This window comes from Shigella dysenteriae, assembly GCF_022354085.1.
Taxonomy (GTDB): domain Bacteria; phylum Pseudomonadota; class Gammaproteobacteria; order Enterobacterales; family Enterobacteriaceae; genus Escherichia; species Escherichia coli.
The window spans coordinates 4660672-4776014 of sequence record NZ_CP055055.1 but is presented as its reverse complement, the minus strand read 5'-3'; the positions used below and the strand labels follow the sequence as shown (position 1 = coordinate 4776014).

Sequence of the window (115343 nt, the reverse complement as noted above, 5' to 3'; positions counted from 1 at the left end):
TTTATTGGTACGTCGCTTTCGTCGTTCATTCTTAAACGTTCGGTAAAACTGGCCTTAGCAGGCGCGCCGTTAATACTGGCTGTGAGTGCGTTGGTGCTGACGTTGTGGGGAAGCGATAAAATCGTTGCTACCGGCGTGGCGATTATCTGGGGGCTAACTTTTGCATTGGTTCCTGTCGGCTGGTCAACGTGGATCACCCGCTCACTGGCCGATCAGGCAGAAAAAGCCGGGTCTATTCAGGTGGCGGTTATTCAGCTTGCTAATACCTGTGGCGCGGCAATCGGCGGTTATGCGCTGGATAATATTGGTCTGACTTCGCCGTTGATGTTGTCCGGCACATTGATGTTGCTGACGGCGTTATTGGTCACCGCAAAGGTGAAAATGAAGTAACGTATTTACAGGAGGGTTATTTCTCTGGCGGGAAAGCTCTCCTGTTCTGCCCCCTGATAACGCTTGATCAGGTATTGTTCTTATCTTGTTGTTATTTCCATTATTCCGCCTGTATTCATCATTTGCTAATCATGAATCATCATTTTCCCTCATGTTAAAGAAAGGTCATTTAATCTGAACGCATAGCGACAGGGATGACAAATGGCAGGGAAAGCGCATGGGAATGGCGAGCGTCGGGGCGATAACACCATATGTGGATTGGGGGATCGTTTACGTCGTCTGACCGCCGGTATTTGCCTGATTACACAAACTATATTCCCTGTTATGGCCGCTGCCCCTACGCATATTAATCATGCGCATTCGGATACTGCCACGTCCCTGATCCTGCCGAACGTTAAAACTATTCCATACACCCTGGGGGCATTGGAAACGCCACCAACGGTCGCGGCACGCTTTGGTATCACCGTTGATGAATTACGTCGCCTGAATCAGTTTCGTACCTTTGCGCGGGGCTTTGACAATGTGCGTCAGGGCGATGAAATAGATGTGCCCCTCATTAACAGTAATAGCCCTGAAGCGCGCAACCTGAAAGCAATGCAGATGGAGCGCGACGGCAAAGATCCGCAAATGCAGGTCGCGGAAGTGGCGCAGCAAAGCGGAACACTTTTAGCTCGCGATATGGACAGCGAACAGGCGGCGAGTATGGCGCGTGGCTGGGTGGCTTCTTCTGCATCTGCGCAGGCAACGGACTGGCTCAGTCGTTGGGGAACTGCCCGGGTATCTCTTGGTGTGGATGAAGATTTCAGCCTTAAAAGCTCTTCATTCGAATTTCTCCATCCCTGGTACGAAACGCCGGATAACCTGGTCTTCAGCCAGCACACACTTCACCGTACGGATGATCGCACTCAAACCAACCACGGTATCGGCTGGCGTTATTTCACCCCGAGCTGGATGTCTGGCGTCAATATGTTTATCGATCATGACCTGACCCGCTATCACACCCGAACCGGGATAGGCGTTGAATACTGGCGCGATTACCTGAAACTGAGCGGCAACGGTTATCTGCGCCTGAGTAACTGGCGTAGTGCACCGGAACTCGACCATGACTATGAAGCACGTCCAGCGAACGGTTGGGATCTTCGCGCCGAAGGCTGGTTACCGGCCTGGCCGCAGCTGGGCGGCAAGCTGGTCTATGAACAATATTATGGCGATGAAGTGGCGCTGTTTGGTAAAGACGAGCGACAAAATGATCCTCACGCGATTACCGCAGGTTTGAGTTACACCCCCGTTCCCTTAATCTCCTTTAGTGCCGAGCAACGGCAGGGCAAACAGGGAGAAAACGACACCCGAATTGGTATGGAGTTGACGTTGCAACCTGGTCATTCACTGCAAAAACAGCTCGATCCAGCTGAAGTTGCAGCTCGGCGCAGCCTTGTGGGTAGTCGCTATGACCTGGTCGATCGTAATAACAATATCGTCCTCGAATATCGCAAGAAAGAGCTGGTGCGGCTGACGCTGACCGATCCGTTGAAAGGCAAGCCGGGTGAGGTTAAATCGCTGGTTTCTTCCTTACAAACCAAATATGCGCTGAAAGGTTATGACATTGAAGCCGCCTCCCTGCAATCAGCGGGCGGAAAAGTAGCTGTTTCCGGCAAGGATATTCAGGTCACTATTCCTCCCTACCGATTCACGGCAATGCCTGAAACCGACAACACTTACCCGATAGCGGTTACAGCGGAAGATTCGAAAGGAAATTTCTCCCGGCGTGAAGAAAGTATGGTGGTCGTGGAAAAACCCACATTAAGCCTCGCCGATTCAACGCTTTCTGTCGATCTGCAAATCCTGCTTGCTGATGGAAAATCAACCTCAATGCTGACCTATACCGCGCGAGATTCCAGCGGCAAGCCAATCCCAGGTATGACGTTAAAAACACAGGTGAAAGGTTTGCAGGATTTCGCCTTAAGCGAATGGAAAGACAACGGTAACGGAACCTATACCCAAATAGTTACCGCCGGGAAGACGTCTGGCGCGTTATCGCTGATGCCGCAATTTAACGGCGACGATATCGCTAAGACGCCAGCGCTGATTGCTATCGTGGCGAATACGGCATCCCGCGCTGACTCCACGATTGAGACAGACCAGGATAATTACGTCGCGGGTAAGCCGATAGTCGTTAAAGTGACCCTGAGAGATGATAACGGCAACGGGGTTACCGGACGAAAAGAACTTCTCAAACAAACCGTTAAAGTAGACAACACGAAGGCTGATGCCGTTAGTGCCTGGACGGAAGAAAGTGAGGGAATTTACAAAGCAAGCTATACGGCCCATCTCATTGGCGACAAATTAACGGCCCAGCTGACGATGCCCGGCTGGCAAACCAAACATTCGGATGCGTTCAGTATTGCGGGTGATAAAGATACCGCCAAAATCGCTGCGATGCAGATCACCGCGAATAACGCAGTTGCCAGACGCGATCACAATACCGTCGCTGTGACGGTCAGGGATGTGCATCAAAATTTACTGCAGGGACAAAATGTTACCTTCACGGTCGTGAATGGTGCGGCGGTTTTTGCCGATCCGAATGGCGGTATTGTGACGACAGATAAAGACGGGATAGCCAGCGTTAACCTTGCCAGTGACCAGGCGGTAAACAGTCTTATCAAGGCCGAGATCAATGGCAGTAGTCAGTCTGTGGAAGTGAGCTTTATCACTGGCGATATCTCGCAGCTGACCTCCACCATCAAGACGGACGATGTGTCATACACTGCGGGTGGCAAGATAAAAGTGTCCGTCACCCTTATGGATGAGCAGAAAAACCTGGTGAAAGGGATGGCTTCGCTGCTCGCGGGTAGCGGTGTGGTCGAGGTGAGCGGTACAGATAAAAATGAAACGGGTAACTGGAGCGAAGAGTCTGACGGCGTTTATACCACCACCCGAACCGCGAAGATTGCTGGCGATCGCCATTACGCCACGCTGAAACTATCGACATGGAGTAGCGCGCAGCAATCCGATGCGTATGCCATCCGCGAAAGCGGAGCTGTGCTGGCTTATTCCTCCATCGTTACCGACAAAACGACCTACACCGCGGGCGGCGTGATAAAAGTTACGGTAACACTCAAGGATAGCTATGAAAACCTGGTCGGGGGGCAACGAGACGCTATCAACCTGGCTATCCAGCTGCCAAATACAAAAGCGGAAAGCATCGCCTGGAATGAAGATCAAAAAGGAATTTATACCGCAACGTATACCGCCTTACTCCCTGGCACCGGTTTAAAAGCACAGCTACAGATGTCCGACTGGGCGAGCGCTCTGACTTCAAATGATTACAGTATTAGTGGCGATGCCGCCAGCGCACAAATTGTCGCGATGCAAGTGACAACGGGTAACCCGGATGTGCTGGCGAATGGCAGCGATCGACATACGGTGAATGTCCGGGTGGAAGATCAGTTTGGCAATGTGCTGCCGGAGCAGACCGTCACCTTTACGGTGACGAAGGGGGCGGCTGTATTTGCCAATGCAGGGCAGAGCGCAGATATCAGGACGGATGCGCATGGTATGGCAGAGGTTGATCTGAGCAGTACCGTAGCGGATGCCAGCACTGTTGAGGCTAAGGTCAATCAAAGCAGCGATAGTAAAACGGTGAACTTTGTTGCTGATGTCAGCACGGCGCAGATCGCTGATCTGGTGGTCATTAAGGATGGCTCAGTGGCAGACGGTTCGACGGCGAACACGCTGCGGGTGAGGGTGACGGATGCGTTCGGTAATGCGCTGGACGGGCAGACGGTCAGCGTGTTGGCGGACAACAGCGCAACGGTCGCTCCGACGGTTATCACCGAGCCGGACGGGACGGTGGAGATCTCTGTTACCAGCCAGACGGCGGGAGTCAGTGCGGTCACCGCCAGTATCAACAACAGCAGCCTGAGCCGGAACGTGACGTTTGTTGCCGATGTCAGGACGGCGAAGATCGCTGATCTGGAGGTCATTAAGGATGGTTCAGAGGCGGACGGTGCGACGGCGAACACGCTGCGTGCGAGGGTAACCGATGCATTCGGAAATGCGCTTGCCGGGCAGACGGTCAGCGTGACTGCAGGCAACAGCGCAACGGTTGCCCCGACGGTGATTACAGAGCCGGACGGGACGGTGGAAATCAGTGTCACCAGCCAGACGGCGGGGATCAGTACAGTCACTGCCAGCATCAACAGCAGCAGCCTGAGCCGGGATGTGACGTTTATTGCGGATGTCAGGACGGCGCAGATCGCGGAGCTGGTGGTCATTAAGGACAACTCAGTGGCAGACGGCGCGACGGCGAACACGCTGCAGGTGAAGGTCACCGATGCATTCGGTAATACGCTTGCCGGGCAGACGGTCAGTGTGACAGCAGGCAACGGCGCAACGGTTGCCCCGACGGTGATTACAGAGCCGGACGGTATGGTGGAGATCAGTGTCACCAGCCAGACGGCGGGAGCCAGTACTGTCACTGCCAGCATCAACAGCAGCAGCCTGAGCCGGAACGTGACGTTTATTGCGGATGTCAGGACGGCGCAGATCGCGGATCTGGTGGTCATTAAGGATGGTTCAGAGGCGGACGGTTCGACGGAGAACACGCTGCGGGCGAGGGTGACCGATGCGTTCGGCAATGCGCTTGCCGGGCAGACGGTCAGCGTGTTGGCGGACAACGGCGCAACGACTGCCCCGACGGTCATCACAGAGCCGGACGGTACGGTGGAGATCTCAGTCACCAGTCAGACGGCGGGGATCAGTGCAGTCACTGCCAGCATCAACAACAGCACCCTGAGCCAGAACGTGATGTTTATCGCCGATATCAGGACGGCGCAGATCGCGGAGCTGGTGGTTATTAAGGATGGTTCAGAGGCAGACGGTGCGACGGCGAACACGCTGCGGGCGAGGGTGACCGATGCGTTCGGCAATGCGCTTGCCGGGCAGACGGTCAGTGTGACAGCAGGCAACGGCGCAACGGTTGCCCCGACGGTGATTACAGAGCCGGACGGTATGGTGGAAATTAGTGTCACCAGCCAGACGGCAGGCACCACTGCGGTCACTGCCAGCATTAACAGCAGCAGCCAGAGCCGGGATGTGACGTTTATCGCCGATGTCAGAACGGCGCAGATCGCGGACCTGGTGGTCATTAAGGACGGCTCAGTGGCTGACGGCGCAATGGCGAACATGCTGCAGGTAAAGGTTACCGATGCTAACGGCAATGTGCTTGCCGGGCAGACGGTCAGCATGATGGCAGGCAACGGTGCAACGGTTGCCCCGACGGTGATTACAGAGCCGGACGGTACGGTGGAGATCCCTGTCACCAGCCAGACGGCGGGAGCCAGTGCGGTCACCGCCAGTATCAACAGCAGCAACGCGAGCCGGAACGTGACGTTTGTTGCCGATGTCAGGACGGCGAAGATCGCGGATCTGGTGGTCATTAAGGACGGCTCAGTGGCAGACGGCGCAATGGCGAACACGCTGCAGGTGAAGGTCACCGATGCGTTCGGCAATGCGCTTGGCGGACAGACGGTCAGCGTGACGGCAGGCAACAGCGCAACGGTCACTCCGACGGTCACCACGCAGTCGGACGGTACGGTGGAGTTCAGTGTCACCAGTCAGACGGCGGGAGTTAGCGCAGTCACAGCAACCATCAACAATCATAGCCTGAGCCAGAACGTCACCTTTGTACCGGGTGACGCATCGCAGCTCACTTCAACCGTTGAAACAAATAAGTCTAACTACACGGTTGGAGAGACCATCACCATCACGGTAACGCTCCGGGATGCGTTCGATAATCTGGTAACCGGTGCAGCTTCACAGTTAGCCGCTAATAGTGTGCTGACGGTGGATGGCACCGACCCGTCAGAAACGGGAAGCTGGGTTGAATCAGGTGGCGTGTATACCACAACCCGAATGGCGACGATTGCCGGTACCGATCAGCACGCTAACCTGCAACTGCAGACGTGGAGTGATGGTGTAACGTCAGATCGCTATGACATACAGTCCGGTTCTCCGGCGCAAGCCACATCAACTATCGCCACAGATAAAAACGCATACATCGCTGGCGAGACTATAACCGTCGCCGTGACGCTGAAAGACGCGCACGGTAACCTGGTTGAAGGGGGCGAGTCCTTACTGTCTGGTGATAACGTAACAGTAGAAGGAGCCGTACGTTCAGGAGGATGGTCTGAAACTGCCGGTGTTTATACTGCTACATGGTCGGCGCAAATGGCGGGAGACTCTCACCACGCGACGCTGACGTTGCCTGAGTGGGGCGGCAGTAAACAATCAGAGAGTTATTCCATCCACAGTGGTGCTCCGGTGCAGGCAAATTCTGCTATCAGGACAGATAAATCGGCATATATCGCCGGGGATCCATTAACCGTCACGGTAACGTTGCGGGATGAGTTTGGTAATCCTGCTTTAGGGCTGACATCAGAAGTCATCGAGTCATATATCGATAATTTCGCGGTAGGCGGCGCAACTCCCGATTCTCTGTATTGGGTCGAGCAGAATAGTGGTGAATATACCATTGTCTGGACAGCATGGGTTGCCGAGGAAAATCTGGTTGCCAGTCTGAAATTAAAAACATGGGCAATGGAGATTAAGTCCTCATTATACGGAATACAACCAGGTGCGGCGGCACAAACTCAATCCACGATTGTCACGGACAAAACGAAATATATCGCTGGGGATAGCATAACGGTGACCGTTGTTCTTAAAGATGCCCAGGGTAACTTTATTACTGATGGTGTCGCGCAGCTTAATGAGGAAAACGTACAAGTCAGGAACGCTGATTCTATTCAAGGCAATAATTGGGTTTACAACGGCGATGGTAAATATCAAAGACAGTATATGGCGCATTTTGCGGAAGCGAACTTGAATGCGCAACTGAAGATGGCTGGTTGGAGCGATGCCAATTATTCAAAAAACTACACTATTAACAGAGGTGAAGTAAGTATGTTTCGTTCACAGCTTCGTATACACGAAGTTTTAGTGGTAGCTGGGGCGGATATACCTGTCAGTGTTTTATTAGCTGATGAATTTGGTAATCCTGTGAATGACGGTCTGGATTTGCTGACAGATGATGCAGTGTACTTACAAAATGTGGAAAAGAAAGAGGGGACTAAATGGGTGTCAGTGGGTGAAGGCAGATATGAGCGTACCTATAGGGCCTACAAAGAAGGAGAAAACTTAAACTCATATCTACATATTAATGGTTGGTATGTAAACGGGCAACCGTCTTATACCATCCTACCTTTTGTCGAAGTCGAGTCGCTGAGTGTTAATGGTGTAAGATTCAGGGCGACAGATGGTTTTCCAGAAACAGGGTTTGATGGTGCAAAATTCACGCTGTTACTAACCCATAATATGAGAAATACGGATTATAATTGGACGGCTGGGATTTATGGAATTAATGTTGACAGTAATGGAGAAGTAACATTATCTCTGCTAATAAGAAGTGAAGTTACTATTACCGGGAAACCCAAGAATGGTAAAGGGAATGATGTTGTATTTAAATTCAAGATTAAAAAATGGTTTACTAGTTTAGGTGCTGCCAGTAGTAATACCTGGGATATCATAAATGCTTCATGCAGCTATGGTCAAATGCCGTCATCTTTAGAATTAGCGCAGCGGCCAAGCGGTGGGGTAGTACCGCGAAAAGTAGGTACGTTGTGGGGCGAATATGGTAATTTGAAAACTTATGGGAACGCTTTTAGCGGTACGGATTATTGGACAACCACTCAGCTCTTAGGGGTACACGAGAAATTTAATCCTGAAACTGGTATATCAGAGCTTGGGACAGGAAAGTCTTCTGGCTTGTGTGTAGAGTATTATTAACGAAGTAATCACTAAATTGCCCTGCATCAGCAGGGCAATTTATATTAGTTCTTACGCAGAAGTACGCATCACACCAATAGTATTAAATTCATTTTTCACACTGAGCAAACGGGGGTCATGAAGCAAAACATTTGACCACAAATCATTCTCTTTAATTAATTGTTGCCAGCGCTTTTCATATTCTTTTTTACCATAAACAGTGTAAATTAACGGCAAAATAACACCATTGATTTTGTTAGTGTTAATATTTGCCAGTAACTTCATAATGTCATTTTTTATAGATGCGCCATAGATCAGAAACTTCGTATAAAGCGAGTTAACGCAGGTGTAATCAAGACCATGTTCGGGTTCAAGTTTAAGCAATAAACTTTTGGCTTTGTCATTATGTCCTTTCAGTGCCATGAACATAGCCAGAATAGATGTAATAATTGGATTGTTACAGGTGTTTTGACTGTTAAGATTTAATGCAAAAGATATCGCGTTATCGAGTGGTGATGTATAATAAAGTATAATTAATTTAAGAATGCTTATGCCCATTTTATTGGGTTCAAGAGCAATGCTTTTTTCTATTAGATTAAATGCTCTTGCAAGGTCACCATTCAAAAAACATAGCAGAGACTGATAATAATAAACGTCTGGCGAATTAGGTTTGAGTAAATGTGCTTGTTTAAATAGCACATTAGACACTGAATGTTCATCTTTTAGCCCACTGATTAAACCCAGTAAACCCAATGCCTGAGAATTTGAAGGGTTAATTTCCAGAGCCTTTTCAATGGAGGTTACTGCCGTAGTTATTGCTTGTTTTTGTTCACTGATTCCAAGGAGTGCTAATGATATATGGCATTCCGCCAGGCAACAGTAGGGCAAGGTATTTTGCGGTTGCGTACTCACACAATCTCTAAATATTACTAATGCTCGTTTCAAACTTTCTGGTGTATAACGGTACATTTCCATCCTGCCATTCATATACATAACAGCAGAATCCAGAGATGGCATTTGTTGTGTATTAATGGATTTAAAATTAATGTTGGGTATTTTTTCAATAAGAATATTAATTACTTGTGATAATAGCACGGAAAGAGGATTGTCGGGGTTGAAATCAATACTTTGATGATCAATCAATTTATGCGTTCTGGCATGGATTAACTCAATAAATAAACGCCAGTTTTTACCATAGTGAACGACCTGACCCATAATATAATATTCTGGACCTGTTTTATTGATAAACTGATGGATAGTGGAGAAATCACTGGCCTCATTGGTTACCGAAGCGGGTAAAATATCTAAACCACAAAAAGCATATTTTGAAAGGCCCTGGACCAGTTCGTAATGGAGTTTTAGAACATTGATCGAACCTTCAGTACGAAAGGGAAAAACGGCAAGAGTGGTGGTCGACTTTACCGGTTCATTATCGGTTACAATCACAATGGGGACAGTAAAACGGTATCCACGACCATAGACCGTTTCGATATACTTACACTGTTTATTCTCATGCAAAAGTTTACGTAATGCATAAATACACCGTGTTAAAGATTCATCACTAGCAACACTCGCGCTCCAGACCTTATCGATAATCTCTTCTTTGCTAACAATTTCACCGTCAGCATTAAGTAATAGAATTATAACGCCAAGTTCTTTCGGGGGAATATGATATTCTTTATTTTTGAATAATAATATTCCATTGTTTTTTAATACAAAGTCGCCAAATATATATTGTTGTGTATTATTTTTTCCATGTTGCAGTTGCATAGAACGCTCCTTCCATTTTCTCTATTCATAGTATTAATTTGATCTGTCTAAAATAAAGTATTGGCAGAATTGCTCTATCAAAAAACGCTCATTTTGTAAGATTGTGATGAAAAAATGAATGAAAGGTGATGCTTAATAATATGAAACGCTGGTCCCATTTTACGGGACCAGATAGTGGACGATAATTGTAGGTGTTACTTAATCAGAAACGTAAATAATCTTTCGCTGAATCAAACAACGCAGTAATGGTTGAAGATAATAATTTGATAATCGTATCGTAGGTAGAGTTGGCTGTACTGTATTTAGTCGTGATAACCTGTACGTCGGTTTTCATGTTTTCTGCCTGGCTGTTATAGCCCGCCAGCCATGCCTGGTATTCAGCCGTGCTTATTTCGTAGCCGGTGAATTCTTTAGATATATTTTTTTCCTTCCCTTTATCATCCCTGTGTACCATTGAGTCTGAAGACTGACTCATACTGTCAATAATCTGAGGGTTGGGAATAATAACATACAGACCGCTACCTTGTGGTTCAACTTCGACAATCGGAGAAGGTGTGCGGTGTTTGGGATCGGGTGGAATGACCGGAAGTCCTAAAGCGGCGCACCATTTTTCTGCTTCTTCCAGTGGAACACCAATTTTGTCAGCAGGTGCCGGAGGGTATAAAACATAGTCTGGATTGTAGTGATAATGAAAGTCACCATTAGGATATTTATCGATATAATAAAAATGCATCAAAGCCTTTTGAAATGCATTGACATCAAAAACTATCGCATCGCCTTTTTTATTAGAGTGAGTCCATTTTCCCATATTGCTTTGGATATGTTCACTGAAGTCCTGCCAGTATGCGCTCATTATCTCAACGCTATTTGCATAGATTTCGAGGTAGTCGCTACCGAGCACACTCATCAAATCAGCAATATCACTGCATATATATTTATCACTTTTAAATTCGCTTGAACTACTGGCCGTTAAAGTACTGCTGGTTGCTGAACTTCTCATTTCAGGCGCAAAACTATCTAAAGAAGCGATAGTGTGAGTTAAGGTTCCTTTGGTCGTTGCCATTGCACTTGTCCTGGTTGTGTTGTGAGCAACGTTAGCCAGCGTTTTTCTCACAGAGTTATGCAGGGCAAATATTTTAGCGGGATCCTTTAATTTTCTGTCAATAGTATTAACATTTTCTGTAAGCTGCAGAACGTTTTTTATCAGCAAATAACTTTCGTGTAAGAGCGCGGATCCTTTCTCTGACAGGTTCTCAGTTGGGAAATTTCTGAGCATGTTTTTAACGAAGTTAAGTTGTATGTCATGCTGGCATTTCCAGACTTCATTTCGCGGGCTACGTTCACTGACTAAAGTTGATAGTTTCTCAACATCTTTCTTGAGCATAGCGCCAATATTATTATCCTTACTGGCGCTGTTATGCAAATTTCCCTCGCTTTTGCTGTTTACCAGTTGATGAGGCTCCTCACTTTGCGAGGATGCCTCTTTAAGAGGAATGTTTGCGTTCTGCTGGCGTAGAATATCTATATTTAAATTATTATCTTTATTAATCATGTGTCATTCCTCCTTAAATATAATTAACTATTATTGCAATTATTTATGAGCGAATGCCTTGAACGATAGCACTATCAGTATCAATAATGGTTTGTATTATTTGCTGTAATAAATTGAGTGCCTGATCTCTTCCTTGAACATCACGATTAATTTGATCCAGATAGCTACTCATAACTGAATGCATAACATTTTTAGCCTGCTCAACAATGTCTTTTTCTGCATGAGTAGTGCTTTCTAGAATTCTAAGTGATGCTTGAGTTGATTGATTAGCAAGCTGTGAAAGTACATCTGCTTTACCTATAGTAAAATATTTATTATATTTTCTGTTATGTTTTATACTAATACGCTCGTTTTTATCTCTAATCTTTTCTTCCGTAGTTTCTTTTTCTTTATCGTAATATTTCAGAATTTCTTCTTTTTGTTCTTCATTAAGAGTTGTATCTTTCGTTGTTGTTTTTATTTCTTCATCTATTTGCTTGAGATAAGCTTGTTGATCTTGTACTTCCCTTTTTAATCCTCGCTGTGTTTTATCATCAGTTCCACTGATAGTGTGCTTCTGATCAGGTGTAAGGGTTTGCATCTTTTCGGGATGGCTTCTGAAATTTGCTACAACAGATGCTGCAGCTCCAGCTGCGCCAACTGTTGACCCGGCAAGAACACCAGCCGAACTTGCCATTGTGGCGTGTACGGTTTCTGTTTTCTGATACTGGACTAGTTGTTCAAAAACGTTGCTCATAATAGCCTCAGACATAGCAGAGGCTTTATACATTGATGTGAATACCCTTAAAAATTCCTCCATAACAGCCTGTTGTCGCATGGTCAAATTATCTAGCATATCAAGGATATTATATTTAGATATTTTAATAGAACTCTGTTCTGCAGAACTGCTTGATTGACTGGATGAAATTGTAGCTTGGTCAAGGTCACCCCTCAAATTATCTAGCGTATTCCTTGAGTAATTAAGATTATCCAATAGTTTTACTCTTAGTTCCGGACAGACTTCTCTGTCTGTATTTTTTAATATTATAAACTGAGAGCTTATGTCATGCTTAATATCTTTAAGGTTATAGTATTGCACAATTTTATTATCATTTGGTATGTTGTTTTCTTTACCATAATCTCTATCAAAGGTTGTTTTATCGAGATTGTTAATATTATGTATGCTGGTCGCATTTTTAATTTCATAGGTGGCCATGTTAAAACCCTCTTATACGATAGAATGGGAAGCAAATTTTAAGGCTTCAGTTCGGTGTTGTAATACTCTTACCATCTGACTTACCTCTTGTTCGACGGTTTTATCCACCCTTTGCAATACTGAAAGCATTTGTTCACGCGTTTTTGATAGATTACTCATGTCCTGTTGTAAAATTGCCATGTCGGCAGAGTTTCCAGCAACAAAACAATTCATCGTCGATGTTGCTATTGCACAGATGAGTAAGCCTATTTTCTCCAGGCCATTACTTATTTTGGCAATCAACTTCAACACTACGGCTGATGCTTGTAGCACGCTGCATACGCTGTCTAATACCTTTATAATATTTTTTGAAACTGAATTAATAATTGATTCAATGGTTGATTTGATAGTGTTTGTTATTTCTTTTGTGACTTCTTCGGCGGCTGTTTTTGATAATGCAGAAACAACGGCCCCTATTGCTACAGAACATATTACAGCTGCACCGATCATTACTGTCGCCATGATAATAGAAGCGGCTGCACTTGCGTAAATATTTTTAACCAGATCAATCGTATTTTGATCGACACCAATAACGTCCAGAAGCGCAGTGATTGCGAGCAGAGTGGGATCAACTGTTTTAATAGCAGCCGAAAGACCTTCAACAACTTTCCCTAAAATCCAGCCGGTAGCCGTGGTACCCAGAGCGATTTGACAAGTGATATCAACACCTAATACCACTGCGCCCGCTATTCCACCAATAAGCGCCAGTGCACCCGCAATACTTGAACCACCACTAGGAACTGCAGCAAGAAGACCAACAACAATTAGGATTGCGCTCATGGCAATGGTAACTACAGTTACACACTCATTAACGATTTTTAAAACTTTAGTCGTGGTAGTATATTTACGCGCTGTTTCATTGAGTTTATTTTCCCTGACATGGTTAATCTCTTTCATTACCTCAGATTGATTTTTAATAGAGTCGCAATTGGTATCACCAATAACTTCCATTACTGAGGTAATCAAAAGGATAAATGTGGCTGTCGCGTTTCTGTTTTTCTGGTTTTCCTGGGTCAGGCAAATATTGGTAGTAAAGTTATTAATCTGTTCTTGCTGTTGAATTTCGTCAAAAATTTCCATACTTTGGCCGATCGCAGCATCAGCATCCATAATGGCTGTATTTAACGATTTCTCAGCTAACGATTTTTTTTGTAATGACAGCGTGAGTGTTTTCTCAGCCGCATTTTTTTGCGTCAGTACTTTATTATATTGCGGATCGCCAGGTTGCAGTTGCGACAGCTCTTGATTCAATGTATTGACTTTTTTCTCCAGCGATTGCACCTTTTTATCGACCGCATTGTAATTATTGTTGGCCTGATGCATGATATCGTCAGCTTTTTGCGCAGAATCTAATGAGGATGCATAGGCGTCGCTTAATTCACGAAACTTATTATGTGCCATTTCGTGTCGAAGCAGGGTGCTGTCAAGGTTATTATGCAATCGTGTTGTAATATCCTGATCGGCAATGCCTGTTAAATTACCCAAAATCATTGTCAGGCGGGCATCATTCGTCTTTGCTGTAGTGGCGTTGTCTGAATCTGAAACCTGCATTGCAGGCGGAGCAAGCATAGGTTTATTTTCAAGACGAGCGCGAATATCGTTATCAAGGGATTTCGGGTTTTTATTAAGCCGCATGGGATCAACTTGCGTTTTGCTGCTGTCCTGCAGTCTTTTTTCCGCATCGCTATACTGTGTACGCAATGTTTCGCTGATTTGTTCAAACGTGATCGTTTGTCCCGTGATCGGTGCCGACATAATTCACCTCCTTTTTAAGCTATCATCGGGTGTAATTAATTCTTTTTTATTTAACTCATGGCAGATCTTTATTCCCATCTAAAATGGCATCAACGGGAAAGTAAGTAATGTGTTTATTGTTGTTTTTCTCATTTATTTTATCGCCATGGTTATTTTTTAAATCAACCGGGGCTTCCTCATGATATTTCCTGGTTAACTCTTCAGGCGTAAAAGAAGCGTTTTTTCCGTTTATGTTCATTTTGCCGACTCACTCTGTTTGAACTTCCTCTTCGGTATTGGCTGTCAAAAGTTCAAGATAAGCAGTAGCCATCTCTTTAACTTTTTCGTTTTGGCTGTAGGTTACGACTGTATTAAATAACTCCGTGGCCATTTTAGTGTTTTTTAAACCCATCTGGCATTGGCCCATATAATAAACCAAAGAGAAATCGTTATCGGGAGATAGCATTAAACAGATATGATACATGTCGAATGCCTTTTGATAATCTTTCTTCAACTGACAAACGGCGGCATATCCTTTTAAGTAGTTATAATTTTGGAAATCATAAATACAGAGAAATTTAAAAAAGAGTTCAGCTTCGTCAAGTCTTCCTTTTTCATAAAAGTTATAAGCGTAAGCATAAACGCCTTCAAGGGTATCCGGAGTAATGCCATGCAGTTCTGCAAGCGTTGCTCCCATACCTAGTGCACGTTCGAACTTACTGGCAATTTCTTTATTTTCTTCTAAATCCAGATTTGCGCTTTCCATCTCTACTCTCTCCTTTCGAACATTCTTTGTTCAGACTTCACCATTTTTTAGAGGGTGGTGATATCAAAATTCGCTCATTTTTATGCCCATCCGTTGGGCTTCCTTTTCTGCATTAAAAACAAGTATTGTTTCAATGAGATAAGATTTGCTATGTGATGAAATGAAAATAATGTAGAGGGAAATTTATCCACAATCCTGATGAACTGGTTCAATTTTGATTGGAATTTGAAAAAGCAGGTGATTTACTGATGTGCGAGCTTAAGTCAGCGGCTGCTGGCCTGAGCGCGGAGGTGTGCGAAATTTACATATCCGGGCATTCCACCTTACCCAGCGCTTCCCAGTAGTTATTCTGATTATTACGCTCCATCGCCACAATAGCTTCACGGATATGTTGTTTGTTACTCTCATCAGACAACATTAATTTTTCCCACGCTTCGTCTGATAATGACGCCTGTGGCGTGCAAATTTTACGTAAATCTTGCAATACCGTGGTTTTCTCTTTTGCCGACTGTAGCGAACTGAATGGCGACTCGGCCTGAGAAATGGCTGGAAAAGTCAGGAATACGGTAATCATGAGTAGCATCGTTAGCTTCATAGCGGCAACCTTCTGCAAATGTGCATCGAATGAAGCATAAGTGTAGTTTGCTTTTGCCGCTCTCATCATGCTGTACGAAAGGTGTTTGCGTGGTCAGTAAGAAGTGCCAGTTTTTTATACCTTTTTCTTCTATTCGATAGCTTTTCGTTTTTTAAATCGTAGTGATCTTGCCATTATAGTCAGTTAATGATTAAAAAAAGGATAAAAAATGAAACTGACAACACATCATCTACGGGCGGGGGCCGCATTATTGCTGGCAGGAATTCTGCTAGCAGGTTGCGACCAGAGCAGCAGCGATGCAAAACACATTAAAGTTGGCGTTATAAATGGCGCAGAACAAGATGTCGCGGAAGTCGCTAAAAAGGTGGCAAAAGAGAAATATGGCCTCGATGTTGAACTGGTAGGTTTTAGCGGTTCGTTGCTACCGAACGATGCGACAAATCATGGCGAGCTTGATGCGAACGTCTTCCAGCATCGACCCTTTCTTGAACAAGATAATCAGGCGCATGGTTATAAACTGGTAGCGGTGGGAAATACGTTTGTCTTCCCCATGGCGGGTTATTCCAAAAAAATCAAAACCGTGGCGCAAATAAAAGAAGGCGCGACAGTGGCGATCCCCAACGATCCGACCAACCTTGGTCGCGCGCTTTTACTGTTGCAAAAAGAGAAGCTAATTACTCTGAAAGAGGGAAAAGGGTTACTACCTACCGCGCTGGATATAACCGAGAATCCTCGTCATTTGCGGATTATGGAACTCGAGGGGGCGCAGCTCCCGCGCGTACTGGATGATCCCAAAGTTGATGTGGCGATTATCAGCACCACTTACATTCAGCAGACCGGGCTTTCTCCGGTGCACGACAGCGTATTTATTGAAGATAAAAATTCGCCGTATGTGAATATTTTGGTGGCACGGGAAGATAATAAGAATGCAGAAAACGTGAAGGAATTTCTGCAATCTTATCAATCACCCGAAGTCGCAAAAGCGGCAGAAACCATCTTTAACGGTGGCGCGGTGCCTGGCTGGTAATTCTCACTCATGCCGCGCTGGACGATTTATTTTTCTGGCGCGGCGACGGGAATCCATTGAAATCAAAATTACCGATGACAGAATCAGCAGCGTTCCCAGCCAGTCCGGCAATGTGAACGTGATCCCCAGCAACAGCAAAGAGAGCAGCGCGCTACTTAATGGTTCTGCACAGCTTAAAATGCTGGCTTTTGGACCGCCAATTAATTGTGCTCCTTTCAGGTACAGGCTAAATGTCAGAGATGTACCAATGACCACCAAATAAAAAAACGCCAGAATCAAACTGCCGTTAACGACAAAGTTTGTTCCTTGTCTGGCATAAAAAGGCAACAGAATCAGACCGCCAATCAGCATACTCCAGCCGACGACTGGTAACGTGCCATAGCGGGCAATCAGCGTTGAGGGATAGGTGGTATAGAATGCAGCAGCAAATGCCGAGGCAATGCCCCAGAATAACGCGGCAGGAGAGATCGATAATGATGTCGGATTACCGTGTGTCACCAATAAAAAAGTCCCGACCAGCGATGTCAAAATAGCGCAAAAAACCAGAATGCCCGGGCGGGATTTACGCACCAGTGAGAACCAGGCGACGATAATCGTCGGTGAGAGGAATTGCAGCACCGTTGCCGTGGCAGCATTCGATTTTTCAATGGTCAGTAAAAAGGTGAGCTGTACGGTTAGCGCGCCAACCACGGAAAAAATGAGCAGACTAATGGCATCTTTGTGATTGTTAATAATAGAAAAGATTTTATCGCCATGAACAAATGACAGCGTCAGCAGAATCAAACCGGCGAATATCAAACGCGTCATAGTCAAAAACTGCGACGACATCTGGCTTTGCTCCATGATGTATTGCGCGCAGACCCCTGAACTTCCCCACAACACGGCGGCAATCAGAACGTTCAGCATCCCCTTTCTGGTGGAACCCATTTTTCCCTCTGCATACTGTTTTGTCGTTTATGTATGCAGGCATGATAGCAAAAATGGCGAGGATGGCTCTGTTTGCGCCACGCCGATTTTTCTTAGCCCAGACTGGTGAGCTAAATATCTTTAATAAACAGCAGGCAAATCATCGCAATACCCAACATCCCTATCGCCAGCCAGAACAACGCGTGGTAGCTCCAGATTTCAACCATAATTCCGTCAACAGAGCCGGCGATAATCCAGCCGACGCGTGAAGTATTTGCATATAACGTTGTCGCAGAGCCTATTTTTTCAGGCATCAGGTCCTGAAAATAAAGCATGCCGATACCACAGAGAATACCAAGGAAGATGGCATTAAGAATTTGCAATTCCAGCTCAACCGCCGGAGTCGTCGCCATGAGTACGCTGGCGTAAAAACACATACCACTCACGATAGCAATGAGCATTAATAGTCGCTTGCCAATACGTTTCATGTAATAGCCTGCGATTAACATCATCGGAATTTCCAGACCGGCAGCGATACCAATCATTTCTCCAGCCAGTTTATCGGTTAGATGTAGTTCATCAATAATAAATAGCGGCATATTTATCATGTAGAGATTATTCGCCGCCCACATCATTGAACAGACCACAAAAAGTAGCCGCGTATCCCGCTTCCTGTGGGTGGAGGGTAAAATTTCTATGGGTTGGGTAACGACAGGAATATTTCTTTGTATTGATGGCAAAAACAACCAGACTATCAGCCCGCAAACAACAAATGCGATGGCAGCGGTGAGATACATCACTTTAAAACTAAATCCCATAGCCAGTTCATAAGCGAGCGGTGGCCCGATAACCCAGGCAAGCGAGATCTGAGCACGTAAAAATGTACTGAACATGACCGTCTCGCGGCCTGTTCTGTCAGCGTGTTCACGGGCGAGGGCGAACATTTGCGGGTTTGCGGTGGAAGCAAAACTACTCAGAAGTACGCCCGTTGAGAGGAGAATGAAGTAGTTGCGATTCCACGCAAAAAGCGTGCAGGCCAGCACTCCAAATAAGCAACATAGCAGAATCAGTAATTTACGGTCGCCTTGTTTATCGGAGTGCCTTGCCAGAAATTGACTGACCAGAATTCCCATAATAGCGCTACCGGTGAAGAAAAAACCTACCATTATAGGACGAGCTTTCAGTTCATCTGCGAGGAATATACTTAAGGTGGGAGTCTGGAGAGCGCCCGCAATACCAGTCAGAAAGGCGACAAGTAAAAATGCCGCGGCAGTGAGATCAAGTATTTTTGATGGAGTGGTAGCCGTTTTTTGCATTCTTCTGAATCACCGGGCGACAAAATATAACTGAGTTACAAATAAGTACCAGTCGAATGAGTATTGTATTAAGAATTTTTGAGTATCGCTGATACAACCAGAAAGCAATGCTAGCGCAATATTATAGGGCCAGCAATTGAGATTATTAGCAAAAGCATGTTAAGAATTAATTACCGAATTTATATATTAATTATAGTAAGGCAATGAGCTATTTTTGATAGTAAAAATAAAACAAGTTGATTTGATATATTAAATTAACAAATTAATCTTGATGGCAGTCTGATTATTGGTGAGGTTTATAGGTCAGTTTTTTTCGCCAGCTGTTAAAGGAATAGAATAGTCGTATAAAAAAGGGGGGTCTGGAGCGTGTAAAACAACATCTTCACCTTAATGGCGATACAGTTGGCTGAGAGTCAGCAGGGGGGCAAATCACCTGCAAATAAACACGGCGCATGCTGGCGCGAATATCGCGGATGCGTTCGAGGACAGAAGAACCGACAGGCGGATTCTTCAGTCGCTCATCGTCCATCACAAAACCTTTGATCAGGTATTCCTGAAGCCGATTGAATATTGAGCAGTAGAAAATCTCTGGATTGACAGTATTACAAGGGGTTGGAGAACGTATGAAGAGGCATTTTGGCGGAAGATCACAGGAGTCGAAATTGATATATAACCATTTGATTCCAATCGTTTATATTTATCAGCTCTAATTCATTTATACACATCCTTATACATATAATATCTATCGATTAATTTTTACACGCATCTTCACGCACGTTAACTCAGGAAAAAAATTTTTTTTCGGAAGAACTGTTCACACTGTTCACCTTTCTGTTTTCTCCTTTTATTTCAGTTGGATAGGTGGTGAATAATGGGTGAAGGGTGAACATTCGATTCTTCACCTACGGCATTCTGCCGGTGTGACTCATACAGGTGATTAATCCTCCGCACTGAAAATCACACAGGAAGAAAAAAAGTTTTTTTGATTTGATTGTTCACACTGTTCACCTTTCGTTTTTTTCTTTTAATTTCAGTGTGATAACGGGTGAATATACGGTGAAGGGTGAACACTGGATTGTTCACCTTCGGGGGATGTCGGGATAAAAAAAGACCGGCAGATGCCGGTCAGGTGGGTCAGGTTGTTGCAGGGTCGTCACATTTTGGCAGCCAGTCGCCGTAGCTTTCCTCTTTCAGCGTCAGGTTGGTCTGTATCCCCTGTTTGGTATGGCGTTTCTCGTAATTCAGTCCGTATTCCTTCAGCATCACCGGCAGCCCCAGCCCGAACATTTTCAGACTGAGTACGTTCCGGTAGCCGTTTGCCTCCATGTAGGCCAGATAGGCGTGATAGAGGTATTTACGGTAATTGCGCGGGATGATACTGGCGTTCCCCATATACATGCCGCTGGTCTGCGGCAGGGTTTCCAGATAGCCGATAAAATCAAACGTCGGGTCGGCATCCCGTTTGATGTTCAGCGCCTCGTCTGAGTTCTGCTGGGACTGAAGCAGTGACCGGGCGAGCATCGGGTCGCTGAACTTCTGCATCAGGTGACGCACGATGACCGCCAGCTCGCGGGTGATTTTGTCCTTAAGCTGCGGGTCGCGCTCCTGCGGGGCTATCTGTTCCGGGAAGTGAATAATCACCCGCCGGCGTGACACGCCGCCGCTGCGGTCGGTGAAGCGCATCGGGTTATTGTTCACGGCCAGAATCACCGCCGGGATATGCGTGGAGTATGCATCCCGGTATTTCGGGTCAACGGACACCGCATCGCCGCCGGTGATGGCCTTGAGTCCGGCACCGTCGCCGCTCCATTTTTCCTGGTCCGGCAGGCGTATCAGTGAGAAGCCAGTTAACGCGGCACGTTCACGCGGGGATTCCAGCGTCTCAATGGTGGCCGATGTGGCGTTATCCTCCCCGGCCAGCAGGGTGGCTATTTCGGCCATGATACTTTTGCCGCTGCCGCCGGGACCGGTCACCTCCAGAAAGAGCTGCCAGTCGTAGCGGTTTGCGAGCACCATAAACAGTGCGGCCAGAATCACGTCGCGTTTTTCCGCACGACCACCGGCAGCACGGTCAAGCCAGCGCCAGAACGCGGGAGCGTGGGTTTCCAGCGTTTCACCGTCCACCGGCGGGGTGAAATCCACATCGCACAGGGTGCGCATCCAGTGTGACGGACTGTGCGGGTGGAACGTGCCGTTCTGCGTGTCGAGCACGCCGTTACGAAAGCCAATCAGGCGGCGGGAGGGGGCTTCCTGCTGCGGAATAATCAGCTTCAGGGTGTCCACCACGGAGGCCACCTTCCCGGAGGAGAACGGCGCACGCAGCCGCTGAAACAGCCCGGCCACATCCCGGGCAAAGTCCTGTGGCGGCAGCACCTTCCAGACACCATTTTCATAGCGGGACAGAAGCTGGCCGTTGGCATCGACCGCGAGCGCCTCGCCGTAATGCTCATAGATACGCATGGCCTTTTCGCTGGTACTCATGGCGGAAAACTCTGCTTCGCTCATGGTGTCGAACGGGCTTTCAGCCGGTGGCCGGATGGCATCGTAAATGGCCTTACGGGTGGCCTCCCCGCCGTACTGCGTGAAGGCATCATTCCAGTCACCGAAGACCGGCGGCAGGGCAACAACGCCCTCACACGCATCTGCGGCTGCGGCGGCTTTTTTCTGGCCGTCACCGCTGAGGTCACGGTCTGCGGCAAGGACAATCTGACAGGCCGGATGCTTCTGCCGGGCAAGGCTGGCCAGAGAAAGGAGGTTCACGGAAGAAAGCGCCACCATCACCGTTTCACCGGTCAGGTGATGTACGGTAAGTGCGGTCGCGTATCCCTCCGCTATCCACAGACGTTTTCCGGCCTGATTCTGTCCTTCAAGGGTGTGACAGGTGCCCCTGACCTGTCCGCCTTTCAGGGTGCGCTTACGGCCGTCAGCACTGATTAACTGAAGGTTAACCAGTTCGCCGCTGTCGTCATACAGTGGCACCACAAGGTCACCGGCGCGCCAGCTCACGCCACCGGCTCTGTGTGTGCCGGTCAGCATCCGGCATTCCCGGCCGGGAAAGCCCTTGCGGGTCAGGTAGGCGTTACCGGTTCCGGGACGGGTTTTCGCCATCAGGGTTTGTGCCAGTGCGGCGGCGTTCTTCCGGGCAGCGTCTGTTTCAGCAACGGCGGCGGTCGTCACTGCCGGGTCAGCCGGTGGCAGGCTGCCGGTCACGGCAGCCACCTTTGCGGCCGCGTCGGACGGGGAAACACCAAACACCTTTTCAACCAGTTTCAGGCCGTCACCGGCACCACACTGATTGCAGTACCAGGTGCCGCGCCCCTCCCTGTCATCAAAACGGAAGCGGTCACTCCCGCCACAGACCGGACAGGGCTGATGACGGTTTTTCAGCACCTGAATCCCCAGCGCCGGGAGAATACGCGGCCAGTGGCCGAGCGCATGGCTGACGGTGGCGGTTACGTTCATTTTCATGGTGTTGTTCTCCTTCAGTGCAGTACCGGCGCTTTTATGTGACGGGCACAGAGTTCATCCATCACAACCAGCCCGAGAAAGGACAGCGACGGCGCGGCCTTCAGGGGGCCGGATTCCATTAAATCTTCCAGCAGGGCACAGGCTATCTGACGCCCTTTTTCCTCACCGTGCTGGCGCAGATAAAAGCCTTCCAGCTCAGCGGCGATGGCCGCCTCCAGTGATTCAAGGGTGAGATGCGGGTAGCGGTGCTGACGTTCGCACACGGTCAGCCAGGCACAGGCGACAGCGCGACGGTAAAGGGCAGCGCGTAAGACGGGCGGTAAGGGTGTTTTCATTTGCTTTCCTCCCTGTGACAGATGACTGCATTCTGTGCCGGTTGCATTAACTGATAAGGCATATCTGCGTCTCCTGAAGACGTGCGTATCCCTGCGCGAATACGCACATTTAATTTTTCGGGTGTCGTTTTTTAATTACAGATAATTGCGGTAACTGTTATCCGGTGTGATTTCCGGGTCAGGCTCCGTGCGGGGAATTTCCCGCCATTCCCGCGCCACCGGTGCCGCCCGGCTGGCCGGAACAGGGTCCTGCGGGTAAATATCCAGATATTTCACCCGCCATTTCTGTAATTCCGGGTCTCCGGCCATTTCTTTCAGTACCGCATGCCGGTTTACGGGGCTGCGTTTGAACAGGTCAGGACGGTCACAGGTAAATTCCCGCAGAAAACGCCCCAGCGGGATGTCTGTGGTGCGCCCGTCAGCGAGGATACGCACAAGGATACTGAATTTACGGCGGTACGGGTTCCAGACAATGTCCGGGCAGCGGTACGGCATTTCCCACGGAATACCGTCTTCCAGAATGCCGACCACGGCCACATCGGGAAAACCGGCAGAACGGTAAATCTCACCGGGCTGGGGAAAATCAAACATGCGTCCTGTCTCCCCGGTCTTTCTGCTGGGCGAGAAAATCGCGGCACAGGCCTTTGGCTTTCAGCTCATTCAGCACAAAATCAATATCTTCATTCAGGTAGCTGAAAATATGCGGAATGTAGAGCTGATGCAGGCCGGAGAGTTCACGGTGAATCAAATCACCCCCAACAAACTGGGATACGGCGCTGGCGCGGTTGAGCTTATGGTAAGCCTCAATGCTGAGGTGTTCACGGGCGTCATGACGCGCTGAGACGGTCTGAGGGGCTTTTTTATTACGCACGGGACACCTCCACCACCGGCAGACGGGCAGCAAGGGAGAGCACATAGTCACGGACAAGGGAACGGCGGGCGCTGCGTTCATCACCGGCGACGGTGCGAAGCATGCAGATACGGGGATGACGGTCTGCGCGACGGACAGCCGCAAACACAAAGACAAATTCAGGGTGTGAGGGGGTAAGGGTTGTAGCCATAAGGCAGCCTCCTTCGAGTAGCAAATAACTGCTATCGCCGGAGTTCCTACGCTCGATGGCGATAGCCCAGACGGGGGTAGGAATACCGGCCTCGAAGAATACCGGCCAGCCCGGAGGCTGCCCCGCCTGAGCTACCATTGACTCAGTGGCATAACATGCGATTGCGAACAGGATCATACCTGCACGGCAAACCACACGCCACACCATAATCTGGCGCTCTGTGGCGTTGATTGCGACACAAAAAAAGACGCATGGCGCGTCATATGTCGCCTTCGAGTTACACGGGTTCCTACGCCCGGCTGCCGATTTTGCGGCAGCGGAAAAACTATATCCGCAAATGCCGGAAAAAGGCAAGCCAGAAAAAGGGACTTTTTGCAGAGCGGGCATCATCATGCGTCGTACCCCCGTTTGCGTCCGGCAATGCGCCCGGCCATCCATGCGGTGACTTCAGAGTGCAGCCAGGCCACATTTTTACCGCCAAGACTCACCTGCGGCGGAAATTCCCCCTTACGGATGAGTTCGTAGATGGTCGAGCGTGACAGGCCGCACAGGTGCATCACTTCCGGCAGACGTAAAAAACGCTCCTGCGTGATGTCCGGCAGCGGCATCAGTGGCGTCACTGGGGCGGGAGACGGGGAAGAAAAAACAGCTTGCATCGGGCTACCTCGTTAATGTCCATACAGCACCGGATAAGTCCGTCCGGCTTCGGGTAGCGCTTTATTTTGTGAATATTTTCGGCAGACGCAACAGGGGGGATTTGTTCCGGCAGCCTTACAATGGCTGTGTATTTTTTGTACATCAGCGCCAGATAGCTTTAAAACGCTCTGGAAGGAGCTGGAAAAAATTATAGTGAAATACAAATTGTTTTTTCTTATTTATTTCAGTGAATTAATAAAAATAAAAAGTAATAAACAGCACAAAAAGCCCATCAACGGGTGAACAGTGGTGAACAGACGGTGAACAGTCATTACTGCGATTGTTCACCCTTTAACTTACTGTATTACTTATCTTTTTTCTTATGGTGAACAGAGGTGAACAGTAAAATATAAAAAAAACAAACAGTAAGCCGGTTTTTCCTGCGACCTTTTCCTGGCTTGCCGGTCTGAGGATGAGTCTCCTGTGTCAGGGCTGGCACATCTGCAATGCGTCGTGTTGTTGTCCGGTGTACGTCACAATTTTCTCAACCTGAAGTGACGAGGAGCCGGAAAATGTCTGACAACACCATCCCTGAATATCTGCAACCCGCGCTGGCACAACTGGAAAAGGCCAGAGCCGCCCATCTTGAGAACGCCCGCCTGATGGATGAGACCGTCACGGCCATTGAACGGGCAGAGCAGGAAAAAAATGCGCTGGCGCAGGCCGACGGAAACGACGCTGACGACTGGCGCACGGCCTTTCGTGCAGCCGGTGGTGTCCTGAGCGACGAGCTGAAACAGCGCCACATTGAGCGCGTGGCACGCCGGGAGCTGGTACAGGAATATGACAATCTGGCCGTGGTGCTGAATTTTGAACGTGAACGCCTGAAAGGGGCGTGTGACAGCACGGCCACCGCCTACCGGAAGGCACATCATCACCTGCTGAGTCTGTATGCAGAGCATGAGCTGGAACACGCCCTGAATGAAACCTGTGAGGCGCTTGTCCGGGCAATGCATCTGAGCATCCTGGTACAGGAAAATCCGCTCGCCAACACCACCGGCCATCAGGGCTACGTCGCGCCGGAAAAGGCTGTCATGCAGCAGGTGAAATCATCGCTGGAACAGAAAATAAAACAGATGCAAATCAGCCTCACCGGCGAGCCGGTTCTCCGGCTGACCGGACTGTCAGCGGCAACACTCCCGCACATGGATTATGAGGTGGCAGGCACACCGGCACAGCGCAAGGTGTGGCAGGACAAAATAGACCAGCAGGGAGCAGAGCTTAAGGCCAGAGGACTGCTGTCATGATGCGCTGCCCTTTCTGTCGTCATTCAGCGCATACCCGCACCAGCCGGTATGTGAGTGACAATGTCAAAGAAAGTTATCTGCAGTGCCAGAATATTTACTGTTCGGCGACATTTAAAACGCATGAGTCAATTTGTGCCGTGATTCGTTCTCCGGTCACGGAGGAAAAACCAGCACCGGTAAGCACAGCACCGGCTGTTGTCCGAAAAGTTAAAGGCTGTTACAGCTCACCATTCAACCATTAATCAGGGGACGGGGTGTGACCACAATGTCATTACAGCAGGCTTTTGAGGTCTGCCAGAATAACAAAGCGGCATGGCTTCAGCGCAAAAATGAACTGGCGGCAGCCGAACAGGAATATCTGCGGCTTCTGTCCGGGGAAGGCAGAAACGTCAGTCGCCTGGACGAATTACGCAATATTATCGAAGTCAGAAAATGGCAGGTGAATCAGGCCGCCGGTCGTTATGTTCGTTCGCATGAAGCCGTTCAGCACATCAGCATCCGCGAGCGGCTGAATGATTTTATGCAGCAGCACGGCACAGCACTGGCGGCCGCACTGGCACCGGAGCTGATGGGCTACAGTGAGCTGACGGCCATTGCCCGAAACTGTGCCATACAGCGTGCCACAGATGTCCTGCGTGAAGCCCTTCTGTCCTGGCTTGCGAAGGGGGAAAAAATTAATTATTCCGCACAGGATAGCGACATTTTAACGACCATCGGATTCAGGCCTGACGCGGCTTCGGTGGATGACAGCCGTGAAAAATTCACCCCTGCGCAGAACATGATTTTTTCGCGTAAAAGTGCAGAACTGGCATCACGTCAGTCTGTGTAAAACTCCCCGAAAAATCCGCCTGTTTTTACTGAAAAAAGCCATGCATCGATAAGGTGCATGGCTTTGCATGCGTTTTCCTGACTCATTTTCTGCAGCTCACGCCGCGCTCGACGCGGCCTGAGCGTGTCAGCGCAACTGCATTAAAACCGCCCGGCAAAGCGGGCGGGCGAGGCGGGGAAAGCACTGCGCGCCAGTGTATATTTATATTATTCATAATGTGGAGGTAAAACGGTTTTTATAGATTACATTGAGTTTGGATATATTTGCATTGAAAAAAAGGCACCAAATGGTGCCTTCAGTGAAATTATAACTTAGCTAACAAGCTTTAGCCTTGGAGGTAAGGAGTAACTTGCATCAATAGGTATATTTTCTAAAATTGTCTGATAGACCTCGTCTCTTTTCTGATATGGAAGTTCAGAAAGTTGATTTATTATATATTTCTTCAGTGCGTCATTTCTGTCCCACTGGGTATGATAACGTCCATTGTTTAGCTTTTGTTCTATTTTTATAAGTGATTTATTCTCGTCATAAATATAACGCATAGAAATAAATGTTTCATCATCATCAATTTTTTCGGAGTAATCCATGATGAAATAAATAAGACAATTGACCTTGTATGTTTCAATTTTTTTATATTCTTTTTCAAATATAGCGGTCACAAGTTCATCAGGTTGAACTCCCTTGACTGAACAAAAGGCAGCTAAATTTTTCAAAATTTGAGCTACATTAATCATTTTAACATCCTCGACACTTCAGCTAAGATCTCAGGTATTGAATTAATTGAGTTCTGTAAAGTTTGGTTGTCTCGATCTTTTACAGGACCAAACTGTCTATACAATTTACCCAAAATGAATTTTACAATAATAGCATCATTTGCATCGGTTGTCTGTAGATTCCTAAGATGTGGTGAAAAAATAGGTTGCAGTTCTTGTCCTTTCTCATCGAGGCCATTTATTATCAGAAGGTTAGAAGCCTCTTCTTTAATCTTAGCGGTTAAGATCTCTCTCATTTTTTTACGAGCAAGATGCGGCCTTTTTTCTACTAGATCTTGATCTATTTCTCCAGCAGCTTTCCTAGATTCTTGTTCAATTAAGTCTCTTTTAAACAATTTCAGAGTGTCATCAGGTAACGTTAATCCTGCATCAAGACTTGCCTTCCTGAATATTTCTAATTGTTCATCAACTTTTTTGTTTATTTCAGCTCTTTTTTCTTCGAATAAAGAGTTAAAATCAACATCTTCTAAATAAGAATCTTGATCACTGACGTAAGCCCCATCACTTGCGACACCAGCCAAAAAGTTTTCTCTTTCTCTATAATAATCATCAGTAAATGTATATTCTCGATTGATGGTTCTTTTGGCTCTATCTACTTCGCTCTGGAATTTTTCCCACATTGGATTTAATCCAATTTCTTCATGAAAAATCACAATTCCATTATTATCTATTTCAAATGCAGTAATCTCGTTTTCAGGAATCGCACGTAGAATTCTGCCAACAACTTGAGCAAATGCATTAAGGCTCCTGTAAGGTCTGAAGATTGCCAAAATGCTTAAATACTTATGGTCATAGCCCTCCATTAACATATTTACCGATATAACAACATCGGCGTTATGATTTTCAATGTTAAGGAAAGCGTCTGCTTTTACTTCATCATCCATTTCACTATGAATTATAACTACACGTAGACCTTTTGCTTCATACCATTTAGCTAGATCTTCGGCATGAGTAATGCTACATCCTACAGCGAGAATTTTATGTGGGACTTTAGGTGATGCTTCTTTAAGTATATTTAGTTTTAAAATACTATGCTCAATCACATCATTTGAACACTCCGGAGATAGGGCAATGCTTTTTTCAATCCATTCTTTATCTTTAAATTCTAAAATATCTTCTTTAGTTAGTTTTTTGTTAGGTATATCTGGAGTTGTGAAGTACAACTCATGAGCATTAACAGTTTCTTTTCTTAACCATTTTACATATTTTGCTCTCATCACTTCTGACAATGGTGTTTCATGAATTATTTCTCCCGGGATTTCTTGAGCATCACCACGATAAGGGGTTCCTGTGACATGTAAAACTTTTGCTTTAGAGAAATATTTAAGAGCATCACGCCAGCTTTGGGCTGGTGCATGATGTGCTTCATCAACGATAATAAAATCAAAGAAATCTTCTGGAACTCTATTAATTAGTGCGCTTTTTCTATTTCCAGATATACGTTGTATATTAGAAAATATAATGTGGCTTTGTTCTAAGTGTTCAGAAGATATATCTGGTGTATATTCACTAACTACAGGAATATCTTTACTGCTGAAGACAATGTCATAATTTATCCAAAAGTTATCTTCTAATACTTCTTGTGTCTTTCTAATACTATCTTTGGTAACAAGACCTGGTGTAATAATCAAAACTCTTTTTTGAGATACACCGTATGGTGCAATAGAAATTAACCCACTTTTACCTGTGCCTGTAGGTAGAATCACAAGAGCTTCACGGTGCTCAGGGTCGCTGAAAAACTCCCTTATTTTTATATAGGCCTCGATTTGAGGAGTTCTTAACTTTCTGTTTCCTTCGATATTTACTGCTGTGTTAGTAAAATAAGTCATATTTTCTCCTTACATTAAAAAATCAGCATACCACTGAAGCATTTCTTTCCGTTGTAAGAGGTACTGTGCATGGTTGTAAGTGCCTCTTATGCTGTTTTTATCAACATGTGCTAGTTGTAGCTCTATCCAATTGCTGTTATAGCCTTTCTCATGCAAGATTGTCGATAAACTATGTCTAAAACCGTGTCCTGTAACTCTTCCTTTATACCCGAGGAGTTCAATTACTTGATTTACACTTTCCTTACTGATAGGTTTTCTGCGGTTGTTCCTTCCTATGAAGATGTATGGGTAGTGTCCTGTAATTGGTTTTAGTTGGTTGAAAAGATCGATTACCTGCGTTGACAAAGGGACAAGGTGAGGACGACGCATTTTCATACGTTCTGCAGGTATTTCCCATATCCCTTTTTCTAAATCAACTTCTTCCCAAGTGGCAAAGCGCATTTCCTGTGTTCTTACACCTGTAAGCATCACAATCTTGGTCGCATTTTTAGTGATGATACTGCCCGTGTAAGCTTCAAGATCTCTGACGAAGTAAGGTAATTCTTCTGCAGTGAGAAAAGGATGATGTTTTTGCTTTGGAGCGGCTAACGCTATAGCTAAATCAGGTGCCGGGTTGTATTCAGCGCGGCCAGTGATGATCGCGTAACGAAACACTTCTCCGCATCTTTGTCGTACTTTTCTTGTTTTCTCCAATGCCCCACGTTTTTCTATACGCTTAAGTACTTCAAGCAACTCTAGCGGTTTAATTTCAGATATTGGTCGTTTACCAATAAAAGGAAAAACATCATGTTCAAACGTCCTAATGATTTCTTCGCGATAGGCAACTGTCCAGCGGTCTGCTTTTGCTGCATACCATTCTCTGCTAACGGCCTCAAAAGAGTTTTCAGTTGATAATTTCTGAGCAAGTTTCTGAGCCTTACGTTCTTCTACTGGGTCAATGCCGTTTGCAACCTGTTTACGTGCCGTATCGCGTTTCTCACGTGCTTCCGCGAGGCTTACAAGATCATAACTACCAAATGACATTAGCCGCGCTTTGCCTGCAAAACGAAAACGGAAGCGCCATCCCTTTGAGCCGTCTGGGTTGATGAGTAATGACAAGCCTTGCCCATCATTCAATGTATATGGTTTGTCTTGTGGTTTTGCGCGTTTGATTTGTATATCGGTTAGAGCCATATGTATAACTAAAAACTGCGTATAAAAATTCTATACACATTACTATACATATTTTTCGCGGATTCAGGGAGACGTTCTCGGACTATTACGGATAAGATGATTATTCATCATATTGAATATAAAGGGTTTTATGGAGTATCTCGGAACTGGCTGGATGAGGTTTGGCGGAAGATCACAGGAGTCGAACCTGCCCGGGACCGCTGGCGGCCCCAACTGGATTTGAAGTCCAGCCGCCTCACCGGAGACGACGATCTTCCGCGCCTCGATTGCTACATGGAGGCGGGGCGCATTATAGCTACTTCCTTGAGTTTCTACATCCCCCAGATCAGTTTTTTCCGCCTAATACACGCAGCGTATTATCACGAAAGCATTATAGTTCATATAAAACCCATATTTTACAATGATATATGAGCGGAATTAACGCTACCACGATCACATAAAACAAGAATCATAAATTAATAACCAGATATCGGAATATTCGCTCTCACAGGGATGGTTTACAAAATGCGTTATCGGTCTCAGCACCCCTATAGCATCAAGGAAAAGCAGATGAAGAGTGAAGTGTTGTCCGTTAAAGAGAAAATTGGTTATGGCATGGGAGACGCCGCCAGCCACATTATTTTCGATAACGTAATGTTATATATGATGTTCTTTTATACCGATATTTTTGGCATTCCTGCCGGATTTGTCGGAACCATGTTTTTGGTCGCTCGTGCACTGGATGCGATTTCCGATCCTTGCATGGGGTTGTTGGCCGATCGAACGCGCTCTCGCTGGGGTAAATTTCGTCCGTGGGTACTGTTTGGCGCACTGCCATTCGGGATCGTCTGTGTACTGGCCTATAGCACGCCAGATCTCAGTATGAACGGCAAAATGATCTATGCAGCAATTACTTACACCCTACTTACCTTACTTTATACCGTCGTCAATATCCCTTACTGCGCATTGGGTGGTGTAATCACCAATGAACCGACTCAGCGTATCTCGCTGCAATCCTGGCGTTTTGTGCTGGCGACCGCGGGAGGCATGCTCTCTACTGTTCTGATGATGCCACTGGTTAATTTAATTGGTGGTGATAATAAACCACTCGGTTTCCAGGGCGGTATCGCGGTCCTTTCCGTGGTGGCATTCATGATGCTGGCATTCTGTTTCTTCACCACTAAAGAACGCGTTGAAGCACCACCTACAACGACGTCTATGCGGGAAGATTTACGTGATATCTGGCAAAACGACCAGTGGCGGATTGTCGGTTTACTAACCATTTTCAATATCCTGGCGGTGTGCGTACGCGGTGGGGCGATGATGTATTACGTCACATGGATTTTGGGTACGCCGGAAGTGTTTGTCGCTTTTCTCACCACTTATTGCGTGGGTAACCTGATTGGTTCCGCACTGGCAAAACCGCTGACCGACTGGAAATGTAAAGTCACTATCTTCTGGTGGACGAACGCCCTGCTGGCAGTGATTAGCCTCGCGATGTTCTTTGTTCCCATGCAGGCCAGCATCACTATGTTTGTCTTCATCTTCGTGATTGGTGTGTTGCATCAACTGGTGACACCTATCCAGTGGGTAATGATGTCCGATACCGTCGACTACGGCGAGTGGTGCAATGGTAAACGCCTGACCGGGATCAGTTTTGCTGGCACGCTGTTTGTGCTCAAACTGGGGTTGGCCTTCGGCGGCGCCCTTATCGGCTGGATGCTGGCTTATGGCGGATATGATGCGGCAGAAAAAGCGCAGAACAGCGCCACGATTAGCATCATTATCGCGCTATTCACGATTGTTCCGGCGATCTGTTATTTGCTGAGCGCGATTATCGCTAAACGCTACTACTCACTCACGACGCACAATCTGAAAACCGTTATGGAACAGCTGGCTCAGGGTAAACGCCGTTGCCAGCAACAATTCACCTCTCAAGAAGTGCAGAACTAAGGAACGGCAATGAAAATTAGCGATGGAAACTGGTTGATTCAACCTGGCCTCAATTTGATTCACCCGCTTCAGGTGTTCGAGGTTGAACAGCAGGGTAATGAAATGGTGGTCTATGCTGCCCCCCGTGATGTACGTGAACGTACCTGGCAGCTTGACACGCCTTTATTTACGCTGCGCTTTTTCTCCCCACAGGAAGGTATTGTCGGGGTGCGGATTGAGCATTTTCAGGGGGCGCTGAATAACGGCCCTCATTATCCGCTCAATATTTTGCAGGACGTGAAGGTCACAATCGAAAACACAGAACGTTATGCTGAGTTTAAAAGTGGCAACTTAAGCGCGCGTGTCAGCAAAGGTGAGTTCTGGTCACTCGATTTTCTGCGCAACGGTGAACGTATTACCGGTAGTCAGGTGAAAAATAATGGCTACGTGCAGGACACGAATAATCAACGAAATTATATGTTTGAGCGGCTGGATCTTGGCGTTGGCGAAACAGTTTATGGTCTGGGAGAGCGCTTTACTGCCCTGGTGCGCAATGGTCAGACGGTAGAAACCTGGAACCGGGACGGCGGCACAAGTACTGAACAGGCGTATAAAAATATCCCGTTCTATATGACTAACCGTGGCTATGGGGTGCTGGTCAATCACCCCCAGTGTGTCTCTTTTGAAGTGGGATCGGAGAAAGTCTCCAAAGTGCAGTTCAGCGTTGAGAGCGAATATCTCGAATACTTTGTTATCGACGGCCCGACGCCGAAAGCGGTACTTGATCGTTATACCCGTTTTACTGGCCGTCCGGCGCTGCCGCCCGCGTGGTCCTTCGGTCTGTGGCTAACCACTTCATTTACCACCAACTACGACGAAGCGACGGTAAACAGCTTTATCGATGGTATGGCGGAACGCAATCTGCCGCTGCATGTTTTCCACTTTGACTGTTTCTGGATGAAAGCCTTCCAGTGGTGCGATTTTGAGTGGGACCCGCTGACTTTCCCAGACCCGGAAGGGATGATCCGCCGCCTGAAAGCGAAAGGGCTGAAAATCTGCGTCTGGATTAACCCCTATATTGGGCAAAAATCCCCCGTCTTTAAAGAGTTACAAGAGAAAGGTTATTTACTCAAACGCCCGGACGGTTCGCTGTGGCAGTGGGATAAATGGCAGCCAGGTCTGGCGATTTATGACTTTACCAATCCGGATGCCTGCAAATGGTACGCCGACAAACTGAAAGGTCTGGTCGCGATGGGCGTTGATTGCTTTAAGACCGACTTTGGCGAACGTATCCCAACCGATGTTCAGTGGTTTGACGGTTCCGATCCGCAGAAAATGCATAACCATTATGCGTACATCTACAACGAACTGGTGTGGAACGTGCTCAAGGACACCGTTGGTGAGGAAGAAGCTGTCTTGTTTGCCCGCTCGGCCTCCGTCGGTGCGCAGAAATTCCCGGTACACTGGGGTGGCGACTGTTACGCTAACTACGAATCAATGGCGGAAAGCCTGCGCGGTGGTTTGTCTATTGGCCTTTCAGGTTTTGGCTTCTGGAGCCACGATATCGGCGGCTTTGAAAATACCGCTCCGGCGCACGTTTACAAACGCTGGTGCGCGTTTGGTTTGCTCTCCAGCCATAGTCGTTTACATGGCAGCAAATCTTATCGTGTGCCGTGGGCCTACGATGATGAGTCCTGTGATGTGGTGCGCTTCTTCACGCAACTGAAATGCCGCATGATGCCGTATCTGTATCGTGAAGCTGCGCGTGCGAATGCGCGGGGTACGCCGATGATGCGGGCCATGATGATGGAGTTCCCGGACGAGCCGGCTTGTGATTATATTGACCGTCAATACATGTTAGGCGACAACGTGATGGTTGCTCCGGTGTTCACTGAAGCGGGCGATGTGCTGTTCTACTTGCCGGAAGGTCGCTGGACACACCTGTGGCACAACGATGAGCTCGACGGTAGTCGCTGGCATAAACAGCAGCACGGCTTCCTGAGTCTGCCCGTTTATGTGCGTGATAACACCCTACTGGCGCTGGGCAACAACGATCAACGTCCCGATTACGCGTGGCACGAAGGTACGGCATTCCAGCTCTTTAATCTGCAAGACGGGCATGAAGCCGTCTGTGAAGTGCCCGCTGCTGACGGTTCGGTGATCTTTACTTTAAAAGCAGCACGTATTGGCAACACGATTACTGTGACTGGTGCGGGCGAGGCGAAGAACTGGACGCTGTGCTTGCGCAATGTTGTGAAAGTAAATGGTCTGCAAGGCGGTTCGCAGGCTGAAAGTGAGCAGGGGCTGGTGGTGACGCCTCAAGGGAATGCGCTGACAATTACGTTGTAATCTATTGATGGAATGCCGGGTACGTCTGAGTCGTACCCGGCGAGATTGATGTTTACTGCGCCGGCTCCGTCGACGTAACTTCACCACTGGAAACTACGCCCGCATTCATGGTTTGAGTCACTTGCTGCTTTGCGGCATTCACGGCATGCAATTGCCCGCTAACCGTAGGTTTCAGCGGGACATTGGCCTGAATATCGCCACTGGCGGTAAGCTGAATATTGCCGTCGCCAGTCAACGGTAATTCAGGCCATCCCCAATGTTGCAAAATATTCACCGGCACACCGCGTCCATTCAGGCTGATATGGGTCTGACGTTGTGGCGTTTGTGAAACACTGGCGGTGGCTTCCAGAATGCCTTTTTCAGTAAATGCACTCAGTTCGCTGATATTCACCGTGCTGCTGTTGGCGGTTAGCGCCAGCGATGGACGACGGACATCAACACGATTAAACGTCGCGGCGGCGGCATTCAGATTCGCCGAGCCACTCCAGACGCCCCATTTATGATCGGTAACCAGCGTCAGATTGGCACCGTAACCATCGAGCGCGGTGAGCTGCCACGGGAAGTCAGGGTCGATATCAATGATCAGATTGCGGCTGGCGCTAAATCTCTTCAGTTGCAGGCTGTTTAACCAACCGGGTGTCGTTTCCATCCACAACTGTTGCCAGTTTTTCGGCAAGGTATATTCCAGCCCGGCAATTGCCGCATCATCAAGGATCAACGTTTTCCCGTCACGCAGCCAGTTCCCTGACGTTCTGACCATACCCCCTTCCCAGCGGCTGGTGAACTGGCGCAGCGCTACGCCCTGCGGGGAAAATTCCGCGTTTATAATCGGGTCAAATAAATGCAGCGAACCATAAATGAACTCGCTGGCGTTCATCGACAGTTTGCCTTCCTGTGTCTGCCAGTCATCTTTACTGAAGGTCATGTTGCGCAAGCTGAGATCGAGGTCGGTCACCGCCCAGTCCGGACCTTGCAAACGAGCATCGATCACTTCCAGGCGACCAATCTGCAACGACGGGACAGAGCGTAATGGCGCAAAGAAGTCGGTTAGCGATTTTTCGCTTTGTAGACGGATATCCGCCATGCGCAGATTTTCCACTTGCCAGCTGCCGTCGGCGTTACGCTGCGCGTTTCCGGTTAATGTCCCGCGGGCGATGTCGGCACCCAGGTTAGTCAGCGTAACGCGATCGTTATCAATACTGCCTTCAATCAGTACATTGGTGGCAGGAACATCATTGAGCGAAAGCGATCCGGCACTAAACTGAATCTGCGCCTTCGTACCCAGCACTTTACCGGCTTCTGGTGACCACGGAACCACGCCGCCATTTACCCGCTGCGCGCTCAGTTTCCATTCGCTATTCGGGCTATTAAACGCCATATCACGCAGTTGCAGACGATCGGCTTTGAACGGTAGCGGCGCGGTCTGGCCGGTGAGATTCAGCGTCCCGTTTTCCAGCAGGATGGTATCGACATGGCGTGGTTCGGTCAGTTGCCGACTGCTTAGCGCAATGTCGACACTTTTTGCCACCAGGGTCGCGGGCTGACCATCACGACCAAATGTGACGTTCTCCAGCACGATATGAGATGGCGCGGAAAAACGGTGATCCATCGCCCCGAAGGCCAGATGATAGTCGCTATTCTCGGAAACCCATGCGCTGATATGTTCTGCTCCCCAGCGGGTTTGCAGAAGAGAATAGAGGCCAGCGATCACCACTAACAGAGCGATGAGAATGTAGAGAAGCAGCTTCCCAATAAATTTCATGGTCTTCCATCCCGTGAAATGCACATAAGGGAGTTATGCACGATTTACGCGCAATCCTCAAGGCGGGAATGGTGAAAGAGGTGAGACTGCGGCGGTAATTATCTTACCGCCGCCAGTGAATTACTGTTTTTCTGGTGGGAAAATCAGATTCAGCACGATGGCAGTAATACCGCCCGCGGCGATCCCGGAGGAGAGCAGGTTTTTCAGCCATTCAGGGGCAAACTGCAAAATCAGCGGCTGCTGAGACACGCCCAGGCCGACCGCCAGCGACAGCGCGATAATCAGAATCGCCCGACGGTTCAGCGGCTCACGAGAAACGATACGCACACCGGAGGCGGCGATGGTGCCAAACATTACAAGCGTTGCGCCGCCCAGAACCGGTTCTGGAATGTGTTGTACAAAACCGCTCACTGCCGGGAACAGACCCAGCACGATCAACATCAGCGCGACGACAAAACCGACATAGCGGCTGGCAACACCGGTCAACTGGATCACTCCGTTGTTCTGCCCGAAGCAGGAGTTCGGGAAGGTGTTAAACACCGCCGAAACAAACGAGTTCAGGCCGTTTGCCAGCACGCCGCCTTTCAGGCGTTTCATGTACAGCGGACCGGACACTGGCTGTTCGGAAACGTCAGAGGTCGCCGTGATATCGCCAATGGTTTCCAGCGAAGTGATCATAAAGACCAGCATCAGCGGCAGCAGCAGACTCCATTCAATGCCAAGACCGTAATAGAGCGGCGTTGGCACCATAATCAGTTCTTGCGTCATCGGTTCGTTGCTTTCTGGCAACATGCCCATAAACCACGCCAGCGCATATCCGGCCGCCATCGCAATCACCAGTGAGGCCACGCGTAAGTAAGGGTTACGTTGACGGTTAAGCAGGATAATTAAGGCTAAGACCACGCCTGCCAGCAGCAGATTTTTCGGTGCGCCGAAGGTGTTATCGCTCATGGCTGCGTAACCGCCGCCAATTGAGGTCAGCCCCACCTGAATTAGCGACAGGCCGATAATCATCACCACAACGCCAGAAACCAGCGGCGTAATAATGCGGCGCGCCAGATGCAGAACACGGGAGATCACCATCTCGGTGCAACTTGCCAGCATCAACGTGCCGAACAAAGCCGCCATCATGGTAGGAACATCAGCACCACCGGTTTTCAGCGCGGTACCGCCCATAATCAGCGGGGCAACAAAGTTGAAGCTGGTGCCCTGAATAGACAACAGCCCGGAGCCAACCGGACCCCAGGCCTTAATTTGAATAATCGATGCCACACCGGAGGCAAACAGCGACATACTAATAATGTGTTGCGTGTCTTGTGCCGGTAAACCCAGCGCCTGGCAGATTAATAGCGCTGGCGTGATCACCGCAACGAACATCGCCAGCAAATGCTGACAGGCGGCAAACAGGGTTTGAGGAAGCGGCGGACGATCTTCAAGACGGTAAATCAGTTCGCTGTTTTGAGTCTGCGCAACCGGTTGCGCATTTTCTGACTCGAGGGTGGAAACAGACATCGAAAACAATCCCGTGGTAGCAAAGCGGGCATTTTAGCTGACCGAAAGAGAAAAGCAAACGTTTGCCACATCCTCATCTAAATATTTAAATGAGATAAATGCACTTTTTTATATAACTTTTGGTATTTTTCTGCTTAAAATCCATGCCATTTGTTCATTAACAGCTGAGAATTTGACCCAGGAAAGCATAACTCGATACCCGTCATAGTTCATGAAGTTGCCACTGCGCGATGAAGTATGACGAGTATGAAAGAGTGATGCGGATACAAAGGAGTAACTATGTTTCATCTCGATACTTTAGCAACGCTTGTTGCCGCAACGCTGACGTTGCTGCTCGGGCGTAAGTTGGTCCATTCCGTCTCCTTTTTGAAGAAATACACCATACCGGAACCTGTTGCGGGTGGTTTGTTGGTGGCGCTGGCGCTACTGGTACTGAAAAAAAGCATGGGCTGGGAAGTCAACTTTGATATGTCCCTGCGCGATCCGTTAATGCTGGCATTCTTCGCCACCATTGGCCTGAACGCCAACATTGCCAGTTTGCGTGCCGGTGGGCGTGTGGTTGGCATCTTCCTGATTGTGGTTGTTGGTCTGTTGGTGATGCAAAATGCCATTGGCATTGGTATGGCTAGCCTGTTAGGGCTTGATCCGCTGATGGGGCTGTTGGCCGGTTCTATTACGCTTTCCGGCGGTCACGGTACGGGAGCTGCATGGAGTAAATTGTTCATTGAACGTTATGGCTTCACCAATGCGACGGAAGTGGCGATGGCCTGTGCAACGTTCGGTTTGGTGCTGGGCGGCTTGATTGGCGGTCCGGTGGCGCGCTATCTGGTGAAACACTCCACCACGCCGAACGGTATTCCGGATGACCAGGAAGTCCCGACGGCGTTTGAAAAGCCGGATGTGGGCCGCATGATCACCTCGCTGGTGCTGATTGAAACTATCGCGCTGATTGCTATCTGCCTGACGGTGGGGAAAATTGTTGCGCAACTTTTGGCTGGCACTGCTTTTGAACTGCCGACCTTCGTCTGTGTCCTGTTTGTTGGCGTGATTCTGAGCAACGGTCTGTCAATGATGGGCTTTTACCGCGTCTTTGAGCGTGCGGTATCCGTGCTGGGTAACGTAAGCCTGTCGTTGTTCCTGGCGATGGCGTTGATGGGGCTGAAACTGTGGGAGCTGGCTTCGCTGGCGCTGCCGATGCTGGCGATTCTGGTGGTACAGACCATCTTCATGGCGTTGTATGCCATCTTCGTTACCTGGCGCATGATGGGCAAAAACTACGATGCGGCAGTGCTGGCTGCGGGTCACTGTGGTTTTGGCCTCGGTGCAACGCCAACGGCAATCGCCAACATGCAGGCGATCACTGAACGTTTTGGCCCGTCGCACATGGCGTTTCTGGTGGTGCCGATGGTCGGTGCGTTCTTTATTGATATCGTTAACGCGCTGGTGATTAAGCTGTATTTGATGTTGCCGATTTTTGCGGGTTAACCGATGAAGCGGCGGTAGAATTGCCGCCGCAACAAAGACAAATGCCTGATACGCTTCGCTTATCAAGGCTGCGCATTGATTCACAATTTATTGAATTTATAAGTTTTTGTAGGACGAAGCACATCCGGCAGGAAGGTAGGGTAACCTGAAATGGCGGTCTTCTCACCGCCGCCTTTTACGCATTCGAGTAACGTTCCGTCTCCGGCATCCAGCGTTCTATCAGGGCTTTTGCCTGTTGTGGGTAACGTTCGTGAATATGGCGTGCCAGGCGCTGAACTTCCGGGATCATCGCCTGATCGCGCAGTAAATCCGCCACTTTAAATTCAGCATTACCCGTCTGACGCGTACCTAACAGTTCACCCGGTCCGCGAATCTCTAAGTCTTTCTGTGCAATCACAAAACCGTCGTTGCTGTCGCGCAGCACTTGCAGGCGAATTTGCGCGGTTTTGGAGAGCGGCGTTTTGTAGAGCAGCACGCAGTGAGAAGCCACCGCACCACGACCTACACGCCCGCGCAGCTGGTGTAACTGCGCCAGACCCAGACGCTCAGGGTTTTCGATAATCATCAGACTGGCGTTAGGCACATCAACACCGACTTCAATAACGGTAGTGGCAACCAGCAGGTGTAGTTCACCTTGTTTAAACGACGCCATCACCGCCTGTTTCTCGGCAGGTTTCATCCGCCCGTGTACCAGGCCAACATTCAACTCTGGTAGCGCCAGTTTCAACTCTTCCCAGGTAGCTTCCGCCGCCTGCGCTTCCAGCAATTCCGACTCTTCAATCAACGTACAAACCCAGTACGCCTGACGACCTTCAGTCATGCAGGCGTGGCGCACGCGGTCAATGATGTCGGTACGGCGAGTATCAGGAATAGCGACCGTAGTCACTGGCGTGCGGCCTGGCGGCAGTTCATCAATGACCGAGGTGTCGAGATCGGCATACGCAGTCATCGCCAGCGTGCGGGGGATCGGCGTGGCGGTCATGATCAACTGATGCGGATGGAAGCCTTGCTGCTGGCCTTTCTCCCACAATGCCAGACGCTGATGCACGCCAAAGCGATGCTGTTCGTCGATAATCACCAGCGCCAGGCCGTTAAACTGCACCTGTTCCTGGAAGATGGCGTGTGTTCCGACAATCATCTGCACCTGACCGCTGGCGATGGCTTCCTGCTGTGCCAGCCGCGCTTTACCTTTCTGCTTACCGGCGAGCCAGCCCACTTCGATACCGAGCGGTGCAAACCAGTTACGGAAGTTATTGGCGTGCTGTTCGGCGAGTAATTCGGTTGGTGCCATCAATGCCACCTGTTTGCCGTGGGCAATCGCACGCAGCGCGGCGAGGGCAGCGACCAGCGTTTTACCGGAACCTACATCGCCCTGTACCAGGCGCATCATCGGCACATCCAGCGCCATATCGCGCTCGATCTCCGCCACCACGCGAGCCTGAGCGCCCGTTGGCTTGAACGGTAAGGCGGCAAGAAGTTTATTTTTCAGCGTGTCATTGGCGCTCAGCGGCTGGGCATGGAAACGTTGCGCTCCGGCGCGTAAGGCTAACATGCTGAGGTTATGCGCCAGCAGTTCTTCCAGAATCAGACGACGTTGCGCCGGATGCTGCCCGGTTTCCAGATCGCTAAGTTGCAGCGTCGGCGGCGGGCGGTGCAAAGTGCGCAACGCTTCCGGTAGCGTCATCATTCCTTGTGACAGTTCCGGCGGCAGGAGTTCTTCAATGGCGCAGGTGTCGAGCAGATCCAGCGCCTGGTCAGTTAATTTACGCAGCGTGGCCTGCTTTACGCCTTCGGTTGTTGGATAAACCGGCGTGAGCGTTTCCTGCAACTCTGGCGTACTGAGATCGCCCTGCACGCGGTATTCCGGGTGGATCATCTCCGCACCATATTTACCGCGCTTTGCTTCTCCATAGGCCAGCACACGGCGGCCCGTCGCCAGGCTATTTTTCATTGCCGCGTTGAAGTTGAAAAAGCGCATGGTGAGAATGCCGGAACCGTCGCTGATCTGGCAGGTCATCATCCGGCGGCCGCCGAAGGTGATATTGCAATTCAGCACTTCGCCTTCCACCGTGGCATAAACGCCCGGTAGTAGTTCTCCGATGGGGTAGAGATGGGTGCGATCTTCGTAGCGCAGGGGAAGGTGTAAGAGTAGATCCTGCACAGTCTGCAGGTTGATTTTCGCCAGCTTGTTACTAAGCGCTGCGCCAACGCCCGTTAGGGAACTGAGCGGGACAGCATCTAACAGGCGACCTTTCATGGCACTTACCCTGCAGCCTGCATAGTAGCCCACCAGTCGGCATCAGCTTCGATCTCGCCTTGCTGATTGACGTGGGGGTAAGGCAGGCCTTTGCGTTTTGCGACTTTCGCCAGCACCGGATAGCCGCCTTCAAACAACAGGCGTTGTTGCTCTGCTTCCGGCAACATGCTGTTTTCACGCAGGTACATGCCCGCATTTTGCCGCTGGCGCTGGGCTTCGTAAAGAATGAGGGCTGAGGCAACGGAAACATTCAGCGATTGCACCATGCCAATCATCGGAATGATGATGTCCCGATCCGCCAGGGCCAACGCTTCCTCAGTGATGCCCGTTTTCTCCTGACCCATCAAAATGCAGGTCGGGCGAGTGTAATCAATTTCGCGAAAATCGACAGCGTTATCAGAAAGATGGGTTGCCAGAATTTGCATGCCCTGGCCTTTGAGATGAGCGACGGCATCGCCAATGGTGCGGTGCGTTTTCACCTGCACCCAACTGTTGCTACCCGCCGCCGCAGAGGCCATGGTACGCATGCGGCTACCAGGCCAGACGGCGTGAACTTCATGTACGCCAACGGCATCTGCGGTACGAATAATCGCAGAAACGTTATGAGGTTTGTGGACCTGCTCCATGCAGACGGTCAGATCAGGCTGCCGCCTGGCGAGCATTTCGCAGATGCGTGCATAACGTGTTGGGTTCATAAAACATTAATTTCGGTTTCGGGTGACTTTAATCACGTCTGGCATCACGCGGATTTTGCGCATGATATTCGCCAGATGCACACGGTCACGAGCGGTCAGACGAATAAAGGCGCTGTAGACGCGACCATCTTTCTCTTCCGTATTCAAACTTTGAATATTCGAAGTCGTGGTGTTAATTGCCGCCGTCAGGTTTGCCAGCGCGCCCTGATGATTGAACATCTCCACCTTGATTTCGGTGATGAACTCCTGCGCCGTCTCTTTATCCCATTCCACAGCCATAAACTTCTCTGGCTCTTTCTGGTAGCCACGGATGTTACGGCAGGATTCATGGTGGATCACCAGACCTTTACCGGGGCTGACGTGGGCGATAATCGGGTCGCCAGGAATAGGGCGGCAGCATTTCGCAAAGGTGATCAGCACGCCATCGGCACCTTTAATGGGCAGATGTCCGTGACTTTGGGTTGCCGGTGGAATGGAGGCGTCCCCATGTTGCAGATTTTTCGCGACCACCACGCTCATTGCGTTACCAAGTCCGATTTCTGCCAGCAGATCGTCAAGCGTTGCCAGCTTCATACGATCCAGCTCGCGCTGAATATTTTCCTGCGGGATTTCATTCAGCTTACGGCTACCACCCAAAGCATGGTTGAGCAGACGACGGCCCAGGCTTACAGAATCATCACGCTTGAGGTTTTTCAGCAACTGACGAATTTTGGCGCGCGCTTTCGAGCTAACGACAAAGTTCAGCCACGCGGCATTCGGGCGAGCGCCCGGTGCGGTAATGATTTCAACGGTTTGACCGCTGGTAAGCGGCTGCGACAGCGGGTAAGGCTGACGGTCGACGCGTGCGCCCACGCAGGCATGACCGATATCGGTATGCACTGCATAAGCGAAGTCGACAGGCGTTGCACCGGCAGGCAGTTCGACAATGCGCCCTTCCGGTGTGAAAACGTAAATCTCATCCGGGAAGAGATCGGATTTAACGCTCTCGATAAATTCAAACGAGCTACCGGCGCTTTGTTGCAGCTCCAGCAGGCTTTGCATCCAGCGCTGGGCGCGGATTTGTGCAGTCGTGCTGGTTTCGCCGTGCTCTTTATAAGCCCAGTGCGCGGCAACACCCATCTCCGCCATCTGATCCATATCTTCGGTACGGATTTGGACCTCAACCGGCACGCCGTGCGGGCCAATCATCGAGGTGTGCAACGACTGATAGCCGTTCGCTTTTGGAATGGCGATGTAGTCTTTCACGCGACCCGGACGCGGCTTATACAGGCTATGCATCTGGCCGAGCACGCGATAACAGGTGTCGGAATCATTGACGATCACGCGGAAAGCGTAGATGTCCATGATCGAGTGAAAACGCTGCTCTTTGAGCACCATTTTGCAGTAAATCGAATAAAGATGCTTCTCGCGACCACTGACGCGGCACGGTATTCCCGCTTCCTGCAAACGCCCTTCGATTTCAGAGAGGATTTTTTGGATCATCTCTTTACGGTTGCCGCGCGCGGCTTTCACCACTTCTTTAATTACGCGGTAACGATTGGGATACAGCGCCTCAAAACCCAGCTCTTCGAGTTCGGTTTTAATGTGGTGGATACCTAAACGGTGCGCCAGCGGGCTATAAATTTCGAGAGTTTCACGGGCGATGCGGCGACGTTTGTCCGGGCGAAGTGAGCCCAGCGTGCGCATGTTGTGGGTACGGTCGGCAAGTTTGATGAGAATGACGCGGATATCCTGCACCATCGCCATAATCATCTTGCGAAAGTTTTCGGCCTGCGCCTCTTTCTTATCGCGGAACTTGAGCTTATCAAGTTTCGACACCCCCTCTACCAGCTCGGCGACGCTTTTACCAAAAAGCTGTTCCATGTCCTGGTAGGTGGCGGGTGTATCTTCAATCACGTCATGCAGCAGCGCCGCCATTAGCGTTTCATAGTCGAGTTTCATCTCGGCCAGAATGCAGGCAACCGCTACCGGGTGCGTGATATAGGGTTCACCGCTTGAACGTGTTTGCCCCTCGTGAGCATCACGTGCAACGAGATACGCCTGCCGCAGACGCTTGATTTGGTCTTCCGGCAGGTAGGTTTGAATCAGTTGATTCAGGCTTTCAAACAGATACAAGGGCGACCCGCTTTGTGATTAACGACGACCTTCAGCAATAGCGGTAACGGCTTGTAATTCAGCGGCTTCCTGCTCTTGCTGTTCCTGGCGTTCGCGAACGTCGAGGATCTGGTTGTTGATCAGACCTTCTTCGATTTCGCGCAGCGCGATTACAGTGGTTTTATCGTTTTCTTCCGGTACCAGCGGATCCTTTCCGCCTACCTGCATCTGACGAGCGCGACGCGCGGCGACCAGTACCAGGTCAAAACGGTTACCAATTTTCTCTACAGCGTCCTGAACAGTTACGCGTGCCATACTTAAAAAGCTCCACAGGTGAAGAAATGACTGGGCATGATACTGAAATCAGGTTCAGTCTGCCAACAATTTGCTGATTAAAGCGTCATGACGCTGCTTTTGGCGGCTCATGCGCAGACGTTCGGCGCGAATAATGGTCTTCAAATCGGTCAACGCGGTATCGAAGTCATCATTCACAATCAGGTAATCATATTCGGCGTAATGGCTCATTTCTGCAACAGCTTGCGCCATACGCTTTGCAATGACCTCTTCGCTGTCCTGACCGCGACCGCGTAGACGGCGGTCCAGTTCAATTTTGGACGGCGGTAAAATAAAGATACTCCGCGCGTGCGGCATCTTCTGGCGAATTTGCTGCGCGCCCTGCCAGTCGATATCGAGAAAAACATCAACACCGGTCGCCAGGACTTGCTCAATGGCCTCACGCGAAGTGCCATAGTAATTACCAAAAACTTCTGCGTGTTCGAGGAACGCATCTCTGCTAATCATTTCTTTAAATTCATCATGATTAACAAAGAAATAATGTTCACCGTGGACTTCACCAGGACGCGGTTGGCGTGTGGTGTGTGAAACAGAAACCTGGGTGTCATACAACGGTTGGGTTTTTAATAAAGCCTGAATCAGGCTGGATTTACCCGCGCCACTGGGGGCAGAAACAATATAAAGCGTGCCTTGAGCCATGAGTATCTTTCGTATGTGATTAGCGAAATAAAGCCTACATACGAGCTTATTATACACGGCGCGGCCATGTGACGTAGCCCTTGCTCACACTTTTTGCGCAAAGTTGTTGCGTTTTGCGTAGCTGCTTCCGCATTTGCCTGTCATTCACTGCAATAAAGACGATTTTCAGGAAGCGTCCTCGCAGACTCCGTTTTTGCCACTCGGCTTTGCTTTCATCACGTTGTATATCTGCCTGACTATCTACAGCGGAGGTGATGATGAAAGTATGGATGGCGATATTAATAAGTATCTTGTGCTGGCAATCATCTGTGTGGGCGGTCTGTCCGGCCTGGTCGCCAGCCAGAGCACAGGAAGAAATTTCCCGCCTGCAACAGCAAATAAAACAGTGGGACGATGACTACTGGAAGGAAGGAAAAAGTGAGGTGGAAGACGGTGTTTACGATCAGTTAAGCGCCCGTCTTACGCAGTGGCAACGCTGCTTTGGGAGCGAGCCCCGCGACGTGATGATGCCGCCTTTAAATGGTGCGGTTATGCATCCGGTTGCCCATACGGGTGTACGCAAAATGGTGGATAAAATCGCATTAAGTCTGTGGATGCGCGAACGTAGCGATCTTTGGGTGCAGCCAAAAGTTGATGGCGTTGCGGTAACCCTGGTTTATCGGGACGGGAAACTGAACAAAGCAATCAGTCGCGGCAATGGCCTGAAAGGCGAGGACTGGACGCAGAAAGTTCGCTTAATTTCCGCTGTGCCGCAAACCGTTAGCGGGCCTTTAGCCAACAGTACGCTTCAGGGGGAAATATTTCTCCAGCGCGAGGGGCATATCCAACAACAAATGGGGGGAATAAATGCCCGCGCAAAAGTTGCTGGTCTGATGATGCGCCAGGACGATAGCGACACGCTGAATTCTCTGGGCGTTTTTGTCTGGGCATGGCCGGATGGACCGCAGTTAATGACCGATCGTTTAAAGGAGCTGGCTACCGCAGGTTTTACTCTAACGCAGAGGTATACCCGTGCGGTTAAAAATGCTGATGAGGTTGCGCGCGTACGCAATGAGTGGAGGAAAGCGAAATTACCCTTCGTCACCGATGGCGTGGTTGTGCGAGGGGCTAAGGAACCCGAATCCCGTCATTGGCTACCGGGCCAGGCGGAGTGGCTGGTGGCCTGGAAATATCAACCTGTAGCTCAGGTTGCCGAAGTGAAGGCGATTCAGTTTGCGGTGGGTAAGAGCGGTAAAATATCGGTGGTTGCGTCACTCGCACCTGTCATGCTGGATGATAAAAAAGTCCAGCGGGTGAATATTGGTTCCGTCAGGCGCTGGCAGGAGTGGGATATTGCACCTGGTGATCAGATCCTCGTCAGCCTTGCCGGTCAGGGTATTCCTCGCATTGATGATGTGGTCTGGCGCGGTGCAGAACGTACAAAACCGACACCACCAGAAAACCGCTTTAACTCGTTGACCTGCTACTTTGCTTCTGATGTTTGTCAGGAACAGTTCATTTCACGCTTAGTCTGGCTGGGGTCAAAACAGGTTCTTGGGCTGGATGGCATTGGTGAGGCCGGCTGGCGCGCGCTGCATCAGACTCATCGCTTTGAGCATATCTTTTCCTGGCTTTTATTAACGCCAGAGCAATTACAGAACACGCCGGGGATCGCGAAAAGTAAAAGTGCGCAGCTATGGCATCAGTTTAATCTGGCTCGTAAGCAGCCTTTTACTCGCTGGGTGATGGCAATGGGAATACCGCTAACCCGGGCGGCGCTTAATGCCAGTGATGAACAGTCCTGGTCGCAACTTTTATTTAGCACAGAACAGTTCTGGCAGCAGCTGCCGGGGACTGGATCTGGGCGCGCCAGACAGGTTATTGAATGGAAGGAAAATGCGCAAATCAAGAAGCTGGGCAGTTGGCTGGCTGCCCAGCAGATCACAGGTTTTGAACCTTAGTGACCTTCGTGGCTGTAGTAAAAAACCGGTAATCCCAGCTTAAGACGTAGCGCCAGTAAACGGGCAAAAAAGCCGAATACCAGGGTGGAGATAATCACCACATCATGATTAGAAACATAGTGTTGCAGCGCGATGTACAGCACGGCGGAGGCAAATGAGACACCGGCATACAACTCTTTCTGGAATACCAGTGGGATGCGTTTACAGAACATATCGCGCAAAACGCCGCCAAACACGCCGGTGGTTACCGCCGCGACAACGGCAATAATTGGGCCGTGCCCCATATCCAGTGCAACCTGTGCGCCAATGATAGAAAAGACCACCAGTCCGAGCGCATCGAGCACCAGAAACACTTTGCGCAGGTAAGGCATTACAGGAGCAACGATAGTGGTGAGTACTGCGGCGGTAGCGACGATAATCACATATTCCGGGTGTTTGACCCAGCCAAGCGGATAGTGGCCCAGCAGAATATCGCGCACTGACCCTCCGCCAATTGCGGTGGCGGTCGCAATAATAATTACGCCAAATGTATCCATGCGCCGTCGCCCGGCCGCCAGCGCCCCCGTCATGGCTTCGGCAGTAATGCCAACCAAATACAAAATGTGTAACAGCATGGTTCTCTCCCTAAAAATCTGTCTGGCAGGGTAGCGATTTGTGCGCATTGTCACGATTGAGATTTTTTAAGGTGAGGGGAAATTGATAACTTGTAGTTATGTGAAATCGCTATTTTCTGTAGCAGAGATGCATTCTTCTGACTTCTTGTCTGAGAAAATGCATAAGAAAAAATAGGTTAAAACTGAGGGGGGAAAAGAAAGGTGCAATATTTAGCCATTGTGTTCACTGCACCTGGACCTTGGCTTACGCATCGGGTGTCTCAATCAACAAAAAGAGTTTTTAGTTTCTGCTATTTCTTCTCTGTAATTTTTACACTGTTTTCCAACTGCTTGATGCTGATCTGCGGGGTCGGCAACTCTTCAGGCATGGTTCCGCCAAGTTCCTGAATGGTTTGTCTCACCTTGCGACCCACGTCAAAGTGTGTGGTGTTAGCTTGCTGTTTTGAATTCACGCCATCCCGCTTGAGTTTTTCTTCTGTTTGGGTAGCTCGAAAGAGATTAGCCGCCAGTTCTGTTGAACCCATATGATCCAGGATCTTCTGACTCTTTTTCAGCCCCTTCCGCTGATGGATGGCTTTCTGATCTAATCCACCATACAGCCCCCGGTAACCATGATTCTGAAATATGGCGAAATCGATAGCTGTCGCTACCCCAGCTTGCTGCGCTGCCTCAACTAATTGTTTGTTATGTTCTTTCAATTCATTTCTCAGAAAAAGACGCTTTTCGTCTTCACGAAGTTGCCTGAAAGCTTCATCGTCAGCCAGCTCCTGCCGTCGGGTCTGGATAGCAAAATAAGTTTGCCCTGCCGCAATAACCGGTTTCGCAGGGTCGCCGTTTTGTACTACCAGGTAACAGGCATAGCGGGAGAGATGAACATCTTCAAGTTCTCGTTGAGCCCCTGAACCTAATACAACCATTTTGGTGGTTTCAACGAAATGGTCAGATGCAGCTTGATTGCTGGCTTCGCACGCTTGAGTCGCGCGGGCCAGTACCTTTTGAAAATTGCGCCAGTCCCGATAATCCAGTAACGGTGCCAATTCTCTCGCTGACCAAAATTCTTGCCCTTCAGTGCCATAATGCCGTATTTCTTCAAAAGGTTGATGATGTTCGTTCATTGCCCACTCCATGTGATATCGATTGCAAAGAAAGTAAATCTTTAACTGTATTTATATACAGTTGTGAGTATCTCACGTTCTCAGTGTGCTGGGCAAAAAGACATCGCAAAATCTGGAGCAGGCACGCAAAACAGAATTGAAAGTTGCGGGGAAGAAAAATGCCGCTCTGTTTGAGTGGGCGGCATTTGTGAAGGCTGAAAAGTAAGAATTGGCGTTACGAGTTATTCAATGTTCTGAATCTGCTCACGCATTTGCTCAATCAACACTTTCAGCTCGATGGCAGAGTTTGTCACTTCGGCATTGATAGATTTCGACGCAAGAGTGTTCGACTCGCGGTTGAACTCCTGCATCATAAAGTCCAGACGACGGCCAACCGCTTCTTTTTTCTTCAGAATGTTGTAGGTCTCTTTAACATGCGCTTCGAGGCGGTCCAGTTCTTCGGCAACGTCAATTCGTTGTGCCAGCAGAACCAACTCCTGCTCCAGACGGTTGTTTTCCAACTGCACCTGAGCATCTTCCAGCTTCGCGACCAAGCGTTCACGCTGCCATTGCAGGATTTCCGGCATATGGGAGCGGACTTTGACCACTTCGGCGGTGACGCCTTCCAGACGCTGCTCAATCAACGCTTTCAGCGCCTGACCTTCGGTTTCGCGAGCGATGATAAAGTCATCCAGGGTGCCATCCAACGCCGCGAGAATTTCAGCGGCAATCGCGTCGAGATCCTGCTCCTGGGCTGCCATCACGCCCGGCCAGCGTAGAATATCAACCGGGTTGATTTCCCCTTCGTCACTCTGCATTTTTACCCAGTTCGCGGCAGTTACCAGCTGTTTAGCCAGTTTTTCATTGAGGATCAGCTCACCTTGTGCGCTAACATCTGGCTCATAGCGCAGGGTACATTCCACTTTACCGCGCGTCAGGCGAGAACGAATACGCTCACGAACGACAGGTTCAAGGCTACGGAACTGCTCCGGCAGACGAAAGTAAGTTTCCAGATAACGCTGGTTTACCGAGCGCATTTCCCAGGTTGCGCTCCCCCATTCACCCTTGATTTCACGCCGGGCGTAGGCGGTCATACTGCGGATCATAGACGTTCCTGTTTATAAAAGGAGAGGTGGAAGGATTATAGCCATCGATGCCTTGTCAGGATAGGAATAACCGCCGGAAGTCCGTATAATGCGCAGCCACATTTGTTTCAAGCCGGAGATTTCAATATGCGTCCAGCAGGCCGTAGCAATAATCAGGTGCGTCCCGTTACCCTGACTCGTAACTATACAAAACATGCAGAAGGCTCGGTGCTGGTCGAATTTGGCGATACCAAAGTGTTGTGTACCGCCTCTATTGAAGAAGGCGTGCCGCGCTTCCTGAAAGGTCAGGGCCAGGGCTGGATCACCGCAGAGTACGGCATGCTGCCACGTTCTACCCACACCCGTAACGCTCGTGAAGCGGCGAAAGGTAAGCAGGGTGGACGCACAATGGAAATCCAGCGTCTGATCGCCCGTGCTCTTCGCGCAGCAGTAGATTTGAAAGCGCTGGGTGAGTTCACCATTACGCTGGACTGCGACGTGCTTCAGGCTGATGGTGGCACGCGTACCGCGTCGATTACGGGTGCCTGCGTGGCGCTGGCAGATGCGCTACAGAAGCTGGTGGAAAACGGCAAGCTGAAAACCAACCCGATGAAAGGGATGGTAGCCGCAGTTTCTGTCGGAATTGTGAACGGCGAAGCGGTTTGCGATCTGGAATACGTTGAAGACTCAGCCGCAGAGACCGACATGAACGTAGTGATGACCGAAGACGGGCGCATCATTGAAGTGCAGGGGACGGCAGAAGGCGAGCCGTTCACCCATGAAGAGTTACTCACCTTGTTGGCGCTGGCCCGAGGGGGAATCGAATCCATTGTAGCGACGCAGAAGGCGGCGCTGGCAAACTGATTTTTAAGGCGACTGATGAGTCGCCTTTTTTTTGTCTGTAGAAAAGTAAGATGAGGAGCGAAGGCATGAAACCATATCAGCGCCAGTTTATTGAATTTGCGCTTAGCAAGCAGGTGTTAAAGTTTGGCGAGTTTACGCTGAAATCCGGGCGTAAAAGCCCCTATTTCTTCAACGCCGGGCTGTTTAATACCGGGCGCGATCTGGCACTGTTAGGCCGTTTTTACGCTGAAGCATTGGTGGATTCCGGCATTGAGTTCGATCTGCTGTTTGGCCCTGCTTACAAAGGGATCCCGATTGCTACCACAACCGCCGTGGCGCTGGCGGAGCATCATGACCTGGACCTGCCGTACTGCTTTAACCGCAAAGAGGCAAAAGACCACGGTGAAGGCGGCAATCTGGTCGGTAGCGCGTTACAAGGACGCGTAATGCTGGTGGATGATGTGATCACCGCCGGAACGGCGATTCGCGAGTCGATGGAAATTATTCAGGCCAATGGCGCGACGCTTGCTGGCGTATTGATTTCGCTCGATCGTCAGGAACGCGGGCGCGGCGAGATTTCGGCGATTCAGGAAGTTGAGCGTGATTACAACTGCAAAGTGATCTCTATCATTACCCTGAAAGACTTGATTGCTTACCTGGAAGAGAAGCCAGAAATGGCGGAACATCTGGCGGCGGTTAAGGCCTATCGCGAAGAGTTTGGCGTTTAAAGAAACTCGCCGGATGAAAAGTCATCCGGCGTCATATTACTGCAACTGCGCGGCAATTAGCGGCCAGCGGGCGTCAAAATCATCCGTCGGGCGATATTTAAATTCGCTGCGGACAAAACGTGACAGCATACCTTCACAGAAGGCCAGCAACTGGCTTGCCAGCAGCGTTTCATCAGTGGTGTAACCTTCACCCTCACGCATTCTCTTTTCACGCAATACCTGACGCAGCTGCGCTTCAATACGTTCGAAAAGTTGGTTGATGCGCCCTTGCAGGCGGTCTTGTTCAAACATCAGCGCATGCCCGGTAAGGATGCGGGTCAGGCCAGGATTACGCTCACCAAAACCGAGGAGCAACAACACGATCAGACGCAGGCGCGCTGTGGTGTCTTTCTCATCTTTCAGAATCAAATTGATGCGAGTAATCAGGCTATCTTCGATAAACTCAATCAGGCTATCGAACATGCGGGTCTTACTGGGGAAGTGGCGATACAGTGCCGCTTCGGAAACGCCGACAGAGGCGGCCAGTTTTGCCGTCGTGATACGTTGGCTTCCATCGCTGGATTCCAGCATCAGCGCCAGAGACTGAAGTATTTCCTCGCGACGGTTCCTTTTCGCAGTTTGTTTTTCTGCCATGTTACAAAATACCCCTGAAAATAAGCACTTGCCAGGCGGCACCCACGCTATGACCGCAAACGAAATGTTTGCGGCTATGTTATGACGTTATTTGGATGCGTATGTGTTACTGACGACCAGAGTGACCAAAGCCGCCTTCACCGCGGTCGGTGGCGTCGAAATCTTCCACCAGATTAAATTCAGCCTGTACTACCGGAACAAAAATCATCTGTGCGATACGTTCACCCGGTTGAATGGTGAAGCTGTCCTGACCACGGTTCCACACGGAAATCATCAACTGGCCCTGATAGTCGGAATCGATCAATCCTACCAGGTTACCAAGCACGATACCGTGCTTATGTCCCAATCCGGAGCGCGGCAGCATCATTGCCGCCAGTGAAGGATCGGCAATATGAATCGCCAGCCCGGTCGGAACCAGCGCAGTGTCACCCGGAGCCAGTTCTACGGCGTCATCGAGACAGGCACGCAGGTCAAGTCCGGCAGAGCCAGAGGTGGCATAAGTCGGGAGCGGAAATTCCTTCCCAACGCGCGGGTCCAGAATCTTAACGTCGATTTTTTTCATCATAACGGGTCACGATCTCGTCGAGTAATAATTGGCCAAGGAGCTCTTTGCGCTCAAGCGGTAAGACTTTATCTCCGTCCTGCCAGAAAAGGTGTAATGCGTTGTTGTCGCTGTTAAATCCTTGAGTTGGCTGGGAAACATCGTTCGCGCAGATCAGATCAAGGTTTTTACGGATACGTTTTTGCCGGGCGTATTCTTCCACATTATTTGTTTCGGCGGCAAATCCAACGACGTAGGGTCGATGGTCTTTTAGTGCGGCAACGCCTGCGACGATATCGGGGTTTTTAACCATTTTTATTGTTAATTCATCACCCTGCGTGGCCTGCTTTTTGATTTTTTCTGGGGCCACGGTAGCTGCGCGATAATCCGCCACGGCGGCGCAACCGATAAAAATATTTTGCTGCTGTACAGAAGCATTCACGGCGGCTTCCATTTCCAGCGCGGTCATCACATCAACACGTTTAACAAACGGTGGCGTCGGTAGTGAAACTGGACCTGATACCAGCGTGACGTTCGCGCCACGACGGGCAGCGGCGGCGGCGATAGCAAAACCCATCTTGCCGGAGCTGTGATTAGAGATATAACGCACCGGATCGAGCGGTTCACGCGTCGGGCCGGCGGTAATCATAATGTTCAGATGTTTTAGGTCGTTGACGGGCGAAAAATGCGCTACTGCCATATCCACAATGGTTAACGGATCGAGCATTCGCCCAGGACCGATATCACCACAAGCCTGACTGCCACTGTCTGGCCCCCAGATGAGCAAACCACGGGAAGCAAGCACCTCTAAATTATGCTGCGTGGCAGCGGCACGGTACATCTGCTGGTTCATGGCGGGGAGCACGGCTACAGGCGCAGGTGTAGCCAGACAAATCGTCGATACCAGGTCATTCGCCATTCCGGCAGCAACACGGGCAATCAAATCTGCCGTGGCAGGGGTGAGAATCACTAAATCAGCCCATTTACCCAGCTCAATATGGCCCATAGCGGCTTCGGCTGCCGGGTCCAGCAAACTGTCGGAAACGGGATAACCAGAAACCGCCTGCAAGCTAAGTGGGGTGATAAAGGCTTTTGCCGCTTCGGTCATGGCTACGCGGACGTCGGCCCCGCGATCGCGCAAACGACGCACCAGTTCAGGGGTTTTATAGGCAGCAATACCGCCGCTAACGCCGAGAACGATTTTTTTACCGGCCAGGCTCATGATGATTTTTCCTGTAGGGTGACACCAGAAGTTGGCGATTTTATCACAATACTTTTGTTGTCGTGCCTTCACCTGAGAATCACTTTGCGAGGCGCTTTCCAGGATTGAAAACTGGCCGTCGATTTAACGGAACGGCTATGACAGGATGCGAGCACCACAAAGGAGGTGAAGGTGAAAAACAATGCACAGCTGTTGATGCCGCGCGAAAAAATGCTGAAGTTTGGTATTAGCACCTTAACGGATGTCGAGCTGCTGGCGCTATTTCTGCGTACCGGAACGCGCGGTAAAGATGTATTAACCCTGGCAAAAGAGATGCTGGAGAATTTCGGCTCTCTTTATGGCTTGTTAACCTCTGAATATGAACAATTTAGTGGTGTTCATGGAATTGGCGTAGCGAAATTTGCCCAGTTAAAGGGGATTGCTGAACTGGCGCGGCGTTACTACAACGTGCGGATGCGTGAAGAAAGCCCTTTACTCAGCCCGGAGATGACGCGGGAATTTTTACAAAGCCAGCTCACGGGTGAGGAGCGGGAGATCTTTATGGTGATCTTTCTCGACTCACAACACCGGGTTATAACGCATAGCCGTCTTTTTTCCGGCACGCTAAACCATGTTGAAGTCCATCCTCGGGAAATTATCCGCGAAGCGATAAAAATAAACGCCTCGGCGCTGATCCTTGCACATAATCACCCTTCGGGTTGTGCTGAACCCAGTAAAGCGGATAAACTCATTACTGAACGGATAATAAAGAGTTGTCAGTTCATGGATTTACGCGTGCTCGACCATATCGTGATTGGGCGTGGAGAGTATGTTTCTTTTGCCGAACGCGGCTGGATTTAACCCGCTATGCGCGATCCTTCGGGATCTTTGTCTGTTCGGGACTTGAGCACATCGCTGAGTCAGCGTATACTACGCCACCTTTGAGAATCTCGGGTTTGGCATTTGGGCCTGGCAATCGAGAGTTCACATAGAACTGCGATGACCGGGCTGTAAAGCCTGACGAGGCGCCAATACCCCATACGAAGCTCGAGCTAATTTGATTTTTGGAGAATAGACATGTCCCGAGTCTGCCAAGTTACTGGCAAGCGTCCGGTGACCGGTAACAACCGTTCCCACGCACTGAACGCGACTAAACGCCGTTTCCTGCCGAACCTGCACTCTCACCGTTTCTGGGTTGAGAGCGAGAAGCGTTTTGTCACCCTGCGCGTATCTGCTAAAGGTATGCGTGTAATCGATAAAAAAGGCATCGATACAGTTCTGGCTGAACTGCGTGCCCGTGGCGAAAAGTACTAAGTACTTAGAGGAAATAAATCATGGCTAAAGGTATTCGTGAGAAAATCAAGCTGGTTTCTTCTGCTGGTACTGGTCACTTCTATACCACTACGAAGAACAAACGTACTAAGCCGGAAAAACTGGAACTGAAAAAATTCGATCCAGTTGTTCGCCAGCACGTGATCTACAAAGAAGCGAAAATCAAATAATTCTCGCTTTGATGTAACAAAAAACCTCGCTCCGGCGGGGTTTTTTGTTATCTGCTTGCCCCCATATTGACTGCATCTGTTCATTCCTGGAGATGCTATGCCTGAATTACCCGAAGTTGAAACCAGCCGCCGCGGCATAGAACCGCATCTCGTTGGTGCAACCATTCTTCATGCGGTGGTGCGCAACGGACGCTTGCGCTGGCCGGTTTCAGAAGAGATCTACCGATTAAGCGATCAACCAGTGCTTAGCGTGCAGCGGCGGGCTAAATATCTGCTGCTGGAGCTGCCTGAGGGCTGGATTATCATTCATTTGGGGATGTCTGGCAGCCTGCGCATCCTTCCAGAAGAACTTCCCCCTGAAAAGCATGACCATGTGGATTTGGTGATGAGCAACGGTAAAGTGCTGCGCTACACCGATCCGCGCCGCTTTGGTGCCTGGCTGTGGACCAAAGAGCTGGAAGGGCATAATGTGCTGGCCCATCTTGGACCGGAGCCGCTTAGCGACGATTTCAACGGTGAGTACCTGCATCAGAAGTGCGCGAAGAAAAAAACGGCGATTAAACCGTGGCTGATGGATAACAAGCTGGTGGTAGGGGTAGGGAATATCTATGCCAGCGAATCTCTGTTTGCGGCGGGGATCCATCCGGATCGGCTGGCGTCATCACTGTCGCTGGCGGAGTGCGAATTGCTGGCTCGGGTGATTAAAGCGGTGTTGCTGCGTTCGATTGAGCAGGGCGGTACAACGCTAAAAGATTTTCTGCAAAGTGATGGTAAACCGGGCTATTTCGCGCAGGAATTGCAGGTTTACGGGCGAAAAGGCGAGCCCTGTCGGGTGTGCGGTACGCCGATTGTGGCGACTAAACATGCGCAGCGGGCAACGTTTTATTGTCGGCAGTGCCAGAAGTAATTCATGCGCGCCGGATGGCATACCATCCGGCATAAACGCTACGCTAACTTCGCCATCAGCGCCTGATGGACATTCTCCGGCAGGAAATGGGTGACATCGCCCTGATGGCGCGCCACCTCTTTCACCAACGATGAAGAGATAAACGACCACTCTTTCGACGGCATCAGAAACACACTTTCCAGTTCCGGCATTAAGTGGCGATTCATATGCGCCAGCTGCATTTCATATTCAAAATCCGCCACCGCACGCAGGCCACGAATCAGCACCGTAGCGTGTTGATTACGGGCGAAGTTCGCCATCAAATCACTAAACCCGACCACTTCCACGTTCCCCAGATGCGCGGTTGCCTGCTGTGCCAGCTCAACACGCTCTTCCAGGGTAAACATCGGTTTTTTACTGGGGCTGGCGGCAATCGCCAGAATAACGTGATCGAACATCTGCGTGGCGCGCGTCACGATATCGATATGACCATTGGTAATGGGATCGAAAGTACCCGGATAAATCGCCCGTTTTTGCATAACAACCTCAATGCGTTTTCGGTGGCAGGTAAGGTTCCAGCAGTTGAAGCAGACGCTGTAGCGCGCCCTGGTTTTGATACAGTACTTCAACGGCATGACGGCCATAGAAACTACGGTAATCGGCGTCGGTGAGTAAAGAGGAAACCTCTTTTGCAAGCGACGTGGCATCGGTAACGGTAATCAGCCCGCTTGCCTGCTCCAGCCGCGCGCAAATGTCTTTAAAGTTAAAAGTATGCGGCCCCATCAATACCGGAATAGCGTGTGCGGCAGCTTCCAGCGGATTATGCCCACCACGTTCAACCAGTGAACCGCCAACAAAGGCGAGATCGGCAATGCCATACAGTAACATCAACTCGCCCATCGTATCGCCAACCACAACCTGCGTGCTGGTGGAGGGGACTTCCCCTGAGGAGCGTGTGATATAGCTTAGTCCAGCCTGGCGGACAAGGTTAATCGCATCCGGGAAGCGTTCCGGATGACGGGGTACCAGGATGAGCAATAAATTCGGGAATTGCTGTAACAATGCCTGATGTGCGGCGATCACCACACTCTCTTCGCCTTCGTGAGTGCTGGTGGCAATCCATACCGGGCGGTGTGGTGCCCATTGGCGGCGCAGCGTCACGGCTTTAGCAGCCAACTGCGGCGTTACAGAAATATCGAATTTCAGGCTACCGGTAACGGTTACCTGGTTATTTTTTGCGCCCAGCGCCACAAAACGTGCACCATCTTCTTCATTTTGGGCGGCAATCAGCGTAATACGACGCAGCAAGCGACGGACGAATTTACCCAGTTTGGCATAACCTGCGGCCGAGCGGGCAGAGAGTCGCGCGTTAGCGATCACCAGCGGAATTTTACGTTTATGTAGCGCCGCAATCAGGTTAGGCCATAGTTCGGTTTCCATAATCAACACCAGTTTAGGGTCGACTTTATTCAGGAAACGGTTGAGTGCATCGGGCAGATCATACGGCAGATAAACGTGCTGAACATCCTTTCCGAAAGCCGATTGTACGCGCTCCGAACCGGTTGGCGTCATGGTTGTTACGGTAATCGGTAAATCAGGATAACGATGACGCAGCGCGCGCACCAACGGGATTGCCGCCAGAGTTTCACCGACGGAGACGGAGTGCAGCATAATGCCGCCTGGTTTTAGCGGATGGCGGTAAAAACCGTAACGTTCACCCCAGCGTTTTCGATAGGCCGGAGCCTTACGTCCGCGCACCCAGAGCCGTATCCAGATCAGCGGCTGAATAAGGTAGAGAAGGGCGGTGTAAAGCAATTCGAGCATAGTAAATAGCTGACTTATGGATGTGCTGGGGATTCTATGTATTTAGCTGTGGCTTTACCATTACTTTTCCCGTTTTTGACTTAAATAGCAATTTACCCGCCAATTCTTGCTGAACATCTATACTTTTTTTGTATTTTTATGCGATTCATTGATTTCTGCTGTACGTGCAGGAAGGAATCGCAGAGCAACAGTGAAAGAATATGGTTGCTAATGATTATATTTGATTGATTTCTTTATTGAAAATCAACAGTGTGCTTAAAAATCATTCGGGTCGGATTGCCGCGAAAGAAGTGATACACTAGCGCGTCAATATCAGTGCGGTATCAGTATTCAGGTAGCTGTTGAGCCTGGGGCGGTAGCGTGCTTTTTCTGCTTCACCTTAATCGGATAATCTCAACAAAAAGAGTTACTTGTGGATAAGCCATTTCGAAGAATTTTGCTCATTAAGATGCGTTTTCATGGGGATATGTTATTAACTACTCCCGTCATTAGTTCGCTGAAAAAAAATTACCCTGACGCAAAAATCGATGTGCTGCTTTATCAGGACACCATCCCGATCCTGTCTGAAAATCCAGAGATTAACGCGCTCTACGGCATAAAAAATAAAAAAGCAAAAGCCTCAGAAAAAATTGCCAACTTTTTTCATCTCATCAAGGTATTACGTGCCAATAAGTATGACCTTATCGTCAATCTTACCGATCAATGGATGGTTGCTATACTGGTTCGCTTATTAAATGCCCGTGTGAAAATTTCCCAGGATTATCATCATCGGCAGTCTGCTTTTTGGCGTAAAAGTTTCACCCATTTGGTGCCGTTGCAGGGTGGAAATGTGGTGGAAAGTAACTTATCCGTGCTGACACCATTGGGACTTGATTCGTTGGTGAAGCAGACAACCATGAGTTACCCGCCTGCAAGCTGGAAACGTATGCGTCGCGAACTTGATCACGCTGGTGTTGGACAAAATTATGTGGTTATCCAACCTACGGCGCGGCAAATCTTCAAATGCTGGGACAACGCCAAGTTTTCCGCTGTGATTGATGCCTTACATGCTCGTGGTTATGAAGTCGTTCTGACGTCCGGCCCAGATAAAGACGATCTGGCCTGCGTCAATGAAATTGCGCAGGGATGCCAGACGCCACCAGTAACGGCGCTGGCTGGAAAGGTGACCTTCCCGGAACTTGGTGCGTTAATCGATCATGCGCAGCTGTTTATTGGCGTTGATTCCGCACCGGCGCATATTGCCGCTGCAGTTAATACGCCGCTGATATCGCTGTTTGGTGCGACAGACCATATTTTCTGGCGTCCCTGGTCAAATAACATGATTCAATTCTGGGCGGGAGATTACCGGGAAATGCCAACGCGCGATCAGCGTGACCGAAATGAGATGTATCTTTCGGTTATTCCGGCGGCAGATGTCATTGCTGCTGTCGATAAATTACTGCCCTCCTCCACGACAGGTACGTCGTTATGATCGTTGCTTTTTGTTTATATAAATATTTTCCCTTTGGCGGTTTGCAGCGCGATTTTATGCGTATTGCTCAGACAGTCGCCGCCCGAGGTCATCATGTTCGGGTTTATACCCAGTCGTGGGAAGGCGAATGCCCTGATGTATTTGAACTGATCAAAGTGCCGGTTAAATCGCATACCAATCACGGGCGCAATGCGGAGTATTTTGCCTGGGTGCAAAAACATTTACGCGAACATCCCGTCGATAAAGTCGTTGGATTCAACAAAATGCCGGGGCTGGACGTTTATTATGCCGCTGATGTTTGTTATGCCGAGAAAGTAGCGCAGGAAAAAGGCTTTTTCTATCGCCTGACGTCACGTTATCGCCATTATGCCGCCTTTGAGCGAGCAACCTTCGAACAGGGCAAGCCGACACAGCTGCTAATGCTGACAGATAAGCAAATCGCCGATTTCCAGAAACATTATCAGACTGAAGCGAAGCGTTTTCATATTCTGCCACCGGGGATTTATCCTGATCGTAAATATAGCCAGCAGCCAGCCAATAGCCGTGAAATCTTCCGTAAGAAGAATGGAATAACCGAACAACAATATTTATTGTTGCAGGTCGGTTCAGACTTCACGCGTAAAGGTGTCGATCGTTCCATTGAAGCACTTGCTTCGTTACCGGATTCGCTGCGCCACAACACATTGCTATATGTTGTTGGGCAGGATAAACCGCGAAAATTTGAGGCGCTGGCAGAAAAACGCGGCGTGCGCAGTAATGTTCACTTCTTCTCGGGGCGCAACGATGTCTCGGAATTAATGGCGGCGGCGGATTTATTACTGCATCCTGCCTACCAGGAAGCGGCGGGAATTGTGCTGCTGGAAGCGATTACTGCAGGATTACCAGTACTAACAACAGCCGTTTGTGGCTATGCGCATTATATTGTCGAGGCCAATTGCGGCGAGGCTATTGTTGAGCCATTCCGCCAGGAAACATTGAATGAGATTTTACGCAAAGCGTTAACGCAATCTTCATTGCGCCAGGCCTGGGCGGAAAATGCGCGACATTATGCTGATACACAAGATTTATACAGTCTGCCAGAGAAAGCGGCGGATATCATAACGGGTGGTCTGGATGGTTGAACTTAAAGAGCCGTTTGCCACGTTATGGCGCGGTAAAGATCCTTTTGAGGAAGTTAAAACCTTGCAGGGTGAGGTATTTCGTGAACTGGAAACTCGCCGTACTCTGCGCTTTGAAATGGCGGGCAAAAGCTATTTTCTCAAATGGCATCGCGGCACGACCCTGAAAGAGATAATCAAAAATTTACTCTCATTGCGGATGCCAGTATTAGGCGCAGACCGCGAATGGAATGCGATTCATCGACTGCGGGATGTCGGCGTTGATACTATGTATGGGGTGGCATTTGGCGAAAAAGGCATGAATCCGCTGACCAGAACTTCATTTATTATTACCGAAGATCTGACACCAACCATAAGTCTGGAAGATTACTGTGCTGACTGGGCGACTAACCCTCCAGATGTTCGCGTAAAGCGTATGCTTATTAAGCGTGTCGCGACGATGGTGCGCGATATGCATGCTGCGGGCATTAACCACCGTGACTGTTATATCTGTCATTTCCTGCTGCACTTGCCTTTTTCCGGTAAGGAAGAGGAGTTAAAAATTTCGGTAATTGACCTGCACCGGGCGCAGCTTCGCACGCGCGTTCCACGTCGTTGGCGCGATAAAGATCTTATTGGGCTTTATTTTTCTTCGATGAATATCGGCCTGACTCAGCAGGATATCTGGCGGTTTATGAAAGTGTATTTTGCCGCCCCGCTTAAAGACATTCTCAAGCAGGAACAAGGACTGCTGTCGCAAGCAGAAGCAAAAGCCACAAAAATCAGGGAAAGAACGATTCGAAAATCGTTGTAATTTCCGGAGAGAAATATGAGTGCCCACTATTTTAATCCACAAGAGATGATCAATAAGACAATCATCTTCGATGAAAGGCCAGCGGCGTCAGTGGCATCATCATTCCATGTTGCTTATGGCATTGATAAAAACTTTCTTTTTGGTTGTGGTGTTTCAATCACGTCAGTTTTGTTACATAACAACGACGTGAGTTTTGTTTTCCACGTTTTTATTGATGATATCCCTGAAGCCGATATCCAGCGTTTAGCCCAATTGGCGAAAAGCTATCGTACCTGTATCCAGATCCATCTAGTAAATTGTGAACGGCTTAAGGCATTACCGACGACCAAAAATTGGTCTATTGCCATGTATTTCCGTTTTGTAATTGCAGATTACTTTATTGATCAACAAGATAAGATCCTTTACCTGGATGCTGATATCGCCTGTCAGGGAAACTTAAAGACGCTGATAACAATGGATCTTGCCAATAACGTTGCTGCTGTTGTTACTGAACGCGATGCTAACTGGTGGTCGTTACGGGCTCAAAGTCTGCAGTGTAATGAACTTGAAAAGGGTTACTTTAATTCAGGTGTCCTGTTAATTAATACACTAGCGTGGGCGCAGGAGTCCGTTTCTGCTAAAGCGATGTCGATGCTTGCTGATAAAGCCGTCGTTTCCCGTTTAACCTATATGGATCAAGATATCCTTAATCTTATCCTGTCAGGGAAAGTTAAATTCATTGATGCTAAATACAATACGCAATTTAGTTTAAATTATGAATTAAAAAAATCATTTGTTTGTCCAATTAATGATGAAACCGTATTAATTCATTATGTCGGCCCGACAAAACCATGGCATTACTGGGCCGGTTATCCAAGTGCGCAACCTTTTATCAATGCCAAAGAAGCATCGCCCTGGAAAAATGAACCGTTTATGCGGCCAATTAACTCAAACTATGCTCGTTATTGCGCCAAGCATAATTTTAAACAAAATAAACCAATTAACGGGATAATGAATTATATTTATTATTTTTATTTAAAGATAATAAAATGATATTGAGAAAAGTTAAATGAATGAGTTTATAAAAGAACGGTTTTCGTATTTAGCAGATAATAAAAAAGAAAACGCCCCAGAGCTAAATGTTTCCTACGGTATCGATAAGAATTTTTTGTATGGTGCTGGCGTTTCAATTTCTTCCGTTTTGATTAATAATTCAGATATTAATTTTGTCTTTCATGTTTTCACTGATTATGTGGATGATGATTATTTAAAGTCATTTAATGAAACAGCAAAACAATTTAATACCTCAATTATTGTATATTTAATTGACCCCAAATACTTTGCTGATCTGCCGACGTCACAGTTTTGGTCGTACGCGACATACTTCAGGGTATTGTCTTTTGAATATCTGAGTGAAAGTATTTCCACACTGCTGTATCTGGATGCCGATGTTGTTTGTAAAGGAAGCCTGAAACCTCTCACAGAAATTATATTTAAAGATGAGTTTGCTGCGGTCATTCCTGACAATGATAGTACTCAGGCGGCATGTGCAAAACGCCTCAACATTCCCGAAATGAATGGACGTTATTTCAATGCAGGCGTTATCTATGTCAATCTTAAAAAATGGCATGAAGCAAATTTGACACCGTATTTACTCAAACTTTTACGAGGGGAAACTAAATATGGCTCTCTTAAATATTTAGATCAGGATGCGTTGAATATCGCATTTAATATGAATAATATCTACCTTGCGAAGGATTTTGATACTATTTATACCCTGAAAAACGAACTTTATGATCGTAGTCATCGAAAGTATCAGCAAACCATTACCGATAAAACAGTGTTGATTCACTATACAGGGATAACTAAACCATGGCATAGCTGGGCTGGATATCCGTCTGCATCATACTTTAATATCGCGCGTGAACAATCTCCCTGGAAGAAATATCCTCTTAAAGAGGCGCGGACTGTTGCAGAAATGCAGAAACAATATAAGCATCTGTTTGCCCATGGTGAGTATCTAAAAGGCATAACTTCATTAATTAAGTACAAGCTTAAGAAATAAATTACTCTTATGATTACAAGTATACGTTATCGCGGCTTCTCATTTTATTACAAAGATAATGATAATAAATATAAAGAAATCTTTGATGAAATACTGGCCTATAATTTTAAAACAGTAAAAGTATTACGTAATATTGATGATACCAAAGTATCGTTGATTGATACGAAATATGGTCGCTATGTTTTTAAAGTCTTTGCTCCGAAAACGAAAAGGAATGAACGTTTTTTAAAATCTTTTGTAAAAGGTGACTACTATCAGAATTTGATCGTTGAAACCGATCGTGTCAGAAGTGCAGGTCTTACTTTTCCTAATGATTTTTATTTTCTGGCTGAGCGTAAAATTTTCAACTATGCCAGTGTTTTTATCATGCTTATCGAGTATGTCGAGGGCGTAGAGCTCAATGATATGCCGATTATTCCAGAAAATGTTAAAGCAGAAATTAAGGCTTCAATGGAAAAATTGCATGCCTTAAATATGCTATCGGGCGACCCACACCGGGGTAACTTTATCGTTAGTAAAGATGGTGTCAGGATAATTGACCTATCCGGTAAAAGCTGTACGGCAGAGCGTAAAGCTCGTGATCGTCTGGCCATGGAACGTCACCTGGGTATTGCCAACGAAATAAAAGATTATGGCTACTATTCAGTAATCTACAGAACCAAACTACGCAAATTTATTAAAAAATTAAAAGGCAAAGCGTAAACCACACAGTCAAAACGGAACCAACATGGATTTATTAGCTGAGAGTATTACTGAAGTCGCTGTCTCTGGGGAAATTGCTAACACCGATCGTGTGTTAAATATCGCTTACGGTATTGACCGTAACTTTTTATTTGGTGCGGCAGTATCTATGCAATCAGTTGTTATGCATAACCCGGACCTTGCGGTTAAGTTTCATCTCTTTACCGACTACATTGATGAAGATTATCTACAACGTGTTAATACTTTTACCAGCAAAAATGCTAACGTTGAAGTAATAATTTATAAAGTCTCCAATGCCTTTATTGATATCTTCCCCAGCCTGAAACAGTGGTCTTATGCAACATTCTTCCGTTTAGTTGCGTTCCAGTATTTGAGTGAAACTATTGAAAATCTGTTATATATCGATGCTGATGTCATCTGTAAAGGCTCATTAGCTGGATTGCTTGATATTAATTTTGATGGGGATAAGTTCGCAGCTGTTATTAAAGATGTGCCTTTTATGCAGGAAAAACCAGCGAAGCGTCTGGCTATAGAGGGACTTCCAGGGAATTATTTCAACGCCGGTGTAGTATATCTGCAGCTTGAAGCATGGGCGAAAAATGATTTTATGAATAAAGCCATTGCTATGCTGGCAAGTGACCCGCAGCACACGAAGTATAAATGCCTTGATCAGGATATTTTAAATATTCTGTTCTTTGGTCATTGTATTTTTATTAGCGGCGATTATGATTGCTTTTATGGCATTGATTATGAGTTAAAAAATAAAAGCGATGAAGATTATAAAAAGACCATTACCGATGATACTAAGCTGATTCATTATGTTGGCGTAACGAAGCCCTGGAACGACTGGACGAATTATCCCTGCCAGAAGTATTTTAATGAGGCTTATCAGGCTTCTTGCTGGAATGATGTGGCGTTTATTCCAGCTACGAATGAAAAGCAGTATCAAGTGAAATCCAGACATTTGAAAAGAAATGGTAATATTGCATCTTCATTTTACTATTTCATCCTCTATTATAGTAAGAAAATAGCGCGTAAGCATTTTTCCAAATAATTATTAAGATTAATCACCCAGAGATTTTTTAATGAACTTGCCAATTTATATTGTCTCACTTAAAAGAGATATTGAGCGAAGAAATAAAATAAATGATGTTTTTCAGCGATTAAATATTAATTTTGATTTTTTTGATGCCATAGATGCTAAAGACCCTCAAAATAAAGAAATTATTGATAAAATGAGATTAAGTGGTGTCGGCGCAGAAATGACTGATGGAGAAATTGCTTGTACATTAAGTCATCAGCTTATATATCAGGATATGATAGATAAAAATATAGAATGGGCAGTCATTCTCGAGGATGATGTTATCGTCAATGAGAAATTTAAAAAATTTCTGCAATATTTTAATCTTTCTGAAAAAGACAAGTTAAAACATAATAATTTGTATTTGCTTGGAGGACAGAAAGGATTACATGATTATCCGGTATTGGGGCAAAGCCTTTTTAGTAAAGTTAAGATAAGTACTTGTACTTTTCGGCGTGTTAATTTCAATAAAAATAAAATTCGTCGTACATGTTCATATTTGATGAATAAAGATATGGCACAAAAGTTGCTCAAATTGACAAAGGATTATGGCACCTATCGAGCTGATAGCTGGAAGTTAATGCATCAACATCATATTATAAAAGAGTTTTATTTAGACGAAATAATATTACATCCTATTTTAAATGAGTTTAATAGTCATCTTGAAAGTGAAAGGCTATTAACATCGGAAAAAAAACAACCCAGAACAAGGCTTCAGAAAAGAATGAAGTTTATACGCTCCTGGATAAAGGTGGCTTTTTTTTCTCTTTTGAAATGAGATTGTTAATTTCAATTTGTTGTGAGATATTAACGTGGAAGTAAAAATTGAGCAATTTCGAAATAATAGCTGTAATTTTATTTTTTTATTGTATTTAATCGGTTTGTTGTTTGTGCCAATTGATCTTAATATCACCACTAAAATAATTAATGCGACAGGTGCATTTTCTCTTTTCTTATTAATTGTAAATAAAAAGCATAATTATAATAAAAATGTCATTATATTAATTCTTGGTTTACTTCTTTTGGGTGCAATGAACCTGATATGGTATGAATTTTATAAAACAGAAGATGTAGTATATAGAAATGCTTATCGAGGCTACCTTGAGTCTGGAAAACTATTAGTATTTAGCTCGTTGACATTTTTATTACTAAGTAAAAATAAATTCAGGCAAAATGAAAAACTACATTTTATTTCAGCTATCTTAGTTCAAATAATCATGCTATGTAGAGCATATTATCAAGGGATATATTTGCATGCAGACCGCATTCCCCTCTCCGCAATGAATGGGAATATTGGTCAGATGGGGGCAGCGACTATTGCGGCTTATGTGATTACATTCACTACTTTATATTCTTCAATTGTATTCATCAAAATGCAATCGAAATATAAATGGTTTCTATTTTATGCTAACTTTGCTTTAAGCTTTGCAGCAGTGATGATGACAGGAACGCGTGCGGCAATTTTTACATTCCCACTTATGATTATGGTCATATTATTTCTTCAGCATCGTGATCAAAAAGTGTTTTTATTTAAAGGATTGAGTGGTGTTTTTATATTGCTACTTGCTTGTGGTTTGATATTTAATAAGGAAATTGAGAGGCGAATTAATTCATTAAAAGCTGATGTTATTTCATATGCTACAAAAAATAACAGTCAATCCTCGGTCGGAGCACGTTTTGCAATGGTTAACGCAGGAATTAAAGGAAGTCCTGATGGTTTTAATTGGCAATCTCTTGAGCAGCGTGCTGAAAAGATAAAAGCATTAAGTGCAGACAATAATATTTATAGTGGAGCTTTATTATTCCTTGATGTACATATGCATAATGAAATTGTTGAAGCTCTTTCCACGAAAGGGAAAATTGGTCTTCTTGTTCTTATTATGTTCTATGTTGCAATTATCTACTACTGTATCCGGGAGAAAAAATATATACTTTTGGTTTTCCCTGCTTCTATTATGTTATTTGGCATTAGTGATGTCATTACGCATGCTAAACCAATACCGGCATCATGGATTGTGTGCCTCTTCCTGTCTATATCGTTTTTGAGTAAAAAAGAACCGCAATAATAAAAACGTTGATTAAGTAAGTGGGTATAATGCCCACTTACTATTTATTAAATCAATGTAATTTCTTTATAAACAGCCGCTGCTTCTAAATTATTTAAACTCTTTAGCGGAGCCCTACAAACCATCTGATTCTTCCCATACCCGCCAATTAATCCAGGGTCGGTAGGTCCATAAACCGTGATATTGGGTCTATCCAGTGCCGCCGTTAAATGGCTTAACCCCGTATCCACTGAAACCACAAACTTAGCCCCGGCCAGCACGCGGGCAACGCCTTCCAGACTCATCTTCGGCAATACTTCAACATAAGCAAATCCTTCCGCCAGTCGTTTCGCCCGTTCTTCCTCATGCGGCGCGCCCCACGGAAGTTTAATCCGTATTCCTGAATCAGCCAGTAAACCAATCAATTCTCGCCAGTGTTCTTCCGGCCAGTGTTTATCATCACGGGTCGTTGCATGAAGAAATACGGCATATTCGCCAGCATCTGTAGGCAGGTTCGTCAGGAAATGCTGTGCAATAGCATAATCGCCCTGGGTTTGCGGTTTGCTATAGCCCAGACTTTTGGCAAACAGTTCGCGGGTGCGTTCTACGGCGTGCTGCTGTTTTGCAATATGATGCTTACGATTGTAAAACAGACTGGCTAAAGGTTCGCGAGCGGTTTGCCAGTCCATGCCATGCTTTACGCCATGCGCCAGACGCGTCACCAGCGCCGCGCTTTTTACCAGCCCCTGAGCGTCGATAACTGCGTCATAGTTCTCTGCTTGTAGCGCTTCACGAAACGCTTTGCGTTCCGCTTTTATGGGGGCCGAGAACCAGGCTTTACGCCAGCGACGTATTGCCACAGGAATAACTCGCTCAACGGCAGCGTGCCAGGAAGGAATCTGTGCGAACCCTTCTTCCACCACCCAGTCAAACTTAATCCCTGGGATTGCCTGCTGGGCATCAGTGAGTGCGGGCAACGTATGGAGAACATCGCCCATCGACGATGTTTTAACGATCAAAACCCGCATCCGTCAGGCTTCCTCTTGTAACAATAGCGCGTTGAGTTCTTCCAGTACGCGCTGGGGAGTAATGTCGATTAAGCTCTGGTGATAACCCTCCGCAGCGTCACCTTTACGCACTTTGTGATAGCCGGTAATCAAACGGATCACGCGCGCTTTATGGGATAGCGGCGGTGTGAAGTCCGGGCTACTCGGACCATACAGGGCAACCAGCGGACGATTGAGCGCCGCCGCAACATGCATCAGGCCAGAATCGTTAGTGACAATGGCTTTACAGGCTGCAATCAGGATAACCGCTTGATCAAGCTGTGTTTCCCCCGCCAGGTTCCGACACCATGCCTGCTGCTCGGTATTCAAAGCGGCAAGAATCTCATTGCCCGCTTCATGATCTTTCGCCGAGCCAAACAGAACCACCTGATAACCTTCATCAATCAGCTGCTTTGCCAGCTCCGCATAGTGGTAGTGTGGCCAGCGTTTTGCCGGACCAAACTCCGCACCCGGGCAAAAACCAATCATCGGACGTTCTGATGAAAGCGAAAATTGATTACAGGTATATGATTTTTCACCTTCGCTCACCTGCAACTGCGGCCATAACAATGGCTGCGGCAGATCTTGTGCTGTGCGCATAATGCCTTTGTCATAGGCCAGCGCTATATAGCGTTCCACCATTAGCGGCCAGGCTTCTTTATCGAGCACGCGTACATCGTTGAGTAAACCGTAGCGCATCTCGCCGCGCCAGCCGGTGCGATGAGGAATACCCGCGAAGAAAGGCACTAATGCAGATTTGAAGGAGTTGGGTAAGACGTAGGCGCGGTCGTAGCGCTTTTCACGCAGGCTATGACCCAGTTTGCGGCGTTCGCCGATTTCCAGCGCTCCGTGACCGAGAGGCATAGGAATAGCTTCGTTAACTTCCGGCATCCGCGATAATAATGGACGGCACCATGCCGGTGCCATCACATCGATTATCGCCTGGGGATAGCGCGCCTGGAGCGTGCGATAGAGACTTTGCGACATCATCATGTCGCCAACCCAAGACGGGCCGATCACCAGTATTTTCATGCAGAGCTCTTATGCGTCGCGATTCAGCCAGGCCATGTATTCCGTTACACCTTCAGCAACGGTTTTGAACGGTTTGTCGTAACCCGCCGCGCGCAGATTTGTCAGATCTGCCTGAGTGAACGCCTGATAGCGGCCTTTCAGTTTATCCGGGAACGGAATGTATTCGATCTGGCCTTTCTTGTGATAAGCCAGCGTAGCATCAGCTACAGCCTGGAAGGATTCCGCACGACCAGTACCGAGATTGAAGATGCCGGAAACGCCATTTTCCAGGAACCACAGGTTTACATCTGCCACGTCGCCCACATAGACGAAGTCGCGTTTGAAGTTCTCGCTACCTTCAAACAGCTTCGGTGATTCACCGTTGTTAAGCTGGGTGTTGAGATGGAAAGCGACGCTCGCCATGCTGCCTTTATGGCCTTCACGCGGTCCATAAACGTTGAAATAACGGAAGCCAACAATCTGCGAGTTCGCTTCAGGCAGGATTTGACGAACATATTCATCAAACAGGAATTTTGAGTAACCGTAGACGTTCAACGGTTTTTCGTACTCGCGGGATTCAATAAAGTCGGAGGTGCGTCCGCCGTAGGTGGCCGCGGAAGATGCATACAGGAACGGGATTTCGCGCTCCAGACAGTAGTGCAGCAGCTCTTTGGAGTATTGATAGTTGTTATCCATCATATACTTGCCATCCCACTCGGTGGTGGAAGAGCATGCGCCTTCGTGGAAAATCGCTTCGACATCGCCGAACTCTTCGCCAGCCATAATCTGGATCAGGAAGTCTTCCTTATCCATATAGTCTGCGATATTCAGATCCACCAGGTTCACAAACTTGGTGCCGTCTTTCAGGTTGTCCACCACCAGAATATCGGTGATGCCTTTATCATTCAGGGCCTTAACGATGTTGCTGCCGATAAAGCCCGCGCCGCCGGTAACGATGATCATAACTGTAACCTTCGAATTATGGAGTCAGAGACAATCTCAGACACGAATACTTCTATCATATCACTACACGGCGTTGGCTTCAGCCATTCGCCAAAAGTGAGATTGATGGACGTTATTTATCCTGAATTTTGCAGAAGTGTTAACGCGTCATCTCGTCGCGACCTATAAGTTTGGGTAATATGTGCTGGAATTTGCCCTGTCTGGAGAATCGCAATGCGTGGAGAATTTTATCAGCAGTTAACCAACGATCTGGAAACCGCACGGGCGGAAGGGTTGTTTAAAGAAGAGCGCATTATTACGTCTGCGCAGCAAGCAGATATCACTGTGGCTGATGGAAGCCACGTCATTAACTTTTGTGCCAATAACTATCTCGGGCTGGCGAATCATCCGGATCTGATTGCGGCGGCAAAGGCGGGAATGGATTCTCACGGTTTCGGCATGGCTTCGGTGCGTTTTATTTGCGGCACTCAGGACAGCCATAAAGAGCTTGAACAAAAACTGGCGGCATTCCTGGGGATGGAAGATGCGATTCTCTACTCTTCCTGCTTTGATGCTAACGGTGGCCTGTTTGAAACGCTGCTGGGCGCGGAAGACGCCATTATCTCCGACGCACTGAACCACGCGTCTATTATTGATGGTGTGCGTCTGTGTAAAGCTAAACGCTATCGCTATGCCAACAACGATATGCAGGAGCTTGAAGCACGTCTGAAAGAAGCGCGTGAAGCCGGTGCGCGTCATGTGCTGATTGCCACCGATGGTGTGTTCTCGATGGACGGCGTGATTGCCAATCTGAAGGGCGTTTGCGATCTGGCAGATAAATACGATGCCCTGGTGATGGTAGACGACTCCCACGCGGTCGGTTTTGTCGGTGAAAACGGTCGTGGTTCCCATGAATACTGCGATGTGATGGGCCGGGTCGATATTATCACCGGTACGCTTGGTAAAGCGCTGGGCGGGGCTTCTGGTGGTTATACTGCGGCGCGCAAAGAAGTGGTTGAGTGGCTGCGCCAGCGTTCTCGTCCGTATCTGTTCTCCAACTCGCTGGCACCGGCCATTGTTGCCGCATCCATCAAAGTACTGGAGATGGTCGAAGCGGGTAGCGAGCTGCGTGACCGTCTGTGGGCGAACGCGCGTCAGTTCCGTGAGCAAATGTCGGCGGCGGGCTTTACCCTGGCGGGAGCCGATCACGCCATTATTCCGGTCATGCTTGGTGATGCGGTAGTGGCGCAGAAATTTGCCCGTGAGCTGCAAAAAGAGGGCATTTACGTCACCGGTTTCTTCTATCCGGTCGTTCCGAAAGGTCAGGCGCGTATTCGTACCCAGATGTCTGCGGCGCATACCCCTGAGCAAATTACGCGTGCAGTAGAAGCATTCACGCGTATTGGTAAACAACTGGGCGTTATTGCCTGAGGATGTGAGATGAAAGCGTTATCCAAACTGAAAGCGGAAGAGGGCATCTGGATGACCGACGTTCCTGTACCGGAACTCGGGCATAACGATCTGCTGATTAAAATCCGTAAAACAGCCATCTGCGGGACTGACGTTCACATCTATAACTGGGATGAGTGGTCGCAAAAAACCATCCCGGTGCCGATGGTCGTGGGCCATGAATATGTCGGTGAAGTGGTAGGTATTGGTCAGGAAGTGAAAGGCTTCAAGATTGGCGATCGCGTTTCTGGCGAAGGCCATATCACTTGCGGTCACTGTCGCAACTGTCGTGGCGGTCGTACCCATCTGTGCCGCAACACGATCGGCGTCGGCGTTAACCGTCCGGGCTGCTTCGCCGAATATCTGGTGATCCCGGCGTTCAACGCCTTCAAAATCCCAGACAATATCTCCGACGACCTGGCTTCCATTTTTGATCCCTTCGGTAACGCCGTGCATACCGCGCTGTCGTTCGATCTGGTTGGCGAGGATGTGCTGGTCTCTGGTGCAGGGCCGATAGGTATCATGGCTGCGGCGGTGGCGAAACACGTTGGTGCACGCAACGTGGTGATCACGGATGTTAATGAATACCGCCTTGAGCTGGCGCGTAAAATGGGTATCACCCGTGCGGTTAACGTCGCCAAAGAAAATCTCAATGACGTGATGGCGGAGTTAGGCATGACCGAAGGCTTTGATGTCGGTCTGGAAATGTCTGGTGCGCCGCCAGCGTTTCGTACCATGCTCGACACCATGAACCACGGCGGTCGCATTGCGATGCTGGGTATTCCACCTTCTGACATGTCGATAGACTGGACAAAAGTGATCTTTAAGGGCTTGTTCATTAAAGGCATTTACGGTCGTGAGATGTTTGAAACCTGGTACAAGATGGCGGCGCTGATTCAGTCTGGCCTCGATCTCTCGCCGATCATTACTCATCGGTTCTCTATCGATGATTTCCAGAAGGGCTTTGACGCTATGCGTTCGGGCCAGTCCGGGAAAGTTATTCTGAGCTGGGATTAACACGAACAAGGGCTGGTATTCCAGCCCTTTTATCTGAGGATAATCTGTTAAATATGTAAAATCCTGTCAGTGTAATAAAGAGTTCGTAATTGTGCTGATCTCTTATATAGCTGCTCTCATTATCTCTCTACCCTGAAGTGACTCTCTCACCTGTAAAAATAATATCTCACAGGCTTAATAGTTTCTTAATACAAAGCCTGTAAAACGTCAGGATAACTTCAGAGGTCGTCGGTAATTTATGATGAACAGCACCAATAAACTTAGTGTTATTATTCCGTTATATAATGCGGGCGATGATTTCCGCACTTGTATGGAATCTTTAATTACGCAAACCTGGACTGCTCTGGAAATCATTATTATTAACGATGGTTCAACGGATAATTCTGTTGAAATAGCAAAGCATTACGCAGAAAACTATCCGCACGTTCGTTTGTTGCATCAGGCGAATGCTGGCGCATCGGTGGCGCGTAATCGTGGGATTGAAGTGGCAACGGGCAAATATGTCGCTTTTGTCGATGCTGACGATGAAGTCTATCCCACCATGTACGAAACGCTGATGACCATGGCGTTAGAGGACGACCTCGACGTGGCGCAGTGCAACGCTGACTGGTGTTTTCGTGAAACGGGAGAAACCTGGCAATCCATCCCCAGCGATCGCCTTCGCTCAACCGGTGTATTAACCGGCCCGGACTGGCTGCGGATGGGGCTTTCTTCGCGCCGTTGGACTCACGTTGTCTGGATGGGGGTTTATCGCCGCGATGTTATTGTTAAAAATAACATTAAATTTATTGCCGGATTACATCATCAGGATATTGTCTGGACAACAGAATTCATGTTTAATGCGCTGCGTGCGCGATATACCGAGCAATCATTATATAAATATTATCTGCATAATACGTCAGTGAGTCGGTTGCATAGACAAGGGAATAAAAACCTTAATTATCAACGTCACTATATTAAGATTACCCGCCTGCTGGAGAAATTAAATCGAAATTATGCCGACAAAATTACGATTTATCCGGAATTTCATCAGCAAATAACTTACGAAGCATTGCGTGTTTGCCATGCGGTGCGCAAAGAGCCGGATATTCTTACCCGCCAACGGATGATTGCCGAGATATTTACTTCCGGTATGTATAAGCGCCTGATTACCAATGTGCGCAGCGTGAAGGTGGGTTATCAGGCGTTACTGTGGTCTTTCCGCTTATGGCAATGGCGCGACAAAACGCGGTCGCACCATCGCATTACGCGTAGCGCCTTTAATTTGCGCTAGCGTTAAGTTTCGCCGCTTCGGGCTGTTTGCCCCAGCCTTGCCACTGATGCTGGAAGTAAACGATCAGCGTGCTCTGGCTGATGCTTTCGCTTAATACTTCAAAGAAGCGATTAGCATAAACAGGTTCTATCGGTTTCTTCGGTTTGCACAGCTTCACGCCACGGAACGGATTACGCGGTGTGTCGGGCACAGTGTTTTTCGGCGGTGTAGACGTATCAACCTGCGGTTCATTCAGCAAGCTGCTGGCTTTCACCAGCGTAATGTCTGGCGGCAGGTTATAAACCATCTGTTGTAGCACGCGTACCGTTGAAGGGTGAGGATGCCCAATGGCAATGGTTGAACCGTTGCGACGCGCCAGATCAATTGCGCGATTAAATTGCACACGGATGTCCGCTTCATTTTGCGAATCGTCGAGGAATACCTTCCGTTTGATCACCTTCACGCCAGTGCCTTGCGCGGCGCGCATCGCCTGGGTATTACCGATGGTTACGCTGTCGAGGAAGTAAAGATTGTAACGCTCCAGCGCCTGCATCACTTTCTGCATACCAAACAGGTTAGAGGTCATCTTGCTGCCCATGTGGTTGTTGATCCCCACGGCATAGGGCACGTTATTGACCGCACTACGAATAATGCGCTCAATTTCGTCGCTGCTCATCTCCGGGCGTAGCGTATTTTTCTCCAGCGGCTGTTTACTCAACGGTGCCATCGGGAGATGAATCAACACTTCGTGACCGCTGTTATGCGCTTTGGTCGCCATCTCTCTGGCGTGCGGTGAATCGGGTAATACAGCGACGGAGATAGCGGAAGGCATCGCCAGCACCTGGTTTTCGTTGTGCGGGCGATACCCAAAATCATCAATGACGATGGCAAGTTTGCCAGCAAGTACGGGGGAGGAGAGCGCCAACAGAGCGGCAAATGCAAGAACGTTACGACGAAATGGAAACAAAACTTATCTTCCCAACCACGGCTGTGGATTGACCGCCTGACCCTGGCGGCGAATTTCGAAATAGAGTGAAGGCCGACCCTGACCGCCACTGCTGCCCACCAGTGCAATTGGCTGGCCCGCGCGAACCTGCGAACCAACGCTCACCAGTGCGCTCTGATTATAGCCGTAAAGACTCATGTCGCCTTTACCATGCTCAACCACCACCACCAGACCGTAGCCTTGCAGCCAGTCAGCCAGAATCACCCGACCGTCGGCAATCGCTTTAACTTCAGTACCTTCAGAGGCACCAATCACCATCCCTTTCCAGCGTAATTCACCCTGTAGCTGTTCGCCATAGCGATGCAGCGTCGGCCCGCGAACCGGCCAGAATGCCTGACCACGCGGCGCGCCCAGACCACCGGTACGGGACATCAGCGATTTTTCGCTTTCAGTCGGTTTGTAGGTGGTGCCTTTACGCGTCGCTTCTTTCTGGCGGTCGCGAACCGCCTGGGCCTCACGTGCTTCTCGTTCTGCACGCGCTTTCGCCGCGGCTTCCGCACGGGCAATGCTGTTACGCAGACGGGATTCGTTGGCGCGCAGCTCGCTCAACTGTTGCTGACCTTGCTGGATGGAAGACTCCAGCCCTGCCAGCGTCTTTTTACGCTCGTTCAGCGCCTGAGTCAGTTTCGCCTGTTGGGCGCGCTGTTCATATAACAGCGTTTGTTGCTCGCTCTGTTTCTCTTCCAGTTCAGCACGCTGCATGGCGACTTCTTCACGCGTTTGCTTCAACTGGGCAATGGTTTCTTGTCGCGCCTGGTTGAGATAGCCGAAATAAGCCTGTAAACGCTGTCCACGCTGGCTTTCTTCACCGCTGAGAATCAGCTGAATACCGGTATGCTCGCCCTGACGGAATGCGGCATCCAGTTGTGCGGCGAGGCTGCGCTCCTGGGCGGCTTTTTGCTGCTCCAGTTTGGCAATCGACGCGTTCATCTCATCAATCTGTTTATTGAGTTGATTGAGCGTGTTTTGCGTTTCGCGCAGCTTACGGGTGGCTTCAGAGATCGCTTCTTCCTGCTTTTTCAATTGTGCGAGCAGGCTTGCGCGTTGTTGTTGCTTTTGGCGTACCGCGCGCTCTTTCGCGGCGATATCGGCCTGAATAGATTTGAGTTGGTCACGCTCATCCGCGTGGGCGGAAAAGGCGCACAACAATACGCCAGCGCTAAGAACGCTGGCGTAGATGATGGGCCTGATTGCAAACCTGCGCGGTTTCACGGCCCGTGTCATGGTATTAATCGCCTTTCCCCTCATGGGGAGGGATTATTCCACGATGAACAGCGGCTTACCAGTCATCTCTTGCGGGATTTCCATACCCATCAGCGACAACATGGTCGGCGCGATGTCAGAAAGTTTGCCGCCTTCAACCGCTTTCACGTTCTTATCGCCAACGTAAATCAGCGGAACTGGCAGGTTGGTGTGTGCCGTATGTGCCTGACCCGTTGCCGGATCGCGCATCTGCTCAGCGTTACCGTGGTCAGCGGTGATCAGCAGTTGTCCACCCACGGACTCAACCGCTTTCGCGACTTCTTCCACGCAGTGATCCAGTGCTTCAACCGCTTTAACCGCCGCTTCCATCACACCGGTGTGACCTACCATGTCGCCGTTCGGATAGTTACAGATGATGGTGTCGTATTTGCCGCTCTTGATGGCCGCAACCAGTTTTTCGGTCAGCTCTGCGGAGCTCATTTCCGGTTGCAGATCGTAGGTAGCTACTTTCGGTGAGTTGATCAGAATGCGATCTTCGCCTTTGAACGACTCTTCTACGCCACCGTTGAAGAAGAAAGTAACGTGGGCATATTTTTCGGTTTCGGAAATACGCAACTGAGTTTTGTCGTTTTTCGCCATCCACTCGCCGAAGGTGTTAACCAGGGAAGCTGGTGGGTAAGCAACCGCAGTTTTGATGTCAGCGGCGTATTCGGTCAGCATCACGAAATCGACGTTAACCACTTTCTTACGCGCGAAGCCATCGAAATCAGCGTTCACGAAAGCACGAGTGATTTCACGCGCGCGGTCAGCACGGAAGTTCATGAAAATCAGCGCATCGCCGTCTTCCATTGCCGCATCTGACTGACCTTCTGCACGAATAACGGTCGCTTTCACGAACTCGTCGTTTTCGTCGCGAGCATAAGCAGCCTGCAAACCAGCAACGGCGGTATCGGCCTGGAACTCACCCTGCGCCAGAGTCAGCAGGTCATAAGCTTTTTCAACGCGATCCCAACGGTTATCGCGGTCCATCGCGTAGTAACGACCAATGATGGACGCTACGCGGCCTTTACCCAGCGCGGCAAATTTCTCTTCAAATTTTTTCAGCGAGGATTCAGCACTGCGCGGCGGAGTGTCGCGACCGTCAAGGAATGCGTGCAGGTAGATTTTTTCTGCGCCGCGTTCAGCTGCCAGTTCTACCATCGCCATGATGTGATCTTCGTGGCTGTGTACGCCGCCTGCGGAGAGCAGACCCATAATGTGTACTGCTTTACCTGCGTTTTTCGCTTTATCTACCGCGCCAGTCAGCACCGGATTAGCAAAGAAAGCGCGATCTTTGATTTCAACGTCCAGACGAGTCAGGTCCTGATACACGATGCGGCCGGCACCCAGGTTAACGTGGCCTACTTCGGAGTTACCCATCTGACGGTCAGGCAGACCGACTTCCAGACCGGAAGCGTCGATCAGGGTATGCGGACGATTGGCCCACAGTGCATCCATTACCGGGGTTTTAGCACTAAAAATGGCGTTATCCTGCTGTTCTTCGCGATAGCCATAGCCATCCAGAATCACCAGTACCATAGGTTTTTTAGAAACCGACATTGCGACAACCTCATACTCAAGAGTCAAAATTTGCGTAATTTTACTACAGCTGAATCGATAAAATAGCCTCTGAAGATCAAAATATACGACCGCTCGCGGCAAGCCGATGCCAGATTTACGCTTTTTTTTCGTCGCGCCCCGCAAAATTGCATTCCAGTTAACGCGCTGGCTGTATTTGCCGCACCGCGCAGGTATACTCCTTTCCTGGTTTTTTTAATCACTACGTCGGGAGTTGTTACCCCCCATGCAAGAAATTATGCAATTTGTTGGCCGTCATCCCATACTGAGTATCGCCTGGATCGCGTTACTGGTGGCGGTTCTTGTGACTACGTTTAAGAGCCTGACCTCGAAAGTGAAGGTGATTACTCGTGGTGAAGCTACGCGTCTGATCAACAAAGAAGACGCTGTGGTTGTGGATTTACGTCAGCGTGATGACTTCCGTAAAGGCCATATCGCAGGTTCTATTAATCTGTTGCCGAGCGAAATCAAAGCCAACAATGTTGGTGAGCTTGAGAAGCACAAAGACAAACCGGTTATTGTGGTAGACGGTTCTGGCATGCAGTGCCAGGAGCCTGCAAACGCACTGACGAAAGCTGGTTTTGCGCAAGTATTCGTGCTGAAAGAAGGCGTCGCTGGCTGGGCTGGCGAAAACTTGCCTTTGGTGCGCGGCAAATAATTTACCTGTCGTCTTTCATGATGCAGGCCGTTAGCTGCAATTAGGCCCCCAGCGACTTATTGTTATAAGCTTCTGGGGACACTCCATTTTGCTGCCGCCCTGCAACATGAAATTTCAGGGTAAAAAAACAGGAGCTAATTTATGGCCAATGTTGAAATCTATACCAAAGAAACCTGCCCGTATTGCCATCGTGCAAAAGCACTGCTGAGCAGCAAGGGCGTGAGTTTCCAGGAGCTGCCGATCGATGGCAACGCCGCCAAGCGTGAAGAGATGATCAAACGCAGCGGTCGCACCACGGTTCCCCAGATTTTTATTGACGCACAGCACATTGGCGGCTGTGATGACTTGTATGCATTGGATGCACGTGGTGGACTGGATCCCCTGCTGAAATAACGTGTGAACGTTGGCATTACATTGCGCAGTATTTAAGGACAACACTTAAGGGTTTTCTACACATGTCAGAACAAAACAACACCGAAATGACTTTCCAGATCCAACGTATTTATACCAAGGATATTTCTTTCGAAGCGCCGAACGCGCCGCACGTTTTCCAGAAAGATTGGCAGCCAGAAGTTAAACTTGATCTGGATACGGCATCTACTCAACTGGCAGATGACGTTTACGAAGTGGTACTGCGTGTTACCGTAACGGCCTCCCTGGGCGAAGAAACCGCGTTCCTGTGTGAAGTTCAGCAGGGCGGTATTTTCTCCATCGCGGGTATCGAAGGCACCCAGATGGCACATTGCCTGGGCGCATACTGCCCGAACATTCTGTTCCCGTATGCTCGTGAGTGCATCACCAGCATGGTATCCCGCGGTACATTCCCGCAACTGAACCTTGCGCCGGTTAACTTCGATGCGCTGTTCATGAACTATTTGCAGCAGCAGGCTGGCGAAGGTACTGAAGAACATCAGGATGCCTGATGAACCAACGTAATGCTTCAATGACTGTGATCGGTGCCGGCTCGTACGGCACCGCTCTTGCCATTACCCTGGCAAGAAATGGCCACGAGGTTGTCCTCTGGGGCCATGACCCTGAACATATCGCAACGCTTGAACGCGACCGCTGTAACGCCGCGTTTCTCCCCGATGTGCCTTTTCCCGATACACTCCATCTTGAAAGCGATCTCGCCACTGCGCTGGCAGCCAGCCGTAATATTCTCGTCGTCGTACCCAGCCATGTCTTTGGTGAAGTGCTGCGCCAGATTAAACCGCTGATGCGTCCTGATGCGCGTCTGGTGTGGGCGACCAAAGGGCTGGAAGCGGAAACCGGGCGTCTGTTACAGGACGTGGCCCGCGAGGCGTTAGGCGATCAAATTCCGCTGGCGGTTATCTCTGGCCCAACGTTTGCGAAAGAACTGGCGGCAGGTTTACCGACAGCCATTTCGCTGGCCTCGACCGACCAAACTTTTGCTGATGATCTTCAGCAGCTGCTGCACTGCGGTAAAAGTTTCCGCGTTTACAGTAACCCGGATTTCATTGGCGTGCAGCTTGGCGGCGCGGTGAAAAACGTCATTGCCATTGGCGCGGGGATGTCCGACGGTATCGGTTTTGGCGCGAATGCGCGTACGGCGCTAATCACCCGTGGCCTGGCTGAAATGTCGCGTCTTGGCGCGGCGCTGGGTGCCGATCCTGCCACCTTTATGGGCATGGCGGGGCTGGGCGATCTGGTGCTTACCTGTACCGACAACCAGTCGCGTAACCGCCGTTTTGGCATGATGCTCGGTCAGGGCATGGATGTACAAAGCGCGCAGGAGAAGATTGGTCAGGTGGTGGAAGGCTACCGCAATACGAAAGAAGTCCGCGAACTGGCGCATCGCTTCGGCGTTGAAATGCCAATAACCGAGGAAATTTATCAAGTATTATATTGCGGAAAAAACGCGCGCGAGGCAGCATTGACGTTATTAGGTCGTGCACGCAAGGACGAGCGCAGCAGCCACTAACCCCAGGGAACCTTTGTTACCGCTATGACCCGGCCCGCGCAGAACGGGCCGGTCATTATCTCATCGTGTGGAGTAAGCAATGTCGTGTGAAGAACTGGAAATTGTCTGGAACAATATTAAAGCCGAAGCCAGAACGCTGGCGGACTGTGAGCCAATGCTGGCCAGTTTTTACCACGCGACGCTACTCAAGCACGAAAACCTTGGCAGTGCACTGAGCTACATGCTGGCGAACAAGCTGTCATCGCCAATTATGCCTGCTATTGCTATCCGTGAAGTGGTGGAAGAAGCCTACGCCGCTGACCCGGAAATGATCGCCTCTGCGGCCTGTGATATTCAGGCGGTGCGTACCCGCGACCCGGCAGTCGATAAATACTCAACCCCGTTGTTATACCTGAAGGGTTTTCATGCCTTGCAGGCCTATCGCATCGGTCACTGGTTGTGGAATCAGGGGCGTCGCGCATTGGCAATCTTTCTGCAAAACCAGGTTTCTGTGACGTTCCAGGTCGATATTCACCCGGCAGCAAAAATTGGTCGCGGTATCATGCTTGACCACGCGACAGGCATCGTCGTTGGTGAAACGGCGGTGATTGAAAACGACGTATCGATTCTGCAATCTGTGACGCTTGGCGGTACGGGTAAATCTGGTGGCGACCGTCACCCGAAAATTCGTGAAGGCGTGATGATTGGCGCGGGCGCGAAGATTCTCGGCAATATTGAAGTTGGGCGCGGCGCGAAGATTGGCGCAGGTTCCGTGGTGCTGCAACCGGTGCCGCCGCATACCACCGCCGCTGGCGTTCCGGCACGCATTGTCGGTAAACCAGACAGCGATAAGCCATCAATGGATATGGACCAGCATTTCAACGGTATTAACCATACATTTGAGTATGGGGATGGGATCTGATGTCCTGTGATCGTGCCGGATGCGATGTAATCATCTATCCGGCATGGCGTAACTAATCTCTCAACACCGCTCCCGGATATCCCAGCTGCCGCCAGGCTTCATACACCACTACCGACACCGCATTGGACAGGTTCATGCTGCGGCTGTCTGGCACCATCGGAATCCGAATTTTTTGTTCAGCGGGCAGGGCATCAAGAATGCTCGCTGGCAGGCCGCGTGTTTCCGGGCCGAACATCAGATAATCGCCATCCTGATAGCTTACGGCGCTGTGAGCAGGCGTACCTTTCGTGGTGAGGGCAAACAGGCGCTGGGGATTTTCTGCTTCGAGGAACGCGCTGTAGTCATGATGACGCGTAACGGCGGTAAACTCGTGATAGTCCAGCCCCGCGCGGCGCAGGCGCTTATCGTCCCAGGCAAATCCCATCGGTTCGATGATATGCAGACGAAAGCCGGTATTAGCGCAAAGACGGATGATGTTGCCAGTATTTGGCGGAATTTCTGGTTCGTAAAGTACGATGTTTAGCATACTGCCCCCTTAGTGCGGGGGCAGGATAGCAGAAAATTGGTGAGCAGTGCGGCCTTTTCCCCTCACCCCGGCCCTCCCCCTGTCTCTTGATCAGGAGATCTGATCAAGAGACAGCTCCCTGAGGGAGAGGGTTAGGGTGAGGGGGCGCAAACGACTATGCCGCATTCCCTTTCGCCATGGGAGCCAGTGCCGCAGGCAACTCTTTACCCAGCCCCTGCACCAGCGAATCTTGCGTAATTTCGCTGATCGATTTCGCGCCAGTCAGCGTCATCGCCACTTTCATCTCTTTTTCGATCAGATTTAGCAGGTTAGCTACACCCGCCTGGCCCGCTGTTGCCAGCGCATACAGGAAAGCACGACCCAGCAGTACGGTGTCGGCACCGAGCGCAATCATACGCACGACATCAAGCCCGTTACGAATTCCGCTATCCGCCAGAATGGCGATATCACCTTTCACCGCATCTGCAATAGCAGGCAGTGCACGGGCGGAAGAGAGTACACCGTCCAGCTGGCGGCCACCGTGGTTAGAAACCACAATTCCATCAGCACCAAAACGTACTGCATCGCGCGCATCTTCCGGATCGAGGATCCCTTTGATCACCATCGGGCCATCCCAGAAATCGCGGATCCACTCAAGGTCTTTCCATGAGATGGACGGATCGAAGTTATTCCCCAGCCAGCCGATGTAATCTTCCAGTCCGGTCGGTTTGCCGAGATAAGCTGAGATATTACCTAAATCATGTGGACGACCGTTCAGGCCCACATCCCACGCCCATTGCGGATGTGTCACCGCTTGCAAGTAGCGGCGCATTGCCGCATTTGGGCCGCTCATACCTGAATGCGCATCACGGTAGCGTGCGCCCGGTGTCGGCATATCCACGGTAAAAACCAGCGTCGAACAACCCGCTGCTTTTGCTCGCTCCAGCGCGTTACGCATAAAGCCGCGATCGCGCAGTACATAAAGCTGGAACCACATTGGGCGCTTGATGGCTGGCGCGACTTCTTCAATCGGGCAAACGGAAACCGTCGAGAGAGTAAACGGAATGCCATGCGCGTCCGCCGCTTTGGCTGCCTGAACTTCGCCACGACGCGCATACATGCCACACAAACCTACCGGACCTAGCGCCACCGGCATCGACAATTTCTCATTAAACAGCGTCGTTTCCAGGCTTAAGTCGGACATGTTTTTCAGAATACGCTGGCGCAGCGCCACTTCTGACAAATCTTCCACGTTGCGGCGCAGCGTGTATTCAGAATATGCACCACCATCCATATAGTGGAACAGGAACGGCGGCAGAATGCGTTGCGCTGCGGCGCGATAATCGCTGGCTGCGGAAATAATCATGCGTTTTTCTCCCTCGAATGCTCATTATGCTCACCGGGCAGGCGGGTAATCCGTGCGTGGCGAGCCTGATCTTCATCGAATCGTTTCATTGTGGTGTGAACAAAACTAAGGTGCGCCATCATTGCTTTACGCGCCCCGTCGGCATCACCAGCAAAAATGGCGTCAATGACAGCCTGATGTTGTTCGGTCAGTTGTGAAAAAACCGGTGGCACCAGATACATCCGCTGACGGCTATGCTTCACTGAGGATTGCAGGACATCGAAGAAACCGCGCATGGTTTGCAGCAGCACGATGTTATGTGAGGCTTCGGCAATCGCCAGATGAAAACGAACGTCCGCTTGTGAGGCGATATCCGGGTCTTCACTTAGCGTTGCTTCAAAGCAAAGCTGAATCTTTTCTTTGTCGCCAGGTGTGGCGCGCATTGCCGCATGCCATGCGGTGCTGGCTTCAATGGCGTAGCGGGCTTCCAGAATATCGAAACTGTAATCCGGATCATCGGCCATCAGCGTTTTTAGCGGCTGGACGATGTTTTGCTCCGACCATGTGTCATGACGCCAGCGAATAAACGTCCCGCCGCCGCGTCGACTGAGCAGCACGCCTTCGCTCACCAGTTTTGCCAGCGCCTCGCGCAGTGAATTACGTGATACGCCGAGTTGCATCGCCAGTTGACGTTCAGCGGGCAACTTCATGCCCGCTTCCAGGTTTTTTTCATCAATCAGCGCCCGCACACGATCGGCAACCTCGTCTGACAGGCGTCTGGGTAAAACAATCATTAAGGAATCATCCACGTTAAGACATAAGCCTGAAGCGTGGTGATCACGCCCACCATACAGGTGAAGATCAGGCTGTGTTTGACAGTAAAGCGGAACAAATCAGACTCTTTGCCCACCAGGCCTACCGCCGCACAGGCGATAGCGATAGATTGCGGGGAGATCATCTTACCGGTGACGCCACCGGTGGTATTGGCGGCAACCAGCAACAGATCAGAGACGCCAATTTGTTGTGCTGCGGTGGCTTGCAGCGCGGCGAACAGGGCGTTAGATGACGTATCCGACCCGGTCAGGAATACCCCCAGCCAACCAAGGAACGGTGAGAAGAAGGTAAAAGCATGACCGGTGTGCGCCAGTGCCAGCGCCAGTGTTGATGACAGCCCGGAATAGTTAGAGATAAAGGCGAACGCCAGCACCATACCGATAGAGTAGATGGGCAGGGCCAGTTCTTTCAGTGTGCTGCCGAAGGTGCTGATAGCGTCAGACGGTTTCATCTTCAGCCAAACAATTGAGAGCAGTGCAGCAAACAGAATGGCGGTGCCAGTGGCAGAGAACCAGTCAAACTTAAATACGGCGGCGTAAGCGGTAGCTTCGCTGACGACCGGCGGCATACGAGCAACCAGTTTGTCGAGATACGGCACCGGAATGTTGATCACCCATTCATAAAGCGCGCCGCCCGAAGCGAACAGGGCTTTAAATGGCGGGATACTCCACAGTGTTACGGTGGCGGTCAGGAACAGGAACGGTGTCCAGGCACGCAGCACCTGACCCGCCGTGTAACCGGTGTGAGCCAGCGTCATATCAACCTGCGATGCACCCAAATCACCAAAACGGAATACGCGCACTGGCTGCCAGCGTTTGAGGAACAGCGTCAGGCAGAGCAGTGATACCAGCGAAGAGATAATGTCCGGCAGCTCCGGCCCAATGAAGTTAGAGCTAAGGTACTGAGCGATGGCAAACGAGCCGCCCGCAACCACGACCGCAGGCCACGTCTCTTTGATACCGCGCCAGCCGTCCATAATCGCCATGATCCAGAACAGCACGATAATGGTCATAAACGGTAGCTGCCGCCCCACCATCTGACCAATCTCAAAGCTGTCGATACCTGTTACCTGTCCGGCAACCAGGATTGGAATGCCCATCGCGCCAAATGCCACTGGCGCGGTGTTAACAATCAGGCACAGCCCGGCGGCGTACAGTGGTTTAAAGCCCAGACCGACCAGCAATGCGGCGGTAATTGCTACCGGTGCGCCAAAGCCTGCAGCTCCTTCGAGGAACGCGCCGAAACAGAAACCGACGATCAGCATTTGCAGGCGCTGGTCTGGGGTTATCGAAAGAATAGACGAGCGAATGATGTCAAACTGCCCGGTTTTCACCGAGATCTTATAGACGAACACTGCTGCAATAATAATCCACGCGATGGGCCACAAACCATAGAAGAAGCCATAAACCACCGAGGCCAGCGCGTTAGCGACCGGCATTTTATAGAACAGCAAAGCCACGGCAAGGGCGATTGCCACCGTCCATGAGGCGGCGACGTATCCTTTCAGTTTGAGCTTAATCAGCGCAAAGAAGAAAAACAGGATGGGAAGCGATGCTATCAGGCTGGAAAGCCAGATATTCCCAGCGGGATCGTAGTTTTGTTGCCAGAGATTCATTGCAGGTCTCCTGGAGTCCACGCACATCGTGTAATGAGTCTGTTGCTCATCTCCTTGTCACACGTTGTGTAAAAGTGGCACTGCCAATTGTGTTGTGTAGGGATAATGACAATGAATAGTTAACTAAATGTTATGTATTGGCAACATTGATGTGAGTTTTAATTGGGGAATTGTGAACCAGAGGTCAGATAAGCGAAGAATTGGTAGGGCCAATTCTTGTGGGGGGAGATGTCTGGTAAAGAAAAGGGCAATCCTCATCAGAGAATTGCCCTTAGATTGTTGACCCGGAGCGCCTTATCTTGCCAGATGCGGCGTGAACACCTTACCCGGCCTATAGGAATGTGCAGAATCACCCTGTAGGCCTGATAAGCGTAGCGCATCAGGCAATTTGGCGTTTGCCCTTAGTCACACTAACTTAATGGATCATTACCACTGAATACCGGCACCGAGTGCGGCGGAGTATTCACCCTGGCTATTGGTACTACCTTGTAATTTGTAGACCCAACGACCATTGGCGCTCACCATCGATACACCTAAAGCAACAGCCGATTCACCGTTGTAAGTACCGCCACCAATAGAGGCCATGCTGGCACCTGGAGTGTAAGCCTGCGGCAGACCGGTCATTGCCATTGCAGAAGCGATACCACCGCTCAACTTGCTTTCAGTTTTAGACAGTTTGTTATCCATCTCAACCATCCGCTGATCGGTGTATTGCTTCGTTTCCTGCACGCTTTGCTTCAACTGCGCGTAGTTCACCGCGTCGTTGTTGTTGACGCCAGCGGAGACGTTGCTGATACGAGTCGTACTGCCGTTGCCACCACCGAGGGTGATATTGCTATAGTCGATAGAACCATCAGCTTTGGTGTCGTAGCGCACGCCGCCTGCTTCAGAAGATTTCAGCTGCGACACGTTAACCGCATCGGTGGCATTAACACCGGCAGCTACGTTGGTGATACGGCGTTGGTTGGTAGAAGAACCCACAGAGATCGTGTTTTCTTCGTTGGCCACGGAGCCTGTACCCAGAGCGACGCTGTTGTCAGCGGCAGCAATGGAACCAGAACCAATAGCAACGCTATCTTTACCCTGGGCATTGGCATCTACGCCATCGGTGTTAGTCTTGAAGTACTTGGTGCTACCGGTGGTTACGATGTCGCCAATACCGTTTTCGATATTAGTAACGCGAGTATCCAGATTAGTGACCTGATTGTTCAGGTTAGTAATGCTCTGGGTATTCTGGGAAACCTGCGCATCCGTTACTTTCAACTGACCTACGTTGACCGCATCGGTATCCGCTGAACCAGCTGCGACGTTGGTGATCTGACGTTGACCGTCTTCACTACCAACAGAAAACTCACCTACAGAGTTCTGCGGTGCGTCCATGTTGTAGGCGGTGTAGCCAGTCTGTGCACCACGGGTGGTCTGAGAACCGTTACCCATTGCAATACTGTTTGCATGGTTTGCGCGTGCGTTACTGCCGATAGCAATGCCGTTGATCGCATCAGCCAGAACCAGAGTGTTCAAACCGATACCAATACCTGCATTACCATTAACGACAGTTTTCGCACCCATTGCCAGCGAGTCTTCACCAACGGCCAGTGAGTCTTCTGCCGTTGAGTTGGCGTGAAAGTACTTGGTTGGCGTGGTTGCGACCGCACCAATCGCATTCTGCAATTGACGAACCGTAACGGCGTCATGGGCTTCGGAACCATCAGCTACGTTGATGATTTGGCGGTATTTACCGTCATCACCAATTGACAATGCACCTAGCAGTTCGCCGTCAGTGGTGTCATAACCAATCACCACGCCATTTTCCGTTACGCTAGTGTCACGAGAACCTTTGGCAATCACACGGCTGGAAACGGAGCTGCTACCCAGCGCAATACCGGTATCAACGGTGCTATTGCTGTTCTGACCAATGGCTACGCTGCTGGCACCAGACGCGACAGCGTTATAACCTACAGCTGTAGCGCCGACACCAGAGGCGCTTGCATCGTTAAAGGCTAAACCGTTGTCGTTAGTACGAACGTAGTTGATACCAGCGCCATTTTCTTCGATATAGGTTGCGTCGGTGTTACCAGCAAGCTGATTGATGATTTGGCTGTTCTGCTCAATCATCATATTCGTCGCATTCAACTGAGAACCGTTAACCGCATCCGTACTGGTAGCAGAAATAGTGCCGGCTTTAACGTTGGTGATGGTGCTGGTGGCATCTGTACCATGTGCCGCACTATATCCCTTTTTAACGGAGTCCCATTGTATCGTGTTATTGTTTAGATCCGCTAAAGCATCGCCAACATTGCCATAAATACCATTTTTCAGTCTGTAATTCGGGGCAGTAACGACACCTTGCGCATTGACGGTAGCCCCCCCACCAAGACGGTCCGCTACTGACTTACTGATAGCATAAAGCTGTGATCCATTTATGGCATCAGTACTGCTAGTGCTGATATCACCTGCTGCCATATTGACAATTTTTCGCTGATCTGTTGTGTTACCCACAGAGACGGAATTATCTTCAGTCGCTACAGAACCCGCACCCAGAGCAACGGAATTTGTCCCTTGAGCACTGGCTTGACCACCAATTGCAATGCCATTTTCTAAACCGGCATAACTACCTTGTCCAAGAGCAATAGCATTTGCGCCACCTGTAACACTACCATTACCCAGCGCGATAGCATTTGCGCCGTCAGCTTTATTCCCCTGACCGATGGCAATTGCACCAGCAGCTACTGCCAGGCTTTGATTGCCCAGAGCAATCGTGTTATCGGCATCTGCAATACCCCCAGAGCCCAACGCGATACTATTAAGTCCATTGGCCTCCGCTTTGGTACCAACGGCCGTCGCATTTTCAGCGGCTTTGCTCTCAGCACCTATCGCAATAGCGTTCGCTGTACTGGCAAGTGTTTGTCTGCCTAATGCGAGGCTGTCAGTACCGCTAGCTAACTGCTACGCCCCAGGGCAATTGCGTTTTCTTCAGATGCGACGCTACTTGCTACCAGCGCCATTGAATACGCTTTTGACGCATTGGCGCTGTCGCCAAGAGCAATACTCATAATCTCAGTAGCTTTAGCTGCGTTGCCCAGCGCAGTGGCTTTCTCGCCTGCCGCACTACTGCTTCTTCCCACTGCAATGGCATTCAGACCAGCAGCATTGGATTTATCCCCTTGCGCGATCGAATAATCACCACCCGAATTCGCATATCGCCCAAGTGCCATCGAATATTGACCCACTGAACTTGACGATGCGCCCATAGCGATACTTCGTTGACCGGTTGAGACGGCATTAACCCCGAATGCCATTGAAGCCGGACCAATTGCATGGGTCATGGCGCCAATAGCGGAACTCCATGTTCCTTCAGCGAAAGCTTTATAACCCACTGCAGTACTGGCACCATTACCATCGGTAAAAGCATTTGCCTGTGATTCCTGGCCTATAGCAACCCAGCCAGATCCTGTGCCAACAGGTGTACCAGGTTCATTACCTGTTGCCAGTGCCTCAAACGACGACAACAACCCACCCGCAACCACGGCAGAAATTAACAGCTTACTGCGCCCGGATTTCTTGCCACGGCTTTTTGCCGTTTCGCTGGTAACAGTATAATTCCCTGTCGCAGGGTTCCAGATAACTTTAAATATTTTGTTCATTAATGATGTTCTCTATTCCTTGATATAAGCGCAGAAGCTGCATTTATTTTTTGCTTCTTTTCTGCCGATTTTCAGCAGAGGGAAGGTTGTCAAACTGAATATTCTCCATATTGATGGCTAACTTCAGATATCCCAGGTTATTCGGCGATACACCCTTCAGTGTCAAATTAATGTCTTGCCATTGACCTGGTAATAATTTCAATGTGGATTTCATTGATGTGTTGAAAAGTAATTGTTGCCACCGGGCAAACTCTTTGGCATCGACAGGTTTTTCACCACCCCATGTCGCATTAAAACCAATGTTTGAGATTGGTATACTTAATAAGTTGACCAGTGAAATATGAATAACACTGCCATTCTCTGTTGCGTCAATGGATAACACTCGGCCCGCTAAAGCCACCGAACCATTGTTCAGGATGAAATACTTCGTTTTTGCCGGATTAAACTCGGTAAAAATAAAAGTGTTTTGTTGATCTTTAACGGATTTAATTACGTGAGTTAAAGTCTTTGTACTGGTTATTATGCCAGTTTGTTGTTTTTGAATAGTTTCCAGTTGACTCTTTAGCTGTGCTTGTTGTTTTTCAATTAGCTCAATTTTATTGTTATGTTCTTCTTGTTGTTTCAGTAAACTACTTTCTGGCTTGCCTTCTTCAATGTAGTCACATCCCGTTAATGTGCAGAGAACTGAAACAGTGGCAGCACTGAAAAAAATTTTCTTCAAGTTCATGTAAAAATCCTTATTGCCTCCGACCAGCGATCAATGCCGGTAGAGTTGTCCATTGTATTATTGGTGATCTATGTTGCTTTACATTAATGACAGTGATGGGTGTCGATTAAATATTGTTTTAAGCATTCATCATAAAAATGTATCATTCGTTTCAAAAGATGTCTGTGTTTGTATGAATATATTATTTTTGTGGATTCTAAGGATGATTATTAATAAATGTAAAACATGGAAGAAACCATATCTGGAAAAATTTTTACGGATAGTTGATTTTATGAATATGATGATTAAAATTTCACAATTAAATCCGAAAAAAGAGACGTAAATGCTTGTTAATTAACAAATGATAACTTCTATATATTTTTATTGTTTATAGGTTGCTATTTCGGGTGATGCTGCCAACTTACTGATTTAGTGTATGATGGTGTTTTTGAGGTGCTCCAGTGGCTTCTGTTTCTATCAGCTGTCCCTCCTGTTCAGCTACTGACGGGGTGGTGCGTAACGGCAAAAGCACCGCCGGACATCAGCGCTATCTCTGCTCTCACTGCCGTAAAACATGGCAACTGCAGTTCACTTACACCGCTTCTCAACCCGGTACGCACCAGAAAATCATTGATATGGCCATGAATGGCGTTGGATGCCGGGCAACCGCCCGCATTATGGGCGTTGGCCTCAACACGATTTTCCGCCATTTAAAAAACTCAGGCCGCAGTCGGTAACCTCGCGCATACAGCCGGGCAGTGACGTCATCGTCTGCGCGGAAATGGACGAACAGTGGGGATACGTCGGGGCTAAATCGCGCCAGCGCTGGCTGTTTTACGCGTATGACAGGCTCCGGAAGACGGTTGTTGCGCACGTATTCGGTGAACGCACTATGGCGACGCTGGGGCGTCTTATGAGCCTGCTGTCACCCTTTGACGTGGTGATATGGATGACGGATGGCTGGCCGCTGTATGAATCCCGCCTGAAGGGAAAGCTGCACGTAATCAGCAAGCGATATACGCAGCGAATTGAGCGGCATAACCTGAATCTGAGGCAGCACCTGGCACGGCTGGGACGGAAGTCGCTGTCGTTCTCAAAATCGGTGGAGCTGCATGACAAAGTCATCGGGCATTATCTGAACATAAAACACTATCAATAAGTTGGAGTCATTACCCTATTTCGGTAAAAATATATTTTCAGAATATCAACCAGCGGTAAATTGATGTAGAGGGAGTGGATTGTTCAGTAATTAGGCGAGCAGACAGGGGAGTCCCCGCATTGACCAGCTAACGCAAGCCAGATGCGGGTTGATACGATCGTACCAATCGTCTGAGGGGCTTAAAACGCAGTCTTAGAGAATCCAGTCATCTCTTCCAGGCCCATTTCGCGGCCCAGCGCGGTCATTGGGTGAACAACCACCAGTCCGCGAACACTTTTCTTCAGCTTGCCCATATCAGCCTGCTCTTTTTTGGTAATTGCGCGCTGAAACGGCATCTTCATCAGCTTCTGTGCTTCTTTACTCAGTTTCTGGCTGTGAACTTCACGCAGGCGGGCAATTTCTGCTTCCAGCGTGGCTTTCTCTTTTTCCAGCTCGGCATATTTGTCTGCGGCATCAACCAGCGACAGATCGGCCTGCTGGTGGCGGATGGCGTCCAGACGATCGCTGAGACGTTTGATTTCGTTTTTTTCGACTTCTTTCATGTGATGGCTTCTGATAAAGATAAATTTATAGCCCCTAGTATGCGCGACCAGGTGCTTTGTTCACAACTGATGACATTGCAATAGTTCCGCAACGTAATCATTAATATGCTTAAAAACTACGCAATTTATTGATTAATTAAGAAATCTATAGAAAAAAGATAATAAACAGAAGCGGATGATTATTGAGGATTCAGCACGTTTTCCTTAATGTCATCTTTACCGGGAACCTAAACTAAAATTGGCGGCCGCGCATTCCCGGCGCGGGGTAATACGGAGATATCATCATGGGCAAATTAGGTGAAAACGTTCCGCTTCTTATCGATAAAGCCGTAGATTTCATGGCATCAAGCCAGGCGTTCCGGGAGTATCTGAAAAAACTTCCTCCCCGTAACGCGATTCCGTCCGGAATACCCGATGAAAGCGTGCCGTTATATCTACAACGTCTGGAGTATTATCGTCGGCTTTATCGGCCGAAGCAGGTAGAGGGGCAGTAAGCAGACGTTGCTTACTTTTGAAAGGCTTTTTTTAAGCTGATTTTGGAAATCAGCTCTGTCAGTGAAAGGACCATTGTTGATCGCACAGCCTGTTGATAGCGCTGAATTTGCATTGCATACAAACTGGAGTCTGCTGGTTCAAACTGTGGCGGCGGTGGTAACGCCGCCACGCAGTGCAGTTCACCAAAGGGGCCAAGGATTTCGTCGTCGGTAAAGGCGTACTCGTTGCCGTCGTGATTTAGTTCTTCACGCAATGCCATCAGCAGCTCCGCATCTTCGTATTCCTGGCGGTTAATGACGCCCAACCCGTAAATGAGTTTTAAACGCACAGAAAGATCGCCCAGCGGACCATCGCCGTCGAGTAACGGTTCTACAGCATATTTCACCGCGTAATCGTCTTTGCGGAATACCTGAAGCACCAGAAGATTTACCGCCTCGGTCAGGAGCTCGACGGCGGTGATCAGAAAGCTTCGCACGGTTTTGCCAGCATTCAGACGCTCAAGCACACGGTTTTCAAAGGCCTGGGTTTGTTCCATTGTTGCCTGCATATCTGACAATCTGTTATTCGGGCGCAGGGTGTCCTGCGCCTGGTCCACCATTATTGCATTGCTTTATAAGCGGTTACCGCCTCAGATACAACCTCGCTGTTGGCATCAAGACCGGAAATCTGTGCCAGCGCCGCCTGCGGACCTTTGTCAGCGATCAGTGCTGCCAGTTCCTGAGCCTGCGGATCATCTTCACTGCGGAAGTGCATTGCAGCGGCAATACCTTCAATCAGGTTTTTATGTGGCAGACCATATTCCAGCGTACCGAGCAGTGGCTTGATCAGACGGTCGCCTGCGCTCAGTTTACGCAGCGGCTGACGGCCTACGCGCTCTACATCATCTTTCAGATACGGGTTCTCAAAACGGCCGAGAATTTTCTGGATGTACGCCGCATGCTTGTCAGCGTCAAAGCCGTAACGCTTGATCAGTACCGCGCCACTTTCTTCCATCGCACCTTTTACCACCGCGCGGATTTTCTCGTCGAGAATAGCGTCACGAATGGTCTGATGACCGGCCAGTTTTCCGAGGTACGCGGTTATAGCATGACCCGTGTTCAGGGTGAAGAGTTTACGTTCGACAAATGCCATCAGGTTGTCGGTTAACTCCATGCCTGGGATGTTCGGCAGTGCACCTTTGAACTGCGTTTTATCGACAATCCATTCGCTGAAGGTTTCTACCGTCACTTCCAGCGGATCGTTAGTTGCCGAAGCCGAAGGCGGTACGATGCGGTCAACGGCGGAATCGACAAAGCCAACGTGTTCTTCTACCCACGCGTTGGCGTCTTCCGGCAGGGCGTTCATCACATGGCCTTTCAGCTGCGTGGTACCGCGTACCATGTTTTCACAGGCGATGATGTTCAGCGGGGATTCATTACCTTGTTCTTTACGTTTCACCAGCCCTTTGGCGATAGCCGGAGCAATACGTTCCAGCACTACCGGGCCAACGGCGGTAGTGACTAAATCAACCTGAGCAATGAGATCAACGACATCATCACCAATGCTGCTGACAGCATTGACGCCGGAAACGGTATCTACCTGCTCGGTTTCACCTACCACATGAACCTGATAGCTATGACGGGCATTCAGGGCATCAAGTACCACCTGATTGACATCGGCAAACGTCAGTTGTATACCCGCGTCTGCCAGCAGTTTACCGATAAAGCCACGACCGATATTACCTGCGCCAAAATGTAATGCTTTCATAGTATTAACCTTCATCAATGTTTTTACCCGAGAGGGCTGGGGTGAGGCTTTTCCCTCACCCAAACCCTCTCCGTGAGGAGAGGGGCAGCGCCGGATGCGGCGTAAGCGCCTTATCCGGCCTACAAGAACGTGCAAATTCAACAAATCGTGATGCATCCTGTAGGCCTGATAAGCGTAGCGCATCAGGCAATTAACCCCACCTTCTCCATGTGGAGAGGGTGGGATTGGATTACTTACGACCTGCCAGCAGTTCTAGCACTTCATCCACGCTGGTGGTGTGTGCCAGACGCTCGATGACGGACTCATCATCCAGTGCATTGGTCAGGCTGGTGATAACCTGAATGTGCTCGTTGTTGCGGGCAGCAATACCAATCACCAGACGGGCAATGTCATCATCTTCTTCACCGAAGCGCACGCCTTCCGGGTACTGGCAGAACACGACACCCGTTTTCAGTACGCGATCCTTCGCTTCAACCGTACCGTGTGGCACCGCGATAGACTCACCCAGATAAGTCGGGGTCAGTTTTTCACGATCCAGCATCGCTTGAACGTATTCCGGCTCAACGTAACCGCCTTTCACCAGCTGCTCGCCAGCAAAACGAATCGCTTCTTCTTTGGTTGCTGCTTTGCGACCGAGGAAGATGTTCTCCGCGCCCAGTTTGAACAGGTTAGCACTGGAATCGTCAAAGCTGTCTTTCAGACTGTCTTTCACTTTCACTTCGTTTTCAGTATGGCGCTGGGCAGCAACCAGACGTTCAGTCAGGCTGGTGTACAGGCCACTGTCGAGGAAGTTGGTCAGCGAAATATGCTGTGCCTGCGGAACCTGGCGCATAGCGCGTTCGGTCAGATCACGGTGAGTGATGACCAGGTCCACATCCGGTGGCAGGTTGTTGATCGCGCTGTTAGTAACAGAAATCTGCGACAGACCTGCATCCTGAATTTTCTTACGCAGCACGCCTGCGCCCATCGCACTTGAACCCATACCGGCGTCACAGGCAACGATGATTTTACGTACGTGGCTCAGGTCGTTAGTCACATCGCCCGCAGACAGCGGAGATGCACCTTTAGACTCAGCTTTCATGTCCTGCATACGACGAGTTGCTGCTTCAATATCATCTTCTTCTTTCACTTTGCTGGTTTTCAGCAAAATAGCAGAGACAACAAAGGAGACAGCCATCGCCGCACACACACCCGCGATGTTAGCGAAATAAGCACCTTTTGGTGTCATCGCCAGTACAGCAAGGATAGAACCCGGAGATGCCGGAGAAACCAGACCACCGCCCAGGATAGTCAGCGTGAACACGCCAGTCATACCGCCGAGGATAACGGCCAGGATCAGACGCGGATTCATCAACACATACGGGAAGTAAATTTCGTGGATACCACCCAGGAAGTGGATAATTGCCGCACCGCCCGCAGACTGTTTAGCGCTACCACGACCAAAGAACATGTACGCCAGCAGCACGCCCATACCCGGACCTGGGTTAGCTTCAATCAGGAAGAATATGGATTTACCCAGTTCATGGGACTGCTGAATACCCAGCGGCGAGAAGATACCGTGGTTAATGGCGTTGTTGAGGAACAGGATTTTCGCCGGTTCAACAAAGATAGACGCCAGCGGCAGCATGTCATGGACAACCATGAAGTTAACGCCCGCAGCCAGCATTTTGGACAGGGCTTCAACAATCGGGCCAATGCCGAGAAATGCCAGAATGGCGAGGATCATCCCGATGATGCCTGCGGAGAAGTTATTCACCAGCATCTCAAAACCGGATTTGATCTTACCGTCTACCCAGCGGTCGAAGTGCTTAATGCACCAGCCGCCCAGTGGACCTGCAATCATAGAACCGAGGAACATCGGCATGTCTGCGCCGACGATAACGCCCATGGTGGTGATGGCACCGACTACGCCGCCACGTTCGCCGCCTACCAGCTTACCACCGGTATAACCGATCAGCAGCGGCAGGAGATAAGTGATCATCGGCCCGACCAGCTTCGCCAGCGTCTCGTTCGGTAACCACCCTGTTGGAATAAATAACGCGGTGATGATACCCCACGCGATAAACGCGCCGATATTTGGCATCACCATGTTGCTGAGGAAACGACCAAAGCTTTGCACTTTGATCTTAATATCGGATGACATAAAAACACCCCTTCTTATGTTTGCTGTCGCGCAGGCTGGAAGCCCGAGGTTTTTTGTTAATGTGGCGGCAGAGGTAGCCGGACCTTGTAGATACTGCGAAATCTGGCACTGAATCGGTTAACTGTCCAGTCGACGGCCTTTTGTGTGATATCAATCACATAAATATAGGGGGTAGAGAGGTAATTGACGTGACGTTCATCACAAAACGCTTGTGTAAAAAAGCAACAAGGCGGCGATTTTCGCTAAAAATGGCATTTAAATGTGAGTAGTGTCACATTTTTGTTTTGATGGTTTGTTGAATCTTTGTGATCTGAATCACAAGATATTTTCTTACGGCGTTCACCTGATGTGATCTACAGCATGTTATGCCTTCGTCATACAATCGTTATGTAACTAAGCAACTCATCACCTCTAAAAATTATTCTTTGGTGTTATGGCGAGAATCGCGAACCCGGATTATTGTCAAAATATCAGCCTGACTCCCTTCTGGCTGCCAGCCAAAAAACAACACTGATAAACGTGAATCCGAGGCAAATATGTTTCTAAACTATTTCGCGTTGGGAGTGCTGATCTTCGTCTTTCTGGTGATTTTTTATGGAATCATCGCGATACATGACATCCCTTATTTGATTGCCAAAAAGCGCAACCATCCCCATGCCGACGCTATTCATACGGCGGGCTGGGTGAGCCTGTTTACTCTGCATGTTATCTGGCCGTTTCTGTGGATCTGGGCGACGCTCTATCAACCGGAGCGCGGCTGGGGCATGCAGTCACATGTTGCGTCGCAGGAGAAAGTGACTGACCCGGAAATCGCCGCACTTTCTGACCGAATTTCCAGGCTGGAGCACCAACTCGCCGCCGAGAAAAAGACTGATTATTCCACGTTCCCGGAGATCTAATTATGGATCTATTGATTGTTTTAACTTACGTGGCGCTGGCGTGGGCGGTCTTTAAAATCTTCCGCATTCCGGTGAATCAGTGGACGCTGGCGACGGCGGCGCTGGGAGGCGTGTTTCTGGTGAGTGGTTTGATTTTGTTGATGAACTACAACCACCCTTACACTTTTACCGCGCAAAAGGCAGTGATAGCGATCCCCATCACGCCACAGGTGACGGGAATTGTTACTGAAGTCACTGACAAGAATAATCAGCTTATTCAAAAGGGCGAGGTGCTTTTTAAGCTCGACCCGGTTCGTTACCAGGCGCGAGTTGACAGACTTCAGGCTGACCTGATGACGGCGACGCATAATATAAAGACGCTGCGCGCGCAGCTCACTGAAGCGCAGGCCAACACCACCCAGGTTTCAGCGGAACGCGACCGTCTGTTTAAAAATTATCAACGTTACCTGAAAGGCAGCCAGGCGGCGGTGAATCCGTTCTCGGAACGTGACATCGACGATGCGCGGCAAAATTTCCTCGCGCAGGATGCGTTAGTGAAAGGCTCGGTGGCGGAGCAGGCGCAGATCCAGAGTCAGCTCGACAGTATGGTCAACGGCGAGCAATCGCAGATTGTGAGCTTAAGAGCGCAACTTACTGAAGCAAAATATAATCTTGAGCAGACTGTCATTCGCGCACCAAGCAATGGCTACGTCACTCAGGTACTGATCCGCCCAGGCACATACGCCGCTGCCTTGCCGTTGCGTCCGGTGATGGTTTTCATCCCCGAGCAAAAACGGCAAATTGTCGCCCAATTTCGGCAAAACTCGCTGTTACGTCTGAAACCTGGTGATGATGCGGAAGTGGTGTTTAACGCGCTACCTGGGCAGGTGTTCCACGGCAAACTGACCAGTATTTTACCTGTCGTGCCAGGCGGTTCTTATCAGGCGCAGGGGGTATTGCAATCATTAACGGTTGTGCCCGGCACGGACGGTGTGCTGGGAACCATTGAACTGGACCCTAACGATGATATCGATGCCTTACCCGACGGCATTTACGCCCAGGTGGCAGTTTACTCCGACCATTTCAGCCATGTTTCGGTGATGCGAAAAGTGCTGCTAAGAATGACCAGCTGGATGCATTATCTTTATTTGGATCATTGAGACTTATATCACCTGTGTTTTGCGTGAGCCTGAGCCATACTGATATTTTTCCTCGCACAAAGGACTCGGCATGAAACTCGTCGGTAGCTACACCAGCCCGTTTGTACGCAAACTTTCTATTCTGTTGTTAGAAAAGGGCATAACTTTCGAATTTATTAATGAGCTGCCCTATAACGCGGACAACGGCGTGGCGCAATTTAACCCGTTAGGAAAAGTGCCGGTGCTGGTGACCGAAGAGGGCGAATGCTGGTTTGATTCGCCGATCATCGCTGAATATATTGAATTAATGAATGTCGCTCCGGCGATGTTGCCGCGCGATCCGCTGGAGTCGTTGCGGGTGCGCAAAATTGAGGCACTGGCGGATGGCATTATGGATGCCGGGCTGGTATCGGTGCGTGAACAGGCGCGTCCAGCGGCGCAGCAGTCTGAAGATGAATTGTTACGCCAGCGGGAGAAAATCAACCGCAGTCTGGATGTGCTGGAAGGATATCTGGTCGATGGCACACTCAAAACCGATACGGTCAATCTGGCGACTATCGCCATTGCCTGTGCCGTCGGATATCTCAATTTCCGCCGCGTTGCGCCAGGCTGGTGTGTCGACCGCCCACACTTAGTCAAACTGGTCGAAAACCTGTTTAGCCGCGAAAGTTTTGCTCGCACCGAACCGCCAAAGGCTTGATGCGCGATATGTCCTCCTGACCCATCTCACGTTACAATCCGTGGTTATGTTAAACGCCCTTCTCCGTGTGAGAGGGCCTTGATCAGCCAGGTTTCCTATGACAACCGAAACGCGTTCTCTCTATAGTCAACTTCCGGCTATTGATCGCTTATTGCGCGATAGCTCCTTCCTTTCTTTGCGTGATACTTATGGTCACACCCGCGTGGTGGAATTGTTGCGTCAGATGCTCGACGAAGCGCGAGAAGTGATTCGTGACAGCCAGACGCTTCCCACGTGGTGTGAAAACTGGGCGCAAGAAGTCGATGCCCGGTTGACGAAAGAGGCGCAGAGCGCGCTGCGTCCGGTGATCAACCTGACGGGAACCGTGCTGCATACCAACCTTGGGCGAGCTTTACAGGCGGAAGCCGCGGTGGAAGCCGTTGCGCAGGCTATGCGTTCGCCAGTGACCCTCGAGTACGATCTGGACGACGCCGGGCGCGGACATCGCGATCGGGCGCTGGCGCAGCTGCTGTGCCGCATTACCGGCGCGGAAGATGCCTGTATCGTTAATAACAATGCGGCGGCGGTGTTATTGATGTTGGCGGCCACTGCCAGCGGGAAAGAGGTGGTGGTTTCTCGCGGCGAACTGGTGGAGATTGGCGGCGCGTTTCGTATTCCCGATGTTATGCGTCAGGCAGTCTGCACCCTACACGAAGTAGGGACCACCAACCGCACGCACGCGAATGATTATCGTCAGGCGGTGAATGAAAATACCGCACTGTTGATGAAAGTACATACCAGTAACTACAGCATTCAGGGGTTCACCAAAGCGATAGACGAAGCTGAACTGGTGGCGCTCGGCAAAGAGCTGGATGTTCCCGTAGTGACTGATTTAGGCAGTGGCTCGCTGGTCGATCTTAGCCAGTACGGTTTGCCGAAAGAGCCAATGCCGCAGGAGTTGATTGCGGCGGGCGTCAGTCTGGTGAGCTTCTCCGGCGACAAGTTGTTAGGCGGGCCGCAGGCAGGGATTATCGTTGGTAAAAAAGAGATGATCGCCCGCCTGCAAAGCCACCCGCTGAAGCGTGCATTACGCGCGGATAAAATGACCCTTGCGGCGCTGGAAGCCACGTTGCGTCTTTATTTACACCCTGAAGCTCTGAGTGAAAAATTACCGACCCTGCGCCTGCTTACCCGCAGCGCAGAGGTCATTCAAATCCAGGCACAACGTTTACAGGCTCCCCTTGCCGCACATTACGGCGCGGAGTTTGCGGTACAGGTTATGCCATGTCTTTCGCAGATTGGCAGTGGTTCGCTGCCGGTTGATCGCCTGCCGAGCGCGGCATTAACGTTTACACCCCATGATGGACGCGGTAGCCACCTTGAGTCATTAGCCGCCCGCTGGCGTGAATTGCCAGTGCCGGTGATTGGTCGTATTTATGACGGACGATTGTGGCTGGATTTACGCTGCCTTGAAGATGAGCAACGGTTTTTGGAGATGTTGTTGAAATGATTATTGCGACTGCCGGACACGTTGACCACGGCAAAACAACCTTATTGCAGGCGATTACTGGCGTAAATGCCGATCGTCTGCCGGAAGAAAAAAAGCGCGGCATGACTATCGATCTCGGCTATGCCTACTGGCCGCAGCCGGATGGTCGCGTGCCTGGTTTTATCGACGTACCCGGTCATGAGAAGTTTCTTTCCAACATGCTGGCGGGCGTTGGTGGTATCGATCACGCGCTGTTGGTGGTGGCGTGCGATGACGGCGTGATGGCACAGACCCGTGAGCATCTGGCGATTTTGCAGCTGACTGGTAACCCGATGCTGACAGTGGCGCTGACCAAAGCCGATCGCGTGGACGAAGCGCGTGTTGATGAGGTTGAACGCCAGGTAAAGGAGGTGCTGCGGGAATACGGTTTTGCTGAGGCAAAACTGTTTATCACCGCAGCAACCGAAGGTCGGGGAATTGATGCCCTGCGCGAGCATCTGCTTCAGTTACCAGAACGTGAACACGCCAGCCAACATAGTTTCCGCCTCGCGATCGACCGCGCATTTACCGTAAAAGGTGCCGGGCTGGTCGTCACCGGTACGGCGTTAAGCGGGGAAGTGAAGGTAGGCGATTCACTATGGCTAACTGGTGTAAATAAACCGATGCGTGTACGTGCGCTGCATGCACAAAACCAGCCAACAGAAACCGCCCATGCCGGGCAGCGTATCGCGCTTAACATCGCGGGTGATGCGGAAAAAGAGCAGATTAACCGTGGCGACTGGCTGCTTGCCGATGTGCCGCCAGAGCCGTTCACGCGGGTGATTGTCGAGCTTCAAACCCATACGCCGCTGACCCAGTGGCAGCCGCTGCATATTCACCACGCCGCCAGCCACGTTACGGGACGCGTTTCGCTGCTGGAAGATAACCTTGCCGAGCTGGTGTTCGACACGCCGCTGTGGCTGGCGGATAACGATCGCTTAGTGTTGCGCGATATCTCGGCCCGCAATACGCTGGCGGGGGCGCGTGTGGTGATGCTTAACCCGCCGCGTCGCGGTAAACGTAAGCCGGAATATCTGCAATGGCTGGCGTCTCTTGCACGGGCGCAGAGCGATGCCGATGCGTTATCTGTTCATCTGGAACGCGGAGCGGTTAACCTTGCGGATTTCGCCTGGGCGCGCCAGCTCAACGGCGAAGGGATGCGCGAACTGCTGCAACAGCCTGGCTATATTCAGGCTGGTTATAGCTTGTTGAATGCGCCGGTTGCCGCCCGCTGGCAGCGGAAAATTCTCGACACATTAGCGACTTATCATGAGCAACATCGTGATGAACCTGGTCCTGGGCGCGAACGTCTGCGACGTATGGCGTTGCCAATGGAAGATGAAGCGCTGGTACTGTTGCTGATTGAAAAGATGCGCGAAAGCGGCGACATCCTCAGTCATCACGGTTGGCTGCATCTGCCGGATCACAAAGCGGGCTTCAGCGAAGAGCAGCAGGCCATCTGGCAAAAAGCAGAGCCGCTGTTTGGTGACGAGCCGTGGTGGGTGCGTGACCTGGCAAAAGAGACGGGAACCGACGAGCAGGCAATGCGTCTGACGCTACGCCAGGCGGCCCAACAGGGGATAATTACCGCGATCGTCAAAGATCGTTATTACCGTAACGATCGGATTGTCGAGTTTGCCAATATGATCCGCGATCTCGATCAGGAATGTGGTTCAACCTGCGCGGCGGATTTCCGCGATCGCTTAGGGGTTGGGCGAAAACTGGCGATTCAAATCCTGGAATATTTTGACCGCATTGGCTTTACGCGTCGTCGTGGAAATGATCATTTATTGCGCGACGCATTATTATTTCCGGAAAAATAAGGAAATGATTAATTAAGTTTTAAAATAAATTAATACAAAATTCTTATGATTTTAAAAAAAGCACATTGTTTAATGAATACAATGTGCTTTTTATTAGATTAATTTTGCTAAACAATAATACTGATCATATTTTCGAATGAAAATCCTCAGTAAGCTGCCCGCCCTTTTTTACACTTTCAGGAGTGTGTTATGGCAGCTTCAACCTTTTTTATTCCTTCTGTGAATGTCATCGGCGCTGATTCATTGGCTGATGCAATGAATATGATGGCAGAATATGGGTTTCGCCGTACATTGATTGTCACTGACAGTATGTTAACGAAATTAGGTATGGCGGGCGATGTGCAAAAAGCACTGGAAGAACGCAATATTTTTAGCATTATTTATGATGGCACCCAACCTAACCCAACCACGGAAAACGTCGCCGCAGGTTTGAAATTACTTAAAGAAAATAATTGCGATAGCGTGATCTCCTTAGGCGGTGGTTCTCCGCATGACTGTGCAAAAGGTATTGCGCTGGTGGCAGCCAATGGTGGTGATATCCGTGATTATGAAGGCGTTGACCGCTCTGCAAAACCGCAGCTGCCGATGATCGCCATCAATACCACGGCGGGTACGGCCTCTGAAATGACCCGTTTCTGCATCATCACTGACGAAGCGCGTCATATCAAAATGGCGATTGTTGATAAACATGTCACTCCGCTGCTTTCTGTCAATGACTCCTCTCTGATGATTGGTATGCCGAAGTCACTGACCGCCGCAACGGGTATGGATGCCTTAACGCACGCTATCGAAGCGTATGTTTCTATTGCCGCCACGCCGATCACTGACGCTTGTGCACTGAAAGCCGTGACCATGATTGCCGAAAACCTGCCGTTAGCCGTTGAAGATGGCAGTAATGCGAAAGCGCGTGAAGCAATGGCTTATGCCCAGTTCCTTGCCGGTATGGCGTTCAATAATGCTTCTCTTGGTTATGTTCATGCGATGGCGCACCAGCTGGGCGGTTTCTACAACCTGCCACACGGTGTATGTAACGCCGTTCTGCTGCCGCATGTTCAGGTATTCAACAGCAAAGTCGCCGCTGCACGTCTGCGTGACTGTGCCGCTGCAATGGGCGTGAACGTGACAGGTAAAAACGACGCGGAAGGTGCTGAAGCCTGCATTAACGCCATCCGTGAACTGGCGAAGAAAGTGGATATCCCGGCAGGCCTACGCGACCTGAACGTGAAAGAAGAAGATTTCGCGGTACTGGCGACTAATGCCCTGAAAGATGCCTGTGGCTTTACTAACCCGATCCAGGCAACTCACGAAGAAATTGTGGCGATTTATCGCGCCGCAATGTAATCATCATTCCCACAACGGCTGGCAAATTGTCAGCCGCTTTTTCAACTATCTCAAAACTTGCTTTTTTTGAGATAGTTTCTCTTTCCTGCTATACACTATCTCAATATTGCGCTTTTTTGAGATAAGCACATGGCTATCAAATCACCTCCCGGACTTATTCCTTTATCACACTTATCGGGTGAGGAACTCCTGGCCCACCTGCGCTTTAACCGGGTTACCGATGAAAAAGGACGTTATCTGCCTTTTGATGAGTTGCAGTACCGCATCAAAAAAGGAGAAAACGTCGATGTGGCGTGGACGCTTACCCGTCTGGCGCGCAACGCGGCGATCCAACGAATTAATTATTGCAATGAAGCGGGTGAACAGGCCGGATTCAACATTACCCCGGTGATTGCAGAAGCGTGCGAGCTTGTCGACAAACGTGCTACCGCGCTGGCGCTGAAAGATCAGACTGAACGGTTACGCGGGGCCGGAGCCGAGTTAAGCCAGTTACGCCTGGAAGAGCCGATCACCAGCTCCCAGCTGGAAGGTGCGAATACTACAACGCTGGTGGCGAGAAAAATGCTGGAAACAGGACGGTCGCCACGCACTGAAGACGAGCATATGATTGCGGGAAATGCCCGGCTGATGGCGGAAATTCCGCACTTACTCGCAGAACCGCTGACACCTGCGCTTATTCGCCAGTTACATGCCATTGGTATGGGTGGAATCAATGACGCGAAATATCGTCCGGGAGAATTTCGTGAAACAGATGATGTTGTGATCGCCGACTATGATGGCAATATAGTGCATCAACCGCCCGCTGCGGCATTGTTACCGGAACGGCTGGAAAAAGTTTGCCAGTGGTTAAACAGCCATGAAGGGTATATTCATCCGTTGGTCCGTGCCTGCATTCTGCATTTTATGCTGGCCCATGAACATCCGTTTCGGGATGGCAACGGGCGCACTAGCCGGGCGCTGTTTTACTGGTATATGCTGAAATCGGGCTACGATGTCTTTAAATATATTTCCATCAGCCGTTTGCTTCATGCTGCACCGGTCAAATATGCCGCCAGCTACCAGTACACTGAATCAGATGGTATGGATCTGACTTATTTCCTTGAATATCAGGCGGGTGTCATTAAACGTGCTCTGCAAAACTGGCAGCAGCATATCGATGAAATTACACAACGAAGCGCAAAACTCGATAGTGTGCTGTTTAGCTCTGGTGTGCTTAAACGCCTGAATCCGCGCCAGGTAACGCTCCTGAATGTGATGCTCGCCAATCCGGGGAAAGAGTACACAGTTGCTGAAATTAGCGCGAGCCTGGGCGTCTCTGATAATACGGCTCGAGCTGATTTACGGACAATTGTTAAAGAAGGGTTTGCGCAAGAGAAGAAAATTAATGACCAGCAAGCCGTGTACTTCGCGCATTATCCGCTGTAACCCTTGCCCGTAAATTCGTGATAGCCGTCGTAAAGCTGTTACCGACTGGCGAAGATTTCGCCAGCCACGTCTACCCTTGTTATACCTCACACCGCAAGGAGACGATCATGACCAATAATCCCCCTTCAGCACAGATTAAGCCCGGCGAGTATGGTTTCCCCATCAAGTTAAAAGCCCGCTACGACAACTTTATTGGCGGCGAATGGGTAGCCCCTGCCGATGGTGAGTATTACCAGAACCTGACGCCGGTGACCGGGCAGCTGCTGTGCGAAGTGGCGTCTTCGGGCAAACGAGACATCGATCTGGCGCTGGATGCTGCGCACAAAGTGAAAGATAAATGGGCGCACACCTCGGTGCAGGATCGCGCGGCGATTCTGTTTAAGATTGCCGATCGAATGGAACAAAACCTCGAGCTGTTAGCGACAGCTGAAACCTGGGATAACGGCAAACCCATTCGCGAAACCAGTGCTGCGGATGTACCGCTGGCGATTGACCATTTCCGCTATTTCGCCTCGTGTATTCGGGCGCAGGAAGGTGGGATCAGTGAAGTTGATAGCGAAACCGTGGCCTATCATTTCCATGAACCGTTAGGCGTGGTGGGGCAGATTATCCCGTGGAACTTCCCGCTGCTGATGGCGAGCTGGAAAATGGCTCCCGCGCTGGCGGCGGGCAACTGTGTGGTGCTGAAACCCGCACGTCTTACCCCGCTTTCTGTACTGCTGCTAATGGAAATCGTCGGTGATTTACTGCCGCCGGGCGTGGTGAACGTGGTCAATGGCGCTGGTGGGGAAATTGGCGAATATCTGGCGACCTCGAAACGCATCGCCAAAGTGGCGTTTACCGGCTCAACGGAAGTGGGCCAACAAATTATGCAATACGCCACGCAAAACATTATTCCGGTGACGCTGGAGCTGGGCGGTAAGTCGCCAAATATCTTCTTTGCTGATGTGATGGATGAAGAAGATGCCTTTTTCGATAAAGCGCTGGAAGGCTTTGCACTGTTTGCCTTTAACCAGGGCGAAGTTTGCACCTGTCCGAGTCGTGCCTTAGTGCAGGAGTCAATCTACGAACGCTTTATGGAACGCGCCATCCGCCGTGTCGAAAGCATTCGCAGCGGTAACCCGCTCGACAGCGTGACGCAAATGGGTGCGCAGGTTTCTCACGGGCAACTGGAAACCATCCTCAACTACATTGATATCGGTAAAAAAGAGGGCGCAGACGTGCTCACCGGCGGGCGGCGCAAGCTGCTGGAAGGCGAACTGAAAGACGGCTACTACCTTGAACCGACGATTCTGTTTGGTCAGAACAATATGCGGGTGTTCCAGGAAGAGATTTTTGGCCCGGTGCTGGCGGTGACCACCTTCAAAACGATGGAAGAAGCGCTGGAGCTGGCGAACGATACGCAATATGGCCTGGGCGCGGGCGTCTGGAGCCGCAACGGTAATCTTGCCTATAAGATGGGGCGCGGCATACAGGCAGGGCGCGTGTGGACCAACTGTTATCACGCTTACCCGGCACATGCGGCGTTTGGCGGCTACAAACAATCAGGCATTGGACGCGAAACCCACAAGATGATGCTTGAGCATTACCAGCAAACCAAGTGCCTGCTGGTGAGCTACTCGGATAAACCGTTGGGGCTGTTCTGATGTAAGAAGCTGGTCGCATCGGGGATTAATTGCCTGATGCGACGCTTACGCGTCTTATCATGCCTACGGGGACCTGACCGTAGGCCGGATAAGGCGTACACGCCGCATCCGGCATAAACAAAGCGCACGTTGTTACAATTTACGTTTTAAACCTACGTGTGCAATAACCCAGACTACGCCAACAGAAGTGCGTTTCTGGGGCGTGTTTTGCCAGGAGTTTAATCTCGCGTTTCGATGGTGAGCGGGCGAACCCGGCCATAAATCACCATTGGCGTTCCGAGGCCAATCAGCAATAAACGGTAGATAATTGAAGGTTTAATACGCTTAATCTGCATTGTGGATGTTTTACTGAAGTTATTCATTAGTTTGGCTGATAGTTCCATTATTTCAATATGATAAGACTCGACCTGTTAAAAAGCCACGCAGCACACTTCAGAAAGTATATAAAAAACAATATGTCGTTATATAAATAAGGAAATTGCATTGCATCATGGCATTTCATAATATGCGTTAATTGTTCTTTTTTATATTCTCTGAGGGAAATATGTTCCTGGACTATTTTGCACTGGGAGTGCTTATTTTTGTATTTCTGGTGATATTCTATGGGATTATTATTTTACATGATATTCCCTACCTGATTGCTAAAAAACGTAATCATCCTCATGCCGACGCCATTCATGTTGCTGGTTGGGTGAGTCTTTTTACGCTGCATGTTATCTGGCCATTTTTGTGGATTTGGGCCACGCTTTACCGCCCGGAGCGGGGATGGGGAATGCAAAGCCATGATTCATCCGTTATGCAACTGCAACAGCGCATTGCCGGGCTGGAGAAACAGCTCGCCGACATCAAATCCTCTTCTGCCGAGTAATACTTATGGATTTACTGATTATTTTGACCTATGTGGCTTTTGCATGGGCAATGTTTAAGATCTTCAAAATTCCCGTAAATAAATGGACCATTCCCACAGCGGCCCTGGGTGGAATATTTATTGTCAGCGGTCTAATTCTGTTAATGAACTATAACCATCCGTATACCTTTAAAGCGCAAAAAGCGGTTATTTCTATTCCTGTTGTCCCACAGGTGACTGGTGTGGTGATTGAAGTGACGGATAAGAAAAATACGCTGATTAAAAAAGGTGAAGTGCTATTTCGACTGGACCCGACGCGTTATCAGGCGCGGGTGGATCGGCTGATGGCGGATATCGTTACCGCAGAACATAAACAGCGGGCGTTGGGCGCAGAGTTAGATGAGATGGTGGCGAATACTCAGCAGGCAAAGGCCACGCGGGATAAATTCGCTAAAGAGTATCAGCGTTACGCACGCGGCAGCCAGGCGAAAGTAAACCCGTTTTCAGAACGCGATATCGATGTGGCGCGGCAAAATTATCTGGCGCAGGAAGCCTCCGTAAAGTCATCGGCAGCGGAACAAAAACAGATCCAGAGCCAGCTGGATAGCCTGGTGTTGGGTGAACATTCTCAAATCGCCAGCCTGAAAGCGCAGCTCGCGGAAGCAAAATATAACCTTGAGCAGACGATAGTGCGTGCGCCGAGCGATGGTTATGTGACTCAGGTCCTGATTCGTCCGGGTACCTATGCCGCGTCGCTGCCGCTACGTCCGGTGATGGTGTTTATACCCGATCAGAAACGACAAATCGTGGCGCAGTTCCGTCAGAACTCCTTGCTGCGACTGGCTCCTGGCGACGATGCGGAAGTGGTGTTTAATGCTCTGCCAGGTAAGGTATTCAGCGGTAAGCTGGCAGCCATAAGTCCAGCCGTTCCCGGCGGAGCTTATCAGTCGACCGGCACCTTACAGACGTTAAACACAGCGCCGGGTTCAGATGGCGTTATCGCGACCATTGAACTGGATGAGCACACTGATTTGAGCGCTTTACCAGACGGTATTTACGCCCAGGTGGCGGTTTACTCTGATCATTTCAGCCATGTCTCGGTGATGCGCAAAGTGTTATTACGCATGACCAGCTGGGTGCATTACCTTTATCTCGATCATTAATCTTCGCTTTCCGCCGCTTGTTCAGGCCGCAGTTGCTGCGACTGAGCAAGCTGGTGGCGAATTTCACGCAGCATTTCATCCAGCACATACTGGACCCGCCAGGGCTGGTATTCCCGTTTACGGAAGATAGCCACCAGATCCAGCCACCATTCATACGGGTGCTGAAAGCAGGGCACCAGCGTGCCGTCTTGCAGATCGCTCTGCACACTTTTGTCTGGCGCAAACACAATCCCCAGGTGATTTCGTGCCAGCTCCAGCGCCGATTGCGTGTTATCGCAAACGTAATTTCCCTTCACGCGATAATCCCGCACCTCTTTACTCCCAGCGACGTTGAAGCGCCAGATATTCGCGTCGTCGATCATCATCGAGTCGATCAAAATACAGGAGTGATGTTCGAGTTCGTCAGGACGGCTAATAGGATGTTTCTCAAGATAGCGCTGGCTGGCATAAGCGGTTACGGCATATTGTGTAATAAAACTGGCAACCAGCGATTCATCTTTTGGTGGAGCGTAGCTGATTAAAACATCACAATCATGGTGATGCTGCCAACTTACTGATTTAGTGTATGATGGTGTTTTTGAGGTGCTCCAGTGGCTTCTGTTTCTATCAGCTGTCCCTCCTGTTCAGCTACTGACGGGGTGGTGCGTAACGGCAAAAGCACCGCCGGACATCAGCGCTATCTCTGCTCTCACTGCCGTAAAACATGGCAACTGCAGTTCACTTACACCGCTTCTCAACCCGGTACGCACCAGAAAATCATTGATATGGCCATGAATGGCGTTGGATGCCGGGCAACCGCCCGCATTATGGGCGTTGGCCTCAACACGATTTTCCGCCATTTAAAAAACTCAGGCCGCAGTCGGTAACCTCGCGCATACAGCCGGGCAGTGACGTCATCGTCTGCGCGGAAATGGACGAACAGTGGGGATACGTCGGGGCTAAATCGCGCCAGCGCTGGCTGTTTTACGCGTATGACAGGCTCCGGAAGACGGTTGTTGCGCACGTATTCGGTGAACGCACTATGGCGACGCTGGGGCGTCTTATGAGCCTGCTGTCACCCTTTGACGTGGTGATATGGATGACGGATGGCTGGCCGCTGTATGAATCCCGCCTGAAGGGAAAGCTGCACGTAATCAGCAAGCGATATACGCAGCGAATTGAGCGGCATAACCTGAATCTGAGGCAGCACCTGGCACGGCTGGGACGGAAGTCGCTGTCGTTCTCAAAATCGGTGGAGCTGCATGACAAAGTCATCGGGCATTATCTGAACATAAAACACTATCAATAAGTTGGAGTCATTACCAGCGCAACTGCTTCTGAATTATCCATTGGTGCTGGTGCGGCTTATAATGAATCGCCTTATCGCGGTTATAATGAAAATACAAAGGCAATTCCGCTGATTAGCTATGAAGGTGATACTTTTTATGTTCGTCAGACCACGTTAGGTTTTATTCTGTCGCAAAGTGAAAAAAATGAACTTAGCCTGACCGCATCCTGGATGCCGCTGGAATTTGACCCTACCGATAATGACGATTATGCCATGCAACAGCTTGATAAGCGTGATAGTACGGCTATGGCGGGGGTTGCCTGGTATCACCACGAGCGTTGGGGAACCGTGAAAGCCTCTGCAGCTGCGGACGTTCTGGATAACAGCAACGGCTGGGTGGGGGAGCTATCGGTATTCCACAAAATGCAGATAGGTCGTCTGTCGCTGACACCTGCGCTGGGCGTTCTCTATTATGACGAGAATTTCAGTGACTATTACTATGGCATTTCAGAGAGTGAGTCCCGTCGTAGCGGTCTGGCAAGTTATTCCGCGCAGGATGCCTGGGTGCCCTATGTCAGCCTGACGGCAAAATACCCGATAGGAGAGCACGTCGTATTGATGGCGAGCGCAGGATACAGCGAGCTGCCGGAAGAGATTACCGACAGCCCGATGATTGATCGTAATGAGAGTTTTACCTTTGTCACCGGCGTGAGCTGGCGTTTTTAATTCACCGGTGGATATCGGTGCGGCTGGCCTACGCTGTCGCACCGACTTGTATGCCTGATAAGACGTGTTAAGCGTCGCATCAGGCAATGTGCTTCTTACGTTGGATGCGGCGCGAGTGCCTTATCCAACCTACGGATGGCAATGCTTTTCCTCATTCACCCAGATCCGCATTTCGCCTTCACCCCGGTTGGCCCAGCTAAACCACGGGATAAAGGTCAGAGTTTGCGTCTGGCGTTTGGCTGGCGCGCTGTCGTAATGCCACAGCGGTTGCTGCTCTGGATTGCTCTGTTCATACCGGTAACCCGGTGCCTGGATTAAGATCTTATGGCTAAACAATCCCTTGCCTTCAAATGTCGTAAATGGCGCATCGGTGGGCAGCCACAGATTATGCAGTGACTCGCCGTTGTCGGCCTGTTCCAGGCAATACACCAGCGGGCCGCGCTGAATCGCCACTTTTCCGGCGACGTGACGCACCAGCGGGTTACCGTAAACGCGGCGTACCGGCATCGGCAAAGTCAGATTCAGCGTATCGCCCTCCTGCCATTCGCGGGTAATGTGCAAATACCCTTTACGAATATCCTGCTCGACCTCTTCCCCATTCAATATGATCTGCGGCTGTGTGCACCAGTCCGGCAGACGTAAAGCCAGCGTATGACGTACCGGCTGGGGCGATTCGACCACAATCGTCACCTGCTCCTGCCACGGATAGTTCCCGCTAACCCGCAGGCGCAGCGTGCCATTTTCTACCGGCACTTCCATGCTGTTTCCTGCGTAGATGTTGATATACAACGCATCTTCACGCGGCGTGTAGAGATAATGACCAATCGAGGTCAGCACGCGGGCGATATTTGGCGGACAACAAGCGCAGCCAAACCAACGCTGGCGGATCGGTTTAACGTGATCGTAGATATGGTTGAATTTCAGCGATTTTGGATGTACTTCCAGCGGATTCACATAGAAGAAATGTTTGCCATCCAGCGCCATGCCGCCGAGCACGGTGTTGTACAGTGCGCGCTCCATCACATCGGCATATTGACTGTCGCCTTCCATTTCCAGCATTCGTCGGGCAAACATCATCAGGCCGATGGAGGCGCAACTTTCAGCGTATACCGTGTCATTCGGCAGATCGTAATCGCTAGTGAACGCTTCGCCGCTGCTTTGCGAGCCAATGCCGCCGGTAATATATAACTGACGCTGGGCCATATTGTTCCACAGCCGCAGGCAGTCCTGACGCTTGCTGTCATCGTGACTTAAACGCGCGAGATGCGCGACACCGGTCATCAGATAGACAAAACGTACCGCGTGACCGATGGCGGTTTGCTGTTGCGCAAGGGGCAAATGTGCCTGGCTGTAGGCTTTATCTTTCACCATCCACGCCGGGCCGTAGGTGTGCCAGTGCGATGTCTGCCCGCGCTTTTCATATTCCTGGTCGTAATAGTGCGGTTGCGCACCACGCTGTTCGACAAAATAGTTCGTCAGCGCCAGGTAGCGCGGCTCTTCAGTCACTTCATACAGGCGCATTAGTGCCAGTTCAATTTCCGGGTGACCAGGATAACCGTGTAACTTACTTTCATCTGGACCAAATACGCTGTCGATATGATCGGCCAGGCGGCAAACGACCCCCAGCAAGCGCCGTTTTCCCGTGGCCTGGAAGAAGGCGACTCCGGCTTCAATCAGATGACCTGCGCAGTAAAGTTCATGACACTCCGCCAGATTGCTCCAGCGTTCTTCGGGTGCTTTTACCGTAAAGTAAGTATTGAGATAGCCGTCTTCGCATTGGGCGGAGGCGATCAGTTCGATTACCTCGTCGGCGGTTTTTTCCAGTTCGGCGTCCGGCTTCTGGCACAGCGACCAGGCTACCGCTTCCAGCCATTTGGCGACGTCGCTGTCCTGAAACACCATCCCGTAAAATTCACCCTCCTGAAGTCCGGCGGCAATGCGAAAGTTTTCAATCGCATGGCTGGGTTCCGCTTCTGGGATACGATCGTTCAAGGCATCCCACTGATAAGGAATCACCACGTCGCGGACCAGTTGTTGGTACTGACCGAGGAACGGATCGCTGACCGTCAGTTTATGCAGATCGACTTCCGAAATGTTCATCTTGTGCTCCTTAAGGCTGTACATGACGCTGACGCAGGTCGGTAGCTATGCGTGACATCATAGGATGATTGAGTTTGCAAAAGCGGATCGCCCCTGCCAGCAGCAGGTGGAATAGCGCAGGCAGTAATGTTTCCATCGCCGCGATCCCGCCAAGCGAACTGGCGGTCTGGTTTTCCACGCCAGGCTGGTAGGCGACAAAAATAAACAGCAGGCTGATGATCCCGGCGCTGGAGGCCCAGGCCAGCTTGATGAAAAACAGATTGAAGGCGAAGTTCATGCCGGAAGAACGTACGCGGGTTTTCCACTCGCCGTAGTCATCGGCAAAGGCCATCAATGAGAAGTGCAGTGGCAATGTGAAGCCAAGAATTACGCCATTACCGAGGATCACCGCCAGCCACAGCGTTTGATAAGCCGGGCCGGAGGGCAGGAACCACATCAACACCGCCAGCGCAGCGAGGAGCAGGTTGGTGTAGTAGTAAATTTTGACGGTATCGAAACGCCGCGTTAACGGGCTGACAATCACCGAGCCGATAATGGAAGCGAAGGTGACCATGGTGAAGAACAGCGACGTGTAGCCCGTGCTGCCTTGTAAGACGTAGGTAATGAAGTACATATACCCACCGCCGCGAATATTAAAGACGTTAATCAGCAGGAAAGACATGACCAGCATCAGCAGCAGTTGGTCGTTGTTCCGCAGCCCGGCAAGATGTTCGCGCAGGGTAAATTTCCCCATTGTGGAGAGTGGCACCCGTTCACGAACCCAGAAAAAACAGCACAGGAACATCACCACGGCAATGGCGCACAGCACGCCGACGCCCAATTGATAGCCGCGCGCGGCATTACCCTGACCGAAGAGATCTACCATCCACGGTAAGCCTACTGAAACCAGAAATCCCGCTACACCACAGAGAACGAATCGCCAGGACTGGCAGGAGATCACTTCATTGTGGCGGGTGGTCATGGTGTTGATCAGCGCGCAGTACGGTACGTTGATGGCGGTATAACCGACTGAAAGGAGCAGGTAAGTACCGAACGCCCAGGCGATTTTTACTCCCATGCTGGCATCTGGCACGGTGAACGTCAGGATGCCGATAATGCCGATGGGAATGGCAATCCATAGCTGCCACGGACGAAAGCGCCCCCATCGGCTTTGCGTCCGGTCGGCAATGACGCCCATCACCGGGTCGGAGATAGCATCAAACACGCGCAGTGCAATAAACAGCGTGCCAACCAGCGCCGGAGTTAATCCAAAAACGTCGGTGTAGAAAAAGGTGAGAAAGTTCATGATCAGGCAAGTTATTACGGTGCCGCCTGCGTCACCCAGGCCGTAGCCTATTTTTTCCCGTACAGATAACGCATCGTCAATTTTACCTTTAGCGATATCAGCGGTAGTAATCGGTGTAGAGGTCATAGATATTCCTCGTGAATAGGGAGCAATTTTTAGTTTTATTGAAATGACCTGATTAATTCTGCCGTGAACGGGAATATCAACAAGGCGAGAAAAGAGTAAAAAAAGGTGATGATTCCGACCTGAATTTAAAAGTGTGAAATGGATCAGGTGAAATTAATGTTTTTGATTAATAATCAAAAGGTAATGTGTTTAATCATTAATGAATAAGCGGGAAATTACATATCAATGCTCGAATTATCCATGACGTTACCGATTAAAGTGCAAAATGGTGGATTATTTATTTCCCGTGGCGTAGGGAGGCATCCTGCAAGGCGGCTGGAGTCATGGGAAATTATCTTTGTCGAAAAAGGTCGATTAACGATTCAGGAAGAAGAACGGATATTTCTGGTCGATGCGGGAGAGAGTTTATTACTCTGGCCGAACCGACAACATGTTGGGGTGGAGGATTTTCCCGCCGCTCTCAAATTTTACTGGCTGCATTTTGAGGTTAAAGCGCCGGACAACGACCCTCGCTGGCTTACTCATCTTAGCGTGCCGCAACAAACGAAGGTTGTCGATCCGCAGGCGCTGGTGGCCCTGTTTCGCCAGTTCTTAAGCGAACAGGAAAAGCATCAACGCACTCCGGCGCTGGAGTTTATTGTGCTGCTCATTTTGCAGCAGCTCACCCGTGACGCGCGTCTTGATGAACAGGCCGATGGCGCAGGCACCACCCTTGCCTGGAAAGCGCAGAAACTGATCCGCACGCAATATCATCGCCCGCTTTCTACGGCGCTTCTGGCCCGCGAGCTGTACTGCAATGCCGATTATCTTGGGCGCGTCTACCGGCGGGTGTTTCATCTGACGTTAACAGAAGCAATCCATCGCCAG

General features: G+C 49.5%; 100 protein-coding genes, 1 tRNA gene and 3 pseudogenes (2 of these 104 only partly in view). 48 read left to right on the top strand and 56 right to left on the bottom strand.

The window, feature by feature from the left end:
• Positions 1–390 carry the 3' end of a purine ribonucleoside efflux pump NepI gene (gene nepI, locus HUZ68_RS22785; RefSeq protein ID WP_001288548.1) on the top strand. Its footprint begins 795 nt before the window's first position, so the window shows 390 of its 1185 coding nt (coding positions 796–1185); its start codon lies off the left edge, out of view; the stop codon is at positions 388–390.
• A gap of 201 nt (positions 391–591) precedes the next feature.
• Positions 592–8232 carry an inverse autotransporter adhesin IatC gene (iatC, locus tag HUZ68_RS22780; protein WP_239593978.1) on the top strand — a complete coding sequence of 2547 codons (7641 nt, stop codon included), beginning with the start codon at positions 592–594 and terminating at the stop codon, positions 8230–8232.
• Between the two features lie 51 nt (positions 8233–8283).
• Here iatC and eilA read toward each other — a convergent pair whose 3' ends face one another.
• From eilA to yicS, 7 genes are all read right to left on the bottom strand, one after another.
• On the bottom strand, positions 8284–9981 hold the full coding sequence (eilA, locus tag HUZ68_RS22775) for a HilA family transcriptional regulator EilA (protein WP_022646290.1): 1698 nt from the start codon (positions 9979–9981) through the stop codon (positions 8284–8286).
• Between the two features lie 202 nt (positions 9982–10183).
• Positions 10184–11533, bottom strand: a complete 1350-nt coding sequence (locus tag HUZ68_RS22770; RefSeq protein ID WP_033815320.1) for an IpaD/SipD/SspD family type III secretion system needle tip protein — start codon at positions 11531–11533, stop codon at positions 10184–10186.
• Positions 11534–11576: 43 nt separating this feature from the next.
• On the bottom strand, positions 11577–12728 hold the full coding sequence (locus HUZ68_RS22765) for a hypothetical protein (RefSeq protein WP_021578104.1): 1152 nt from the start codon (positions 12726–12728) through the stop codon (positions 11577–11579).
• Positions 12729–12740: 12 nt separating this feature from the next.
• Positions 12741–14522: a YopB/SseC family type III secretion system translocon subunit gene (locus tag HUZ68_RS22760; protein WP_021578103.1), complete on the bottom strand. Its 1782-nt coding sequence runs from the start codon at positions 14520–14522 to the stop codon at positions 12741–12743.
• Between the two features lie 55 nt (positions 14523–14577).
• Positions 14578–14760 (bottom strand): hypothetical protein, encoded by a 183-nt coding sequence (locus tag HUZ68_RS22755; RefSeq protein WP_033815319.1) that lies wholly within the window; start codon positions 14758–14760, stop codon positions 14578–14580.
• Between the two features lie 9 nt (positions 14761–14769).
• Positions 14770–15267, bottom strand: a complete 498-nt coding sequence (locus HUZ68_RS22750; protein WP_000443173.1) for a SycD/LcrH family type III secretion system chaperone — start codon at positions 15265–15267, stop codon at positions 14770–14772.
• 301 nt (positions 15268–15568) lie between these two features.
• Positions 15569–15862: a protein YicS gene (gene yicS, locus HUZ68_RS22745; RefSeq protein WP_001626280.1), complete on the bottom strand. Its 294-nt coding sequence runs from the start codon at positions 15860–15862 to the stop codon at positions 15569–15571.
• Between the two features lie 208 nt (positions 15863–16070).
• Between yicS and nlpA the strand changes: the two genes are divergently transcribed.
• The gene (gene nlpA / locus HUZ68_RS22740) at positions 16071–16889 is read left to right on the top strand and encodes a lipoprotein NlpA (RefSeq protein WP_033815318.1); all 819 of its coding nucleotides are present in this window, start codon (positions 16071–16073) and stop codon (positions 16887–16889) included.
• A gap of 3 nt (positions 16890–16892) precedes the next feature.
• Here the strand turns inward: nlpA and HUZ68_RS22735 are convergent, their stop codons facing one another.
• The 9 genes and pseudogenes from HUZ68_RS22735 to HUZ68_RS22695 all read right to left on the bottom strand — a co-directional run bounded on the left by HUZ68_RS22735 (position 16893) and on the right by HUZ68_RS22695 (position 24631).
• Positions 16893–17816 (bottom strand): carboxylate/amino acid/amine transporter, encoded by a 924-nt coding sequence (locus HUZ68_RS22735; RefSeq protein ID WP_000535960.1) that lies wholly within the window; start codon positions 17814–17816, stop codon positions 16893–16895.
• 110 nt (positions 17817–17926) lie between these two features.
• Entirely contained in the window at positions 17927–19111 is a 1185-nt protein-coding gene (locus HUZ68_RS22730; RefSeq protein ID WP_001172864.1) for a sugar efflux transporter, read from the bottom strand.
• 397 nt (positions 19112–19508) lie between these two features.
• Positions 19509–19670: pseudogene (gene rhuM / locus HUZ68_RS22725) on the bottom strand (RhuM family protein); the annotation flags it as partial.
• A gap of 575 nt (positions 19671–20245) precedes the next feature.
• Entirely contained in the window at positions 20246–22579 is a 2334-nt protein-coding gene (locus HUZ68_RS22720; protein ID WP_097462978.1) for a primase-helicase zinc-binding domain-containing protein, read from the bottom strand.
• Positions 22580–22593: 14 nt separating this feature from the next.
• Positions 22594–22914, bottom strand: a complete 321-nt coding sequence (locus tag HUZ68_RS22715; RefSeq protein WP_000856729.1) for a DUF5375 domain-containing protein — start codon at positions 22912–22914, stop codon at positions 22594–22596.
• 135 nt (positions 22915–23049) lie between these two features.
• Positions 23050–23505 (bottom strand): hypothetical protein, encoded by a 456-nt coding sequence (locus HUZ68_RS22710; RefSeq protein ID WP_000459306.1) that lies wholly within the window; start codon positions 23503–23505, stop codon positions 23050–23052.
• Positions 23498–23785 carry a derepression protein gene (locus HUZ68_RS22705; protein ID WP_001244665.1) on the bottom strand — a complete coding sequence of 96 codons (288 nt, stop codon included), beginning with the start codon at positions 23783–23785 and terminating at the stop codon, positions 23498–23500. Before HUZ68_RS22705 ends, HUZ68_RS22710 begins: the two co-directional genes overlap by 8 nt.
• Positions 23778–24368 carry a host cell division inhibitor Icd-like protein gene (locus HUZ68_RS22700; RefSeq protein ID WP_000980247.1) on the bottom strand — a complete coding sequence of 197 codons (591 nt, stop codon included), beginning with the start codon at positions 24366–24368 and terminating at the stop codon, positions 23778–23780. Before HUZ68_RS22700 ends, HUZ68_RS22705 begins: the two co-directional genes overlap by 8 nt.
• The gene (locus tag HUZ68_RS22695; protein ID WP_001149160.1) at positions 24365–24631 is read right to left on the bottom strand and encodes a helix-turn-helix transcriptional regulator; all 267 of its coding nucleotides are present in this window, start codon (positions 24629–24631) and stop codon (positions 24365–24367) included. Before HUZ68_RS22695 ends, HUZ68_RS22700 begins: the two co-directional genes overlap by 4 nt.
• 552 nt (positions 24632–25183) lie before the next feature.
• Between HUZ68_RS22695 and HUZ68_RS22690 the strand changes: the two genes are divergently transcribed.
• The 3 genes from HUZ68_RS22690 to HUZ68_RS22680 are packed head-to-tail and all read left to right on the top strand — an operon-like array spanning position 25184 to position 26747.
• Positions 25184–25918, top strand: coding sequence for a hypothetical protein (locus tag HUZ68_RS22690; RefSeq protein WP_001283018.1), 735 nt, complete (start codon positions 25184–25186; stop codon positions 25916–25918).
• Positions 25915–26160 carry an ogr/Delta-like zinc finger family protein gene (locus HUZ68_RS22685; protein ID WP_000984202.1) on the top strand — a complete coding sequence of 82 codons (246 nt, stop codon included), beginning with the start codon at positions 25915–25917 and terminating at the stop codon, positions 26158–26160. Before HUZ68_RS22690 ends, HUZ68_RS22685 begins: the two co-directional genes overlap by 4 nt.
• 23 nt (positions 26161–26183) lie before the next feature.
• Positions 26184–26747, top strand: a complete 564-nt coding sequence (locus HUZ68_RS22680; RefSeq protein WP_000058235.1) for a phage polarity suppression protein — start codon at positions 26184–26186, stop codon at positions 26745–26747.
• 311 nt (positions 26748–27058) lie between these two features.
• On the opposite strand, the gene HUZ68_RS22675 is transcribed toward HUZ68_RS22680, so the two are convergent.
• The 4 genes from HUZ68_RS22675 to HUZ68_RS22660 all read right to left on the bottom strand — a co-directional run bounded on the left by HUZ68_RS22675 (position 27059) and on the right by HUZ68_RS22660 (position 30779).
• The gene (locus HUZ68_RS22675) at positions 27059–27481 is read right to left on the bottom strand and encodes a hypothetical protein (RefSeq protein ID WP_000611230.1); all 423 of its coding nucleotides are present in this window, start codon (positions 27479–27481) and stop codon (positions 27059–27061) included.
• Positions 27478–29349, bottom strand: a complete 1872-nt coding sequence (locus HUZ68_RS22670; protein ID WP_000220867.1) for a DEAD/DEAH box helicase — start codon at positions 29347–29349, stop codon at positions 27478–27480. The genes HUZ68_RS22675 and HUZ68_RS22670 overlap by 4 nt, the downstream gene beginning before the upstream one ends.
• A 9-nt stretch (positions 29350–29358) precedes the next feature.
• A complete protein-coding gene (locus HUZ68_RS22665; protein WP_001218984.1) occupies positions 29359–30522 on the bottom strand; it encodes a tyrosine-type recombinase/integrase in 1164 nt (387 codons plus the stop codon).
• A 162-nt stretch (positions 30523–30684) separates the two neighbouring features.
• A tRNA-Sec gene (locus tag HUZ68_RS22660) sits at positions 30685–30779 on the bottom strand.
• 292 nt (positions 30780–31071) lie between these two features.
• Here HUZ68_RS22660 and HUZ68_RS22655 point away from each other — a divergent pair.
• Together HUZ68_RS22655 and yicI are read left to right on the top strand one after the other, a co-directional pair.
• Entirely contained in the window at positions 31072–32454 is a 1383-nt protein-coding gene (locus tag HUZ68_RS22655) for a glycoside-pentoside-hexuronide family transporter (protein ID WP_033815117.1), read from the top strand.
• 9 nt (positions 32455–32463) lie between these two features.
• Positions 32464–34782 carry an alpha-xylosidase gene (gene yicI, locus HUZ68_RS22650; RefSeq protein WP_113455358.1) on the top strand — a complete coding sequence of 773 codons (2319 nt, stop codon included), beginning with the start codon at positions 32464–32466 and terminating at the stop codon, positions 34780–34782.
• 52 nt (positions 34783–34834) lie between these two features.
• Here the strand turns inward: yicI and HUZ68_RS22645 are convergent, their stop codons facing one another.
• Together HUZ68_RS22645 and xanP are read right to left on the bottom strand one after the other, a co-directional pair.
• A complete protein-coding gene (locus HUZ68_RS22645) occupies positions 34835–36544 on the bottom strand; it encodes an AsmA family protein (protein ID WP_033815115.1) in 1710 nt (569 codons plus the stop codon).
• A 120-nt stretch (positions 36545–36664) separates the two neighbouring features.
• Positions 36665–38056 carry a xanthine/proton symporter XanP gene (gene xanP, locus HUZ68_RS22640; protein WP_001295238.1) on the bottom strand — a complete coding sequence of 464 codons (1392 nt, stop codon included), beginning with the start codon at positions 38054–38056 and terminating at the stop codon, positions 36665–36667.
• 279 nt (positions 38057–38335) lie between these two features.
• Here xanP and gltS point away from each other — a divergent pair, with 279 nt between their 5' ends.
• A complete protein-coding gene (gene gltS, locus HUZ68_RS22635) occupies positions 38336–39541 on the top strand; it encodes a sodium/glutamate symporter (RefSeq protein WP_000468836.1) in 1206 nt (401 codons plus the stop codon).
• A gap of 175 nt (positions 39542–39716) precedes the next feature.
• Here the strand turns inward: gltS and recG are convergent, their stop codons facing one another.
• The 5 genes from recG to gmk are packed head-to-tail and all read right to left on the bottom strand — an operon-like array spanning position 39717 to position 45580.
• The gene (gene recG, locus HUZ68_RS22630) at positions 39717–41798 is read right to left on the bottom strand and encodes an ATP-dependent DNA helicase RecG (protein WP_033815114.1); all 2082 of its coding nucleotides are present in this window, start codon (positions 41796–41798) and stop codon (positions 39717–39719) included.
• Positions 41799–41803: 5 nt separating this feature from the next.
• The gene (trmH, locus tag HUZ68_RS22625) at positions 41804–42493 is read right to left on the bottom strand and encodes a tRNA (guanosine(18)-2'-O)-methyltransferase TrmH (protein WP_001070174.1); all 690 of its coding nucleotides are present in this window, start codon (positions 42491–42493) and stop codon (positions 41804–41806) included.
• A gap of 6 nt (positions 42494–42499) precedes the next feature.
• Complete coding sequence (gene spoT / locus HUZ68_RS22620; RefSeq protein ID WP_000280488.1) at positions 42500–44608, bottom strand: bifunctional GTP diphosphokinase/guanosine-3',5'-bis pyrophosphate 3'-pyrophosphohydrolase; 2109 nt, start codon at positions 44606–44608, stop codon at positions 42500–42502.
• An 18-nt stretch (positions 44609–44626) separates the two neighbouring features.
• Entirely contained in the window at positions 44627–44902 is a 276-nt protein-coding gene (rpoZ, locus tag HUZ68_RS22615) for a DNA-directed RNA polymerase subunit omega (RefSeq protein WP_000135058.1), read from the bottom strand.
• Between the two features lie 54 nt (positions 44903–44956).
• A complete protein-coding gene (gene gmk / locus HUZ68_RS22610) occupies positions 44957–45580 on the bottom strand; it encodes a guanylate kinase (RefSeq protein ID WP_001295237.1) in 624 nt (207 codons plus the stop codon).
• Between the two features lie 257 nt (positions 45581–45837).
• Between gmk and ligB the strand changes: the two genes are divergently transcribed.
• Positions 45838–47520 (top strand): NAD-dependent DNA ligase LigB, encoded by a 1683-nt coding sequence (ligB, locus tag HUZ68_RS22605; RefSeq protein ID WP_033815113.1) that lies wholly within the window; start codon positions 45838–45840, stop codon positions 47518–47520.
• Here the strand turns inward: ligB and HUZ68_RS22600 are convergent.
• The 3 genes from HUZ68_RS22600 to HUZ68_RS22590 form a co-directional block, all read right to left on the bottom strand.
• Positions 47517–48134, bottom strand: coding sequence for a trimeric intracellular cation channel family protein (locus HUZ68_RS22600; protein WP_000924289.1), 618 nt, complete (start codon positions 48132–48134; stop codon positions 47517–47519). The two genes, ligB and HUZ68_RS22600, sit on opposite strands and share 4 nt — an antisense overlap.
• 290 nt (positions 48135–48424) lie before the next feature.
• Positions 48425–49249: a DNA damage-inducible protein D gene (dinD, locus tag HUZ68_RS22595; protein WP_001604109.1), complete on the bottom strand. Its 825-nt coding sequence runs from the start codon at positions 49247–49249 to the stop codon at positions 48425–48427.
• Between the two features lie 221 nt (positions 49250–49470).
• Positions 49471–50334, bottom strand: a complete 864-nt coding sequence (locus HUZ68_RS22590) for a YicC/YloC family endoribonuclease (protein ID WP_000621327.1) — start codon at positions 50332–50334, stop codon at positions 49471–49473.
• Between the two features lie 126 nt (positions 50335–50460).
• Here HUZ68_RS22590 and rph point away from each other — a divergent pair, with 126 nt between their 5' ends.
• Positions 50461–51177 (top strand): ribonuclease PH, encoded by a 717-nt coding sequence (rph, locus tag HUZ68_RS22585; protein WP_001247093.1) that lies wholly within the window; start codon positions 50461–50463, stop codon positions 51175–51177.
• A 65-nt stretch (positions 51178–51242) separates the two neighbouring features.
• Positions 51243–51884 (top strand): orotate phosphoribosyltransferase, encoded by a 642-nt coding sequence (gene pyrE / locus HUZ68_RS22580; RefSeq protein ID WP_000806177.1) that lies wholly within the window; start codon positions 51243–51245, stop codon positions 51882–51884.
• 36 nt (positions 51885–51920) lie between these two features.
• Here pyrE and slmA read toward each other — a convergent pair whose 3' ends face one another.
• The 3 genes from slmA to coaBC form a co-directional block, all read right to left on the bottom strand.
• A complete protein-coding gene (gene slmA / locus HUZ68_RS22575; protein WP_000818603.1) occupies positions 51921–52517 on the bottom strand; it encodes a nucleoid occlusion factor SlmA in 597 nt (198 codons plus the stop codon).
• A gap of 106 nt (positions 52518–52623) precedes the next feature.
• Positions 52624–53082 carry a dUTP diphosphatase gene (gene dut, locus HUZ68_RS22570; RefSeq protein WP_033815112.1) on the bottom strand — a complete coding sequence of 153 codons (459 nt, stop codon included), beginning with the start codon at positions 53080–53082 and terminating at the stop codon, positions 52624–52626.
• A complete protein-coding gene (coaBC, locus tag HUZ68_RS22565; RefSeq protein WP_033815111.1) occupies positions 53060–54280 on the bottom strand; it encodes a bifunctional phosphopantothenoylcysteine decarboxylase/phosphopantothenate--cysteine ligase CoaBC in 1221 nt (406 codons plus the stop codon). The genes dut and coaBC overlap by 23 nt, the downstream gene beginning before the upstream one ends.
• Positions 54281–54451: 171 nt before the next feature.
• On the opposite strand from coaBC, the gene radC reads away from it, so the two are divergent.
• The 4 genes from radC (at position 54452) to mutM (ending at position 56668) form a co-directional block, all read left to right on the top strand.
• Positions 54452–55120, top strand: coding sequence for a RadC family protein (gene radC, locus HUZ68_RS22560; RefSeq protein WP_033815110.1), 669 nt, complete (start codon positions 54452–54454; stop codon positions 55118–55120).
• 216 nt (positions 55121–55336) lie between these two features.
• Positions 55337–55573, top strand: coding sequence for a 50S ribosomal protein L28 (rpmB, locus tag HUZ68_RS22555; RefSeq protein WP_000091955.1), 237 nt, complete (start codon positions 55337–55339; stop codon positions 55571–55573).
• A gap of 20 nt (positions 55574–55593) precedes the next feature.
• Positions 55594–55761 (top strand): 50S ribosomal protein L33, encoded by a 168-nt coding sequence (gene rpmG, locus HUZ68_RS22550; protein ID WP_001051798.1) that lies wholly within the window; start codon positions 55594–55596, stop codon positions 55759–55761.
• 97 nt (positions 55762–55858) lie between these two features.
• Positions 55859–56668: a bifunctional DNA-formamidopyrimidine glycosylase/DNA-(apurinic or apyrimidinic site) lyase gene (gene mutM / locus HUZ68_RS22545; protein ID WP_001114533.1), complete on the top strand. Its 810-nt coding sequence runs from the start codon at positions 55859–55861 to the stop codon at positions 56666–56668.
• A 38-nt stretch (positions 56669–56706) separates the two neighbouring features.
• Here the strand turns inward: mutM and coaD are convergent, their stop codons facing one another.
• Both coaD and waaA read right to left on the bottom strand, forming a co-directional pair.
• A complete protein-coding gene (gene coaD / locus HUZ68_RS22540; protein ID WP_001171873.1) occupies positions 56707–57186 on the bottom strand; it encodes a pantetheine-phosphate adenylyltransferase in 480 nt (159 codons plus the stop codon).
• A 7-nt stretch (positions 57187–57193) separates the two neighbouring features.
• On the bottom strand, positions 57194–58471 hold the full coding sequence (waaA, locus tag HUZ68_RS22535; protein WP_000891562.1) for a lipid IV(A) 3-deoxy-D-manno-octulosonic acid transferase: 1278 nt from the start codon (positions 58469–58471) through the stop codon (positions 57194–57196).
• Between the two features lie 412 nt (positions 58472–58883).
• Here waaA and rfaQ point away from each other — a divergent pair, with 412 nt between their 5' ends.
• Genes rfaQ through HUZ68_RS22490 form a run of 9 tightly spaced genes read left to right on the top strand, consistent with a single transcriptional unit; the run spans position 58884 to position 67746 of the window.
• Positions 58884–59942, top strand: coding sequence for a lipopolysaccharide core heptosyltransferase RfaQ (gene rfaQ, locus HUZ68_RS22530; protein WP_000360402.1), 1059 nt, complete (start codon positions 58884–58886; stop codon positions 59940–59942).
• Positions 59939–61063: a glycosyltransferase family 4 protein gene (locus HUZ68_RS22525; protein WP_239593977.1), complete on the top strand. Its 1125-nt coding sequence runs from the start codon at positions 59939–59941 to the stop codon at positions 61061–61063. Before rfaQ ends, HUZ68_RS22525 begins: the two co-directional genes overlap by 4 nt.
• Positions 61056–61853, top strand: coding sequence for a lipopolysaccharide core heptose(I) kinase RfaP (gene rfaP, locus HUZ68_RS22520; RefSeq protein WP_001362519.1), 798 nt, complete (start codon positions 61056–61058; stop codon positions 61851–61853). The genes HUZ68_RS22525 and rfaP overlap by 8 nt, the downstream gene beginning before the upstream one ends.
• Positions 61854–61868: 15 nt before the next feature.
• A complete protein-coding gene (gene waaO, locus HUZ68_RS22515) occupies positions 61869–62885 on the top strand; it encodes a lipopolysaccharide 3-alpha-galactosyltransferase (RefSeq protein WP_021578092.1) in 1017 nt (338 codons plus the stop codon).
• A 16-nt stretch (positions 62886–62901) separates the two neighbouring features.
• The gene (locus HUZ68_RS22510; protein ID WP_021578091.1) at positions 62902–63897 is read left to right on the top strand and encodes a glycosyltransferase family 8 protein; all 996 of its coding nucleotides are present in this window, start codon (positions 62902–62904) and stop codon (positions 63895–63897) included.
• A gap of 9 nt (positions 63898–63906) precedes the next feature.
• Positions 63907–64599, top strand: coding sequence for a lipopolysaccharide core heptose(II) kinase RfaY (gene rfaY, locus HUZ68_RS22505; RefSeq protein ID WP_000633087.1), 693 nt, complete (start codon positions 63907–63909; stop codon positions 64597–64599).
• A gap of 25 nt (positions 64600–64624) precedes the next feature.
• The gene (locus HUZ68_RS22500) at positions 64625–65653 is read left to right on the top strand and encodes a UDP-galactose--(galactosyl) LPS alpha1,2-galactosyltransferase (protein ID WP_021578090.1); all 1029 of its coding nucleotides are present in this window, start codon (positions 64625–64627) and stop codon (positions 65651–65653) included.
• A 31-nt stretch (positions 65654–65684) separates the two neighbouring features.
• Positions 65685–66458 (top strand): glycosyltransferase family 25 protein, encoded by a 774-nt coding sequence (locus HUZ68_RS22495; protein WP_001052921.1) that lies wholly within the window; start codon positions 65685–65687, stop codon positions 66456–66458.
• 34 nt (positions 66459–66492) lie between these two features.
• Positions 66493–67746, top strand: a complete 1254-nt coding sequence (locus HUZ68_RS22490; RefSeq protein WP_000453197.1) for an O-antigen ligase family protein — start codon at positions 66493–66495, stop codon at positions 67744–67746.
• 47 nt (positions 67747–67793) lie between these two features.
• Here the strand turns inward: HUZ68_RS22490 and rfaC are convergent, their stop codons facing one another.
• Genes rfaC through rfaD form a run of 3 tightly spaced genes read right to left on the bottom strand, consistent with a single transcriptional unit; the run spans position 67794 to position 70745 of the window.
• Positions 67794–68753: a lipopolysaccharide heptosyltransferase RfaC gene (gene rfaC / locus HUZ68_RS22485; protein ID WP_001264583.1), complete on the bottom strand. Its 960-nt coding sequence runs from the start codon at positions 68751–68753 to the stop codon at positions 67794–67796.
• 3 nt (positions 68754–68756) lie between these two features.
• Positions 68757–69803, bottom strand: coding sequence for an ADP-heptose--LPS heptosyltransferase RfaF (gene rfaF, locus HUZ68_RS22480; RefSeq protein ID WP_000699219.1), 1047 nt, complete (start codon positions 69801–69803; stop codon positions 68757–68759).
• A gap of 9 nt (positions 69804–69812) precedes the next feature.
• Entirely contained in the window at positions 69813–70745 is a 933-nt protein-coding gene (gene rfaD, locus HUZ68_RS22475) for an ADP-glyceromanno-heptose 6-epimerase (RefSeq protein ID WP_000587764.1), read from the bottom strand.
• Positions 70746–70958: 213 nt separating this feature from the next.
• Here rfaD and kbl point away from each other — a divergent pair, with 213 nt between their 5' ends.
• The 3 genes from kbl to waaH all read left to right on the top strand — a co-directional run bounded on the left by kbl (position 70959) and on the right by waaH (position 74463).
• Positions 70959–72155, top strand: a complete 1197-nt coding sequence (gene kbl / locus HUZ68_RS22470; RefSeq protein WP_001213834.1) for a glycine C-acetyltransferase — start codon at positions 70959–70961, stop codon at positions 72153–72155.
• 9 nt (positions 72156–72164) lie between these two features.
• Positions 72165–73190 carry an L-threonine 3-dehydrogenase gene (gene tdh, locus HUZ68_RS22465; protein WP_000646014.1) on the top strand — a complete coding sequence of 342 codons (1026 nt, stop codon included), beginning with the start codon at positions 72165–72167 and terminating at the stop codon, positions 73188–73190.
• A gap of 238 nt (positions 73191–73428) precedes the next feature.
• On the top strand, positions 73429–74463 hold the full coding sequence (gene waaH, locus HUZ68_RS22460) for a UDP-glucuronate:LPS(HepIII) glycosyltransferase (RefSeq protein ID WP_000982091.1): 1035 nt from the start codon (positions 73429–73431) through the stop codon (positions 74461–74463).
• On the opposite strand, the gene HUZ68_RS22455 is transcribed toward waaH, so the two are convergent.
• From HUZ68_RS22455 to gpmM, 3 genes are read right to left on the bottom strand one after another with little or no spacing between them, the layout of a single operon-like run.
• Entirely contained in the window at positions 74450–75409 is a 960-nt protein-coding gene (locus HUZ68_RS22455; protein WP_000483860.1) for a divergent polysaccharide deacetylase family protein, read from the bottom strand. The genes waaH and HUZ68_RS22455 overlap by 14 nt on opposite strands.
• A 3-nt stretch (positions 75410–75412) precedes the next feature.
• The gene (gene envC / locus HUZ68_RS22450; protein ID WP_000196256.1) at positions 75413–76672 is read right to left on the bottom strand and encodes a murein hydrolase activator EnvC; all 1260 of its coding nucleotides are present in this window, start codon (positions 76670–76672) and stop codon (positions 75413–75415) included.
• Between the two features lie 33 nt (positions 76673–76705).
• Positions 76706–78250, bottom strand: a complete 1545-nt coding sequence (gpmM, locus tag HUZ68_RS22445; RefSeq protein ID WP_001361565.1) for a 2,3-bisphosphoglycerate-independent phosphoglycerate mutase — start codon at positions 78248–78250, stop codon at positions 76706–76708.
• A gap of 244 nt (positions 78251–78494) precedes the next feature.
• Here gpmM and HUZ68_RS22440 point away from each other — a divergent pair, with 244 nt between their 5' ends.
• The 5 genes from HUZ68_RS22440 (at position 78495) to cysE (ending at position 81769) form a co-directional block, all read left to right on the top strand.
• The gene (locus tag HUZ68_RS22440; RefSeq protein ID WP_001156181.1) at positions 78495–78926 is read left to right on the top strand and encodes a rhodanese-like domain-containing protein; all 432 of its coding nucleotides are present in this window, start codon (positions 78495–78497) and stop codon (positions 78924–78926) included.
• A gap of 141 nt (positions 78927–79067) precedes the next feature.
• A complete protein-coding gene (grxC, locus tag HUZ68_RS22435; RefSeq protein ID WP_000024392.1) occupies positions 79068–79319 on the top strand; it encodes a glutaredoxin 3 in 252 nt (83 codons plus the stop codon).
• 62 nt (positions 79320–79381) lie between these two features.
• Positions 79382–79849, top strand: a complete 468-nt coding sequence (gene secB / locus HUZ68_RS22430) for a protein-export chaperone SecB (protein ID WP_000003382.1) — start codon at positions 79382–79384, stop codon at positions 79847–79849.
• Positions 79849–80868, top strand: coding sequence for an NAD(P)H-dependent glycerol-3-phosphate dehydrogenase (gene gpsA / locus HUZ68_RS22425; RefSeq protein ID WP_001076194.1), 1020 nt, complete (start codon positions 79849–79851; stop codon positions 80866–80868). Before secB ends, gpsA begins: the two co-directional genes overlap by 1 nt.
• 79 nt (positions 80869–80947) lie before the next feature.
• A complete protein-coding gene (gene cysE / locus HUZ68_RS22420; protein WP_001277561.1) occupies positions 80948–81769 on the top strand; it encodes a serine O-acetyltransferase in 822 nt (273 codons plus the stop codon).
• A 52-nt stretch (positions 81770–81821) separates the two neighbouring features.
• Here the strand turns inward: cysE and trmL are convergent, their stop codons facing one another.
• The 7 genes and pseudogenes from trmL to HUZ68_RS22390 all read right to left on the bottom strand — a co-directional run bounded on the left by trmL (position 81822) and on the right by HUZ68_RS22390 (position 90439).
• On the bottom strand, positions 81822–82295 hold the full coding sequence (gene trmL, locus HUZ68_RS22415; protein ID WP_000932351.1) for a tRNA (uridine(34)/cytosine(34)/5-carboxymethylaminomethyluridine(34)-2'-O)-methyltransferase TrmL: 474 nt from the start codon (positions 82293–82295) through the stop codon (positions 81822–81824).
• Between the two features lie 154 nt (positions 82296–82449).
• Entirely contained in the window at positions 82450–83640 is a 1191-nt protein-coding gene (gene lldD, locus HUZ68_RS22410; RefSeq protein ID WP_000586976.1) for a quinone-dependent L-lactate dehydrogenase, read from the bottom strand.
• Positions 83637–84413: a transcriptional regulator LldR gene (lldR, locus tag HUZ68_RS22405; protein ID WP_000636500.1), complete on the bottom strand. Its 777-nt coding sequence runs from the start codon at positions 84411–84413 to the stop codon at positions 83637–83639. The genes lldD and lldR overlap by 4 nt, the downstream gene beginning before the upstream one ends.
• On the bottom strand, positions 84413–86068 hold the full coding sequence (gene lldP, locus HUZ68_RS22400) for an L-lactate permease (protein ID WP_001297977.1): 1656 nt from the start codon (positions 86066–86068) through the stop codon (positions 84413–84415). Before lldP ends, lldR begins: the two co-directional genes overlap by 1 nt.
• Before the next feature lie 426 nt (positions 86069–86494).
• Positions 86495–89002 (bottom strand): annotated as a pseudogene (locus tag HUZ68_RS22395) (YadA-like family protein); the annotation flags it as partial.
• 5 nt (positions 89003–89007) lie between these two features.
• Positions 89008–89712 (bottom strand): ESPR-type extended signal peptide-containing protein, encoded by a 705-nt coding sequence (locus HUZ68_RS25155; RefSeq protein ID WP_001308136.1) that lies wholly within the window; start codon positions 89710–89712, stop codon positions 89008–89010.
• A 43-nt stretch (positions 89713–89755) separates the two neighbouring features.
• On the bottom strand, positions 89756–90439 hold the full coding sequence (locus HUZ68_RS22390) for a SadB/YajI family lipoprotein (RefSeq protein WP_033815109.1): 684 nt from the start codon (positions 90437–90439) through the stop codon (positions 89756–89758).
• 440 nt (positions 90440–90879) lie between these two features.
• Here HUZ68_RS22390 and HUZ68_RS22385 point away from each other — a divergent pair.
• A protein-coding gene (locus HUZ68_RS22385; RefSeq protein WP_095033700.1) for an IS1-like element IS1B family transposase occupies positions 90880–91577 on the top strand; the annotation gives its coding sequence in 2 pieces (ribosomal slippage) (positions 90880–91129 and positions 91129–91577; 699 coding nt in all).
• 179 nt (positions 91578–91756) lie between these two features.
• On the opposite strand, the gene HUZ68_RS22380 is transcribed toward HUZ68_RS22385, so the two are convergent.
• Positions 91757–92119, bottom strand: coding sequence for a YibL family ribosome-associated protein (locus HUZ68_RS22380; protein WP_000665668.1), 363 nt, complete (start codon positions 92117–92119; stop codon positions 91757–91759).
• A gap of 284 nt (positions 92120–92403) precedes the next feature.
• Here HUZ68_RS22380 and yibT point away from each other — a divergent pair, with 284 nt between their 5' ends.
• Positions 92404–92613: a protein YibT gene (gene yibT, locus HUZ68_RS22375; protein ID WP_000517100.1), complete on the top strand. Its 210-nt coding sequence runs from the start codon at positions 92404–92406 to the stop codon at positions 92611–92613.
• 11 nt (positions 92614–92624) lie between these two features.
• Here yibT and mtlR read toward each other — a convergent pair whose 3' ends face one another.
• The 3 genes from mtlR to mtlA all read right to left on the bottom strand — a co-directional run bounded on the left by mtlR (position 92625) and on the right by mtlA (position 96503).
• The gene (gene mtlR / locus HUZ68_RS22370) at positions 92625–93212 is read right to left on the bottom strand and encodes a mannitol operon repressor MtlR (protein WP_000228269.1); all 588 of its coding nucleotides are present in this window, start codon (positions 93210–93212) and stop codon (positions 92625–92627) included.
• A complete protein-coding gene (mtlD, locus tag HUZ68_RS22365; RefSeq protein WP_000645434.1) occupies positions 93212–94360 on the bottom strand; it encodes a mannitol-1-phosphate 5-dehydrogenase in 1149 nt (382 codons plus the stop codon). Before mtlD ends, mtlR begins: the two co-directional genes overlap by 1 nt.
• A gap of 229 nt (positions 94361–94589) precedes the next feature.
• Complete coding sequence (gene mtlA / locus HUZ68_RS22360; protein WP_033815108.1) at positions 94590–96503, bottom strand: PTS mannitol transporter subunit IICBA; 1914 nt, start codon at positions 96501–96503, stop codon at positions 94590–94592.
• A 536-nt stretch (positions 96504–97039) separates the two neighbouring features.
• Here mtlA and HUZ68_RS22355 point away from each other — a divergent pair.
• The 8 genes from HUZ68_RS22355 (at position 97040) to aldB (ending at position 106962) form a co-directional block, all read left to right on the top strand.
• Positions 97040–97402 (top strand): DUF3302 domain-containing protein, encoded by a 363-nt coding sequence (locus tag HUZ68_RS22355; protein WP_000479630.1) that lies wholly within the window; start codon positions 97040–97042, stop codon positions 97400–97402.
• Between the two features lie 2 nt (positions 97403–97404).
• Positions 97405–98541 (top strand): HlyD family secretion protein, encoded by a 1137-nt coding sequence (locus HUZ68_RS22350; protein ID WP_000364939.1) that lies wholly within the window; start codon positions 97405–97407, stop codon positions 98539–98541.
• A gap of 70 nt (positions 98542–98611) precedes the next feature.
• Positions 98612–99220 carry a glutathione S-transferase gene (locus HUZ68_RS22345; RefSeq protein WP_000779792.1) on the top strand — a complete coding sequence of 203 codons (609 nt, stop codon included), beginning with the start codon at positions 98612–98614 and terminating at the stop codon, positions 99218–99220.
• Positions 99221–99317: 97 nt separating this feature from the next.
• Positions 99318–100709, top strand: coding sequence for an L-seryl-tRNA(Sec) selenium transferase (selA, locus tag HUZ68_RS22340; RefSeq protein ID WP_033815107.1), 1392 nt, complete (start codon positions 99318–99320; stop codon positions 100707–100709).
• Positions 100706–102550 carry a selenocysteine-specific translation elongation factor gene (gene selB / locus HUZ68_RS22335; RefSeq protein WP_000582436.1) on the top strand — a complete coding sequence of 615 codons (1845 nt, stop codon included), beginning with the start codon at positions 100706–100708 and terminating at the stop codon, positions 102548–102550. Before selA ends, selB begins: the two co-directional genes overlap by 4 nt.
• 189 nt (positions 102551–102739) lie before the next feature.
• Positions 102740–103891: an L-threonine dehydrogenase gene (gene yiaY, locus HUZ68_RS22330; protein ID WP_000741486.1), complete on the top strand. Its 1152-nt coding sequence runs from the start codon at positions 102740–102742 to the stop codon at positions 103889–103891.
• Positions 103892–104020: 129 nt separating this feature from the next.
• Positions 104021–105316, top strand: coding sequence for a Fic family protein (locus HUZ68_RS22325; protein ID WP_000985736.1), 1296 nt, complete (start codon positions 104021–104023; stop codon positions 105314–105316).
• Positions 105317–105423: 107 nt separating this feature from the next.
• Complete coding sequence (aldB, locus tag HUZ68_RS22320; protein WP_001614076.1) at positions 105424–106962, top strand: aldehyde dehydrogenase AldB; 1539 nt, start codon at positions 105424–105426, stop codon at positions 106960–106962.
• Between the two features lie 218 nt (positions 106963–107180).
• Here aldB and HUZ68_RS22315 read toward each other — a convergent pair whose 3' ends face one another.
• On the bottom strand, positions 107181–107324 hold the full coding sequence (locus tag HUZ68_RS22315; RefSeq protein ID WP_033815106.1) for a hypothetical protein: 144 nt from the start codon (positions 107322–107324) through the stop codon (positions 107181–107183).
• 182 nt (positions 107325–107506) lie between these two features.
• On the opposite strand from HUZ68_RS22315, the gene HUZ68_RS22310 reads away from it, so the two are divergent.
• A complete protein-coding gene (locus HUZ68_RS22310) occupies positions 107507–107830 on the top strand; it encodes a DUF3302 domain-containing protein (protein WP_000478195.1) in 324 nt (107 codons plus the stop codon).
• Positions 107831–107835: 5 nt separating this feature from the next.
• Entirely contained in the window at positions 107836–108972 is a 1137-nt protein-coding gene (locus HUZ68_RS22305; protein WP_000364890.1) for an HlyD family secretion protein, read from the top strand.
• Here the strand turns inward: HUZ68_RS22305 and HUZ68_RS22300 are convergent.
• A pseudogene (locus HUZ68_RS22300) lies at positions 108969–109505 on the bottom strand (LysR substrate-binding domain-containing protein); the annotation flags it as partial. The gene HUZ68_RS22305 and the pseudogene HUZ68_RS22300 overlap by 4 nt on opposite strands.
• A 57-nt stretch (positions 109506–109562) precedes the next feature.
• On the opposite strand from HUZ68_RS22300, the gene HUZ68_RS22295 reads away from it, so the two are divergent.
• Positions 109563–110260, top strand: a protein-coding gene (locus HUZ68_RS22295; RefSeq protein ID WP_095033700.1) for an IS1-like element IS1B family transposase whose coding sequence is annotated in 2 segments (ribosomal slippage) — positions 109563–109812 and positions 109812–110260 — 699 coding nt in all. Because the reading frame shifts where the segments join, the coding sequence is not laid out codon by codon here.
• A 9-nt stretch (positions 110261–110269) separates the two neighbouring features.
• Complete coding sequence (locus HUZ68_RS22290; RefSeq protein ID WP_239594236.1) at positions 110270–110965, top strand: MipA/OmpV family protein; 696 nt, start codon at positions 110270–110272, stop codon at positions 110963–110965.
• Positions 110966–111094: 129 nt separating this feature from the next.
• Here the strand turns inward: HUZ68_RS22290 and HUZ68_RS22285 are convergent, their stop codons facing one another.
• Positions 111095–113065, bottom strand: a complete 1971-nt coding sequence (locus tag HUZ68_RS22285) for a glycoside hydrolase family 127 protein (protein ID WP_033815105.1) — start codon at positions 113063–113065, stop codon at positions 111095–111097.
• 10 nt (positions 113066–113075) lie between these two features.
• Positions 113076–114476 carry an MFS transporter gene (locus HUZ68_RS22280; RefSeq protein WP_033815104.1) on the bottom strand — a complete coding sequence of 467 codons (1401 nt, stop codon included), beginning with the start codon at positions 114474–114476 and terminating at the stop codon, positions 113076–113078.
• 225 nt (positions 114477–114701) lie between these two features.
• On the opposite strand from HUZ68_RS22280, the gene HUZ68_RS22275 reads away from it, so the two are divergent.
• Positions 114702–115343 carry the 5' portion of an AraC family transcriptional regulator gene (locus tag HUZ68_RS22275; RefSeq protein WP_033815103.1) on the top strand. The gene runs 174 nt beyond the window's last position, so only the first 642 of its 816 coding nucleotides appear in the window; the start codon lies at positions 114702–114704; the stop codon falls past the right edge of the window.

What these genes read in the sequence shown, in the direction of transcription:
- aldB (WP_001614076.1), top strand. Translation starts at nt 105,424, where the DNA reads ATGACCAATAATCCCCCTTCAGCACAGATTAAGCCCGGCGAGTATGGT.
- HUZ68_RS22440 (WP_001156181.1), top strand. Translation starts at nt 78,495, where the DNA reads ATGCAAGAAATTATGCAATTTGTTGGCCGTCATCCCATACTGAGTATC.
- secB (WP_000003382.1), top strand. Translation starts at nt 79,382, where the DNA reads ATGTCAGAACAAAACAACACCGAAATGACTTTCCAGATCCAACGTATT.
- HUZ68_RS22390 (WP_033815109.1), bottom strand. Translation starts at nt 90,439, where the DNA reads ATGAACTTGAAGAAAATTTTTTTCAGTGCTGCCACTGTTTCAGTTCTC.
- trmL (WP_000932351.1), bottom strand. Translation starts at nt 82,295, where the DNA reads ATGCTAAACATCGTACTTTACGAACCAGAAATTCCGCCAAATACTGGC.
- yibT (WP_000517100.1), top strand. Translation starts at nt 92,404, where the DNA reads ATGGGCAAATTAGGTGAAAACGTTCCGCTTCTTATCGATAAAGCCGTA.
- HUZ68_RS22310 (WP_000478195.1), top strand. Translation starts at nt 107,507, where the DNA reads ATGTTCCTGGACTATTTTGCACTGGGAGTGCTTATTTTTGTATTTCTG.
- mtlR (WP_000228269.1), bottom strand. Translation starts at nt 93,212, where the DNA reads ATGGTGGACCAGGCGCAGGACACCCTGCGCCCGAATAACAGATTGTCA.
- HUZ68_RS22645 (WP_033815115.1), bottom strand. Translation starts at nt 36,544, where the DNA reads ATGAAATTTATTGGGAAGCTGCTTCTCTACATTCTCATCGCTCTGTTA.
- cysE (WP_001277561.1), top strand. Translation starts at nt 80,948, where the DNA reads ATGTCGTGTGAAGAACTGGAAATTGTCTGGAACAATATTAAAGCCGAA.
- gltS (WP_000468836.1), top strand. Translation starts at nt 38,336, where the DNA reads ATGTTTCATCTCGATACTTTAGCAACGCTTGTTGCCGCAACGCTGACG.
- HUZ68_RS22760 (WP_021578103.1), bottom strand. Translation starts at nt 14,522, where the DNA reads ATGTCGGCACCGATCACGGGACAAACGATCACGTTTGAACAAATCAGC.
- gpmM (WP_001361565.1), bottom strand. Translation starts at nt 78,250, where the DNA reads ATGTCGGTTTCTAAAAAACCTATGGTACTGGTGATTCTGGATGGCTAT.
- HUZ68_RS22685 (WP_000984202.1), top strand. Translation starts at nt 25,915, where the DNA reads ATGATGCGCTGCCCTTTCTGTCGTCATTCAGCGCATACCCGCACCAGC.
- slmA (WP_000818603.1), bottom strand. Translation starts at nt 52,517, where the DNA reads ATGGCAGAAAAACAAACTGCGAAAAGGAACCGTCGCGAGGAAATACTT.
- xanP (WP_001295238.1), bottom strand. Translation starts at nt 38,056, where the DNA reads ATGTCTGTTTCCACCCTCGAGTCAGAAAATGCGCAACCGGTTGCGCAG.
- rfaY (WP_000633087.1), top strand. Translation starts at nt 63,907, where the DNA reads ATGATTACAAGTATACGTTATCGCGGCTTCTCATTTTATTACAAAGAT.
- rfaF (WP_000699219.1), bottom strand. Translation starts at nt 69,803, where the DNA reads ATGAAAATACTGGTGATCGGCCCGTCTTGGGTTGGCGACATGATGATG.
- HUZ68_RS22590 (WP_000621327.1), bottom strand. Translation starts at nt 50,334, where the DNA reads ATGATCCGCAGTATGACCGCCTACGCCCGGCGTGAAATCAAGGGTGAA.
- HUZ68_RS22525 (WP_239593977.1), top strand. Translation starts at nt 59,939, where the DNA reads ATGATCGTTGCTTTTTGTTTATATAAATATTTTCCCTTTGGCGGTTTG.
- HUZ68_RS22690 (WP_001283018.1), top strand. Translation starts at nt 25,184, where the DNA reads ATGTCTGACAACACCATCCCTGAATATCTGCAACCCGCGCTGGCACAA.
- HUZ68_RS22325 (WP_000985736.1), top strand. Translation starts at nt 104,021, where the DNA reads ATGGCTATCAAATCACCTCCCGGACTTATTCCTTTATCACACTTATCG.
- HUZ68_RS22655 (WP_033815117.1), top strand. Translation starts at nt 31,072, where the DNA reads ATGAAGAGTGAAGTGTTGTCCGTTAAAGAGAAAATTGGTTATGGCATG.
- kbl (WP_001213834.1), top strand. Translation starts at nt 70,959, where the DNA reads ATGCGTGGAGAATTTTATCAGCAGTTAACCAACGATCTGGAAACCGCA.
- HUZ68_RS22495 (WP_001052921.1), top strand. Translation starts at nt 65,685, where the DNA reads ATGAACTTGCCAATTTATATTGTCTCACTTAAAAGAGATATTGAGCGA.
- HUZ68_RS22750 (WP_000443173.1), bottom strand. Translation starts at nt 15,267, where the DNA reads ATGGAAAGCGCAAATCTGGATTTAGAAGAAAATAAAGAAATTGCCAGT.
- lldR (WP_000636500.1), bottom strand. Translation starts at nt 84,413, where the DNA reads ATGATTGTTTTACCCAGACGCCTGTCAGACGAGGTTGCCGATCGTGTG.
- dut (WP_033815112.1), bottom strand. Translation starts at nt 53,082, where the DNA reads ATGATGAAAAAAATCGACGTTAAGATTCTGGACCCGCGCGTTGGGAAG.
- HUZ68_RS22500 (WP_021578090.1), top strand. Translation starts at nt 64,625, where the DNA reads ATGGATTTATTAGCTGAGAGTATTACTGAAGTCGCTGTCTCTGGGGAA.
- HUZ68_RS22755 (WP_033815319.1), bottom strand. Translation starts at nt 14,760, where the DNA reads ATGAACATAAACGGAAAAAACGCTTCTTTTACGCCTGAAGAGTTAACC.
- tdh (WP_000646014.1), top strand. Translation starts at nt 72,165, where the DNA reads ATGAAAGCGTTATCCAAACTGAAAGCGGAAGAGGGCATCTGGATGACC.
- mutM (WP_001114533.1), top strand. Translation starts at nt 55,859, where the DNA reads ATGCCTGAATTACCCGAAGTTGAAACCAGCCGCCGCGGCATAGAACCG.
- HUZ68_RS22680 (WP_000058235.1), top strand. Translation starts at nt 26,184, where the DNA reads ATGTCATTACAGCAGGCTTTTGAGGTCTGCCAGAATAACAAAGCGGCA.
- rfaP (WP_001362519.1), top strand. Translation starts at nt 61,056, where the DNA reads ATGGTTGAACTTAAAGAGCCGTTTGCCACGTTATGGCGCGGTAAAGAT.
- pyrE (WP_000806177.1), top strand. Translation starts at nt 51,243, where the DNA reads ATGAAACCATATCAGCGCCAGTTTATTGAATTTGCGCTTAGCAAGCAG.
- HUZ68_RS22695 (WP_001149160.1), bottom strand. Translation starts at nt 24,631, where the DNA reads ATGCAAGCTGTTTTTTCTTCCCCGTCTCCCGCCCCAGTGACGCCACTG.
- lldD (WP_000586976.1), bottom strand. Translation starts at nt 83,640, where the DNA reads ATGATTATTTCCGCAGCCAGCGATTATCGCGCCGCAGCGCAACGCATT.
- grxC (WP_000024392.1), top strand. Translation starts at nt 79,068, where the DNA reads ATGGCCAATGTTGAAATCTATACCAAAGAAACCTGCCCGTATTGCCAT.
- HUZ68_RS22315 (WP_033815106.1), bottom strand. Translation starts at nt 107,324, where the DNA reads ATGAATAACTTCAGTAAAACATCCACAATGCAGATTAAGCGTATTAAA.
- HUZ68_RS22675 (WP_000611230.1), bottom strand. Translation starts at nt 27,481, where the DNA reads ATGATTAATGTAGCTCAAATTTTGAAAAATTTAGCTGCCTTTTGTTCA.
- waaO (WP_021578092.1), top strand. Translation starts at nt 61,869, where the DNA reads ATGAGTGCCCACTATTTTAATCCACAAGAGATGATCAATAAGACAATC.
- rfaC (WP_001264583.1), bottom strand. Translation starts at nt 68,753, where the DNA reads ATGCGGGTTTTGATCGTTAAAACATCGTCGATGGGCGATGTTCTCCAT.
- HUZ68_RS22765 (WP_021578104.1), bottom strand. Translation starts at nt 12,728, where the DNA reads ATGGCCACCTATGAAATTAAAAATGCGACCAGCATACATAATATTAAC.
- HUZ68_RS22345 (WP_000779792.1), top strand. Translation starts at nt 98,612, where the DNA reads ATGAAACTCGTCGGTAGCTACACCAGCCCGTTTGTACGCAAACTTTCT.
- gmk (WP_001295237.1), bottom strand. Translation starts at nt 45,580, where the DNA reads ATGGCTCAAGGCACGCTTTATATTGTTTCTGCCCCCAGTGGCGCGGGT.
- lldP (WP_001297977.1), bottom strand. Translation starts at nt 86,068, where the DNA reads ATGAATCTCTGGCAACAAAACTACGATCCCGCTGGGAATATCTGGCTT.
- waaA (WP_000891562.1), bottom strand. Translation starts at nt 58,471, where the DNA reads ATGCTCGAATTGCTTTACACCGCCCTTCTCTACCTTATTCAGCCGCTG.
- HUZ68_RS22715 (WP_000856729.1), bottom strand. Translation starts at nt 22,914, where the DNA reads ATGAAAACACCCTTACCGCCCGTCTTACGCGCTGCCCTTTACCGTCGC.
- HUZ68_RS22735 (WP_000535960.1), bottom strand. Translation starts at nt 17,816, where the DNA reads ATGGGTTCCACCAGAAAGGGGATGCTGAACGTTCTGATTGCCGCCGTG.
- nlpA (WP_033815318.1), top strand. Translation starts at nt 16,071, where the DNA reads ATGAAACTGACAACACATCATCTACGGGCGGGGGCCGCATTATTGCTG.
- HUZ68_RS22670 (WP_000220867.1), bottom strand. Translation starts at nt 29,349, where the DNA reads ATGACTTATTTTACTAACACAGCAGTAAATATCGAAGGAAACAGAAAG.
- mtlD (WP_000645434.1), bottom strand. Translation starts at nt 94,360, where the DNA reads ATGAAAGCATTACATTTTGGCGCAGGTAATATCGGTCGTGGCTTTATC.
- HUZ68_RS22700 (WP_000980247.1), bottom strand. Translation starts at nt 24,368, where the DNA reads ATGATGATGCCCGCTCTGCAAAAAGTCCCTTTTTCTGGCTTGCCTTTT.
- envC (WP_000196256.1), bottom strand. Translation starts at nt 76,672, where the DNA reads ATGACACGGGCCGTGAAACCGCGCAGGTTTGCAATCAGGCCCATCATC.
- HUZ68_RS22355 (WP_000479630.1), top strand. Translation starts at nt 97,040, where the DNA reads ATGTTTCTAAACTATTTCGCGTTGGGAGTGCTGATCTTCGTCTTTCTG.
- HUZ68_RS22280 (WP_033815104.1), bottom strand. Translation starts at nt 114,476, where the DNA reads ATGACCTCTACACCGATTACTACCGCTGATATCGCTAAAGGTAAAATT.
- HUZ68_RS22770 (WP_033815320.1), bottom strand. Translation starts at nt 11,533, where the DNA reads ATGATTAATAAAGATAATAATTTAAATATAGATATTCTACGCCAGCAG.
- rpmB (WP_000091955.1), top strand. Translation starts at nt 55,337, where the DNA reads ATGTCCCGAGTCTGCCAAGTTACTGGCAAGCGTCCGGTGACCGGTAAC.
- iatC (WP_239593978.1), top strand. Translation starts at nt 592, where the DNA reads ATGGCAGGGAAAGCGCATGGGAATGGCGAGCGTCGGGGCGATAACACC.
- waaH (WP_000982091.1), top strand. Translation starts at nt 73,429, where the DNA reads ATGATGAACAGCACCAATAAACTTAGTGTTATTATTCCGTTATATAAT.
- coaBC (WP_033815111.1), bottom strand. Translation starts at nt 54,280, where the DNA reads ATGAGCCTGGCCGGTAAAAAAATCGTTCTCGGCGTTAGCGGCGGTATT.
- ligB (WP_033815113.1), top strand. Translation starts at nt 45,838, where the DNA reads ATGAAAGTATGGATGGCGATATTAATAAGTATCTTGTGCTGGCAATCA.
- HUZ68_RS22600 (WP_000924289.1), bottom strand. Translation starts at nt 48,134, where the DNA reads ATGCTGTTACACATTTTGTATTTGGTTGGCATTACTGCCGAAGCCATG.
- eilA (WP_022646290.1), bottom strand. Translation starts at nt 9,981, where the DNA reads ATGCAACTGCAACATGGAAAAAATAATACACAACAATATATATTTGGC.
- HUZ68_RS22730 (WP_001172864.1), bottom strand. Translation starts at nt 19,111, where the DNA reads ATGCAAAAAACGGCTACCACTCCATCAAAAATACTTGATCTCACTGCC.
- yicS (WP_001626280.1), bottom strand. Translation starts at nt 15,862, where the DNA reads ATGAAGCTAACGATGCTACTCATGATTACCGTATTCCTGACTTTTCCA.
- trmH (WP_001070174.1), bottom strand. Translation starts at nt 42,493, where the DNA reads ATGAACCCAACACGTTATGCACGCATCTGCGAAATGCTCGCCAGGCGG.
- selB (WP_000582436.1), top strand. Translation starts at nt 100,706, where the DNA reads ATGATTATTGCGACTGCCGGACACGTTGACCACGGCAAAACAACCTTA.
- HUZ68_RS25155 (WP_001308136.1), bottom strand. Translation starts at nt 89,712, where the DNA reads ATGAACAAAATATTTAAAGTTATCTGGAACCCTGCGACAGGGAATTAT.
- HUZ68_RS22285 (WP_033815105.1), bottom strand. Translation starts at nt 113,065, where the DNA reads ATGAACATTTCGGAAGTCGATCTGCATAAACTGACGGTCAGCGATCCG.
- rph (WP_001247093.1), top strand. Translation starts at nt 50,461, where the DNA reads ATGCGTCCAGCAGGCCGTAGCAATAATCAGGTGCGTCCCGTTACCCTG.
- gpsA (WP_001076194.1), top strand. Translation starts at nt 79,849, where the DNA reads ATGAACCAACGTAATGCTTCAATGACTGTGATCGGTGCCGGCTCGTAC.
- rfaD (WP_000587764.1), bottom strand. Translation starts at nt 70,745, where the DNA reads ATGATCATCGTTACCGGCGGCGCGGGCTTTATCGGCAGCAACATCGTT.
- selA (WP_033815107.1), top strand. Translation starts at nt 99,318, where the DNA reads ATGACAACCGAAACGCGTTCTCTCTATAGTCAACTTCCGGCTATTGAT.
- HUZ68_RS22305 (WP_000364890.1), top strand. Translation starts at nt 107,836, where the DNA reads ATGGATTTACTGATTATTTTGACCTATGTGGCTTTTGCATGGGCAATG.
- yiaY (WP_000741486.1), top strand. Translation starts at nt 102,740, where the DNA reads ATGGCAGCTTCAACCTTTTTTATTCCTTCTGTGAATGTCATCGGCGCT.
- HUZ68_RS22350 (WP_000364939.1), top strand. Translation starts at nt 97,405, where the DNA reads ATGGATCTATTGATTGTTTTAACTTACGTGGCGCTGGCGTGGGCGGTC.
- rpmG (WP_001051798.1), top strand. Translation starts at nt 55,594, where the DNA reads ATGGCTAAAGGTATTCGTGAGAAAATCAAGCTGGTTTCTTCTGCTGGT.
- mtlA (WP_033815108.1), bottom strand. Translation starts at nt 96,503, where the DNA reads ATGTCATCCGATATTAAGATCAAAGTGCAAAGCTTTGGTCGTTTCCTC.
- rpoZ (WP_000135058.1), bottom strand. Translation starts at nt 44,902, where the DNA reads ATGGCACGCGTAACTGTTCAGGACGCTGTAGAGAAAATTGGTAACCGT.
- HUZ68_RS22380 (WP_000665668.1), bottom strand. Translation starts at nt 92,119, where the DNA reads ATGAAAGAAGTCGAAAAAAACGAAATCAAACGTCTCAGCGATCGTCTG.
- dinD (WP_001604109.1), bottom strand. Translation starts at nt 49,249, where the DNA reads ATGAACGAACATCATCAACCTTTTGAAGAAATACGGCATTATGGCACT.
- HUZ68_RS22665 (WP_001218984.1), bottom strand. Translation starts at nt 30,522, where the DNA reads ATGGCTCTAACCGATATACAAATCAAACGCGCAAAACCACAAGACAAA.
- coaD (WP_001171873.1), bottom strand. Translation starts at nt 57,186, where the DNA reads ATGCAAAAACGGGCGATTTATCCGGGTACTTTCGATCCCATTACCAAT.
- HUZ68_RS22510 (WP_021578091.1), top strand. Translation starts at nt 62,902, where the DNA reads ATGAATGAGTTTATAAAAGAACGGTTTTCGTATTTAGCAGATAATAAA.
- yicI (WP_113455358.1), top strand. Translation starts at nt 32,464, where the DNA reads ATGAAAATTAGCGATGGAAACTGGTTGATTCAACCTGGCCTCAATTTG.
- HUZ68_RS22710 (WP_000459306.1), bottom strand. Translation starts at nt 23,505, where the DNA reads ATGTTTGATTTTCCCCAGCCCGGTGAGATTTACCGTTCTGCCGGTTTT.
- recG (WP_033815114.1), bottom strand. Translation starts at nt 41,798, where the DNA reads ATGAAAGGTCGCCTGTTAGATGCTGTCCCGCTCAGTTCCCTAACGGGC.
- HUZ68_RS22720 (WP_097462978.1), bottom strand. Translation starts at nt 22,579, where the DNA reads ATGAAAATGAACGTAACCGCCACCGTCAGCCATGCGCTCGGCCACTGG.